The 85,514-nt window shown below is 71.6% G+C and carries 73 protein-coding genes, 1 tRNA gene and 1 pseudogene; 39 read left to right on the forward strand and 36 right to left on the reverse strand.

All coding sequences use genetic code 11. The annotated features are described in order from the left end of the window. Positions 1-174 precede the first annotated feature (174 nt). From pepN to AC069T_RS07265, 6 genes and pseudogenes are all read left to right on the forward strand, one after another. The gene (gene pepN, locus AC069T_RS07240; RefSeq protein WP_478781782.1) at positions 175-2,673 is read left to right on the forward strand and encodes an aminopeptidase N; all 2,499 of its coding nucleotides are present in this window, start codon (positions 175-177) and stop codon (positions 2,671-2,673) included. 906 nt (positions 2,674-3,579) lie between these two features. Beyond that, positions 3,580-5,013, forward strand: a complete 1,434-nt coding sequence (locus AC069T_RS07245; RefSeq protein ID WP_478781783.1) for a pyridoxal phosphate-dependent decarboxylase family protein — start codon at positions 3,580-3,582, stop codon at positions 5,011-5,013. Further along, complete coding sequence (locus AC069T_RS07250; RefSeq protein ID WP_478781784.1) at positions 5,010-6,428, forward strand: lysine N(6)-hydroxylase/L-ornithine N(5)-oxygenase family protein; 1,419 nt, start codon at positions 5,010-5,012, stop codon at positions 6,426-6,428. The genes AC069T_RS07245 and AC069T_RS07250 overlap by 4 nt, the downstream gene beginning before the upstream one ends. Positions 6,429-6,508: 80 nt before the next feature. Next, a pseudogene (locus AC069T_RS07255) lies at positions 6,509-6,664 on the forward strand (SigE family RNA polymerase sigma factor); the annotation flags it as partial. 184 nt (positions 6,665-6,848) lie between these two features. Then, positions 6,849-7,154: a hypothetical protein gene (locus AC069T_RS07260; RefSeq protein ID WP_478781870.1), complete on the forward strand. Its 306-nt coding sequence runs from the start codon at positions 6,849-6,851 to the stop codon at positions 7,152-7,154. Next, on the forward strand, positions 7,151-7,279 hold the full coding sequence (locus tag AC069T_RS07265; protein ID WP_478781871.1) for a hypothetical protein: 129 nt from the start codon (positions 7,151-7,153) through the stop codon (positions 7,277-7,279). Before AC069T_RS07260 ends, AC069T_RS07265 begins: the two co-directional genes overlap by 4 nt. Positions 7,280-7,346: 67 nt before the next feature. On the opposite strand, the gene AC069T_RS07270 is transcribed toward AC069T_RS07265, so the two are convergent. Continuing rightward, entirely contained in the window at positions 7,347-9,149 is a 1,803-nt protein-coding gene (locus tag AC069T_RS07270) for a bifunctional metallophosphatase/5'-nucleotidase (RefSeq protein ID WP_478781785.1), read from the reverse strand. Positions 9,150-9,289: 140 nt separating this feature from the next. Here AC069T_RS07270 and AC069T_RS07275 point away from each other — a divergent pair, with 140 nt between their 5' ends. Further along, entirely contained in the window at positions 9,290-9,991 is a 702-nt protein-coding gene (locus tag AC069T_RS07275; protein WP_478781786.1) for an SIMPL domain-containing protein, read from the forward strand. Between the two features lie 127 nt (positions 9,992-10,118). Next, a complete protein-coding gene (pyk, locus tag AC069T_RS07280; protein ID WP_478781787.1) occupies positions 10,119-11,555 on the forward strand; it encodes a pyruvate kinase in 1,437 nt (478 codons plus the stop codon). Positions 11,556-11,598: 43 nt separating this feature from the next. Here pyk and AC069T_RS07285 read toward each other — a convergent pair whose 3' ends face one another. Together AC069T_RS07285 and AC069T_RS07290 are read right to left on the reverse strand one after the other, a co-directional pair. Continuing rightward, on the reverse strand, positions 11,599-12,357 hold the full coding sequence (locus AC069T_RS07285; RefSeq protein ID WP_478781788.1) for a helix-turn-helix domain-containing protein: 759 nt from the start codon (positions 12,355-12,357) through the stop codon (positions 11,599-11,601). Positions 12,358-12,464: 107 nt separating this feature from the next. Continuing rightward, positions 12,465-12,539 (reverse strand) — tRNA-Leu (locus tag AC069T_RS07290). A 104-nt stretch (positions 12,540-12,643) separates the two neighbouring features. Between AC069T_RS07290 and AC069T_RS07295 the strand changes: the two genes are divergently transcribed. Then, positions 12,644-13,300, forward strand: coding sequence for an ANTAR domain-containing response regulator (locus tag AC069T_RS07295; RefSeq protein ID WP_478781789.1), 657 nt, complete (start codon positions 12,644-12,646; stop codon positions 13,298-13,300). Between the two features lie 93 nt (positions 13,301-13,393). On the opposite strand, the gene AC069T_RS07300 is transcribed toward AC069T_RS07295, so the two are convergent. From AC069T_RS07300 to AC069T_RS07340, 9 genes are all read right to left on the reverse strand, one after another. Next, positions 13,394-14,110, reverse strand: coding sequence for an ABC transporter ATP-binding protein (locus AC069T_RS07300; RefSeq protein WP_358852010.1), 717 nt, complete (start codon positions 14,108-14,110; stop codon positions 13,394-13,396). After that, a complete protein-coding gene (locus AC069T_RS07305; protein ID WP_478781790.1) occupies positions 14,107-15,018 on the reverse strand; it encodes an ABC transporter ATP-binding protein in 912 nt (303 codons plus the stop codon). The genes AC069T_RS07300 and AC069T_RS07305 overlap by 4 nt, the downstream gene beginning before the upstream one ends. 5 nt (positions 15,019-15,023) lie before the next feature. Next, positions 15,024-16,850: a branched-chain amino acid ABC transporter permease gene (locus AC069T_RS07310; RefSeq protein WP_478781791.1), complete on the reverse strand. Its 1,827-nt coding sequence runs from the start codon at positions 16,848-16,850 to the stop codon at positions 15,024-15,026. Between the two features lie 5 nt (positions 16,851-16,855). Continuing rightward, a complete protein-coding gene (locus tag AC069T_RS07315; protein ID WP_358852007.1) occupies positions 16,856-17,788 on the reverse strand; it encodes a branched-chain amino acid ABC transporter permease in 933 nt (310 codons plus the stop codon). Positions 17,789-17,910: 122 nt separating this feature from the next. Then, entirely contained in the window at positions 17,911-19,143 is a 1,233-nt protein-coding gene (locus tag AC069T_RS07320) for a branched-chain amino acid ABC transporter substrate-binding protein (protein WP_358852006.1), read from the reverse strand. A gap of 286 nt (positions 19,144-19,429) precedes the next feature. Next, complete coding sequence (locus AC069T_RS07325) at positions 19,430-20,056, reverse strand: Tat pathway signal sequence domain protein (protein WP_478781792.1); 627 nt, start codon at positions 20,054-20,056, stop codon at positions 19,430-19,432. Further along, the gene (locus tag AC069T_RS07330) at positions 20,053-20,463 is read right to left on the reverse strand and encodes a hypothetical protein (protein WP_478781793.1); all 411 of its coding nucleotides are present in this window, start codon (positions 20,461-20,463) and stop codon (positions 20,053-20,055) included. The genes AC069T_RS07325 and AC069T_RS07330 overlap by 4 nt, the downstream gene beginning before the upstream one ends. A 186-nt stretch (positions 20,464-20,649) precedes the next feature. Further along, a complete protein-coding gene (locus AC069T_RS07335; protein ID WP_478781794.1) occupies positions 20,650-21,135 on the reverse strand; it encodes a PaaI family thioesterase in 486 nt (161 codons plus the stop codon). A gap of 61 nt (positions 21,136-21,196) precedes the next feature. Continuing rightward, a complete protein-coding gene (locus AC069T_RS07340; RefSeq protein ID WP_478781795.1) occupies positions 21,197-23,476 on the reverse strand; it encodes an FdhF/YdeP family oxidoreductase in 2,280 nt (759 codons plus the stop codon). Positions 23,477-23,643: 167 nt separating this feature from the next. On the opposite strand from AC069T_RS07340, the gene polA reads away from it, so the two are divergent. Then, entirely contained in the window at positions 23,644-26,370 is a 2,727-nt protein-coding gene (polA, locus tag AC069T_RS07345; protein WP_478781796.1) for a DNA polymerase I, read from the forward strand. 1,254 nt (positions 26,371-27,624) lie between these two features. On the opposite strand, the gene AC069T_RS07350 is transcribed toward polA, so the two are convergent. Further along, on the reverse strand, positions 27,625-28,473 hold the full coding sequence (locus AC069T_RS07350; RefSeq protein ID WP_478781797.1) for a DUF4184 family protein: 849 nt from the start codon (positions 28,471-28,473) through the stop codon (positions 27,625-27,627). A gap of 270 nt (positions 28,474-28,743) precedes the next feature. Between AC069T_RS07350 and AC069T_RS07355 the strand changes: the two genes are divergently transcribed. The 3 genes from AC069T_RS07355 to pgfA all read left to right on the forward strand — a co-directional run bounded on the left by AC069T_RS07355 (position 28,744) and on the right by pgfA (position 31,821). Continuing rightward, on the forward strand, positions 28,744-30,444 hold the full coding sequence (locus AC069T_RS07355) for a lytic transglycosylase domain-containing protein (RefSeq protein WP_478781798.1): 1,701 nt from the start codon (positions 28,744-28,746) through the stop codon (positions 30,442-30,444). A gap of 217 nt (positions 30,445-30,661) precedes the next feature. After that, positions 30,662-30,796 (forward strand): SPW_0924 family protein, encoded by a 135-nt coding sequence (locus AC069T_RS07360; RefSeq protein ID WP_478781799.1) that lies wholly within the window; start codon positions 30,662-30,664, stop codon positions 30,794-30,796. 32 nt (positions 30,797-30,828) lie between these two features. Continuing rightward, a complete protein-coding gene (gene pgfA, locus AC069T_RS07365; protein WP_478781800.1) occupies positions 30,829-31,821 on the forward strand; it encodes a cell envelope lipid trafficking protein PgfA in 993 nt (330 codons plus the stop codon). Here pgfA and AC069T_RS07370 read toward each other — a convergent pair. Together AC069T_RS07370 and AC069T_RS07375 are read right to left on the reverse strand one after the other, a co-directional pair. Further along, positions 31,811-34,777, reverse strand: coding sequence for an ATP-dependent RNA helicase (locus AC069T_RS07370; RefSeq protein WP_478781801.1), 2,967 nt, complete (start codon positions 34,775-34,777; stop codon positions 31,811-31,813). The genes pgfA and AC069T_RS07370 overlap by 11 nt on opposite strands. Positions 34,778-34,832: 55 nt before the next feature. Further along, positions 34,833-35,645: a class I SAM-dependent methyltransferase gene (locus AC069T_RS07375; RefSeq protein WP_478781864.1), complete on the reverse strand. Its 813-nt coding sequence runs from the start codon at positions 35,643-35,645 to the stop codon at positions 34,833-34,835. Between the two features lie 390 nt (positions 35,646-36,035). On the opposite strand from AC069T_RS07375, the gene rpsA reads away from it, so the two are divergent. The 4 genes from rpsA (at position 36,036) to AC069T_RS07395 (ending at position 39,856) form a co-directional block, all read left to right on the forward strand. Then, the gene (rpsA, locus tag AC069T_RS07380) at positions 36,036-37,544 is read left to right on the forward strand and encodes a 30S ribosomal protein S1 (RefSeq protein WP_358851994.1); all 1,509 of its coding nucleotides are present in this window, start codon (positions 36,036-36,038) and stop codon (positions 37,542-37,544) included. A 231-nt stretch (positions 37,545-37,775) separates the two neighbouring features. Then, positions 37,776-38,714 (forward strand): PAC2 family protein, encoded by a 939-nt coding sequence (locus AC069T_RS07385; protein ID WP_358851993.1) that lies wholly within the window; start codon positions 37,776-37,778, stop codon positions 38,712-38,714. 52 nt (positions 38,715-38,766) lie between these two features. Further along, positions 38,767-39,375: a dephospho-CoA kinase gene (coaE, locus tag AC069T_RS07390; protein WP_478781802.1), complete on the forward strand. Its 609-nt coding sequence runs from the start codon at positions 38,767-38,769 to the stop codon at positions 39,373-39,375. A gap of 100 nt (positions 39,376-39,475) precedes the next feature. Continuing rightward, positions 39,476-39,856 carry a tetratricopeptide repeat protein gene (locus AC069T_RS07395; RefSeq protein WP_121403631.1) on the forward strand — a complete coding sequence of 127 codons (381 nt, stop codon included), beginning with the start codon at positions 39,476-39,478 and terminating at the stop codon, positions 39,854-39,856. Between the two features lie 42 nt (positions 39,857-39,898). Here the strand turns inward: AC069T_RS07395 and AC069T_RS07400 are convergent, their stop codons facing one another. Further along, on the reverse strand, positions 39,899-40,165 hold the full coding sequence (locus AC069T_RS07400) for a DUF6343 family protein (RefSeq protein ID WP_478781865.1): 267 nt from the start codon (positions 40,163-40,165) through the stop codon (positions 39,899-39,901). Between the two features lie 227 nt (positions 40,166-40,392). Between AC069T_RS07400 and AC069T_RS07405 the strand changes: the two genes are divergently transcribed. Beyond that, a complete protein-coding gene (locus AC069T_RS07405; protein ID WP_478781803.1) occupies positions 40,393-40,845 on the forward strand; it encodes a DoxX family protein in 453 nt (150 codons plus the stop codon). A 111-nt stretch (positions 40,846-40,956) separates the two neighbouring features. On the opposite strand, the gene AC069T_RS07410 is transcribed toward AC069T_RS07405, so the two are convergent. Next, entirely contained in the window at positions 40,957-41,448 is a 492-nt protein-coding gene (locus AC069T_RS07410) for an RNA-binding S4 domain-containing protein (RefSeq protein ID WP_478781804.1), read from the reverse strand. Between the two features lie 119 nt (positions 41,449-41,567). Here AC069T_RS07410 and AC069T_RS07415 point away from each other — a divergent pair, with 119 nt between their 5' ends. From AC069T_RS07415 to AC069T_RS07430, 4 genes are all read left to right on the forward strand, one after another. Then, positions 41,568-42,287, forward strand: coding sequence for a uracil-DNA glycosylase (locus tag AC069T_RS07415; RefSeq protein ID WP_478781805.1), 720 nt, complete (start codon positions 41,568-41,570; stop codon positions 42,285-42,287). A gap of 740 nt (positions 42,288-43,027) precedes the next feature. Beyond that, positions 43,028-44,905: an FUSC family protein gene (locus AC069T_RS07420; protein ID WP_478781806.1), complete on the forward strand. Its 1,878-nt coding sequence runs from the start codon at positions 43,028-43,030 to the stop codon at positions 44,903-44,905. Positions 44,906-45,069: 164 nt separating this feature from the next. After that, entirely contained in the window at positions 45,070-45,765 is a 696-nt protein-coding gene (locus tag AC069T_RS07425) for a DUF899 domain-containing protein (protein ID WP_478781807.1), read from the forward strand. A 227-nt stretch (positions 45,766-45,992) separates the two neighbouring features. After that, the gene (locus AC069T_RS07430) at positions 45,993-46,166 is read left to right on the forward strand and encodes a hypothetical protein (protein ID WP_355785619.1); all 174 of its coding nucleotides are present in this window, start codon (positions 45,993-45,995) and stop codon (positions 46,164-46,166) included. Between the two features lie 22 nt (positions 46,167-46,188). Here AC069T_RS07430 and AC069T_RS07435 read toward each other — a convergent pair whose 3' ends face one another. The 3 genes from AC069T_RS07435 to AC069T_RS07445 form a co-directional block, all read right to left on the reverse strand. Continuing rightward, entirely contained in the window at positions 46,189-48,297 is a 2,109-nt protein-coding gene (locus AC069T_RS07435) for an ABC transporter ATP-binding protein (protein WP_478781808.1), read from the reverse strand. Between the two features lie 197 nt (positions 48,298-48,494). Continuing rightward, positions 48,495-48,941, reverse strand: a complete 447-nt coding sequence (locus AC069T_RS07440) for a hypothetical protein (RefSeq protein WP_478781809.1) — start codon at positions 48,939-48,941, stop codon at positions 48,495-48,497. Beyond that, positions 48,932-49,666, reverse strand: a complete 735-nt coding sequence (locus AC069T_RS07445; RefSeq protein WP_478781810.1) for an ATP-binding protein — start codon at positions 49,664-49,666, stop codon at positions 48,932-48,934. The genes AC069T_RS07440 and AC069T_RS07445 overlap by 10 nt, the downstream gene beginning before the upstream one ends. Positions 49,667-49,986: 320 nt before the next feature. Here AC069T_RS07445 and AC069T_RS07450 point away from each other — a divergent pair, with 320 nt between their 5' ends. Beyond that, positions 49,987-50,847, forward strand: a complete 861-nt coding sequence (locus tag AC069T_RS07450) for a helix-turn-helix domain-containing protein (protein WP_478781811.1) — start codon at positions 49,987-49,989, stop codon at positions 50,845-50,847. Further along, complete coding sequence (locus AC069T_RS07455; protein WP_355785629.1) at positions 50,848-51,111, forward strand: DUF397 domain-containing protein; 264 nt, start codon at positions 50,848-50,850, stop codon at positions 51,109-51,111. Between the two features lie 77 nt (positions 51,112-51,188). On the opposite strand, the gene pdxR is transcribed toward AC069T_RS07455, so the two are convergent. Continuing rightward, positions 51,189-52,613, reverse strand: a complete 1,425-nt coding sequence (gene pdxR / locus AC069T_RS07460) for a MocR-like pyridoxine biosynthesis transcription factor PdxR (protein WP_478781812.1) — start codon at positions 52,611-52,613, stop codon at positions 51,189-51,191. A 41-nt stretch (positions 52,614-52,654) separates the two neighbouring features. Here pdxR and AC069T_RS07465 point away from each other — a divergent pair, with 41 nt between their 5' ends. Then, on the forward strand, positions 52,655-53,242 hold the full coding sequence (locus tag AC069T_RS07465) for a carboxymuconolactone decarboxylase family protein (protein WP_478781813.1): 588 nt from the start codon (positions 52,655-52,657) through the stop codon (positions 53,240-53,242). A 127-nt stretch (positions 53,243-53,369) separates the two neighbouring features. Here AC069T_RS07465 and AC069T_RS07470 read toward each other — a convergent pair whose 3' ends face one another. Together AC069T_RS07470 and AC069T_RS07475 are read right to left on the reverse strand one after the other, a co-directional pair. Further along, complete coding sequence (locus AC069T_RS07470; protein ID WP_478781814.1) at positions 53,370-54,857, reverse strand: glutamate synthase subunit beta; 1,488 nt, start codon at positions 54,855-54,857, stop codon at positions 53,370-53,372. 192 nt (positions 54,858-55,049) lie between these two features. Next, positions 55,050-55,529 carry an anthrone oxygenase family protein gene (locus AC069T_RS07475; protein ID WP_478781815.1) on the reverse strand — a complete coding sequence of 160 codons (480 nt, stop codon included), beginning with the start codon at positions 55,527-55,529 and terminating at the stop codon, positions 55,050-55,052. A 225-nt stretch (positions 55,530-55,754) separates the two neighbouring features. Here AC069T_RS07475 and AC069T_RS07480 point away from each other — a divergent pair, with 225 nt between their 5' ends. From AC069T_RS07480 to AC069T_RS07490, 3 genes are all read left to right on the forward strand, one after another. Continuing rightward, complete coding sequence (locus AC069T_RS07480) at positions 55,755-56,396, forward strand: nucleoside/nucleotide kinase family protein (RefSeq protein WP_478781816.1); 642 nt, start codon at positions 55,755-55,757, stop codon at positions 56,394-56,396. Positions 56,397-56,455: 59 nt separating this feature from the next. Continuing rightward, positions 56,456-56,869, forward strand: a complete 414-nt coding sequence (locus tag AC069T_RS07485; RefSeq protein ID WP_388789799.1) for a PPOX class F420-dependent oxidoreductase — start codon at positions 56,456-56,458, stop codon at positions 56,867-56,869. A 169-nt stretch (positions 56,870-57,038) separates the two neighbouring features. After that, a complete protein-coding gene (locus AC069T_RS07490; RefSeq protein WP_478781817.1) occupies positions 57,039-57,467 on the forward strand; it encodes a CBS domain-containing protein in 429 nt (142 codons plus the stop codon). Between the two features lie 190 nt (positions 57,468-57,657). Here AC069T_RS07490 and AC069T_RS07495 read toward each other — a convergent pair whose 3' ends face one another. Then, entirely contained in the window at positions 57,658-58,785 is a 1,128-nt protein-coding gene (locus tag AC069T_RS07495) for a magnesium and cobalt transport protein CorA (protein ID WP_478781818.1), read from the reverse strand. 347 nt (positions 58,786-59,132) lie between these two features. Here AC069T_RS07495 and AC069T_RS07500 point away from each other — a divergent pair, with 347 nt between their 5' ends. Continuing rightward, positions 59,133-59,927 carry a class I SAM-dependent methyltransferase gene (locus AC069T_RS07500; protein ID WP_478781819.1) on the forward strand — a complete coding sequence of 265 codons (795 nt, stop codon included), beginning with the start codon at positions 59,133-59,135 and terminating at the stop codon, positions 59,925-59,927. Between the two features lie 21 nt (positions 59,928-59,948). Here the strand turns inward: AC069T_RS07500 and AC069T_RS07505 are convergent, their stop codons facing one another. After that, complete coding sequence (locus AC069T_RS07505) at positions 59,949-60,839, reverse strand: carbohydrate kinase family protein (RefSeq protein ID WP_478781866.1); 891 nt, start codon at positions 60,837-60,839, stop codon at positions 59,949-59,951. 77 nt (positions 60,840-60,916) lie between these two features. Further along, the gene (locus AC069T_RS07510; protein WP_478781820.1) at positions 60,917-61,822 is read right to left on the reverse strand and encodes a pseudouridine-5'-phosphate glycosidase; all 906 of its coding nucleotides are present in this window, start codon (positions 61,820-61,822) and stop codon (positions 60,917-60,919) included. 99 nt (positions 61,823-61,921) lie between these two features. On the opposite strand from AC069T_RS07510, the gene AC069T_RS07515 reads away from it, so the two are divergent. Both AC069T_RS07515 and AC069T_RS07520 read left to right on the forward strand, forming a co-directional pair. After that, positions 61,922-62,350, forward strand: a complete 429-nt coding sequence (locus AC069T_RS07515) for a VOC family protein (protein ID WP_478781821.1) — start codon at positions 61,922-61,924, stop codon at positions 62,348-62,350. A gap of 175 nt (positions 62,351-62,525) precedes the next feature. Further along, the gene (locus AC069T_RS07520) at positions 62,526-62,888 is read left to right on the forward strand and encodes a cupin domain-containing protein (RefSeq protein ID WP_478781822.1); all 363 of its coding nucleotides are present in this window, start codon (positions 62,526-62,528) and stop codon (positions 62,886-62,888) included. Between the two features lie 125 nt (positions 62,889-63,013). Here the strand turns inward: AC069T_RS07520 and AC069T_RS07525 are convergent, their stop codons facing one another. The 3 genes from AC069T_RS07525 to AC069T_RS07535 all read right to left on the reverse strand — a co-directional run bounded on the left by AC069T_RS07525 (position 63,014) and on the right by AC069T_RS07535 (position 65,911). Then, a complete protein-coding gene (locus tag AC069T_RS07525) occupies positions 63,014-64,294 on the reverse strand; it encodes an MFS transporter (RefSeq protein ID WP_478781823.1) in 1,281 nt (426 codons plus the stop codon). 94 nt (positions 64,295-64,388) lie between these two features. Continuing rightward, positions 64,389-64,943 (reverse strand): methylated-DNA--[protein]-cysteine S-methyltransferase, encoded by a 555-nt coding sequence (locus AC069T_RS07530; protein ID WP_478781824.1) that lies wholly within the window; start codon positions 64,941-64,943, stop codon positions 64,389-64,391. 92 nt (positions 64,944-65,035) lie between these two features. After that, complete coding sequence (locus tag AC069T_RS07535; protein ID WP_478781825.1) at positions 65,036-65,911, reverse strand: glycerophosphodiester phosphodiesterase; 876 nt, start codon at positions 65,909-65,911, stop codon at positions 65,036-65,038. 280 nt (positions 65,912-66,191) lie between these two features. On the opposite strand from AC069T_RS07535, the gene AC069T_RS07540 reads away from it, so the two are divergent. The 6 genes from AC069T_RS07540 to AC069T_RS07565 all read left to right on the forward strand — a co-directional run bounded on the left by AC069T_RS07540 (position 66,192) and on the right by AC069T_RS07565 (position 74,552). Beyond that, complete coding sequence (locus AC069T_RS07540; RefSeq protein WP_478781826.1) at positions 66,192-67,055, forward strand: MHYT domain-containing protein; 864 nt, start codon at positions 66,192-66,194, stop codon at positions 67,053-67,055. 40 nt (positions 67,056-67,095) lie between these two features. Continuing rightward, positions 67,096-69,222, forward strand: a complete 2,127-nt coding sequence (gene uvrB, locus AC069T_RS07545) for an excinuclease ABC subunit UvrB (RefSeq protein ID WP_478781827.1) — start codon at positions 67,096-67,098, stop codon at positions 69,220-69,222. A gap of 177 nt (positions 69,223-69,399) precedes the next feature. Continuing rightward, positions 69,400-69,978: a TerD family protein gene (locus tag AC069T_RS07550; protein ID WP_119104869.1), complete on the forward strand. Its 579-nt coding sequence runs from the start codon at positions 69,400-69,402 to the stop codon at positions 69,976-69,978. Between the two features lie 52 nt (positions 69,979-70,030). After that, positions 70,031-72,055: a TerD family protein gene (locus AC069T_RS07555; RefSeq protein ID WP_478781828.1), complete on the forward strand. Its 2,025-nt coding sequence runs from the start codon at positions 70,031-70,033 to the stop codon at positions 72,053-72,055. A 286-nt stretch (positions 72,056-72,341) separates the two neighbouring features. Further along, on the forward strand, positions 72,342-73,337 hold the full coding sequence (locus tag AC069T_RS07560) for a TerC family protein (protein WP_478781829.1): 996 nt from the start codon (positions 72,342-72,344) through the stop codon (positions 73,335-73,337). Between the two features lie 114 nt (positions 73,338-73,451). Continuing rightward, positions 73,452-74,552 (forward strand): calcium:cation antiporter, encoded by a 1,101-nt coding sequence (locus tag AC069T_RS07565; RefSeq protein ID WP_478781830.1) that lies wholly within the window; start codon positions 73,452-73,454, stop codon positions 74,550-74,552. Between the two features lie 119 nt (positions 74,553-74,671). Here the strand turns inward: AC069T_RS07565 and AC069T_RS07570 are convergent, their stop codons facing one another. Together AC069T_RS07570 and AC069T_RS07575 are read right to left on the reverse strand one after the other, a co-directional pair. Beyond that, positions 74,672-75,973 carry an MFS transporter gene (locus tag AC069T_RS07570; protein WP_478781831.1) on the reverse strand — a complete coding sequence of 434 codons (1,302 nt, stop codon included), beginning with the start codon at positions 75,971-75,973 and terminating at the stop codon, positions 74,672-74,674. 61 nt (positions 75,974-76,034) lie between these two features. Continuing rightward, a complete protein-coding gene (locus tag AC069T_RS07575) occupies positions 76,035-77,081 on the reverse strand; it encodes a S66 family peptidase (protein ID WP_478781832.1) in 1,047 nt (348 codons plus the stop codon). Between the two features lie 101 nt (positions 77,082-77,182). Here AC069T_RS07575 and aroQ point away from each other — a divergent pair, with 101 nt between their 5' ends. After that, positions 77,183-77,656 (forward strand): type II 3-dehydroquinate dehydratase, encoded by a 474-nt coding sequence (aroQ, locus tag AC069T_RS07580; protein WP_476754138.1) that lies wholly within the window; start codon positions 77,183-77,185, stop codon positions 77,654-77,656. Between the two features lie 225 nt (positions 77,657-77,881). On the opposite strand, the gene AC069T_RS07585 is transcribed toward aroQ, so the two are convergent. The 5 genes from AC069T_RS07585 to AC069T_RS07605 all read right to left on the reverse strand — a co-directional run bounded on the left by AC069T_RS07585 (position 77,882) and on the right by AC069T_RS07605 (position 82,079). Then, a complete protein-coding gene (locus tag AC069T_RS07585; RefSeq protein ID WP_478781833.1) occupies positions 77,882-78,634 on the reverse strand; it encodes an amino acid ABC transporter ATP-binding protein in 753 nt (250 codons plus the stop codon). Then, positions 78,631-79,530 carry an amino acid ABC transporter permease gene (locus AC069T_RS07590; RefSeq protein WP_478781834.1) on the reverse strand — a complete coding sequence of 300 codons (900 nt, stop codon included), beginning with the start codon at positions 79,528-79,530 and terminating at the stop codon, positions 78,631-78,633. Before AC069T_RS07590 ends, AC069T_RS07585 begins: the two co-directional genes overlap by 4 nt. Continuing rightward, positions 79,527-80,411 (reverse strand): ABC transporter substrate-binding protein, encoded by an 885-nt coding sequence (locus tag AC069T_RS07595; RefSeq protein ID WP_478781835.1) that lies wholly within the window; start codon positions 80,409-80,411, stop codon positions 79,527-79,529. The genes AC069T_RS07590 and AC069T_RS07595 overlap by 4 nt, the downstream gene beginning before the upstream one ends. A 312-nt stretch (positions 80,412-80,723) precedes the next feature. Next, positions 80,724-81,380: an MBL fold metallo-hydrolase gene (locus AC069T_RS07600; protein ID WP_478781836.1), complete on the reverse strand. Its 657-nt coding sequence runs from the start codon at positions 81,378-81,380 to the stop codon at positions 80,724-80,726. A 9-nt stretch (positions 81,381-81,389) separates the two neighbouring features. Then, positions 81,390-82,079, reverse strand: coding sequence for a maleylpyruvate isomerase family mycothiol-dependent enzyme (locus tag AC069T_RS07605; RefSeq protein ID WP_478781837.1), 690 nt, complete (start codon positions 82,077-82,079; stop codon positions 81,390-81,392). A 221-nt stretch (positions 82,080-82,300) separates the two neighbouring features. Here AC069T_RS07605 and uvrA point away from each other — a divergent pair, with 221 nt between their 5' ends. Then, positions 82,301-85,369, forward strand: coding sequence for an excinuclease ABC subunit UvrA (gene uvrA / locus AC069T_RS07610; RefSeq protein WP_478781838.1), 3,069 nt, complete (start codon positions 82,301-82,303; stop codon positions 85,367-85,369). The last annotated feature ends 145 nt before the right edge of the window (positions 85,370-85,514 follow it).

The following is an 85,514-nucleotide window of genomic DNA, read 5'->3' on the forward strand; positions in this document are numbered from 1 at the left end:
AGCCGGGGGAGTGACGGCCGGCCCCGCGGGCACGATCTGCGCGCCCCGTCGGGCGCGGCCACCTGCCGTGACCGTCCGGGACCCGCAACCCACCCGGGACACGGCAGGCGCCGCCCCACGGACAAAGGCCGTGTACCGATCCGACGCTGTGCCATCCCGGGGGCATCAGGCAGCATGTCCCCCATGTCCGTACTGACGCGCGACGAAGCGCAGACCCGTGCCAAGCTCCTCGACGTCCACCGCTACACGATCGCACTCGACGTGACCGGCGGAGACGAGACCTTCGACTCCCGCACCGTCATCCACTTCACGGCCCGCGCGGACGCGGACACCTTCGTCGAGCTCAAGCCCGCCGACCTGCGCTCCGTCACCCTCGACGGACAGCCCCTGGACCCCGCCACCCTGACCGGCAACCGGCTGCCGCTCACCGGCCTCACCGCGGGCGAGCACGAACTGCGCGTCGACGCCGCCATGCGCTACTCCCGCACCGGCGAGGGCATGCACCGCTTCACCGACCCCACCGACGGCGAGACCTACCTCTACACCCAGCTGTTCATGGACGACGTCCAGCGCGTCTTCGCCGCCTTCGACCAGCCCGACCTGAAGGCCGTCTTCGAGCTGTCCGTCCACGCCCCCGACGGCTGGACCGTCCTCGCCAACGGCATCACCGAACACCTCGGCGAGGGCCGCTGGAAAGCCGCGCCCACCCCGCCGGTCTCCACCTACCTCGTCGCCGTCGCCGCCGGCCCCTGGCACTCCGTACGCACCGAACACCAGGGCCTGCCCTTCGGCATCCACTGCCGCCGCTCCCTGGCCCCCCACCTGGACGCCGACGCCGACGAGATCCTCGACGTCACCCGCGCCTGCTTCGACCGATACCACGAGAAGTTCGAGGAGCCCTACCCCTTCGACTCCTACGACCAGGCGTTCGTCCCCGAGTTCAACGCCGGCGCCATGGAGAACCCCGGACTCGTCACCTTCCGCGACGAGTTCATCTACCGCTCCGCCGTCACCGACACCGAGCGGCAGACCCGCGCCATGGTCATCGCCCACGAAATGGCCCACATGTGGTTCGGTGACCTCGTCACCCTGCGCTGGTGGGACGACATCTGGCTGAACGAGTCCTTCGCCGAGTACATGGGATACCAGACCCTCACCGAAGCGACCCGCTTCGACGACACCTGGACCGACTTCGGCGTCGCCCGCAAATCCTGGGGCTACGACGCCGACCAGCGCCCCTCCACCCACCCCGTCGCCCCCGACCCCGACGCCGTCCCCGACACCGCCTCCGCGATGCTCAACTTCGACGGCATCTCCTACGCCAAGGGCGCCTCCGCACTCCGCCAACTGGTGGCCTGGCTCGGCGAGAAGGACTTCCTCGCCGGCATCAACACCCACTTCGCCCGCCACAAGTTCGGCAACGCCACCCTCGCCGACTTCATCGAATCCCTCGCCCACGCCACCGAACGCGACGTGCACGCCTGGGCCCAGGCGTGGCTCCGCACCACCGGCGTCGACACCCTCACCCCCGCCGTCACCGCCGGCGCCGACGGCACCTGCACCCTCACCGTCGACCACGACGGCAGCCGCCCGCACCGCATCACCGTCGGCCTCTACGACCACGACCTCACCCACGACGGCCGCCTCACCCCGCGCACCCGCCTCGCCCTCGACGTCCCGCAGAGCACCCCCACCCCCATCGGCAAACGGCCCGCACTGCTCCTCCTCAACGACGGCGACCTCACCTACGCCAAGATCCGCTTCGACCCCGAATCCTTCGCCACCCTCCGCACCTCCCTGTGCCGCCTGCCCGAACCGCTCACCCGCACCGTCGTGTGGAACGCCCTGCGCGACGCGGTACGCGACGGCGAACTGCCCCCCGCCGCCTACCTGGAGGCCGCCCGCGCCCACCTCCCCCACGAGACGGACCTCGCCGTCGTCCAGGGCGTGCTGTCCTTCGCCACCGTCCAGGTCGCCGACCGCTACCTCCCCGCCGCCGACCGCCCCGCCGCCCTCGCCACCCTCACCGACCTTTGCCGCGACCTCATCCGCCGCACCGAGGACGGCTCCGACCCCGGCCTTCGGCTCACCGCCGTACGCCACTGCATCGACGTCGCCGCCCACCCCGACACCATCAGCGCCTGGTTCTCCGAGGGCACCGTCCCCGGCGGACCCGAACTCGACCCCGAACTGCGCTGGCGCATCCTCGGCAGGCTCGCCGTCCTCGGCGCCATCGACGACGCCGTCATCGAGGCCGAACTCGTCCAGGACCCCAGCGCCACCGGCCAGGAAGGCGCTGCCCGCTGCCGCGCCGCACTGCCCGACCCGCAGGCCAAGAGCAAGGCGTGGGACGAGATGTTCGCCTCCGACGACCTCTCCAACTACCTGTTCACCGCCACCGCGCAGGGCTTCTGGCAGCCCGAACAGACCGAGCTGCTCCGCCCCTACGTCGAGCGGTACTGGCACGACGCGATCACCGTCGCCGCCCGCCGCGGCCCCGCCATCGCCGAGGCCGCCGGACGCTGGGCCTTCCCCGTCACCGCCGTCTCCGCGGAAACCCTCCGCCTCGGCGAACAGTGCCTGCGCGACGCCGACCCCATCCCCGCCCTCCGCCGCAAACTCGCCGACCAGCTCGACGACCTTTCGCGGGCACTGCGGGTGAGGCACGCGTAGGAACGGGACACGGTCCCGGCGCCGTACGACACGAGGGGGCGCCGGAACCAACCGAACGCCCCCTCCCGCACCCGCGCCGGGCCGCACACGCCGGGGCCCCGGCCCCCCGCCGAACCGGTCGCACGGGGACCCCGGCTCCGCCCCGAACCCCGGTACGCAGGGAATCAGGTCCGCGCCGAGCGGGGTGCGCGGGGACCCGGCCCCGCCGCCTACCCGGTACGCGCGGAATCCCGCCCCGCACCGAACCGGGGGGCGCAGGCAGCCGGGTCCTGCGCCGAACCCCGGTACGGAGGGCGTCGGGCGCCCGTGCCGAGCGGGGCGCGCGGGGACCCGGCCCCGCCGCCTACCCGGTACGCAGGGAATCCCGCCCCAGGAGGAGCCGGGCACGCAGTCAGCCCGGGGCGTGCGCCGGACCTCGGCACGCGGGGAATCCGCCCGCGCCGAACCGGGCGCGCCAACAGCCGGGTCCTGCGCCGAACCCCGGCGCTCCGCGCCGAACCCCGGTACGGAGGGCGTCGGGCGCCCGCGCCGAGCCGGGCGCGCAGGGATCTGGCTCCGCGCCGACCTCCGTACGGGGGGAATCCCCCCGGGGACGAGCGGGGCACGCCGTCAGCCCGGGCCCGCTCCAAACCCCGGCACGCGGGGAATCCGTCCCCGCGTCGGACCTGGGCACGCGGGAAATCCCGTCTCGCGTCGGACCTCGGCACGCGGGGAATCCAGCCCCCGCCGGACCCCGGCACGCGGGGACCCCTGCCCCGCGGTCCCCCTAGCACCCCCCAGCCCCCCGCACGTTCCTCCCACGTGGCAGTACCCCCTTTCGGGTTTCCGTCGGGGGGCTTTTCGGGCGCGGCGGGCCTCGCGCGTACACGCTGGGACTCCCCGCCCCGCGGCCCTCGGAGGACGCCCATGAGCTCGCCGCCCCTCGCCTCAGGTCCCGGCGGCTCCGCCGCACTGCGGCCGCTGCTCGACACCGTCCTCGACGCGCTGCGCGACGGCGCCGAAAGCCGCGGCGGCCCCCTGCCCGCGGGCGGCCCCCAGGCCGTCGCCCGGCACGTACGCGACACCGTCGGCGAGGTGCTGCCCCGCGAAGGCTCCGACGACGCCCTGCGGCTCCTGGTCCACACCCTCGCCGCCGGCGCCGCCGACCCCGCCGACCCCCTGTGCGCCGCCCACCTGCACTGCCCGCCGCTCGCCGTCGCCACCGCCGCCGACCTCGCCGCCTCCGCCCTCAACCCCTCCCTCGACTCCTGGGACCAGGCCCCCGCCGCCTCCGCACTCGAAGCACTCGTCACCGACACCCTCGCCGCGGAGATCTACGCACCCACACCGACCGGCCCCGAACACACCGGCGACGCCGACCCACCCGAAGCGAACACACAACCGAAGAAAGGTGCCGCCGTCGTCACCACCGGCGGCACCGAATCCAACCAGCTCGCCCTCCTCCTCGCCCGCGAGGCCCACCACGGCACCACACTCGTCTGCGGAGCCAACGCCCACCACTCACTGCGCCGCGCCGCCTGGCTCCTCGGCCTGCCCGACCCCGTCGTCGTCCCCGCCCCCGCCGGCACCATGGACCCCGCCGCCCTCGACGACGCCCTCACCGAACTGCGCGGCCCCCGCGGCTCGTTCACCGTCGCCGCCACCGCAGGCACCACCGACGCCGGACTCATCGACCCCCTGACCGACATCGCCGACCTGTGCGCAGCCCACGGAGCCCGCCTCCACGTCGACGCCGCATACGGCGGCGGCCTCCTCTTCAGCGACCGCCACCGCAGCAGACTCGACGGCCTCGCCCGCGCCCACACCGTCACCCTCGACCTGCACAAACTCGGCTGGCAACCCGTCGCCGCCGGCCTCCTCGCCGTACAGAACCCCCACGACCTGCACGTCCTGAACCACCCCACCGACTACCTCAACGCCGACGACGACACCCGGGCCGGACTGCCCGACCTCCTCGGCCGCTCCCTGCGCACCAGCCGGCGCCCCGACATCCTCAAAATCGCCGTCACCCTCAAAACCCTCGGCCGCCAAGGACTCGGCGCCCTCGTCGACCGCGTCTGCGCCCACGCACAGGAGCTCGCCGCCCTCGTCGAAGCCCACCCCGCCTTCGACCTCTACGACCGGCCGACCCTCAGCACCGTCCTCTTCCGGCCCGCCCACGCCACCGACGACACCGTCGCCGCCGTACGCCGCACCCTCCTCACCGAAGGCCGCGCCGTCCTCGGCCGCGCCACCCCCGACGGCCGCCTCTGGTTCAAGGCCACCCTCCTCAACCCGCACACCCGGCCCGACGACCTGGCCGCACTCCTGAAACTGGTGGAAGGACACACAGCCCGATGAGCCCGACGCCCCACCCCCCACACCACGAACCCGAAGCCCCACGCGACCTCGTGGGCATCGGCATCGGCCCCTTCAACCTCTCCCTCGCCGCCCTCGCCCACCCCCTCACCGAACTCGACACCGTCTTCTACGAACAGCGCCCCGCCTTCGACTGGCACCCCGGCCTCCTCATCGACGGCACCACCCTCCAAGTCCCCTTCCTCGCCGACCTCGTCACCCTCGCCGACCCCACAAGCCCCTGGTCCTTCCTCAACTACCTCAAAGCCCGCGACCGCCTCTTCCCCTTCTACTTCGCCGAGCGCTTCCACATCCAGCGCGCCGAATACGACAGCTACTGCCGCTGGGTCAGCGACAACCTCCCCGGACTCCACTTCGGCCACCAGGTCGACGCCGTCCGCTGGAACCCCGAACGTGCCCTCTTCGAAGTCGACTTCACCCAACTCGACACCGACGGCGAAGCCGAATCCCTCGGCCGCACCCACACCCGCAACATCGTCATCGGCGTCGGCACCGCCCCCCACATCCCCGACGCCCTCCAACCCCTCGTCGCAGCCCCCGGCGCCCCCGTCATCCACGCCGCGGACTACCTCGAACACCGCGAACACTTCCTCACCGCCGGCCACATCACCGTCGTCGGCGCCGGACAGTCCGGCGCCGAGGTCTTCCTCGACCTGCTCAAGAACCGCCCGCCGGGCCACGAGAGGATCCACTGGCTCGCCCGCACCGAAGCCTTCGCCCCCATGGAGTACTCCAAACTCGGCCTCGAACACTTCACCCCCGACTACACCCGCTACTTCCACGCCCTCACCGAACCCGTACGCGACCGGCTCGTCGCCGCCCAGTGGCAACTCCACAAAGGCATCGACGCCGACACCCTCGCCGCCATCCACGACGAGCTCTACCGCCGCACCCTCCACGGCGGCTGGCCCGACGCCGTCCTCACCCCCGCCGTCAACGTCCGCACCGCCGGACGCGTCGCCACCACCAAAGTCGAACTCCACCTCGAACACGTCCAGCAGGGCACCCGCTCCCGCCTCACCACCGACGCCGTCGTCCTCGCCACCGGCTACCGCGAACGCCCCCTCGGACGCATCCTCGCCGGACTCGACCCCTACCTCCGCCGCGACAGCGCCGAACGCCCCCGCATCGACGACCGGTTCCGCCTCGTCCTCGACCCCTGCGTCACCGGCCGCGTCCACGTCCAGAACGCCGAACTCCACACCCACGGCGTCGGCACCCCCGACCTCGGCCTCGCAGCCTGGCGCAGCGCCACCATCCTCAACTCCCTCACCGGCAAAGACCCCTACCCCCTCCCCGACCGGACCTCCTTCACCACCTTCGGACTCGAACCCCGCCCCCACATCCCCACCGCCCGCCAAGCCCCCGTCCTCACCCCCCTGATCGACAAACGCTAGAAACGCGACACCAGCTCACCCACGAGGGATAGCCGCAGACCGCTCACCACGTCGTGATGGATGCGAGAAGGGGAGGGTCGATGGAGGCCTCAAGTCACGACGAGTTCCGCGAATTCACAGCCATGCGCTCCACCGCGCTGCTAAGGCTCGCGGTACTGCTCACCGGCGGGGACCGGCACGCCGCCGAAGACCTGCTGCAGATCACGCTGATGAAGGCCTACGGGCGCTGGACACGGCACACCGCTCGCTCGCCAAACTCCGGGCCCTCGTACCGGAACTCGGACCCGAACAGCCCACGGGACGGACGCAGCAGCCGGCACCACGACGGAACAACCCCCGCCCACACGGCCTGCGGCATCCCCGCAGGGCTGGCAGCCGTGGCAGAACGACACCCCCGGCGCCACCGAACGACACTGCCTCGTGGACGGCTCCGCCCTGTACTGCAGCGGAACCAAGTACGACGCCGCCAAGTTCGACGCCAACACCGGAAAACACCTGTGGACGGTCAAGGTCAACCGCGAAGGCGACGGCATCAACGGCCCGTTCGCCGTGCGCGACGGCGTCGTCTACACCTACCGCAACCACACCGCGCCCAACCAGCCGGACGGCGACTACGCCGGCGGCACCCACGACCGTCCCCGGCAGGCAGCAGCTCCTCGCAACCTCCAGGAACCGGCTGGTCCTCCTCGAAGACGACAGCACCGCCGGCCAGGACCCGGCGGGTGACCACCCTCACCGAAACGGGGGAACGGACCACCCACCCCTACCCGCTAACCCTGCGCTACGAGGACGCCCTGATCACCCGGAACGGCAGCACTACCAACTCCCTGCTGTCGCCCACCGGACACTGACCCGACACACACGCGGCCGGGGCGCCACCACCGCCCCGGCCGAACAACACCCCGAAACGTCCCGGACCTAGAACACCGGCACACCGTCCCGCGTCAGCCGCCAGTCCACCGACGCGAACTCCGCCGGGTCCAGCACACCCTTCGCCGTCACCCACTCGGCGATCCGCGTACGAATCTCCGTCGACTCCGCCCACAACTCCTTCGCCGACGCCACATGCGGAAACGCACCACCACCGTTCGCCCGGTAGTTGTTCACCGCGAACACGAACTGCTGCCCGTCCGACAACGCCGCACCGTCGTACGACAGATTCCTGATCCGCGAACCCGGCGCCTGCGCGATGTCGATGTCATACGTCAACCCCGACACATAGTCGTAGTTGTAGTCCGGCCGGCCGTTCGCGTTCGTCAGCTTCTCCGTGTCGATCACCGCACCCGCGGCCGTCCGCACGAAATACTCCGCCGAGAACTCCAGATACGCCCGCACCTGCGCACCCGTCAGCAACTTCGCCACCAACGTGTTGTCATACACATACAGACTCGACAGATCCCGGATCGTCACCTCACCCGCCGGAATCTCCGACGTACGCGAGAACGGCGACGCCTGCGCGATCACCGGCAACGACGCATACTCCGTACCCGCCAGCGCCGCCCTGACCACGTCCTCCTGCACCCGCGTGATCAGATCGATGATCGGCGCGTCCTTGAACCGCGCCTCCACCGTCGTCAACGTCCGAGTCGCCGTCCCCACCACCTGGTTGACGTACTTCACCACCGCCGCATGCTCAGCACCCAGCAGCTTCGTGATCCGCGGATCGTCCGCCACCGTCCGCGCGTCACGCAACGACGCCGCCACCGACTCGACCCGCCACCGCCCCTTCTCAAACACCAACTCGAAGTCGAACAACGACAGACGCTCCGCATAACACAGCGGCTCCGACAGCACGACCGTCCGGCCCGACACCTCGTTCGTGACCTTCAGCTCCGGAATCTCCACATGCGCATGCCCCACCAGAATCGCGTCGATCCCCGGCACCTGCTGCGCCACCAGAGCCGCCGAATTCTCCACGTACGGCAACTGATCACCGTACGACGACGTACCCGACGAACCACTGTGCGCCGACACGACCACCACGTCCGCACCCATCGACCGCAGCTTCGGCACCCACTTCGCCGCCTGCTCCTCAAGCCCCGGGAACGTCAACTTCCCCTGCACATACGCCTTGTCCCAGATCGCGATACCCGGATTCGTCAACCCCAGCACCGCCACCCGCACCGGCGGCAGACCCGGCACATGGAACTTCTTCATGAAATACGGCGGGAAAGCCGGCTTCAACGTCTTCGCATCCAGCGCGTTCGCACCCAGCAACGGGAAATCACACTGCGACTCGAACTTCCGCAGCGTCTCGATCCCGTAATTGAACTCATGGTTGCCGAGCGCCACCGCGTCATAACCGATCGCGTTCATCGCCTGCGCCATCGGATGCACCGGACCACCCTTCGCGGTGATCGGATCCACCTTCGCGAAGTAGTACGTCAGCGGAGTGCCCTGAATCGTGTCGCCCGCATCCAGCAACAACGTGTTTTGGCGGCCCTTCTCCGCACGCACCTGGTCCACCAGCGTCGAAATCCGCGCCAGACCCATCGCGTTGCCCTTGGCGTCGGCATACTCCGCGTCCTTGAAGTAGTCCCAGTTGAAGACATGCCCGTGCAGATCGGTCGTCCCCATCACCGTCAGCGCATACCGCTTCGGACGCTTCCCGCTCCCCCCGGCCGCAGCCTCGGCCGCCGGCGCACCGACCCCACCGGCCAACGCCACCCCGGCACCCGTCACAGCGGACTTCTTCAGGAACTTCCGGCGGTTCAACGGCATCTCTGTGGCTCCCTGGGGCGATGGTCAACGACGCGCGTAGATTCTCACCCACCCACCACACCCCCGAACAGATCCCGCAGGTTTCGATCCGGTGACCAGTGAACCCCCGGAACCCGCCCAGCAGTGCCACAGTGGGACGTATGACCCCCACCCCGGACGACCCCAGCACCACACCCGCCCACGGCACCCCCGCCACCCCCCACCTCACCGTCCGCGGCGAAGCCCACCTCGAAACCGCCCCCGAAACCGCCCGCATCGACATCACCGTCAGCGCCCGCGGCACCAACCGGCACGACATCCTCGCCGACCTCACCCGCCGCAACAACACCACCCTCGACCTCATCAAAACCTACGCGGACGCCGTCGAACACCTCGAAACCGGCGCCCTCACCATCAGCCCCGAACTCACCAAACACGGCCGCGGCGAACGCGTCCGCGCCCACCACGGCCACGTCCACCTCACCGCCGAACTGACCGACTTCACCGCACTCGGCGAACTCACCACCCGCCTCGCCGACCTCGACCTCACCCGCGTCGACGGCCCCACCTGGACTCTGCGCCCCACCTCGCCCGCCTACCGCCGAGCCCGCCGCCAAGCCGTCCACGACGCCGTCCAGCGCGCCCGCGAATACGCCGAAGCCCTCGACACCACCCTCACCGCACTCATCGAACTCACCGACACCGACACCGTCCGACCCCACCCCGCCGACCGCACCCTGCGCACCATGACCTACGCCGGCGAAACCCCCGACGACACCGCACCCCTGGACCTCGAACCCCGGCGTCAGCACATCCACGCCGAGGTCACCGCCCGATTCACCATGGCACCCCCGAATTTGTAGTACCGCAGCGCTCATCGGAGCGACCCCATGCGCAGTTCAACACTTGCCAACAGCCCTTCACCCAAAGGCTGTTGGCCGGACACGCACACCCAATTCGCTACCCACCGGTAAGGCCTAGGCTCAGACCATGCGCCGAGCAAAAATCGTCTGCACTCTGGGGCCCGCCACCGACTCGTACGACCAGATCAAAGCACTGGTCGAAGCCGGAATGGACGTAGCCCGATTCAACCTCAGCCACGGCACCTACGCCGAGCACGAGGAGCGCTACCAGCGCGTACGAAAAGCCTCCGACGAAACCGGCCGCAGCGTCGGAGTCCTAGCCGACCTTCAAGGCCCGAAGATCCGCCTTGGCCGCTTCCGCGAAGGACCCGTACTCCTCGAACGCGGCGACACCTTCACCATCACCGTCGAACCCGGCACCGAAGGCGACCGCCACACCTGCGGCACCACCTACGACGGACTCGCCAGCGACGTCACCCCCGGCGAACGCATCCTCGTCGACGACGGCAAAGTCTGCCTCGAAGTCACCGCCGTCGAAGGCCCCCAGGTCCACACCACCGTCATCGAAGGCGGCATGGTCTCCGACCACAAAGGCCTCAACCTCCCCGGCGTCGCCGTCTCCGTCCCCGCACTCTCCGACAAGGACGAAGCAGACCTCCGCTGGGCCCTCGGCACCGGCTTCGACGTCATCGCCCTCTCCTTCGTCCGCAGCGGCCACGACATCGACGACGTCCACCGCATCATGGACGAAGAAGGCCGCCGCCTCCCCGTCATCGCCAAAGTCGAGAAACCCCAGGCCGTCGACAACATCGCCGACATCGTCGCCGCCTTCGACGGCATCATGGTCGCCCGCGGCGACCTCGGCGTCGAAATGCCCCTCGAACAGGTCCCCATCGTCCAGAAGCGCGCCATCAAACTCGCTCAGCGCAACGCCAAACCCGTCATCGTCGCCACCCAGATGCTCGACTCCATGATCGAGAACTCCCGCCCCACCCGCGCCGAGGCCTCCGACGTCGCCAACGCCGTCATCGACGGCACCGACGCCGTCATGCTCTCCGGCGAGACCAGCGTCGGCGCGTACCCCGTCGAGACCGTGCGCACCATGGGCCGCATCGTCGAAGCCGCCGAAGAGGACATCCTCGCCAAGGGACTCCCGCCCCTCACCGAACGCAACAAGCCCCGCACCCAGGGCGGCGCCGTCGCCCGCGCCGCCGCCGACATCGGCGACTTCCTCGGCGCCAGGTTCCTCGTCGCCTTCACCCAGTCCGGCGACACCGTCCGGCGCTTGTCCCGCTACCGCTCGCCGATCCCCCTCCTGGCGTTCACCCCCGACCCCGCGACCCGGTCCCAGCTCACCCTCACCTGGGGCGTCGAGACCTTCCTCGGGCCGCACGTCGAATCCACCGACGCCATGGTCGACCAGGTCGACGAGCAGCTCCTGAAGATCGGGCGCTGCCGGCAGGGCGACATGGTCGTGATCACCGCCGGCTCCCCGCCCGGCGTCTCCGGCTCGACCAACCTCGTCCGCGTCCACCACATCGGCGAGGACGACGCCCCCAAGTGACCGGCCCCGGGCCCCTTATGAGGAGGGGCCCACCGCGCCGGACTCAGTACTTGGGACCCACGTGCGCATCCATCAGGGCCACGTCGTCCCTGCGGGCCACGGAGATGTTGTAGGCGTTCCCGTGCCGGGTGCAGTGCGTCCACGCGATGCCGAGCTTGTCGAGGGTGTCCGTGTACAGGCGGCGGATGTCGTCGGAGACGTTGGTGAAGAAGTACCGGGGATACTCATAGCGCTTGCGCTCACCGGCGACGACGCGGGTCGTCCAGTTGGTGATCCGGCACCCGTCGGAGTGGACGAGCCCCCGGACGAACTCCCAGGGGTGAGCGTCGACGATCTCCTGCTGCCAGCCCGCCAGCACGATCTCCCGCTCGTGCTTCTTCCCGGGCCCGTGCTGGGGGAAGAGGCAGGGCCAGTGTGCGTAGTAGCCGACCACTGACACGTAGCCGTGAGCTTGTACGCGGCTGGAGTTGCCCGCGGGGTTGACTGCACGCACGGCGGCTTCGCAGGCCGTGACGAGCCCCGGCCACGTATCGGCACAGGCGATGCGAAGGTAGTGGCCAGCACGGCGCGGATGGGCGCTGATGCAACCGTCGCCAAGATAGAGGCCCAGCAGGTAGGCGTACGCGGCTTGGTCAGCCGGTGGGCCGGGAGACCGGGGCGCCATGCGGGGCAGCGGTTCGAGGCGGCTCTGCCAGGAGCGGATGGCTGAACGGGAGATGCCTGTTTCCCGGCTCACCGAGTTCAGGCTGCGGCCCTGTTCCAACAGTGAGAGTGCTCGCTTGCGCGTGCCGACGTCGTACATGCGAACAGTCTGTGAAAAGAGATCGGGAGGGCGGACGGCAAAAAGCGGATGTTCACGAGAACGTGGACATCCGCTACCGAATGCTGACCTTGGGATCGAAGGAAAAGTGCCCCGGGTCGGACTCGAACCGACACTGTATGGGTTTTGAATCCATTGCCTGCTGCCAATTGGGCTACCGGGGCCCAGCGAATCAAAGGTTCACGCCGACCCGCTGCCCGACCACCTTACCGCAGCTAGGTACGCTCTTGGGAGCAGTACTTGCCTGCCCTGGAACAAGGAGCACCCCGTGACCGCCCCCGAGTCGCCCCAGCCCGTGGACGCGCCCGACGACGACAAGTCGCACGTACCTCCGCTGACGACCCGTGTCGTCATCGCCGAGGACGAGGCCCTGATCCGTCTCGACCTCAAGGAGATGCTGGAGGAAGAGGGCTACACGGTCGTGGGTGAGGCGGGCGACGGTGAGCGGGCCGTGGAGCTGGCCCGGGAGCACAAGCCGGACCTGGTGATCCTCGATGTGAAGATGCCGAAGCTGGATGGGATCTCGGCGGCGGAGAAGATCGCCGAGGAGAGCATCGCGCCGGTGCTGATGCTGACGGCGTTCTCGCAGCGTGATCTGGTGGAGCGGGCCCGTGACGCGGGTGCGATGGCGTACCTGGTGAAGCCGTTCAGCAAGAGTGACGTGGTGCCGGCGATCGAGATGGCGGTGTCGCGGTTCACGGAGCTGAAGGAGCTGGAGAAGGAGGTCGCTGACCTGAGTCAGCGGCTGGAGACGCGGAAGCTGGTGGACCGGGCGAAGTCGGTGCTGCAGACGGAGTACGGGCTGTCGGAGCCGGCGGCGTTCCGGTGGATCCAGAAGACGTCGATGGACCGGCGGATGTCGATGCAGCAGGTGGCGGAGGCGGTCATCCAGGACGCGGAGGAGAAGAAGGCGTCGAAGGGTTAGTCCGCCGGTTCGGCCTGGTTGGTGGTGCGAGAGGCCCGCGACCCCGTTGGTGGGGTGCGGGCCTCTTCGTGTGCCTGGGGTGGGGCGGGTGGGTCAGTCTTCGCCGAGGTAGGCCTTGCGGACGGATTCGTCGTGGAGGAGGTCCCGTCCGCTGCCGGAGAGGACGATGTTGCCGATTTCCATGACGTGTCCCTGGTCGGCGAGGGAGAGCGCCGCCTGGGCGTTCTGTTCGACGAGCAGGATGGTGGTGCCCTGGGACTTGAGTTCGGCGATGGTGGCCATGATCTTCTGCATCATGATCGGCGAGAGGCCCATGGAGGGTTCGTCGAGCATGAGGAGTTTGGGCTGGGACATGAGGGCCCGGCCCATGGCGAGCATCTGCTGTTCGCCGCCGGAGAGGGTTCCGGCGGCCTGCTTGCGGCGTTCCCCGAGGATGGGGAAGAGGTCGTAGGCGCGCTGGATGTCCTTCTCGATGCCTGCTTTGTCGTTGCGCAGGAAGGCGCCGAGGCGGAGGTTGTCCTCGATCGACATGCGGGGGAAGATGTGCCGCCCCTCGGGGGAGTGGGCGAGTCCGAGGGAGACGATCTGGTGGGCGGGCGTCTTCTTGAGCGACTTGCCGTTGAACTTGATCTGGCCGCCGGCGGGCTTGAGGAGGCCGGAGAGGGTGCGCAGGGTGGTGGTCTTGCCGGCGCCGTTGGTGCCGATGAGGGTGACGACTTCGCCTGCTTCGACCTTGAACGAGATGCCCTTGACGGCTTCGATCTTGCCGTAGGCGACGCGGAGGTCCTCGACCTCGAGGAGTGCGGTCATCGGTCGTTCTCCTTGGCGGGCGCGGCGTCCGTGGTGGGGTCGGCCTGTGCCTCGGCGGTTTCGACTTCGGTGGCTTCCTCGTTGCCGGGGGCGCCTTCGAAGGGTTCGCCGAGGTAGGCGGCGATGACGCGTTCGTCGCCCTGGACGGTGGCGCTGTCGCCTTCGACGAGCTTTTCGCCCTGGACGAGGACGGCGACGCGGTCGCAGAGGTTGAAGATGAAGCGCATGTCGTGCTCGATGACGAGGACGGCGATGCCGCGGTCGCGGATGGCGAAGACGAGTTCTTCGGTCGTCCGTGTTTCCTGCGGGTTCATGCCGGCGGTGGGCTCGTCGAGGAGGAGCAGGCCGGGTTCGCTGGCCAGGGCGCGGGCGATCTCGAGCTTGCGCTGCTCGCCGTAGGGCAGGTTGCGGGCGAGGTGTTCGGCCTTGGCGTCCAGTCCGACGAACTCGAGGAGTTCCATGGCGTGGGCGCGGGAGGCTGCTTCGGCCTTGTGGAAGCCGGGGCCGCGCAGCAGTGCTGACCAGAGGCCTTCCTTGGTCCGGGTGTGGCGGCCGACGAGCACGTTTTCCAGGACCGTCATGTTGGCGAACAGGCGGATGTTCTGGAAGGTGCGGGCGATGCCGGCTGCGGTGACCTTGAAGGACTTGGGCGGCAGGATGTTGCCCTTGTAGCGGACTTCGCCCTCGGTGGGGATGTAGAGGCCGGTCAGGCAGTTGAAGAAGGTGGTCTTGCCGGCTCCGTTGGGGCCGATGAGGCCGACGATTTCTCCGGCGTTGACGGTGAGGTCGACGTTGCGGACGGCGGTGAGGCCGCCGAAGCGCATGGTGACGCCGCGGGCGTTGAGGACGGGTTCGCCGGGGGTGTGGGCGCCCGGGGTGGTGTCTTTGGTGGTGGTGTCGGTCGTCATGGTGGTCAGGCCCCTGCCTTGCTGAGGACTGCGGGTGCTTCCGCCTCTTCGTGGAATTCGAGCTGGCGCCGCCGGTTGGGGATGAGGCCTTCGGGGCGGAAGCGCATCAGGAGGACCAGCGTGATGCCGAAGGCGAGGAGCTGGTAGTCGCCGAGGAACTGGAGTTTGGCGGGGATGAGGTAGAGGAGGGCGGCGCCGACGAGGGGTCCGCTGATGGTGCCCATGCCGCCGAGGACGACCGCTGCGAGGAGGAAGGCCGAGTTGGGCGGGACGACGTGGGCGAATTGGTACTGCTCGGGGGTCACGGTGTAGGTGACGTGTGCCTGGACGGAGCCGGCGAGGCCGGCGAGGCAGGCGCCGAGGGCGAAGGCGATGAGTTTGACGCGGAAGCCGTTGATGCCCATGGCGAGTGCGGCGGTTTCGTCTTCGCGGATGGCGATCCAGGCGCGGCCGATGCGGGAGTCGCTGCTGCGTCGGAAGACGATGACGACGATGAAGGTGATGAGCAGCATCAGCAGGAAGTAGTTGGCGAATCGCGCGATGGTGAAGCCGCCGAGGCTGTGTTCCTGGCCGAAGTCGAACCCGAAGATGTTGAGGTTCGGGATCGAGGAGATGCCGTTGGAGCCGTTGGTGACGTCGGGGCCGGAGGTGCCGTCCATGTTGAGGACGGTGATGCGGAAGATCTCTCCGAAGCCGAGGGTGACGATGGCGAGGTAGTCGCCGCGGAGGCGGAGGGTGGGGGCGCCGATGATGACGCCGAAGATCATGGCGACGACGGCGCCGGCGATGGCGGAGGCCCAGAAGGGCCAGTGGACGTGGAGGGGGGAGGAGGGGGAGCCGGAGACCAGGGCTGCGGTGTAGGCGCCGACGCCGAGGAAGGCGACGTATCCGAGGTCGAGGAGGCCGGCGAGGCCGACGACGATGTTGAGGCCGAGGGCGACGGTGGCGAAGATCAGGATGTAGACGCCGATGGTCGCGTAGCGGTCGTCGGACTGGGTGAAGGGGAAGGCTGCCGCGGCGACGAAGGCACCGGTCATGGTGATGGTGCGGTGCTTGGTCGTGATGGCCGAGACCCGGGCCACGAGCCCGGTCTTGGCGAGTGCGGCGAAGCCGAAGCCGACGGTGATGAGGAAGCCGACGAAGAGTTCGTCGTATTCGGTGCCGATGCCGTAGGTGAAGATCGTGAGGCCGAGGGCCATGGCCAGGATGATCACGAGGATCTCGGCGTATGCGGGGATGTCGCGGGCGGGGCGGGCGGGGCCGCTCGCGAAGGTGGCTTTGGTGACGGCGCCGGCGTGGCGGGCGTGGTGCAGGAACTGCTCCCACTTGGTGTCTTCGGTGTCGACCGGTTCGGGGGCCGGGCGTTCGAAGGGCAGGGAGAGTGCGCCGAGGAGGGCGATGAGGGTGACGGCGGCGGCTATGTAGCCGCCGGGTTCGAGGTTGACGACTCCGCCGAGGTTGACCGTGATGGCGATGACGGTGAACCAGGCGGTGGTGAAGGTGCCGAGTGCGGCGAGTTTGAGGGCGCCGTCGGCGCCGGCGGGGGTGAGCCAGCCCAGGCCCTTGACGCCGTAGGAGGCGAGGCCGAGGAGGGTGGTGAGGAGGCCGCCGATGAGGACGAGGACCTGGAGGCCGCCCGGGTAGCCGTAGACGGTCAGGTCGCCGGGGAAGGCGGAGGTCCAGGTCCAGGCGAGGAAGGTGGAGACGATGGTGAGGACGCCGCCGCCGGTGGCGAGTGCGCGGCCGGTGGTGGGCGGTATGCCGATGAGGCCCTTGGGGGTGCCGCTGATGGGGGCGGTGGGGGTCTGGGGTGGTGTGGTCTGTGTGGTCATCGGTGTCACGCCCTGTCCGCGACGCGCTCGCCGAGCAGGCCCTGCGGCCTGAGGAGGAGCACGAGGATGAGGAGTACGAACGCCCAGACGTTGGCCCAGGACTGGCCGCCGAGCTGGTCCATGCCGGGGACGTCGGCGATGTAGGCGGTGGCCATGGTTTCGGCGATGCCGAGGACGAGGCCGCCGATCATGGCGCCGTAGATGTTGCCGATGCCGCCGAGGACGGCTGCGGTGAAGGCCTTGAGGCCGAGGATGAAGCCCATGCGGAACTGGACCTGGCCGTACTTGAGGCCGTAGGCGACGGCTCCGACGGCGGCGAAGGCGGCGCCGAGGGCGAAGGCGACCACGATGATGCGGTCGGTGTTGATGCCCATGAGCTTGGCGGTGTCGGGGTCCTGGGCGGTGGCCTGCATGCCGCGTCCGGTGCGGGTCTTCATGACGAAGTAGGCGAGGATCGCCATGCTGATGGGGGCGGCGACGAGGAGGAACACGTCGCCGGTCTGGATGGTGACGCTGCCGATCTCGAAGGGGCCGCCGTCGATCTCGGGGAAGTTGATGGATTCCTTGGCGCCGGGGTACCAGGCCCATACCGCCTGCTGGAGGGCGAGGGAGAGGCCGATGGCGGTGATGAGGGGGGCCAGGCGTGGGGCGGTGCGCAGGGGCCGGTAGGCGAATCGTTCCGCTCCCACGGCGACGACGACTGCGGCGAGGACGGCGCCCAGGAGCATGAGCGGCAGTGCGATCCACATGGTCGTGCCGTCGGGCAGGACGTACAGGTAGACCGTGAGGGCGCCGAAGCCTCCGATCATGAAGATCTCGCCGTGGGCGAAGTTGATGAGCTGGACGATGCCGTAGACCATTGTGTAGCCAATGGCGACGAGCCCGTACATGGATCCCAGTAGCAGGCCGTTGACCAGCTGCTGCGGCAGTTCGTTCACCGCAATGTCCTCCGAGACTTTCGGACGTTCGACGGATGTGACCGGGGGTGACCCGGATGTGAGTCCGCGCGGGGCGCCTGTGGTGCGGCGCCCCGCGCGGCTCATCGGTGGTTCGGGGTGGGTCAGCCGGTGTAGGTGCCGGACTTCACGGCCTTCCAGGCGCCGTTCTCGACGGCGTACACGGTGAGCTGCTTGTTGGTGGCGTCACCGAACTCGTCGAAGGAGACCTTGCCGGTCACACCGTCGAAGGAGACGTTCTGGACGGCGGCGGTGATCTTCGCGCGGGCGTCGGACGGCAGCTTGCCGTCGTTGTCCTCGACGACCTGCTTGACGGCCTGGATGATGGCCCAGGCGGCGTCGTAGGAGTAGCCGCCGTACGCCGCGTACTCCTCCTTGTAGCCGGCCTCCTTGTAGTCGGCGACGAACTCCTTGGCGGAGGGGAGCTCCTCGACCGGGGCGCCGACCGAGGTGGCCAGGTCGCCGGTGCTCTTGGCGCCGCCGAGCTTGATGAAGGTCGGGTCGTAGATGCCGTCGCCGCCGACGAGCGGGACCTTGGCGCCGGACGCCTTGATCTGCTTGCTGAGCGGGCCGGCCTGGGGGTACTCGCCGCCGTAGTAGACGACGTCGGCGCCGGAGTTCTTGACCTTGGTGGCGACCGCGGAGAAGTCCTTGGTGTCGGGGTCGATGTGGTCGGAGCCGACCACCTTGCCGCCGACCTTCTTGAATTCCTCGGTGAAGGTGGCGGCGAGACCGGCGCCGTAGGTCTTCTTGTCGTCGATGACGAAGACCTTCTTCTTCTTGGCGTCGTTGTAGACGTACTGCGCGGCGAACGGGCCCTGGATGGCGTCCGTGGTCGCGGTGCGGAAGTACGACTTGTACGTGCGGACCTTCTTCTTCTGCCAGTCGGCGCCCTGGGTCAGGCCGGGGCCGGTGTTGGCGGGCGAGATCTGGACGAGCTTGGCGTCGTCGAAGACCTTCTGCATGGATTCCGCGACGGAGGAGTTCAGCGGGCCGACGACGCCGTAGACGTTCTTGTCGGCGACGAACTGCGAGGCGTTCTGCTGGCCGGAGGAGGGCTGCGCCTGGTCGTCGAGTGCCTCCACCTTGAAGGTGACTCCGTCGACGAGCTTGTCCTTGTTGGCCGTCTTGGCGGCGAGGTCGACCGAGTTCTTGATACCCAGGCCCAGCGCGGACAGGTCGCCGGTCAGCGGGGCGTCGACTCCGATGGTGACGGTGGTGCCGCCGCCGTTGTCGGAGTCCGAACCGCCGTCGTCGTCGCGCGAACCGCAGGCGGTGAGGGTGAGTGCTCCCGCCGCCAGCGCGGCGGTGATGGCGATGAGCGAACGTTGGCGCACGATCAGTCCTTTCCCTGGCACGGCCCTTCCCCCTGGAAAGACCGAGTCGGTGCGCTGGGCCGAAGTGATTTTCCGGGGCGCGGTGACTGGCCGTGACTCTAGGCGGGTGTGAGGAACATCGAGGAGGGTCTGGCGGAGGCTGTGACGCTCTTGTTATGACACGACGTAATGCAGAGCGGTGCTTCCTGGGCGGTACAGCGGGCTTACGGCGGATTCGCCCTGTCCGCATGGTGAGAACATGCAGGACCTGGCCGGGCTTGTTCAGGCGTCTCGCGTCTTTTGGTGATTACCGAAATTCGTTGCTGCAGGCGACTTGCAGGGCGGCCGAGAGGTGCTGGGCATAGCGTGTGCCGAGGATGAAACTGTGGGCTTGTATTGCGCGCGTATTACGCAGAGTTACGTCCAGGAAAGGCAGTCCGGCGTCCTGCGGAGCTCTCCGGCAGTCCGTGACGTGCAGGGTGACGATGATCCTGCGGCTGGATCCTGCCCTCGTCCGGAACGGGGCGCGCGGTGCCGACGTCAGCGACAGGCCGGCATAGGGCTGCGCCATGCGCGTCACGGTGACCGGGGGGCCGGCAAGGACGCGCACCTCGACGGCGAAGCTGAAGCTCGTGGGGCCAACTCCCCGGGGGGCGGCCGCATCTTCGAGGTAGGTGACGTCCACGGCCTGGGAGGGGTACGGCGGCAACGGCGGGGGCGGTGGGGGTGTCTTGTGCGGCCGGGTGGCGTAGAGGAGTCCGCCGCTCGCGAGCAGGGCGGCGGCCGTGGCCGCGGCGAGCACGGGGCGCCGGTGGCGGGCGTACCGGTGTGCGATGCGGCCACGTGAACGGTCGGGTGGGGAAGGGGAGTTCGGTTCCGGGGCGTCGAATGCCCGCGTGCCCTCGCCCGGTTCGACGGGCCCGATGCCGCTCACTGCCACGGTCCGTTGGCCGGGCCGCCGGTGCGGTACCACGCCGCGCAGCCCTTGCGGGCCTCGCGGTCGATCAACTCATCGGCGGCCGTGGGGCCTTGGCGCTTCCGCTCGGTCCGCGCGGCGTCCACGACGTCCCGCAGGATCTCGTACTGCCCGTTGGACAGGCCCATCGACTGGTAGTCGCCGTAGGTGTTCTCGTCCAGCACCTCGCGCGACCAGTGGGCGACGAGCCGCGTGCACAGGTCCTCGGGGGGTGTGGCCGAGGCGGATGCGGACGTCGTGCTTTCGGTGGCGGTGCCTTCGGAACCGGACTTTCCGCATCCGGTGACCAGGGTGCCGGTCAGCAGCGCCAGCGCCGGCACGAGCCCGAGCGCGACTGCCGCCCGGGGGGTTCCTCCCGTTCCCATGCCCTGACGCTAGGGCCTGTGTGCCGGTTCGAGCCAGGGGTTGCGTACGGAACCGGTCCGGCGGTGGACCCCCGGGAGGGCCGTCAGGTCACGCACCGCGACCGCCGGGCGCGCGCTCGGCGGTCGAAGAGGGCCCGCCGGAGCGGGCCCCGGCGGCTGCGTGACCCGTCCGGTCTCCCCACGGCGTCAGGCCGAGCGCACCCTCTCCGCGTCGCCCGGGTTCACGTCGCGCAGCATGCAGGTCAGCCGCGCACTGCACACGCGCCGTCCGTCCTCGTCGCTGATCACGATCTCGTACGTCGCCGTCGACCGCCCCCGGTGCAGCGGGGTGGCCACGCCGGTGACCAGTCCGGAGCGGGCGCCGCGGTGGTGGGTGCAGTTCAGGTCGACGCCGACGGCGAGCTTGGAGCTGCCGCCGTGGAGCATGGCACCGATGGAGCCGAGGGTCTCGGCGAGGACGGCGGAGGCGCCGCCGTGCAGGAGGCCGTAGGGCTGGGTGTTGCCTTCGACGGGCATGGTGCCCACGACGCGGTCGGCGGAGGCTCCGAGGATCTGCACGCCCATGCGGGTGCCGAGGTGGCCCGCGGAGAAGAGTGCGGGCAGGTCGACGCCGAGGGCGGCGTATTCGTCGATGACCTCTTGCGGGAACTTCACGGTGTGCTGCTCGCCCATGGGGCCGGGCTCCGTTCGTCGTGGATCACTTCGTCGTGGATCGCTGTCGCTGAGCAAACGCTCAGTCGGTCGCCGATTGTTCCAGACGGACGACGACGGACTTGCTCGCCGGGGTGTTGCTGGTGTCGGCGGTCGCGTCCAGCGGGACGAGGACGTTGGTCTCCGGGTAGTACGCGGCGGCGCAGCCCCGGGCGGTCGGGTAGTGCACGACGCGGAAGCCGGGTGCGCGGCGTTCGACGCCGTCCTGCCATTCGCCGACGAGGTCGACGTACGAGCCGTCGGCGACGCCGAGTGCGCGGGCGTCGTCGGGGTTGACGAGGACGACGCGGCGGCCGTTCCTGATGCCGCGGTAGCGGTCGTCGAGGCCGTAGATGGTGGTGTTGTACTGGTCGTGGGAGCGCAGGGTCTGCAGCAGGAGGCGGCCTTCGGGCAGCCGGGGGTGTTCGACGGGGGCGGCGGTGAAGTTGGCTTTGCCGGTGGCGGTGGGGAAGCGGCGTTCGTCGCGCGGGGCGTGGGGGAGGGTGAAGCCGGCGGGGTCGGCGACGCGGGCGTTGAAGTCTTGGAAGCCGGGGATCACGCGGGCGATGCGGTCGCGGATCGTGGCGTAGTCCTTCTCGAACTCCTCCCAGGGTGTCCGGGTGCGGTCGCCGAGGACGCGGCGGGCGAGGCGGCACACGATGGCGGGTTCGGACAGCAGGTGGGGGCCGGCGGGCGCGAGGCGGCCGCGGGACGCGTGCACCATGCCCATGGAGTCCTCGACGGTCACGGACTGCTCGCCGCCGTGCTGGAGGTCGCGTTCGGTGCGGCCGAGGGTGGGCAGGATCAGGGCGCGTGCGCCGGTGACGACGTGGGAGCGGTTCAGTTTCGTCGACACGTGCACGGTCAGGCGGGCGCGGCGCATGGCGGCCTCGGTGACCTCGGTGTCGGGGGACGCGGAGACGAAGTTGCCGCCCATGGCGAAGAAGACCTTCGCCTTGCCGTCGCGCAGGGCGCGGATGGCGCGTACGACGTCGTAGCCGTGTTCGCGGGGCGGGGCGAAGCCGAACTCCTTCTCCAGGGCGTCCAGGAAGGCGGGGGCGGGGCGTTCGAAGATGCCCATGGTGCGGTCGCCCTGGACGTTGGAGTGGCCGCGCACGGGGCAGACGCCCGCGCCGGGGCGGCCGATGTTGCCGCGCAGCAGGAGGAAGTTGACGACCTCGCGGATGGTCGGCACCGCGTGCTTGTGCTGGGTGAGGCCCATGGCCCAGCACACGATGGTGCGGCGGGAGGCGAGGACCATCTCCAGTGCCGTTTCGATCTCGGCGCGGGTGAGGCCGGTCGCGGTGAGGGTGTCGTCCCAGTCGGCGGCGCGGGCGGCCTCGGTGAACTCCTCGTACCCGTGAGTGTGTTCGCGGACGAAGTCCTCGTCCACCGCGCCGTCGGTCTGAAGGATCAGTTTGTTGAGGAGGCGGAACAGGGCCTGGTCGCCGCCGAGGCGGATCTGCAGGAACAGGTCGGTGAGGGCGGCGCCCTTGATCATGCCCTGGGGGGTCTGCGGGTTCTTGAACCGCTCCAGGCCCGCCTCCGGCAGCGGGTTGACCGTGATGATCCGCGCGCCGTTCGCCTTGGCCTTCTCCAGGGCGGACAGCATGCGGGGGTGGTTCGTGCCGGGGTTCTGCCCGGCGACGATGATGAGGTCGGCCTGGTACAGGTCGTCGAGCAGGACGCTGCCCTTGCCGATGCCGATGGTCTCGGTGAGCGCGGAGCCCGAGGACTCGTGGCACATGTTCGAGCAGTCCGGCAGGTTGTTCGTGCCGAGTTCGCGGGCGAACAGCTGGTAGAGGAACGCCGCCTCGTTGCTGGTGCGGCCGGAGGTGTAGAAGATTGCCTCGTCGGGGGAGGCGAGTGCGGTGAGCTCCTCGGCGACGATGTCGAAGGCCCGCTCCCAGGTCACCGGCTCGTAGTGGTCGGCGCCCTCGGCGAGGTGGACGGGGTGGGTGAGGCGGCCCTGCTGTCCCAGCCAGTAGCCGCTGCGGCCGGCGAGGTCGGAGACCGGGTGCGCGGCGAAGAAGTCGGGGGTCACCCGGCGCAGGGTGGCCTCCTCCGCGACCGCCTTCGCTCCGTTCTCGCAGAATTCCGCCGCGTGCCGGTGCTCGGGCTCCGGCCAGGCGCAGCCCGGGCAGTCGAAGCCGTCCTTCTGGTTGACGCGCAGGAGGGTGAGGGCGGTGCGGCGCACTCCCATCTGCTGCTGGGCGATGCGCAGCGTGTGCCCTATGGCGGGCAGTCCGGCCGCCGCGTGCTTCGGCTCGGTGACCTGCGGCGCGTCCTGGACCGGATCACCCTTGGGCGGCTTGCTGGCCATCGCTTCGACCCTTTCGCGTGCACGCGTGTGCGCTGTGTGTCCGGCTCGTCCCGGGGGTCCGCCCCGGAGGCCTGCGGCGGATCCGATCCTCGCACGCGCCCGTGGCGGTGTCCGTGCCCGGGCCCGGGCGGCTCGGGCTGTCAGTGTGGCGTGGCAGGATCGGGGGCGTGGCAGAAACAGCATCGAAGAAGACCGAGCAGACCTCCGGCACGGGCCGTCCGCGGCTGATGCTCATGGACGGGCACTCGCTGGCCTACCGCGCGTTCTTCGCGCTCCCCGCGGAGAATTTCACGACCGCGACGGGCCAGCCGACGAACGCGATCTACGGCTTCGCGTCGATGCTGGCGAACACGCTGCGCGACGAGGCGCCCACGCATTTCGCGGTGGCGTTCGACGTGTCCCGCAAGACGTGGCGCTCCGAGGAGTTCACCGAGTACAAGGCGAACAGGTCGAAGACCCCCGACGAGTTCAAGGGGCAGGTGGAGCTGATCGGTGAGCTGCTCGACGCGATGCACGCCGAGCGGTTCGCGGTGGACGGCTTCGAGGCGGACGACGTCATCGCCACGCTGGCCACGCAGGCCGAGGCCGCGGGCTTCGACGTGCTGATCGTCACCGGCGACCGCGACTCCTTCCAGCTGGTCTCCGAGCACACGACCGTGCTCTATCCGACGAAGGGTGTCTCGGAGCTGACGCGCTTCACCCCGGAGAAGGTCTTCGAGAAGTACGGGCTGACCCCGGCGCAGTATCCGGACTTCGCGGCGCTGCGCGGTGACCCGTCCGACAACCTGCCGGGCATCCCCGGTGTCGGCGAGAAGACCGCCGCGAAGTGGATCAACCAGTTCGGTTCGTTCGCGGAGCTGGTCGAGCGGGCCGAGGAGGTCAAGGGCAAGGCCGGGCAGAATCTGCGCGACCACCTGGAGTCCGTCAAGCTCAACCGCCGGCTCACCGAGCTGGAGCGCAACGTCGAGCTGCCGAAGACGGTCGCCGACCTGGAGCGCGCGCCGTACGACCGCAAGACCGTCGCGCTGGTCCTGGACACCCTGGAGATCAGGAATCCCTCGCTGCGCGAGCGGCTGTTCGCCGTGGACCCGGGGACGGCGGAGGCCGAGGCGGCCCAGCCGGCCGCGCCCGGTGTGGAGCTGGACGGCGCGGTGCTGGGTGCCGGCGAGCTGAAGCCGTGGCTCGCCGAGCACGGTCGGGCCGCCCTCGGCGTTGCCACCGTCGACGCGTGGGCGCTGGGCGCGGGCTCGGTGGCCGAGGTCGCGCTCGCCGCGGCGGACGGGAAGGCCGCCTGGTTCGACCCGTCCCAGCTGGACGAGGCCGACGAGAACGCGTTCTCGCGGTGGCTCGCCGACGCCGCCCGGCCGAAGGTCCTGCACAACGCGAAGGGCGTGATGCGGGTCTTCGCCGAGCACGGCTGGAGCGTCGAGGGCGTGACGATGGACACCGCGCTCGCCGCGTATCTGGTGAAGCCCGGCCGCCGTTCCTTCGCCCTGGACGCGCTGTCCCTGGAGTATCTGAACCGGGAGCTGGCGCCCGCCGCCGCGGCCGACGGCCAGCTCGCCTTCGGTGCCGACGACCAGGCCGAGGCCGAGGCGCTGATGGTGCAGGCCCGCGCGATCCTCGATCTGGGTGTGGCGTTCGGCGAGAAGCTGGAGGAGGTCGGTTCGGCCGACCTGCTGCGGGACATGGAGCTGCCGACCTCCGCGCTGCTGGCCCGCCTGGAGCGGTACGGCATCGCGGCCGACCGGGCGCACCTGGAGGCCATGGAGCAGATGTTCGCGGGCGCCGTGCAGCAGGCGGTGAAGGAGGCGCACGCCTCGGTGGGCCACGAGTTCAACCTCGGCTCGCCCAAGCAGCTCCAGGAGGTCCTCTTCGGTGAGCTGGGCCTGCCGAAGACGAAGAAGACCAAGACGGGCTACACGACGGACGCCGACGCCCTGGCCTGGCTGGCCGCGCAGACCGACCACGAACTGCCGGTGCTCATGCTCCGCCACCGTGAGCAGGCCAAGCTGCGGGTGACGGTCGAGGGCCTGATCAAGACGATCGCCGCGGACGGCCGCATCCACACCACCTTCAACCAGACGGTGGCCGCGACGGGCCGCCTGTCCTCCACCGACCCGAACCTGCAGAACATCCCCGTCCGCACCGACGAGGGCCGCGCGATCCGCCGCGGGTTCGTGGTCGGCGAGGGCTTCGAGTCCCTCATGACCGCGGACTACAGCCAGATCGAGCTGCGCGTGATGGCCCACCTGTCCGAGGACGAGGGGCTCCTCCAGGCGTTCACGTCCGGTGAGGACCTGCACACCACGGTCGCCTCGCAGGTGTTCTCCGTGGAGCGGTCCGCGGTCGACGCGGAGATGCGCCGCAAGATCAAGGCCATGTCGTACGGCCTCGCGTACGGGCTGTCGGCGTTCGGTCTCTCCCAGCAGCTCAACATCGACGCCGGTGAGGCGCGTGCCCTGATGGACACGTACTTCGAGCGCTTCGGCGGCGTCCGGGACTATCTGCGGCGCGCCGTCGACGAGGCCCGCGCCACGGGTTACACGGCGACGCTCTTCGGGCGCCGCCGCTATCTGCCCGACCTCAACAGCGACAACCGCCAGCGTCGCGAGGCGGCCGAGCGGATGGCGCTGAACGCGCCGATCCAGGGCACGGCGGCCGACATCGTGAAGATCGCGATGCTCAACGTGGACCGGGCGCTGCGCGAGGCGGGCCTGAAGTCCCGCATGCTGCTCCAGGTCCACGACGAAATCGTCCTGGAGATCGCCCCCGGCGAGCGTGCGCGGACGGAGGAGCTGGTCCGCCGCGAGATGGCGGGCGCGGTGCGGTTGCGGGCCCCGCTCGACGTGTCCGTCGGCGCGGGCCCCGACTGGGAGTCGGCGGCACACTAGCCCTGGCCGGGCCGGGGTCGGGCGACTTCGGCCCGGGTCCGAGCGGGGCCTTGGCCCACTGTGGTGGGCGGACAGCGGTGGGGGCGCTCGGTGCGGGTTGCCGGGGTCCCGGCGTACGGGTGGCCGTTTCCGGGCGCCGGTACCGGTCGGGGGCCGCTCTGCGTCCACTCGGCTCCGGGTTCCGGCACAGTCGCTCGGCCGGGCTGCCCCCGGCCGGGCCCGTCCATCCGTCCCACCCCGTCCGGGCGGGGGAAGCATGCCTGGGGCAGGCTGGTCCCCGCTCGGTGTCTCCCCCCGGCGGCCCGACGCCCGTACCGTCGGCCCGTGGCCCCGCAGGGCGGAGGTCACCCGGGTGGCCCCCGCGGAGGCGCCCCCCGGCGCGGGGCCCCGTAAGGATGCGGGCATGGGTATACGCCTGCTTCCCCGCCCTCCGGGGAGAGCCACCCCCTTCTCGGCGGCCGCCCGCGCGGCGACGCCGCGCACATCCGCCCCGGTCTTCGCGGCGGGGGCGAGTACCGCCCGGGTACGCGCCCCTCGCCGCAGCCGCCCGCCCCGCGACCCCGCTGCCGGGCTCCACGCGTGCCTGCGCAGGGCGGGGCGGCGGACGCGGCTTCGCGCCCTCTTCCGGACGGCGCACGCGGGCCCCACCTGTGTCGGCGCGGGCCAAAGAAGTCCGGACGCCCCGACGAGCGCCGCCACCGGCCCGACCGGCGCGGCGCTCGTGCGCCGGCTCCGGGAAACGGGCCGTGGCCTCACCCACGGAGCGCGGCCCACGCTGCACGCCGTGCTCACCCGCCCGGACCGGGGCGCCGCCCGCCGGCTGTGGGCCGACCTGAGCCGTACGGTCCGAAGGCACAGGAGGTGCAGGCCTCGCGGCGCCCGCCTGGCCCGCATCGTCGCCCGCGTCGCCACGACGAACGACGCCGAAGCCGCGTGGGCGTGGGCAACGCGAATCCGCCAAGCCGCGTGGGCGTGGGCAACGCGCCTCCGCCAAGTCACGCAGGCGTGGGCAACGCGAATCCGCCAAGCCGCGTGGGCGTGGGCAACGCGAATCCGCCAAGCCGCGTAGGCGTGGGCAACGCGAATCCGCCAAGCCGCGTGGGCGTGGGCAACGCGAGGCCGCGAAGGCGTCAAGCCACGCAGGCGCGGGCAACGCGCATCCGCCAAGTCACGCAGGCGTGGGCAACGCGCGCACTCCGCAGCCGCCGGGCCAAGCCCGCCCGCCCCGGGAAGAGGCGCCCCCGGCAGGTCCGCTCAGCGTGCCCTCTCGCGGCTGGGCCCCGCCGGTGTCCCGGCCGGCCGGGGCGGGGCCGGGCGGCACAGTCTGGTGCCGGTGCCGTACAGGAGCAGGCCGAGCACGAGTCCGGCGCCCGCTCCGAAGCACACGGTCGGGACGAGTTCCCAGAGCTTCGCGTCCGACCCCCAGTACGCCCACCAGCGCGAGGCCCGCTGCACCGCGCCCACGAGGGCACAGCCCGCCAGGAGCGCGCCCGCCACCCACCGGTCCGCCCGGGACAGGAGGGGTACGCCCACCGGCTCGCCCGGGGAGGCCCGCCGGAGTGCGGCCACGAGGAAGAACACGATCACGACGGCCGCCACCGCCGAACCCCCGTACTGCAGGTACCAGTAGAGCGGGGAACCGGCGATCTCCCGGCCCAGGACGGGGAACAGCCGCATCCCCCACCGGTCGAGGTGCGTGAACGCGTCCCAGACGACGTGGGTGAGCGCGCCGAGCACGGCGGAGACGTACCACCACAGCGCCGGCGAGAGGCCGGGACGCGCATGCGGCGCCCCGCAGCGCAGCAGGGCCGCCGGGCGCCCCTGCCGGGCCCGCGGCAGCAGGGCCACCAGTGGTTCGCGCAGGACGAGCCACAGGCCGACGAGCGCCCAGGCGATGAGGACGTCGACGGTGAGGACACCGGTGAAGGAGTGGGTGAAGCCGCCGAACTCCATCGCACCCGGCAGCGCGCTCGCCGCGTAGTAGGTCATGTCGGGAGCGAACGACCCGGCGACGAGGACGGCCGGTACGAGCCGGCCGCGGCCGGTCCCGTCGCCGCGTACGGCGGGCAGCACGGCCGCCGCATGGCTGAGAGTGAAAGGCACGTCGTCCCCCTGCGCCGGGCGTCGGGCGCGTGGTGCGGCCCCTGGCGATCACTCACGCCAGTATGAGGGGTCCATGAGAATGTCCCGGGGGATCCGCCCCCGACGGGCCCGCGGGCAGCGGGTATATGGCCAACCGGTGAAAACCGGGCGTGAACGGGTGCCCGGGCGGCGGAAGTTGTCGTAGGGTCACCTGCGTCACGTGCTGGGGAGCACGGCAGGACGAGGAGAGCGCGCGGAGCGCGAGGGTCGGCCACGGGAGGGGTTCACTCAATGGCGGCGCATTTCGGCAGGCTGCGCAAGGGAGCGGCGACGACCGCCGTGGCGGCGGTCGCGGTAGCGGCACTGTCCGCGTCCCAGGCACCGGGAGTGACCGCCGACGACCCCGGCAGACAGACCGCGGGCTCCGACTCCTCGGCCGACGGCACGGGCGGCGGCACGGCGACCGGCAACTCGCCCTACTACACCGACCTCCCGCCGCTCAACAGCCCCACGGCCACACCCGCCCCGGGCGGGGCCGGCGGGACGGGGGCGGACGCGGAGTCCGACATCCCCGCGACGGTCCTCGACGCCTACAAGCAGGCCGAGGCCTCACTGCGCGAGTCCAAGCCGGGCTGCAACCTGCCCTGGCAACTCCTCGCCGCCATCGGCAAGGTGGAGTCCGGTCACGCCCGCGGCGGCCGGGTCGACGCCGACGGCACCACGTACCGGCCGATCCTCGGCCCGGTCCTGAACGGCCAGGGCTTCGCGGACATCTCCGACACCGACAACGGCGCGTACGACAGCGACACCCGGCACGACCGCGCGGTCGGCCCGATGCAGTTCATTCCGTCCACCTGGGAGTGGGCGGGCCGCGACGGCAACGGCGACGGCGCGAAGAACCCGAACAACATCTACGACGCGGCGCTGGCCGCCGGCCACTACCTGTGCCGGTTCGACCACGACATGTCGGTCCAGTCGGAGATGAACGCCTCGATCCTCAGCTACAACAACTCGACGGCGTACCTCAACACCGTCCTGTCGTGGCTGGACTCCTACCGCAGGGGCACCCACCAGGTGCCGGACGGCACGGGCAGCATCCCCTCGCACCGGAGCGACACCCCCGCCGTCACGGTCCCCGGCCCGACACCCCCGGTCACCCGCACGCCGGCCCCGGAACCGAGCGAGCCCGGCGACAAGGACCCGTCGGGCCCCGCCACGCCGCCGTCCACGCCCGGCACGCCGAGCACACCGCCGAGCAAGCCGCCGACCACGCCACCCACCACGCCGCAGCCCACGCCCACCGACACGGTGCACCACCTCGAGGACGCGGGCACCGGCAAGCTCACCGCGACGGCGGGCGACACCTTCGCCCGGAAGATCACCACGCGGGCCGAGACGAAGCCGGGCAGGGCGGTGGCGAAGGTACGGGTGCGGTTCACCGTCGTCGGCGACACGGACGCCGTCTTCACCGGCGGTGAGAGCGTCGCCACCGTCACGACCGACAGCGCCGGCAAGGCCACCGCGCCCGCGCTCGTGGCCGGCGAGAAGACGGGCGACTTCACGGTCCGTACCACCGTGGTGGGCCGTTCGGTGCCCGCCCTCGACTACACGGCGACCGTCACCGCCCGCCAGGCCGACGCCCTCGCCCGCACCGGTGACACCGCGCCGATCTGCACGCCCGGCGGCGAGTTCGCGGACCAGATCGAGGCGAAGGCCACCTACAAGGGCGTCGTCGCCGGCGGTGTCGCGGCCACCGCGACGCTCGTCAAGTCGGCCGAGGACGCCACGGCCAACGACAAGGGCCCCTACTTCAAGGGCGCGGACGGCAAGCCCGTGCGCACCCTCACGGACCTCAGGACGGACGCCGCCGGTCTGCTCAAGCTGCCGAAGCTGTACGCGGACGACGCCGTCGGCACGTACCTGCTCCGTGTCACCACCACGGGCGGCGCGACGCTGACCGTGGAGCTGAAGGTGGCCGCCGCCGCTTCCTGAATCCCCGCCCGTTCGCACGGCGCCCCTCCGGCTCTCCCGCGGAGGGGCGCCGTCGTCCGTGCGCGACGTGTTCTCATCTGGCTCCGCCGTTGCTACGGTGCCCGACCTGACGATGTATCAGTTCCTGGTTCCGTGTTCCGTGTTCCGTGTTCCGTGTTCCGTGCTCCGTTCCTGGTTCCTGTACCGGTTCAGGTTGTCCATCAGCCGGGAGGCCCCCATGCGTGCCCTGATCGCCGCCGTGACCGGCCTGGCCGCCGCGCTCGTCCTGGTGTTCACGATCACGGCCCTGGGCTCGCAGTCCGGCACGACCTCGCCCGAACCGCTGCTCACCACCGTCCCCGAGCACCCGTAGACGTTCCCCGACGCACAGGGAGGGCCGCCGAGATGCGACGCAAGGCCAGCCTCGTCCTGCTCGCCCTCGCCGTGTTCTGCGCGGCGGTGTCCCCCCTGCTCCGGTGGTACGCCTACCCGCGACTGGCCAAGGTCCCCGCCGGCCAGTACCAGGACATGGTGCTCGAGGCGAGGAACGCGACCCTGCTCGACTACGGCACGATGAAGGCCGAGAAGGTCCCCCGGGTGACCGTCGTGCAGACCCTCAAGGGCAATGTGGAGGCGTCCGAGGCGATCGAGCGGTCCGCGGGCCGCGACGTCGTCGTCTGGGACTCCCTGTCCTACGTGGAGGGCCCCGACGGCACGATGGTCTCCAAACTGCCGGAGCGCTACATCTTCGACGCGCACAGCCAGGAACCCGTCCACGCCACGGGCGAGTCCGTCGACGGCGACCCCGTCGAACGGGACGGCATCGAGTTCAAGTGGCCCTTCCGCACGGAGAAGCGGGACTACGAGTACTTCGACGCGCAGACCCGCACCACGGCCCCCATCCACTACAAGGGCACCCAGGACTTCCGGGGCGTCGAGGTCTACTGCTTCGAGCAGACCGTCCCCTGGACCGAGGTCCCCTTCCCCAAGATCATGCCGGTCGAGGGCGTCACCGCGGAGTCGGTCGCCCGGACCGGCACCACCCGCTGGTACACCACGGTCCGCAGGTTCTGGGTCGAACCGGTCACCGGCGCGCCCGTGTACGGCGAGGAGATCCACCGGGAGGAACTGCGCGGCGGCACCCTGCTGGACGGCCGCGACAAGGTGACCGCCTTCTCCGGGCACGTCAAGATGCGCGAGGACTACATCGACTCGACGGTGTCCCTCGTCAAGTCGAACCGCACGATGATCCTGCTGATGACCACGTACCTCCCCTGGGGCCTCCTCGTCCTCGGCGTCGGCCTGCTCTCGCTGTCCCTGTACCTGGAGGCCCGCGGCCGCCGACCGGACGACCCGGCGCCCGCCGGCCGGCCGGAACCGGAGGCCGTCACCGCCTGAGCCGGGCGTTCGTGTACCGGGTCGGCGCGGCGGCGGCCGGGTCCTCGGGCCACGGATGCTTCGGGTACCGCCCGCGCAGATCGGCCCGCACCGCCCGGTACCCGTCCCGCCAGAACGACGCCAGGTCGGCCGTGACCGCGGCGGGCCGCCCGGCGGGCGAGAGCAGATGCACGAGCACGGGCACGCCCGCCACCGCCGGTGACTCCTGCAGCCCGAACATCTCCTGGAGCTTCACCGCCAGGACCGGCCGCTCCGGATCGCCGTAGTCCACGCGGACCCTGGAACCACTCGGAACCTCGATGCGCTCGGGCGCCAGCTCGTCCAGCCGCGCGGCCTGCCCCGACGCCCACGGCAGCAGACGCGTCAGCGCCTGCCCGGCGTCGATCCGGCCGAGATCGGCCCGCCGCCGGGCCCGGCCCAGCTCGGGCTCCAGCCACTCGTCCACGCGCGCGTGCAGCGCGTCGTCACCGACGTCCGGCCAGGGATCGCCCAGGTGCAGCCGCAGGAAGGCGAGCCGCTGCCGCAGCGCCTCCGCGTCGCGCGTCCACCGCAGCAGCCCGAGCCCCTCCTCGCGCAGCCCTCGCACCAGCGCCTCCCGTACGAGCGTGGGATCGGCGTCCCTGAGCGGCCGGACCGTGAGCTCCACAGCCCCGAGCCGCTCGACCCGCCTCGCCACGACGTCGCCGTCGGCCCAGCCGACCTCGTCGCCCTCGGCGTGCAGGGTGCCGGCGGCCCGCCGCGCGGTTTCCTCGTCGACGGCCGCGCCGAGCCGCACGCGCGCGTGCCCCGCCCCCACCGGGCGGTCGGCCACGGCGACGGCCAGCCAGGGCGCGCCCCCAAGCGCCGAGCCGTCCGCGGCCTCGGCCCGCGTCCCGGACACCATGAGATACGAGCCGCCCTGCGCCCGCGCGACCCGCTCGGGAAACGCGAGCGCGGCGACCAGCCCGGCGACCCGGTCGTCCCCGCCCGGCCCCCGGCCGCCCGCCTCGACACCGCCCGGCCCGGCGGCTGTGCCTGCGCCGTTCCGCCCGGCCCGGTCGTCCCGGCGGCCCGGCCGGTCCTCTTCGCCGGTGCCGACCGCGACACCGCCCACCCGGGCGGCCGTGCCCGAGCGGTTCCGCCCGGCCGGGGTGCCGGGGGAGGCCGTCCGGCCGTCTCCGTCTGTGCCGCCGACCGTGCCACCGCCCACCCGGGCGGCCGTGCCCGAGCGGTTCCGCCCGGCCGGGGTGCCGGGGGAGGCCGTCCGGCCGTCTCCGTCTGTGCCGCCGATCGTGCCACCGCCCATCCCGGCGGCCGTGCCCGAGCCGTTCCGCCCGGCCCGGGTGCCTTCTCCGGTGCCGTCCGCACCGGCGGCCGGGCCCGTGTCACCGCCGGTGGCCCGGCGGCCGTCCGCCCGGGCGGCGCCTGCGGCCGAAGCATCCGCCCCGGTACCCCCCTCCACCCTGTCGCCGCCCGGGGTGAACGCCCGCCGCAGGCGCCGGGCCTCCGTGCGCCAGCGGGACGCGTACGCGTCGCCTCCGCGGCGGGCGGACCGCCACGCCGCGGCCAGGTCGTCGCCGTACTCCCGCGGCGGCTCCTCGCTCAGCAGGGCGACCACCTCGGCGGCCCGCTCGGCGCCCACCTCGGGTGCCGCGTCCAGCAGGGCCCGCGCGAGCCGCGGATGCAGCCCGAGCCGGGACATCCGCACCCCCCGCTCCGTCGCCCGGCCCGCCGCGTCAACCGCGCCGACGGCCTCCAGGACGGTCCGCGCCGCCGCCATCGCCCCGGCCGGCGGCGGGTCCAGCAGCGCGAGGCCGGACGCGTCCGGGTCGCCCCAGCAGGCCGCCTGCAGGGCGAACGCCGTCAGGTCGGCCACCTTGATCTCGGGCGCCGGGAAACGGGGGAGCCGCACGTCCTCCGCCTCCGTCCAGCACCGGTAGACCACGCCCGGCGCCTCCCGCCCGGCACGCCCCGCCCGCTGCCGCCCCGCCGCCTGCGAGGCCCGTACGGTCGCCAGCGCGCTCAGCCCGCGCGCGTGGTCCACCCGCGGCTCCCGGGCCAGCCCGGAGTCGACGACCACCCGCACCCCGGGGACCGTCAGCGACGACTCGGCCACCGAGGTGGCGAGGACCACCCGGCGCCGTGCACCGGCGGACAGCACCGCGTCCTGCACGGCCGCCGGAGCCCGCCCGTGCACCTGGAGCACCTCGGCCCCGCCCGGATTCCCCAGCTGTCCCGCGACCCGCGCGATCTCGCCCACCCCGGGCAGGAAACACAACACGTCCCCCGCGTGCTCGGCCAGCGCCCGCCGCACCACCGCCGCGACATGCGCCAGCTGCGCCGGGTCCACGCGCATCCCGTGCGGCGGCCGGACCGGCCGGGCGGGCGGCGCCCACACCACGTCCACCGGGTAGGAGACGCCCGCCGCCTCGACCACCGGCGCCCCGCCGAGCAGTCGCGCCCAGCCCGCCGCGTCGGTCGTCGCGGACGCGGCCACCAGCCGCAGCTCAGGACGGAGCGCGGCCCGCACGTCCAGCAGGAAGGCGGCGACGGTGTCGGCGTCCAGATGCCGCTCGTGGCACTCGTCCAGCACCACCACGTCGACGCCGGCCAGTTCCTGGTCGCGCTGGAGCCGTTGCAGCAGCACCCCGGTCGTGACGACCTCCACGCGTGTGTGCCGCCCCACCACCCGCTCCCCGCGCACGGTGTACCCGACGCTCTCGCCGGCCTTCTCCCCGAGCAGCCACGCCATCCGGCGCGCGGCGGCCCGGGCGGCGATGCGCCGCGGCTCGGCGACGACGACCCGGCGGGCCGGCCCCGCACCGGTCAGACCGGCGAGGACCAGCGGTACGAGCGTGGTCTTGCCGGTCCCCGGCGGCGCGCACAGCACCGCGGCCCCGTGTTCCTCCAGGGCGGCGCGCAGCGCGGGCACGGCGGAGCGGACGGGCAGCCGGTCGAGGGCGTCGGTACGGTTCACGCCCCCAGTCTCGTACGAGCGCTCACGTGCCCCCCACGCGCGTGCGGCGCAGGCGTCAGTCGCGCTCGCACACGAAGATCGCGGTCCCCGGGATCAGTTTGCCGCGCAGCGGGGACCAGCCGCCCCACACCTGGGTGTTCCAGGCGGGCCACTCCGGCTCCACGAGGTCGAGCAGACGGAAGCCGCCGGCCACGACGTCGCGCACCCGGTCGCCGACGGTCCGGTGGTGCTCGACGTACACGGCGCGCCCCTCGTCGTCCTGCTCCACGTAGGGAGTGCGGTCGAAGTAGGAGGCGGTGACGCTCAGGCCCTCCGGGCCCGGCTCGTCGGGGAAGGCCCAGCGGACCGGGTGCGTCACGGAGAAGACGAAGCGGCCGCGGGGACGCAGCACCCGGTGCACCTCGCGCAGCACGCGGACCGGGTCGGCGACGAACGGCAGCGCGCCGTACGCCGAGCACGCCAGGTCGAAGGAGCCGTCCGCGAACGGGAGCGCACCCGCGTCGCCCTCCACGAGCGGCACGCCGCCACCGATGCGCAGCGCGTGCTGGAGCTGGCGGTGGGAGAGGTCCAGGGCGACCGGACGGGCTCCCTGGGCGGCCAGCCAGCGCGAGCACTGGGCGGCGCCGGCGCCGATCTCCAGGACGTCCTTGCCCTTCAGTTCCTCCGGCGGGCCGAGCAGCTCGGCCTCGACCTCGTCCAGGCCCTCGGGGCACCAGACGAAACGGTCGTCGCCGAGGAACGTGCCGTGCTCGACCTGGTAGTCGTCCGCGTTCCGGTCCCACCAGCCCCGGTTTGCCCGGGTGCTCTCCGTGACGTCGGCGGCACGGCGGGTGGCTTCCGGCTCGAACGGTTCGTGCTCTTGGATGATCGGCTCCCTCGTACTAGTCTGCGGGCACTTCGGTGCAGGGGGTCCCGGGCGTGTCAGCGCGGAGGCTTCGAGGGCCCGCACGGCCTCCAGGGACACGTCTTGTGCCGGGTATGGGGCGTTCCGCCCCGGGTGTGGGCCTTCGCGCATTGACCCTGCCCCGCGGCCCCCGTATGCTACAAGTTGCGCTGCGGGCCTGCGCTCCTCAGACGTAGCAGGCTGCGCTCGCATCTGTTGTATGTCCCCTCGGTTGTCGAGGCGCCAACGGACTGTCCCTCACCGGACATCACCGGTTCTGGCGCTTCCTTGGCTGTCCGGCTTCTTCAGAGCGAAACGGGCTCCCGGCGTAAGCAGTACCTACGACTCTCTGTCCGTACCGGAGCCCTTTCCCACATGACGAGCAGCACCGAGACCACCTCTACCACGCCGCAGGTAGCGGTCAACGACATCGGTAACGAGGAAGCCTTCCTCGCCGCGATCGACGAGACGATCAAGTACTTCAACGACGGCGACATCGTCGACGGCGTCATCGTGAAGGTCGACCGGGACGAGGTCCTGCTCGACATCGGTTACAAGACCGAAGGTGTCATCCCGAGCCGCGAGCTCTCGATCAAGCACGACGTCGACCCGAACGAGGTCGTCAAGGTCGGCGACGAGATCGAGGCCCTTGTCCTTCAGAAGGAGGACAAGGAAGGCCGCCTGATCCTCTCGAAGAAGCGCGCCCAGTACGAGCGTGCCTGGGGCACCATCGAGAAGATCAAGGAAGAGGACGGCATCGTCACCGGCACCGTCATCGAGGTGGTCAAGGGTGGTCTCATCCTCGACATCGGCCTCCGTGGCTTCCTGCCGGCCTCCCTCGTCGAGATGCGCCGTGTCCGCGACCTCCAGCCCTACGTGGGCAAGGAGCTCGAGGCGAAGATCATCGAGCTGGACAAGAACCGCAACAACGTGGTCCTGTCCCGCCGCGCCTGGCTCGAGCAGACCCAGTCCGAGGTGCGCCAGACGTTCCTCACGACCCTGCAGAAGGGTCAGGTCCGCTCCGGCGTCGTCTCCTCGATCGTCAACTTCGGTGCGTTCGTGGACCTCGGTGGCGTCGACGGTCTGGTTCACGTCTCCGAGCTGTCCTGGAAGCACATCGACCACCCCTCCGAGGTTGTCGAGGTCGGCCAGGAAGTCACCGTCGAGGTCCTCGACGTCGACATGGACCGCGAGCGTGTCTCCCTGTCGCTGAAGGCGACGCAGGAGGACCCGTGGCAGCAGTTCGCCCGTACGCACCAGATCGGGCAGGTTGTCCCCGGTAAGGTCACGAAGCTCGTTCCGTTCGGTGCGTTCGTGCGCGTCGACGAGGGCATCGAGGGCCTGGTCCACATCTCCGAGCTGGCCGAGCGCCACGTGGAGATCCCGGAGCAGGTCGTCCAGGTCAACGACGAGATCTTCGTCAAGGTCATCGACATCGACCTCGAGCGCCGCCGCATCAGCCTCTCGCTGAAGCAGGCGAACGAGTCCTTCGGTTCCGACCCGGCCTCGGTCGAGTTCGACCCGACGCTGTACGGCATGGCCGCGTCGTACGACGACCAGGGGAACTACATCTACCCCGAGGGCTTCGACCCCGAGACCAACGACTGGCTCGAGGGCTACGAGACCCAGCGCGAGGCGTGGGAGGGCCAGTACGCCGAGGCGCAGCAGCGCTTCGAGCAGCACCAGGCCCAGGTCATCAAGTCCCGCGAGGCCGACGCTCAGGCCGAGGCCGAGGGTGTCACCACCCCGGGTGCGGCTCCGGCCGCCTCCGGTGGCGGCGGCGGCGGTTCGTACTCCTCGGAGTCGGACGACAACTCCGGCGCCCTGGCGTCGGACGAGGCGCTGGCGGCCCTGCGCGAGAAGCTGGCCGGCGGCCAGAGCTGATCGCTCACCGCTAGTCACTGACCGACCACTGCGGGCCCGCTCCCTCCGGGGAGCGGGCCCGCAGTGCGTTCTCCGCGGCCCACGCGTCCACGCCCGTCGCCCATGACCCTCCCGCGACGGAGCGAAGAGCCGTGCCCCGTCGGCCTGTTCGGCGGGCGCGGTGCCCCGTGGCGGGAATGCCCGCGCTCCGCACCACGTTGTCCAGGGGGAACACGAGGAGGAGCGGTCACAGTGCTTGATCCGCAGGGTTTGTACGCATGGGAGCCGAAGGGCCTGGCCGTAGTCGACATGGCGCTCGCCCAGGAGTCGGCCGGCCTTGTCATGCTCTACCACTTCGACGGATACATCGACGCGGGCGAGACCGGCGACCAGATCGTCGACCGGCTGCTCGACTCGCTGCCCCACCAGGTCGTGGCCCGTTTCGACCACGACCGGCTCGTGGACTACCGGGCCCGCCGCCCGCTGCTGACGTTCAAGCGCGACCGCTGGAGCGACTACGAGGAGCCCACGCTGGAGGTGCGGCTCGTCCAGGACGCCACCGGAGCCCCCTTCCTGCTGCTGTCCGGCCCGGAGCCGGACGTCGAGTGGGAGCGCTTCGCCGCCGCCGTGCGGCAGATCGTGGAGCGGCTCGGCGTCCGGCTGTCCGTGAACTTCCACGGCATCCCCATGGGCGTCCCGCACACCCGCCCGGTGGGCCTCACCCCGCACGGCAACCGCACCGAGCTGGTGCCCGGCCACCGCAGCCCCTTCGAGGAGGCGCAGGTCCCCGGCAGTGCCGAGTCCCTGATCGAGTTCCGCCTCATGGAGGCCGGCCACGACGTCCTGGGCGTCGCCGCGCACGTGCCGCACTACATCGCCCGCTCGCCGTACCCGGACGCCGCGCTGACGGTCCTGGAGGCGATCACCGCGGGCACCGGCCTGGTGCTGCCCGGCATCGCGCACGGCCTGCGCACCGAGGCGCACCGTACGCAGACGGAGATCGACCGGCAGATCCAGGAGGGCGACGAGGAACTGGTCGCCCTCGTCCAGGGCCTGGAGCACCAGTACGACGCCTCGGCGGGCGCCGAGAGCCGCGGCAACATGCTCGCGGAGCCCGTCGAGATCCCGTCCGCGGACGAGATCGGCCTCGAGTTCGAGCGCTTCCTGGCCGAGCGGGAGGGCGACGGCTGAACCCCCGGGGCCCCGCCCGGCGCGGCCGGCGGCAGGCCCTAAGCTTCCGGTCATGCTGAAGGTGGGCCTGACCGGCGGTATCGGCGCCGGCAAGAGCGAGGTGTCACGGCTGCTCGTGGAGCACGGCGCCGTGCTGATCGACGCGGACAGGATCGCGCGGGAGGTCGTCGCGCCGGGAACGCCGGGGCTCGCCGCCGTCGTCGACGCCTTCGGCGAAGACGTGCTCGCGGCCGACGGCGGCCTGGACCGGCCCGGACTGGGCTCGATCGTCTTCGCCGACCCGGAGAAGCTCGCCGTCCTGAACGCGATCATGCACCCCCTGGTCGGTGCCCGCTCCCGGGACCTGGAGACGGCCGCCCCCGCGGACGCCGTCGTGGTGCACGACGTCCCGCTGCTCGCGGAGAACGGCCTCGCGCCGCTCTACGACCTCGTGGTGGTGGTGGACGCCCGTCCCGGCACCCAGCTCGACCGGCTCGTACGGCTGCGCGGCATGAGCGAACAGGACGCGCGCGCCCGGATGGCCGCCCAGGCCACCCGCGAGGAGCGCCTGGAGATCGCGGACATCGTCATCGACAACGACGTGCCGCTCGACCAGTTGCGACGCCGGGTCGGCGAGGTGTGGGCGGACCTCGAACACCGGGCGAACGCGGCAAGGGGATAGCCGGGCGCCCCCGCCGTCGGAACCGCGCGGCCGACCCGCCCCAGGAATAGCGGCCCCGGGCCGGGGCGTTGGACCGTTCCAGTGAGGGAAGGACTCAGCCGTGCCCGACACCAGCGGTTCCACCGGACGTACTCCGGAGACACACGTCATCGACTTCCGCGCCGCCGAGCAGCTGCTCGCCGCCCGCGATCCGCGGGGCGCGGTGAAGCTGCTCGACTCGGTCATCGCCGCCCACCCGGAGAACACGGCCGCCCGGCTGCTGCGTGCGCGTGCCTTCTTCGCCGCCGCCCAACTGCGGCCCGCCGAGCTGGAGTTCACCATCGTCCTGGAGCGTGAGCCGGACAACGCGTTCGCGCACTTCGCGCTCGCCCGCACCTACGAGCGCCAGCGGCGCCCGGACCAGGCCAAGCGGCACTTCAGGCTCGCGGCGGCCCTCGACCCGAATCCGCAGTACCTGGAAGCGGCCCGCTTCGACTCCTGAGCGCCCACCCCGTGTCCCAGGTCTCGCGAGGGGCCGCCGGAGCTAGCGGGGACGGTGCTCCGGAGGAGGGTACGGCGGCACGTCGGGGCCCGGCTGGTAGTGGGGGCCCTGCCGGATGTGCCGCAGGATCATGATCATGTCGACGGTGGTGATCAGCCACAGCGCGCCGCAGGCGGCCGCCCATCCGGGCCGTCCGGCGAACGCGAACCCCACCACCCCGCCGATCGCCCAGACCAGCCCCCACAGGCTCAGCCAGAAGCGCAGCCGCAGAGCACTGCGTGCTGTCCTCGGCTCACTGCCTGTGCGCATCGCCATCACCGCTCCCACGGAAAAACGTACTCCGCGCGGTGCACGTCCACCACGGGACGGCGGCCGGGAACCCCGGGGAGGGCGACGGTCCTGCCGGAGGGGCCGTAGTGGTGTCGCGAACCCGGCGGAGCCGGCACCCGCAAATGCCGTTCCGCAGCGATGAGTTCCGGGCGGACGGCCGGTCTACCTCCACGACAGCAGCCCACACCGCTTCGCAGGAGACCCACATGTCCGAGACCACCGCCTCCGTCGCCGGCGCCCCCTCCGTCACCCCCGCCGCCGCCCGTACCGGCCGCAGCCGCCGTGCCGAGATCTCCCTGAGGGCGCTGCAGACCGTGCTCGGCCTCTTCTTCGTCCTGGCGAGCGCGCTGCCCAAGCTGATCGCGCACCCGTCGGCCGTCGAGGGCTTCGACAAGCTCGGCTGGGGAAGCACGGGGATGTACATCATCGGCGCGCTCGAACTCGCCGGAGGCATCGCGCTGTTGATTCCGCTGCTGTCGTCGGTGGCGGCGGTGTCCCTCAGCGCGTTGATGGTCGGTGCCTTCATCGTGAACGTCACAGCCATCCACGGCCCCTACCCCGCGACCCCGCTCATCCTGATCCTGCCGCTCGCGCTGATCGCCTGGGCGCGCCGCAGCCACAACGCCGACCTGGTACGGGTGGTGCGGCGGCACGCGTGAGGGCCGCAGGAGGCGGGGGCTTTCCCCGGCTGTACGTCGTCGAGGGCTCCCCGTTCGTGCCGGGGAGCCCTCGTCGGTGTGCACGGGCGACGCGCCGGACGGACCCGCCGCTCAGCCGCCGTCCGCGTCCCCGTCCGGCCGGACGAGACCGCGCAGACGGTCCATCTCACGCCGGTCCCGCTTGGTCGGGCGGCCCGCTCCGCGGTCGCGGATGCCCGCAGGGGCGACGGCCTCGCGCGGCGGGGGCGGCGGACTGTTGTCCACGTAGCACTCGGCGGCGACGGGCGGCCCGACCCGCTTGCGGATCACGCGCTTCACGACGACGACCCGCTCCCGGCCGGCGTGACGCAGGCGGACCTCATCGCCCACGCGCACCGCGTAGGCGGGTTTCACGCGCTCGCCGTTGACACGGACGTGGCCGCCGCGGCAGGCGGTGGCGCCCATGGACCGGGTCTTCACGAGCCGCACCGACCAGATCCAGCTGTCGACCCGCACGCTCTCGCCGGTCCGCGGCCCGGCCGCGCGGGCGGCAGCCGCCGGGTCGTCGGAGCCGTGCGCACCGTCCGTACCCCGCTCGTCCTCGTCAGCACCCTCAGAAGCCATGCCCCGACCTTAGCCCCGGCCGTGCGGGAGCCGGACGCCTTTTCCGTGCCGTCGCTCTCCGGCCCTTCCCGGCCGGACCCGTGGGGAGACCGGCCACGACCCGGTCGTACGGTGGGGGGATGGACAGCAGCCTGGCCGGACTGGACGCCCGCATCACCGGATGCCGGGCCTGTCCGCGCCTGGTCGACTGGCGCGAGGAGGTGGCCCGTACCAAGCGCGCCGCCTTCGCGGACTGGACGTACTGGGGGCGCCCCGTCCCCGGCTTCGGACCGCCCGACGCCGCGCTGCTCATCGTCGGACTGGCGCCCGCCGCCCACGGGGCGAACCGGACGGGCCGGATGTTCACCGGCGACCGGTCCGGCGACGTGCTGTACGCGGCCCTGCACGAGGTGGGACTCGCGTCTCGGGGGACCGCGGTGAGCGCCGACGACGGACTCGCCCTGCACGGCGTGCGGATCACCTCGCCCGTGCACTGCGCCCCGCCCGCGAACAAGCCGACGCCCGAGGAACGCGACACCTGCCGACCCTGGCTGCTCAGCGAACTGCGGCTGCTTAGGCCCTCCCTGCGGGCGGTGGTGGTGCTCGGAGCGTTCGGCTGGCAGGCCGCGCTGCCCGCCTTCGCGGAAGCGGGGTGGACGGTTCCCAGGCCGCGCCCCGTCTTCCGGCACGGCGCCCGGGTCACCCTGGACGGCGCGGCGGGCCCCCTCGACCTCTTCGGCTGCTTCCACGTCAGCCAGCGCAACACCTTCACCGGGCGTCTGACCCCGCTCATGCTGCGGGACGTCCTGCGTACGGCGGCCCGGCGAGCGGGGCTGCCGACGACGCCGGAGCCCCCGTAGGCCGACGGCGCGGGGCACGACGCGGGCACGGTGGACGTGCTGGTCGCGGCCACGGACAGGTACGCGGCGACCGGCTGACGGCGGCCGCCGCGCCCGGGGTGCCCCCCCCCGCCCGCGCTCCGCATCCCCGCCCGTCCGTCTGCGGTACGCGGGGTGTCGCCCGCCCGCGTTCCGCATCCCGGGCCGTCCGTCCGCGGTACGCGGGGTGCCGCCCGCCCGCGTTCCGCATCCCGGGCCGTCCGTCCGCGGTACGCGGGGTGTCGCCCGCCCGCGTTCCGCATGCGACGCCCGCCACGGGCCGGGGTGACGCCCTGCGCGGGGGTGACGCCCGCGGCGCCCGCCACCGGCCCGCGCAGGGCCGGTGTGATGCCCCTCGCGCCGGCACGCGGCGCCCCCGCGGCGTCACCCCCGCGCACGGCGCCCGCCCACGCGCCGGGGTGACGCACGCGGCGCCCGCCCGCGGCCCGCGCACGGGCCGGCGTGATGCCCCTCGCGCCCGCCGGCCCGCGCCCGCCCACGCCCCGGCCGCAGCCCGCGTCCCACACCGGAGCCACCCCCCACCGCCCACGTCGTACCCCCGCGGCCGAGTTGCGTTCATAAAGAAAGCTGCATCTCCCGCACGCGTCACACCGCGGAAACGTTTGCGTTCCCTTTACGACGGCAACGCGATCTACCCTGGACCCACCGCCCGGCCGACGTCGCCCGAAGGCAGACCCCGCCCTCGTCACGACAGGAGTCCCGTGCCGCTCCGCACCTCCCGCCTCGCCCATGCGCTGCGCGCCCAGCGGGGGCCGGTCCCCTGGAGCGCGGTCGTCCGCGGGGCGCTCGCCGCCGGGCCGCTGCTCCTCGTCGCCGTGCTCGCCGGACGCCCCTCCGGCGGGGTGGCCGCCGCACTCGGGGCCATGCTCGCCGGGATCAACGACCGGCCCGGCAGCAGGCGGACCGCCGTCACACGGCTGGGCCTGCCCGCCCTCGCGGGAGCCTGCGGGCTGCTCGCCGGGACGTACGCCGGGCGCCACGTCGGAGCCGTGGCGCTGACCGTGCTGCTGACCGGGCTCGGGCTGCTCGCCGGAGCCGTCAGCGCCGTCGGGCCCGTCGCGAGCGGATCGGGCACGCAACTCCTGGTCACCGCCGCGATCGGCGCGGGGATGCCGCTGCCCGAGCCCGGATGGCAGCGCGCGCTCTTCTTCCTCGCCGGGGCCGGCTGGCTGCTGGTCCTGCGGCTCGCCCTGCCGACCCGGGCGGCCGCCACCGGCGGCGACTACCGCTTCGACGGGGAACGGGACGCCGTCGCGGCCGTGTACGACGCCGTCGCCGCGCTGCTCGCCGCGGCCGGGGGAGCGGACGCCACCGCCCGTCGCGCCCGCCTCACCGCCGCACTCGACCACGCGCAGGACGCGCTGTCCGGACCCCGGCTGCGGCGGTACGCGAGTTCCGCGGCCGAGCGGCGGCTGCACGCGCAGTACGCCGCCGCGCTGCCCCTCGCCGAGGCCGCGACGGCGCTGGCCTGGGCCGGCGACGACGTGCCCGCGCGCGCCGCGCGGGGGCCCCGCCGGCTCGCCGCCGCGGTGCGCGCCGGCGACCACCCGGGCCCGCTCCCCGCGCCCGCCCGCTCCGCACCCGCGCTGCGCGCGCTCGACGACGCCCTGCTGCACGCCGCCGACGCCTTCGACCGCGGCGCGCGCACCCCACACCCCGGGAACCCCGCCCGGCGCCGTACCGCCAAAGCCCTGCTGCGCACGGTCGTCGGCGCCGGGGGACGCGAGTACGGCCTCCGGGTCGCCCTCTCCTTCGGCGCCGCCGTCGCGGTGGCGCAGGCACTGCACCACACCCACTGGTACGGGGACCACGCGCACTGGTACTGGCTGCCCGCGACCGCCGTCTTCCTCGTCAAGCCCGACCTCGGACCGCTCGCCTCGCGCGTGCTGTGCCGGGCGGCGGGGACGGTGCTCGCAGCGGTGGTGTTCGCGGGGCTCGCGGCGCTGCTGCCCCGGCCCGCCGGGCTCGTCGCGCTGGTCGCCGTCTGCGGGGCGCTGATCCCCGTCGCCACCCGGCACTTCGCCGCGCAGACGGCTGTCATCACCGTCCTGGTGCTCGCCCTCGTCATGGTGGGCGGGGAGCCGCCCGCCTCCTGGAGTCGGATCGGCGAGACGCTGCTGGCCTGCGGGATCGTCCTGCTCGTCGGGCACCTGCCCGCGCCCGGCCAGCGCGGCGGCACGGTACGGGCACGGCTCGCCCGGGCCGCACACGCGGCGGACGCCTACCTCGCGCACGTACTGGGCGACGGCACGGCCGACGACCGGGCCGGGCGGTGGGCCCTGCGCCGCGAGGCCTACCGCACGCTGGCCGAGGCCCGCACCGCGATCGACCTCGCCGCCGCCGAACTCCCCGCCCTGGCACGGCAGTCGGAGGGCACGGACGAGGTGGCCGCGGTCCTCGAACGGCTCGTCGACCTCACGACCGCCTGCGCCGTGCACCTCGACGACACCGGCCGGCTCACCTCCCGCCACACCGAGCGGATCACCGGCCTCCTCGACGAACTGGCCCGGCTCCGGGAGCGGGCGGGACTCCGGCCCTCGGAGATCCCGGACGCACGGGAGGCATCGGCCACCGCCTAGGACCTGTCTGACAGGCCCCAGGGGCAGGCCCGTGCCGCGGATCCGCGTGGAGAGAATTCTCCCCGTACGCCGATGAGTTCCGCTCCCGCCACGGGTCCACCCCTGGTAAGGCACCGTTCCAGGTCCTCCGCAGGCAGCGGGGATCTTGTCGGCAGGAGGGGCACATGACGCTTCCGGAGATCGTCTCGCGCGAGGAGTGGCGCATTGCGCGCGAGGAACTGCTCGTCAGGGAGAAGGCCGCCACACACGCGCGTGACGCGCTCAACGCCGAACGGCGCAGACTGCCGATGGTCGAGATCGACAAGGAGTACGTGTTCGAGGGCGGTGACGGCAAGGCGACTCTGCTGGATCTCTTCGAGGGACGGCACCAACTCGTCGTCTACCACTTCATGTTCGCGCCGGAGTGGGAGGCGGGCTGCCGGAGCTGCTCGGCGTTCCTCGACCAGATCGGCCATCCGGCCCACCTGCGGGCCCGCGGTACCGCGTTCGCCGCCGTGTCCCGGGCGCCGTACACGAAGATCCTGCCCTTCAAGGCCCGGATGGGCTGGACGGTGCCCTGGTACTCGGCCCGCGACACGGACTTCAACCAGGACTTCCAGGTGTCCTTCGAGGGCGAGGGCGACAGCGAGCCCTTCGAGCGGCCGGGGATGAGCTGCTTCCTGCGCGACCGCGACCAGGTCTTCCACACGTACTCGACGTACGAGCGGGGCCTCGACGGGCTGGGCTCGACGACTTCGCTGCTGGACCTCACCGCTCTGGGCCGCCAGGAGGAATGGGAGGAGCCGCGGGGCAGGGCGTCGCTCCTGGGCGCGCCCGCGGGCAGCGAGCGGATCCGGTACCACGACGAGTACGAGGACTGACCGTAACGACGGCGTGACCGGCGTGACCGGCGTGACCGGCGAGCCCGGAGCGGCAGTAAGGGATCGGAAACAGTATCCGATACGACAGAGTGTGCTACGGAGGGTGAGAATCCGTACCCCGAGACGGTGAACACGTGTCGACTGCGTATCAGTACCGTCACGTCGCGAGCCGTTCACCCCATGGTTGGCGTTTAACTCTACGAGTCGGCGCGACATGGAGGTGCAGGGTGAACGGGCGAATGGTGCTGGAGCGCTTCCCCGCCGGTGGACCGCGCGGGTCGTGGCCGGCGGAGGAGTTCGCGCAGGCGTGCCGTCTGCAGGGTCAGGCCGCGGAAGTCGTCATGGACCTCTCCACCGACGCGTTCCTGGTGATCGTGCGCGGCGCGGACGGCGTCGAGTGAGCCGGGGCACGACGGGGTGACGTCACCCGGCGTCCCGGGTGGGCACCTTCACGTCGGCGGCGGGTGCGCCCGCGTCCTGGACGGGCACCTTCGCGTCGGTGTCCCGTTCGGACACCTTCGCCTCGGCGTCCCGCTCGGGCGCCTTCGTGTCGGCGGTGGGTGCGTCGGCGTGCTGGAGGGGATCTCTCGCGTGCGCGTCCCTGGTCGGCAGCGCGGCCGTGAACTGCTCCGCCTGGAGCCCGTACAGCTCCGCGTAGACACCGCCCCTGGCCAGCAGCTCCTCGGGGCTGCCGGACTCCACGAGACGGCCCTGCGCCAGCACGTGCACCAGATCGGCGTGGCGTACCGACGCCAGCCGGTGCGTGATCAGGACGACCGTCTGGCCGGTACCCGCCAGGGCGCGGATCTTCTCGAAGACCTCCAGCTCGGCCCGCGCGTCGAGCGCCGCCGTCGGCTCGTCCACGATCAGGATCCGCCCCCGCCGGTACGCCGCACGCGCGATCCCCAGCCGCTGCCACTGGCCGCCCGACAGCTCGTGGCCGCCGCTGAAGCCGCGCGCGAGGAGGGTGTCGAGGCCGCGCGGCAGATCCGCCACGACGTCCTGCGCCCCGGCCTCGGCGACCGATGAGGCCAGCCGTTCGTCGGTGAGCGGCGCCGAGGCACGGCCGACCGCCACATTGACGCGGGCCGTGAACGGCCACCGCTTGAAGTCCTGCGCCACCATCGCGATGCGCTCGGCGAGCCCGCGCCGGTCCGCGGCCGCCGCGTCCACGCCGTCCCACAGGATTCTCCCGTGATCGGGCGTGTACAGCCCGGCGAGCAGCTTGACCAGGGTCGTCTTCCCCGAACCGTTCTCACCGACGAGCGCCACGATCCTGCCCAGCGGCAGCGTGAGGCTCACGTCGTCCAGGGCGGGCCGGGCCGCCTTGCCCGGATAGGTGAAGGTGACGTTCTCGAAGCGGATCTCGCGCGGATCCTCCGGCAACGGGTCGCCGCCCTCGGGAATCGCGCGCTGCGCCGCCTCGACGTACAGGCGTTGCAGGTCACCCACGAACAGGGCGTCCTCGTGAAGGGAGTTGACCTCCAGCACGAGGGTGTCGAGGCTCGCCGAGCCGGTGCGGATCGCGATGACCGCCGTACCGGCCACGGAGAGCGCCATCGTGCCGCCCAGCAGCAGCCCGCCGAGGGTCGCGTACGTCGCCGCCGTGGCGAGGCCCGTCCAGGCCGCCGCGATCAGGCCCGTACGCGCGGCCAGGCGGGCCAGCCGGGCCTGTTCCGCCTCCGCGGTCTCGGACATGGAGCGGAAGTGGCGCAGCAGGAAGGGCCCGACTCCGTGCACGCGGATCTCCGGTGCCGCGGCCGGCTCGGTGAGCAGGTTGCCGATGAGCCGTCCGGCCCGGGCGTGCTGCACCCAGGCGTGGAACGACTCGTACCGGCGCCGGGCGATCGTCAGGGCGCTCCACGCGCTCGGCAGCGTCATCAGGACGAGGAGCGGCAGCAGCGCGGGATGCAGCACCGTGAGCACGCCCGCTGCGGCGACGAGCGAGATCATCGCGTTCACGACCTGCGTGGAGATGGAGATCATGCGCCGGGCGGACGAGGCGCCGTACTGGGCGGTGTCCAGTAGCTTGTGGAACGCGTCGTCCTCGATCGCGGAGAGCTCCACGGCCGCCGCCCGCTCCAGGTACAGCTCCGTCGCCACCCGTTCGACCTTCGGCTCCAGCCGGCCGGTGGCGTACGTCGAGGCGGCCCGCAGCAGGGCGGCGAGCAGCATGACCCCGGCGACCGTGACCAGCGCCGGGACAGCGCCGCGCAGCCGGTCCTCGACCGGTCCGCTCGTCATCAGCCGGCCCAGCACGCTGTTGACCGCCAGCAGGCCCACCGCCTGCGCCGCACCGCGGGCGATCTCGGCGCTCAGCACGATCCGGGCGGCGCGGCGGTCCGCCTGCCAGGCCAGCCGGAAGCTGGACGAGAGCAGCGCGGGAAGCCGCGTCACCATGGCGCGGAAGCTCAGTTCCAGGAAGGCGTCCGAGTGCTGCGACCAGCCCATGTCGTAGCGCAGCGGGCCGCCGAAGAGCAGGCGTTCCGAGTCGGACGGCGACGGATCGGTGTCGTCGCGTTTCTTTCCCACCGGTGACCTCCCCCGAGTGTGCACGCACGGTGCCCTCCCCAGGAATGGAGGCCTCCACCCGTACCGGCGGCGGGGATCGCGGCGGACCGAAGCACTTCGGACACCGGGGTTCACGCCGTCGGCGCCCGCCGGTGCTTCCGCGCGGGGGTGCGCCGCGAGACGGTGACGGAGCGGAGGGGGGGCGCGGCAGGCGGCCCTCAGGCACCGACGGAGTGCGACCAGGCCGGCGGGGTGCCCATGACCCGGCACACGGCCAGGTACAGCGGGATCGGCGGAGTGTACGGAACCGTACTCTCCGGTTTGTGTATGAGCCCGGGAATGGAGGGTGCCTCCGGTACGACCGCCCCCGTGGCGTACCGGGCGGGCGCGGGCCAGTCCAGGGCGACGTCCGAGTCGGAGGGGACGATCCACCACCACTGGGCCGCGTCCGCGTACACGCAGCCGACGCGCGGCAGACGGGACAGCAGGACCGGGCCGAAGTGCGCGGGTACCGCCACCGCGTCGCAGCCGAGCGGCTCCGTCATGCCGTCGGGTATGGGGAGTCTTCTGGGTGCCCCCGGCGAGCGCTGTTCCCGCTTGAGGCGGACCAGCGTCTCCAAGGTCAGAACAGGGGCCGTCCCGGTCGACGTCGCCCTCACACCCATTCGGCCCCCGTCCCCCAAAACGCCTGTGTCCCGGAACCCCGGCCGTCGGCCGGGGGCTTCTTCGCGCTCCAGCCGAGGTCCGAACGCGCTTGGGTGTCCGGTTCCCGGCCCCCCGAGCGGGCCGGGACTCCGGAGTGCGGCGCCTGCGCGGCGGCCGGCCGGCAGGCGTGCGGCACGGTCGCCGCCCGGGGCGGCTCCGTCGCGTGCGACAGGCTGTCCGCCAGGTGCGGCAGGTCCTCCGTCAGGAGCGGCAGTGCATCAGTCTGGTGCGGCTGGTCGTCCGTCAGGCAGGGCTGGTCCGCCGCGTCGATCGCGAAGAGGTCGTCCGCCGCATCCGCCAGGTCCGTGAGGTCCGCGGTCGGATCCGCGGTGTGCGTGGCGTCCGCCGTGCGGGGCAGCTCCGCCCAGACCAGCAGGCCGGGCCCGTGCTCCTGGGCGCCCCAGGCCCGGCAGACGGCCGCGACGAGCATCAGGCCCCGGCCGTGCTCGTCCTCGGCCCCCTGCGGAGCGGGCCGCGGCTCACCCGGTGCGCACCCCTCGTCGCGTACGGCTATCCGCACCAGATCGTCGCCGTCGTGCAGCTCGCACACGATGCGGCGGCTCGCGGTGTGGACGATCGCGTTGGTGACCAGCTCGGAGACGACGAGGTCCGCCGTGTCGCACGTGTCCGCGCAGACCTCCCAGCCCGACAGCCGGGCATGGGTCAGGCGCCGGGCCTGTCTCACAGAACCCGGGTGTGCGGCCAGCTCGAAGCGGAACCGGCGCTCCGCGGTCGCATCGGGGCGCACCCCTGCTGCGGCACGGAGACCGGTCCGGTCTGCGGCGGCGTCTGTTCCTAACGGCGCGGACGGAGTCACGCTTGCCACTATCGCCCCGCCGTGAACACTTGGCAAGTGTCACTCTGAAAATTGCAGAGTGCCGCATGACTCCGTGAAGGGCCATGGCACACTGCTCGCAACAGCACCTCGAGCGGCGCCAGTTGGAATCCGGGAAAAGGACTCCGAACGGCGCCGCCCGGGCTGTCCGGACTCAGTGGAGGTGGGACGTGAGCGAACCGCGGTCCGCGCCGACGGTCGGCCAGGTCGTTCTCGGCCGGCGACTTCTGGACCTGCGGGAACGCGCGGGGCTGAAGCGTGAGGAGGCCGCGCGCATCCTGCGTGTCGCACCCGCCACGGTCCGCCGTATGGAGATGGCCGAGGTCGGCCTGAAGATTCCGTACCTCCAGCTCCTGCTGAAGTCGTACGGCGTCTGTGACGAGGAGGCCGAGGGCTTCGTCCAGCTGGCCGAGGAGGCCAACAAGCCCGGCTGGTGGCAGCGGTTCCACGACATCCTGCCGGGCTGGTTCTCGATGTACGTCAGCCTGGAGGGCGCGGCGGCGGTGATCCGCTCGTACGAGCCCCACTTCGTGCCCGGGCTGCTGCAGACCGAGGACTACGCCCGGGGCGTCCTGAAGTCGGGCGCCATCGGCCAGACGCAGCCCGACGACATCGAGCGCCATGTCGCGCTGCGCATGCAACGGCAGAATCTGCTCACGCGCAAGGACCCTCCCCGGCTGTGGGCCGTGATGGACGAGACGGCCCTGCGCCGTCCCGTCGGCGGCCCCGAGGTCATGCGCGCCCAGATCGACAAGCTGCTTCAGGCCACGAAGCTGCCCAACGTGACACTGCAGGTCGCCCCCTTCTCGTCGGGGCCGCACCCCGGCACGTACGGGCCCTTCGTGCTGTTCCGCTTCGCCATGCCGGAACTGCCCGACATGGTCTACAGCGAGTACCTGACCGGTGCCGTCTACCTGGACGCGCGCTCCGAGGTGGCGACCCATCTCGAGGTCATGGACCGCATGGCGGCCCAGGCCGCCACGGCGCATCGCACGAAGGAGATCCTGCGGGACCTCCGCAAGGAGTTGTGAATGGAACGCATCAAGCCGCGGATACGCACCGTGCGGATCTACAACGGCATGCCCGCCCGCGAGCTGGGCAGCGAGGGCTGGCACAAGCCGTGGAGCGGCGGCAACGGCGGCAACTGCCTGGAGGCGATGAAGCTCGACGACGGCCGGATCGCCGTCCGTCAGTCCGCGGACCCCGACGGGCCCGCGCTGATCTACACGCCCGGCGAGATGACCGCCTTCATCCAGGGCGCCAAGGCGGGGGAGGCGGACTTCCTGCTGTCCTGAGCGGTCCTGCCCCCCGTCACGCCTTTCCTCGCGGCGCTGAGCCGCCACCCTCCCCGCGACCTGGGCCGGGGTCCCGTTCACCCCGGCGGCAGCAGCCCGCACAGCGCGTCGAGCGCGGCGCCGTACGCGTGCTCCGCGGGGGTCGCGTAGCCCACGACCAGGCCGTCCGGCGCGGACGTCGTCGCCTGCGGATGACGGAATCCTGTGAGCCCCTCGAGGGCGACCCCCTGCCAGGCGGCGGCCTTGAGCACGGAGGCCTCGGTGCCGGACGGCAGCCGCAGGACCGCGTGCAGACCGGCCGCGATCCCGGTGACCTCGACCTGCGGCGCGTGGGTGGCGAGCGCGTCGACGAGCCGGTCGCGACGCCCCCGGTACCGCTGCCGCATCCGCCGCACATGACGGTCGTACGACCCGCAGGCCACGAAGTCCGCCAGCGTCAGCTGGTCCAGAACGCTCACCCACGCCTCCCGCTCGCCCTTGGCCGCGAGCACCCCGTCGACGTACCGCTCCGGAAGGACCATCCATCCCAGCCGCAGCGCGGGGGACAGGCTCTTGCTGACGGAGCCGATGTACACGACGCGCTCCGGGTCCAGTCCCTGCACGGCGCCGACGGGCTTGCGGTCGTAACGGAACTCCCCGTCGTAGTCGTCCTCCAGGACCACCCCTCCACGCGCGCGTGCCCAGTCGATCACCGCGGACCGCCGCGACGGGTGGAGCGGTCCGCCGGTGGGGAACTGGTGCGCGGGCGTGAGGAGTACGGCCCGCTCCCGGCCCAACCGGCCGACCCGGGCGCCGTCTTCGTCCAGGGGCAGCGGCACGGTGCGTACCGACGCGCCGCTCAGCAGCTCGCGATGGAACCCGAGGCCGTACGACTCCACCGCCAGCGGTCCCCGCAGCACCGCGTCCGGGCCCGTGAACAGCAGCCGCAGCGCGTGCGCGAAGCCCGAGCAGACCACGATCCGTCCCGGGTCGGCGCGCACCCCCCGCGCGCGTGCCAGGTAGGCGGCGAGGGCGGCGCGCAGTTCGACGCGGCCGGCCGGATCGCCGGGCCCGAAGACCTCGCTCGGCGCCTGCTGGAGCGCCCGCCGGTACGACGCGAGCCAGGCGGCGCGCGGGAACGACGACGCGTCCGGCGTGCCCTGCCGCAGATCGTGCCGGGGGCCACGCGCGCGTGGAGGCGCCTTCTTCGGTACGCGCGTGCCGGTGCCCAGCGGTTCGGCGCGCTCGGCGACCCGGGTGCCGGAACCCTGGCGGGCGGTGAGCCAGCCCTCGGCGACCAGTTCGGCGTACGCGTCGGCGACCGTGTTGCGGGCCACGCCGAGGTCGGCGGCGAGCGAGCGGTACGGCGGCAGGCGGGTGCCCGGCACCAGCCGGCCCGAGCGGACGGCCTCGCGCAGCGCACGGGTCAGCGCCGCCCGACGGCCGCCCGCCGCCGCCCCGGACATCTCCAGATGCAGATCCGCACCGATCCGCTCCGCCGAATTGACCCAGGATTCCACCACGGGAATGCACCCTACAGCGGGTCTTTCGGGCCCGTAGATTCATGGTCATGACGACGAACGAGATGCACACGACGACGGTCACGGCGAACACGGACTCGACGACGACGACGGCGCCGGCGGTGGCGGACGGGACCACGCCTGCGGCGGACGCCGCGGGCACCCCGGCGGCCGGGAGCGGCTCCACCCGCCTCGACTTCGCGAAGGCCGCCCCGAAGGTCTTCCGGGCCCTGATCGGTTTCGACGCGGCGGCCCGTGAGGGACTCGACCCGGCCCTCGTCGAACTCGTCCAGATCCGGGCCTCGCACCTCAATCGCTGCGCCTACTGCCTCCACATGCACACCAACGACGCGCGCAAGGCGGGCGAGAGCGAGGACCGCCTGCACATGGTCCCGGTGTGGCGCGAGGCCCGTCACTTCTTCACCCCGAAGGAGCGCGCGGCCCTGGCGCTCACCGAGGCGGTCACCCTGGTCGCCGGCTCGGGGGTCCCCGACGACGTCTACGCGGAGGCCGCCGCTCACTTCGACGACCAGGAACTGGCCCACGTCCTCGCCCTGATCTTCACGATCAACACCTGGAACCGGGTCGCCCTGTCGACGGCGAAGCCGGCCGGTACGGACACCCGCGGCTGAGCACGCACGCGCGCCGCTGCCCGCCCCCGGAACCCGCGGCCGTCCGGGCCGGGCCGGGTACCGGCGGGCGGGCTGCGGCAGCCGGTCGGGTGGCAGAGGGGCCGCCGGTCGCGCGGCGCTGGGCCGGCTACGCCGTCATCGGGCGGTCGTACGGTCCGATCGGCGCCGGCAGCCGCGAGTGGCCGGTCAGGTGGCGGTCCACGGCGGCCGCCGCCGCCCGGCCCTCGGCGATGGCCCAGACGACGAGGGACTGCCCGCGGGCGGCGTCGCCGGCGACGTACACACCGGGCACGTTGGTCGCGAAGTCCGCGTCGCGGTCGATCGTGCCGCGGGGGCCCACCGCGAGACCGAGCCGGTCGATCAGGCCGTCATGGGGGTCCGGTCCGGAGAAGCCGAGAGCGAGCAGGACCAGATCGACGGGCAGGACGCGCTCTGACCCCGGAACCGGGCGGCGCAGCTCGTCCACCTCGACCAGGTGCAGTGCGCGGACATGCCCCCGCGCGTCCCCGGTGAAGCGCAGCGTGGACGCCGCGAAGAGCCGCGCGTCCGCGTCCGCCGCCGGTGACGTCTCCAGGTCGCGGGCCTCCTCGTGCGCGGCGGAGAGCCGGTAGATCTTCGGGTACGTCGGCCACGGCTCGGCGTCCTCGTCGCGAGCCGCGCCCGGCTGGGCGTAGATGTCCAGCTGCGTCACGGACGCGGCGCCCTCGCGCACGGCGGTGCCCAGGCAGTCGGCGCCGGTGTCCCCGCCACCCACGATGACGACGTGCTTCCCCGCCGCGGACAGCGGCGACACCTCCAGATCCCCCTCGCACACCCGGTCGGCGAGCGGCAGATACTCCATCGCCTGGTGGATGCCGGTCAACTCACGGCCCGGTACCGGCAGTTCGCGCCACGCGGTGGCACCCAGGGCGAGTACGACGGCGTCGTAACGCGCCCGCAGCTCCTTGGCGTCGACATCCCGCCCGACCGCCACCGACGTACGGAACCTGGTTCCCTCGGCGCGCATCTGGTCGAGCCGCCGGTCCAGCTGGCGCTTCTCCATCTTGAACGCGGGGATGCCGTACCGCAGCAGGCCGCCGATCCGGTCGGCCCGCTCGTACACGGCGACGGTGTGCCCGGCACGCGTCAGCTGCTGCGCCGCCGCCAGCCCGGCGGGACCCGAGCCGATCACGGCGACCGTGTGACCGGAGAGCCGGTCCGGCGGCCGCGGTGGCGCGAAACCGTCCTGCCAGGCCCGGTCCACGATGGCGACCTCGACGTTCTTGATGGTGACGGCGGGCTGGTTGATCGCGAGCACACATCCCGCCTCGCACGGCGCGGGACACAGCCGGCCCGTGAACTCGGGAAAGTTGTTCGTCGCGTGCAGCCGGTCGCTCGCCGCCCGCCAGTCGTCCCGGGACACCAGGTCGTTCCACTCCGGGATCAGATTGCCCAGGGGGCAGGCGTCGTGACAGAAGGGGATCCCGCAGTCCATGCAGCGGTCGGCCTGCGCGCCGATGATCGGCAGGAGCGCCCCGGGGACGTACACCTCGTCCCAGTCCCGCACCCGCTCCGCGACGGGCCGACGGGGCCATTCCTCGCGCGAAGTGGTGAGAAAACCCCTGGGATCGCCCATGGCCGTCTCCCTCGTGTGCGCGTGACGGAGGGCGTGCTCTTTCGGCCACGATACGGCGTCACCGCACCCGGCGCCGCTCGGCTCCGCCCGCCGGTTTCCGCCGCTCCGGGGGTCGCTGGACAAGGGCTGGGATCGGCGCGGCTGGGGTCGGCCGGGCAGGGGTCGACCGGGCCGGGGTCGGCCGGGTTCGGCTCAGGCGAGGGCGAGCACGTACGACATCGCGGCGGCGGCCGACGCGACCGTACGGACGTGGTTCCACCTCGTCCACTCGCGCACATAGGCGGGCCAGTACGCGGCCGCCTCCGGGGTGCCGGGATCCAGCTTGGCGAGCTTCTCGTTGCGCGGGACGTTGGCGACGGCCGTCACGCCGAACGAGCCGAACAGGTACAGCGCGCTGCCCAGCAGCAACTCCACCGTGCCCTCATCCGGCCACACGACGAAGGTGACCACCGTCAGCACCGCACACAGCACGGCCGTCCCCACGAACACGAGCATGAAGGCCGGAGTCGTCGCTGCCCCGTTGATCGCCTGCATGGCGGCCGCCCCCTGCGTCGCGGGCAGCTTGGCGAGCCCCTTCATCACGAACGTGGAGAACCCGCAGAAGACGCCCGCCACCAGACCGGTGCCGAGCACACCCAGCACCGTCAGCACGAAGTACGGCCCATCGATCATGTCAATTCCCCCGTCCGTCCCGGACCAGATCCTGCCCAACACCCACCGTCACGACAAGTGAAGCCCGCCGCTGTCACCGTGACCATGGCCGAGCTGCGCAGGAGCATGCGCGAACGTCCACGGTCACCGGCGTTCGAGATGCCTCCCGCCGATGCCGCAACCGCCCGGAGGTACTCCGCCCCGGCACCGGCCTCGCCCGTGAGAGCAGGTCGTGAGCGGGGCATCATGGGCCCTGTGCGACTCGAAGCGATCACCTGGGAACGGCTCGGCGACCTGCTCGCCGAGCGCCTCCTCGACCTGAAGCCGGACGACGGCAGTCCCTGGCCGCGCATCGCCTTCGACGGGGCTCCGGCCGCCCGCCCCGGCGACCTCGCACACCGGGTGTCGGAGGCGCTGCGCATCCGCGGCAGGGCCTCGCTGGTCGTCGGAACCGAAGGATTCCTGCGGCCGGCCTCGCTCCGCTTCGAGTACGGGCACCAGGACGCCGACTCCTACTACGACGGCTGGTTCGACACCGGCGCCCTGTGGCGAGAGGTCTTCGGCCGTCTGGAACCCGGCGGCGACGGCCGTGTCCTGCCCGACCTCTGGGACCCGGCGACCGACCGGGCCACCCGCAGTCCCTACGTCCAACTCCCGCCCGGCGGGCTACTGTTGCTGCACGGACCCCTCCTTCTGCACCACTGGTTCCCCTTCGATCTGACCGTCCACGTCCGCCTCTCGCCGGCCGCCCTGCACCGCCGCACTCCCGAGGGCGAACGCTGGAGCCTGCCCGCCTTCGAGCGCTACGAGGCCGAGGCGGACCCGGGTGCCGCGGCCGACGTCCTGGTGCGGGCCGACGATCCGCGCCACCCGGCGTGGAACGGCTGACCGAGATCGCTCGCGCCAAGGGCTTTTATATGCACGTGCATGTAGTTAGTCTGGGTCCCATGACACAGGCTTCCGATCATCCCGTCTCCTTCAGCGACTCCGTCCGGGCTCTCCTCGACGGCAAGAACTTCGCCGCCGTCGCCACCCTCGGCCCCGACGGCGCTCCCCAGAACTCGGTGGTCTGGATCAAACGCGAGGGCGACACCGTGCTCTTCTCGTCCACCGCCCGCCGGCAGAAGGTGCGCAACCTGATGCGCGACGCCCGCATCAGCCTCTCGGTCTTCGACCTCGCCAACCCCTACACCTCCGTCGAGATACGCGGCACCGCCGAGATCCTCCCCGACGAGCGCAAGCGCCTGCCGCACGAGCTCTCGCACAAGTACCTGGGCATCGACCCGCCCGGCGAGAAGGACGACGAGGTCCGCGTGATCATTCGCGTCGTCCCCGAGAAGGTCGTGGGCTTCTCCGCCTGATGCCCGCCGCGGCCGGCCGGCACCAGGCGGACGCCCGCCGCGGCCGGCCGGCCCCGCCGGCCCGCGGTCTCCGGGTGCGTGGCCTACGGAACGCGGAGAGAATGTAGGACGCCGGGACTAGCGGCACCCACCCGCGCCGCGCCGGCCGTCCGGCACCGGGAGGTACCCCATGACCACCGCCGGAGACATCATGCATCGCGGTGCCCAGTGGATCCCCGCACACGAGACGCTGGACCGCGCCGCCCAGCTGATGCGCGAACTCAACGTGGGCGCGCTGCCCATCAGTGACGAGAACGAACGACTGTGCGGCATCCTCACGGACCGCGACATCGTCATCGGCTGCGTGGCCATGGGCCATGACCCGGCCCGGGTCACCGCGGGCGAGATGGCTCAGGGCACGCCGCGCTGGATCGAGGCGGACTCCGACGTCGGCGAGGTGCTCGCGGAGATGCGCGTGCACCAGATCCGCCGTCTTCCCGTCATCGAGAACAAGCGTCTCGTCGGCATGATCAGCGAAGCCGACCTGGCCGAACATCTGACGGACGACCAGCTGGCCTCCTGGGTCGAGGGCGTCTATGCGAGGAGCACGGCTCACTGACGCACGGCTCGCTGACGCGGCCATGAGGAGACGGAGCCCCTCGTCCGGACGCTCACCTGTCCGACAGACCGACAGACCGTCCGACAGTCAGTCCGTCCGCCCGACAGCCCGCTCGTCCGCCCGGCCGGACGGACGGTTTGCCGCGCCGTGCCGTGCCGTGCCGGACGAGGGATGCCGGGCGAGAGGTTTCTCAGAGCCAGCCGTTGCGCCGGAAGCCCCGGTAGAGGGTCAGGCACGCCGTGCTGATCACGCCCAGGACCAAGCCGTAGCCGTACTTCCAGTGCAGCTCAGGCATGTGGTCGAAGTTCATGCCGTACACCCCGCAGACCATCGTCGGCACGGCGATCACCGCGGCCCATGCGGTGATCTTCCGCATGTCCTCGTTCTGCGCGACCGTCACCTGGGCCAGATGCGCCTGCAGGATCGAGTTGAGCAGCTCGTCGAACGCGGCTATCTGCTCGGTGACGCGCAGCAGATGGTCGGAGACGTCCCGGAAGTAGGCCTGTATCTCCGGGTCGACCACCCGCATCGGCCGGGACACCAGCTCGAGAAGGGGGCGGCTCAGGGGGGCCACGGCCCGCTTCAGCTCCAGCAGTTCACGCTTGAGCTGATAGATGCGCCCCGGGTCGGTCCGTGCGCCGTTCTCCGCGAAGACGTCGGTCTCGACCTGGTCGATGTCGGCGTGCACGGCGTCCGTGACGGTCAGGTAGTCGTCGACGACGTGGTCCGCGATCGCGTGCAGCACCGCGGCCGGGCCCTTGGCCAGTTGCCCGGGGTCGGCCTCCAGCTCCTCGCGCAGCGGGCCGAGCGAGCCGTGCCGCCCGTGCCGCACGGTGATCACGAATTCCTGGCCGACGAACACCATGATCTCGCCGGTGTCGACCACCTCGCTGGTCGCCGTCAGCTCCGCGTGCTCGACGTAGCAGACCGTCTTGAAGACCGCGAACAGCGTCTCCCCGTAACGCTCCACCTTCGGGCGCTGATGGGCGTGCACCGCGTCCTCGACCGCCAGTGGATGCAGGTCGAAGAGCTCGGCCACGCCGGCGAACTCCCGGACCGTCGGCTCGTGCAGCCCGACCCAGACGAAACCGTCGCCGTGCCGGCGCACCTCCTTCACGGCATCGACCAGATCGCCGCGCCCGGGGACGCGGACTCCGTCCTTGTACGTCACGCAGTTGACCACGGCGGAGCCCAGCGGGGACCGCGCGGGGTGGCTCAGGTCGACCCGCGGCCGCCGCCGCGCGAGCCGTGCCACTCTGCGGAGGCCCCCGGCCCTGCTGAGGCTCGTGACCTTCCGCAGATTCCCTGCCATGGACATCTGGATCTCCTCGCGTGGATCTCCTTGCGCCGCGATTGCGCCTTTCCGCGGCCAGTCTGCCAGGACGGCCCGGCGGCCGGGAAAGCCTGTGGGAACGGAGCATTCCGCTTCGCTTCGCGGGATGGCCCTCCTGGCTCGCCCGGCCCGCCTTCCGTTTCACGGATCGAGCTCACGCTCCCCTTCGGCCGTCAAGTCCGCCCTCCCCTTCGCCTGCCGGGTCGCGCACTCCGTCTCGGCGGCCGAGGCCGTGGGCTGTCGCGAGCGGCCTGTGTGAGGCGAGGGCCGGGCTCCCGGGCCCGGGTGCGTCAACCGCGCCGGATAAGTCGGGCAAATGGGATGATCTACTCGTGATGCGAACCGACAGATATCTCCTGGACAACCGGCAGGCCGAGGCGGGACAGCGTTTCGACGCCGTCGCCACTCTCTTCGACCCCACGACGTTCCGGCACCTCGAGCGCTTCGGCGTCGGCTCCGGCTGGCGCTGCTGGGAGGTCGGCGCGGGCGGCACCTCCGTGGTCTCGTGGCTGGCCAAGAAGGTCGGCCCGACGGGGCGGGTCCTCGCCACCGACATCGACACCTCATGGGTGTCCCTGGCAGCGCGTCCGCCGGTCGAGGTGCGCGTCCACGACGTGGGCGCGGACGAGCCGCCGGGGGAGGGGTTCGATTTGGTGCACGCCCGGCTCCTCCTGGTCCATGTGGCCGACCGGGAGCGGGCACTGCGGTCGATGATCAGGGCGCTGCGACCCGGGGGGCGGCTCCTCGTCGAGGAGGCCGACCCCGCTCTGCAACCCCTTCTCTGTCTCGACGAGCACGGCCCCGAGCAGCAGTTGGCGAACCGTCTGCGGGGCGGCTTTCGCGACCTCCTCGCCGCACGCGGCGGCGATCTGTCGTACGGCCGCAAGCTCCCGCGCCTGCTGCGCGAGGCCGGGCTGCGCCCCGTGGAGGCCGACGCGTACTTCCCCGTCACCTCGCCCGCCTGCGCGGCGGTGGAACTCGCGACGATCCGGCAGATCCGCGACCAGCTCGTCAGTTCGGGCCTGGCCACGGACCAGGACATCGACCGCCACCTGGCCAACGTCGCCTCCGGCACCATGGACCTGACCACGGCTCCGATGATCTCCGCCTGGGGGCGCAAGGTCTGAGGTGGGCGGACCCGGCGGCGGTCAGGGATCCGACGGTGGTCTCCCGCCGACGCGTTCCACGGCCGCCGCCCCCGCCCTGCATCCCTCCGCCGCCGCATCCCCGGGTTCCGCTCCCGCGAGCAGAGCGGCGAGAAACGCGCCGGTGAACGCGTCGCCCGCGCCGGTCGTGTCCCGTGGCGTGGCGGGCACCGCGGGGACGCGGGCCAGCACCGTGCCGCCGCGGGCGACCAACGCTCCGTCACCTCCCCGCTTCGCGACCACCAGCGGGACGTGGCGGCTCAACTTCGCCGCCGCGTCCGCCGCGTCCGGAAGCCCGGTCAGCAGGTATGCCTCGTCGTGACTAGGCAGCAGCACGTCGACGCCCTCGACGAGCGCGAGGAACCGGTCCGCTCCCAGCTCCGCCAGGAACCCCGCCGACGCCGGATCCACGCTCACCGGCACACCACGCGCGCGTGCCGACGCCACAGCCACCGTCACCAGGGCGCGGCTCGGCTCGGAGAAGAACAGATATCCCGACAGATGAAGGCGGGCGACCCCGTCGAGCAGTGACGGCGACCAGTCACCGGGGTCGATCCGCAGCGCGGCCCCGCTGTCGGTGAGGAAGGTGCGCTCGGCCGCGGCGTCCGTGTCCACCAGGCAGATCACCGTCCCGGTGGGCGCCACGGGATCGACGACGAGGTGGGTGTGTACGCCAGAAGCCGTCAGCTGCCGTTCGTGCCAGGCAACCGCGTCTCTGCCCACGCGTCCGAGCAGGCGGACGTCCGGGCAGCCCGTGTGCGAGGCCCAGCACGCCACGTTGGCCCCCGCGCCGCCCGGAACCGTCCGGACGGCCGCCACCGTGTCGGTGCCCGACGCGAGCGGCCCGCGGTGCCGGGCGACGATGTCCGTGACGATGTCGCCCACGACGAGCAGCCCCCCGCCGGCCGCGTCCGGGGCCCCGCCCCCGCGCGCACCGTCGCCCCGCCCGGGTTCGCCTCGGTCCGTTCCCGTCACGCCCCCGCCCAGGCCGCCGCGATCCGGGCCGCCAGGCGGACATTGCCGCGCACCGCCGCCAGATTGGCGCTCAGGGAGGCGCCGTCGGTGTGGCGGACCAGATGGTCCAGCAGGAACGGAGTGACGGCCTGACCGGTCACCCCTTCGGCCTCGCACGCGTGCAGCGCGTCGGCGAGCACACGCGCGTGGAGCCCGGGATCGAGCTGCTCCTCCTCGGGCACGGGATTCGCGACGACGAGCGCCGACTCCGGCCCGCCGACCGCGTCCTGGGCGCGCATCACGTCGGCCACCTGGCCCGGGGATCCGAGTGTCCACTCCACCGGATGTCCCGAGTCGGACAGATAGAAGCCGGGGAACCGCTCGGTGCGGTACCCCGCCACCGCGACCCCCAGGGTCTCCAGGCGCTGGAGGGTCGCCGGCACGTCCAGGATCGACTTCACCCCCGCGCACACCACCGTGATCCGGGTCCGGGCCAGCAGGCCCAGGTCGGCGGACTCGTCCTGCGTCACCGTCCACTCCCGGTGCACCCCGCCGAGGCCGCCCGTGGCGAACACGCGCACGCCCGCGCGTGCGGCCAGCAGCGCCGTGGCCGACACGGTCGTCGCCCCGCTCGCCCCCGTCGCCACCGCGAGCGGCAGGTCGCGGTGACCCAGCTTCCGGATCCCGTCCTCGTTCGCGACCCGCTCCAACCGGTCCTTGTCCAGGCCGACGCAGGGCTGCCCGTCCAGGACGGCGATCGTCGCGGGGACGGCACCCTCCTGCCGTACGAGGTCCTCCAGCTCCAGGGCCACCTGCAGATTGCGCGGGCGCGGCAGCCCGTGCGCGATGATCGTCGACTCCAGGGCCACCACCGGCCGGCGCGCGTCGAGCGCCTCCCGCACCTCTTCGGACACCACGAGCACGCGCCTGCCTCCTGTCTGTCGGTCCTCCCTCATCCCTGGCGGGCGGCGCGCCCGGCCAAACCCCTTGCGGCCTGCGGGATACGGCACCAGCCTGGGCGCATGACGGACAACACGACACGTCTCGACCACATCGTCCTGTGGGTCGAGGACCCGGTCTCCGCGGCGGACTTCTACGAGAGGGCGGTCGGCCTGGAGCCCCTGCGGGTCGCCGAATTCACGGAGGGAAAGGTCTCCTTTCCCTCCGTACGCCTCAACGGGGAGACCATTTTCGACCTCGCACCCCTGTCGACGGCCGGGCGCATGACCATGCTCCCCGGTGCCGCCGACAGCGCGGGCCATCCCGTGAACCACGTGTGCCTGGCCCTGGGGGAGGGCGATTTCGACGCGCTGCGGGCCCGGCTGGAGGAGCAGTCGGTGCCGGTCTCGGACTTCTCGTACGACGCCTTCGGCGCCCGGGGGGCGGCCGTACGCAGCTTCTACTTCCGCGACCCGGACGGCAACGTCTTCGAGGCGCGGCACTACGCGTAGGCCGCAGCGGCTGCGGAGGGCCGCCCACGCGCGCGGGCGTACTCCCCGGGGCGCCAACCGGCCGTATTCCCGAAGAGAACACCCCTCCGTCACGCCCTGAGGCGTGTTCCGGCGGCCGGGTACGGGAGTCAACCGTGTGCGGTCGCCGGTCAGGCTGCGGCTAGGGTGACCGCCCATGACCACGAAGAACCAGACCGTCCCGTCCTTCGCCGTGCACATCCCCGACGCCGAGCTGGAACCGGAGCCGCTCGACCCGGCCCAGATCGTCTCAGGCGCCCCGGTGGTGACGGGCAAGGTGCTGTGGGAGTCGGCCGACGGCAAGCAACTGCGCGGCATCTGGCAGATGACACCGGGCGTCGCCACCGACACCGAGGCCGATGAACTGTTCGTGGTCGTCAGCGGGCGGGCCACGATCGAGGTCGAGAACGGTGACGTCCTCGAGGTGGGTCCCGGGGACGCGGCGGTCCTGCGGGAGGGCGACCGGACGGTCTGGACGGTCCACGAGACGCTCCGCAAGGCGTACCACGTCAGCCTCTGACCCCCGGCCCGCCCGGCCGCCCGCCTCTCCGCGCTGCCGCCTTCGCCACAGCCTCTCGTGCTCCAGCCTTCGCCGCCCGTCTCTCCGTGCTGGCGTCGCCACCCGGCCCCGCCCCCCGCGGCAGCTCAGCCTCCGGCCGCGACCGTCCGGCGTCCGCGCCGGGTGAAGAGCATCAACGCGGTGAGCGGCAGCAGCAGGCAGGCGGCGAGGAGGTTGAGCCAGCCGTAACTCGCTCGCGCGATCACCAGACCGGCGGTCGCGCCGCCGATACCGGCCGCCGTGTTCATCATCAGGTCGGACAGCCCCTGGGCGGCGGCGCGCGCGGGCTGGGGCACCGAGTCGGTGAGGAGAGCGGAGCCGGACACCACTCCCGCCGACCAGCCCAGCCCCAGCAGGAAGAGCCCGACGGTGATCTGTACATGATTGCCGTCGGCCGTTCCGGCGAGGAGGGCGGCACAGGCCAGCAGGCCCACCGCGAGGCCGATCCCGGAGAGCCGCCCGAGCCGGTCGGACAGTCGCCCCATGAGCGGTGAGAAAGCGTACATACCGGCGATGTGACAGCTGATCACGAACCCGATGAGGTCGATGCCGGCTCCGTGGTGATCGAGGTCGATGGGTGTCATCGCCATGATCGAGACCATCGCCGTGTGGCACACCGCCACCGTCCCGAGCGCCAGCCGCGCCCGCGGTGAGGCGGCGACGGCGGCGACACCGGCCCGCAGGGAACGTGCCTGCGGAGACTGCTCCTCGGCAGGAGCGAGGGCGCGGGCGGTCAGCAGCGGATCGGGCCGCAGCAGCAGGGCCACGAGCAGCGCCGAGACGAGAAAGACCCCGGCCGCCCAGAGGAAGGGGCCGGCGGCTGCGGGGATGCCCAGGCCGGTGACGCTGCGCCCGGCCGGTGCGGCGATGTTGGGGCCCAGTACCGCGCCTACGGTGGTGGCCCACACGACGTTCGAGATGGCCCTGCCACGCCGCTCCGGCTCGGCCAGGTCGGCGGCCGCGAACCGCGCCTGCAGGTTCGCCGACGAGGCGGCGCCGAACAGGGCCATCCCGGCCAGCAGCAGCGGAAAACTGCCGACGGACGCCGCGAGCACTACGACACCGGCCCCGAGGGCGCCGATGAGGTAGGCGAGCACCAGCCCCGGCCGCCGTCCGCGCGCCGTCATCAGCGCGGCCAGCGGCAGGGACAGCACCGCCGTCCCCGCGACGGTCGCCGTGGGAGCCAGTCCCGACAGGGACTCGGTGCCGCTGACCTGCCCGGCCAGCACGACCGCGAGCGCGATGCCGGTGGCGACGCCGAGACCGCCGAGGATCTGACTGGCGATCAGCACCGCGGTCGTACGGCGCCGCAGCGCGGGTATCGCCGCGGCGTCGACGGGCGCGGCGGACCGCTCGACGGCGGTCACCGCGGGCGCCCGGGTTCGGCGGCGGACGTCTCGGCACATCGGAAGAAGCGGTTCACCGGCGCAGCCTCCCAGTTCCCGGCCGTGTGCGCACTCCTCAGAACAGCGGCTCCGGGAGCACTCCCTCCAGCGCCAGCAGTTTCCGCTTGGTCTCCAGGCCCCCTCCGAACCCTCCTATGCCGCCGTCGCTCTCGACGACCCGGTGGCACGGCACGACGACCGGCAGCGGGTTGGAGCCCATGGCGACACCCACCGCCTGGGCCGCGCCCGGCTGGCCGACCCGGCCGGCGAGGTCGCCGTAGCCGACGACCGCCCCGTACGGGACGCCGGCTGCCAGCTCGCGCAGCACCTGGCGGTTGAACCCGGAGATCAGCGACCAGTCGAGGGGCAGCTTGAAGTCGCGGCGCTCACCGGCGAAGTAGGCCCTCACCTGGCTCGCCGCCTCGGCCAGCAGGGGAGAGCCGGGAGCCTCGGCGGGCTCGGCGCCGAGGCGGGACGCGAGTCTCTCCAACGCCTTCTCGCGCACCGCGTCCGTGGCATGGAACACCACGTTCACCAGGCCTTCAGGGGTCGCGGCCAACAGCAGCGGGCCGATGTCCGTACCCACGACGGTCCACACGACCTGCTGCCCGTACTGCCCGTGGCTGTCCATGCGACCACGGTACGGCGCGGCACTGACAACGCCCGGGGCGTGCACGCCGTGCGGCGTCCAGGCCCCGGGCGCAGGGCCCGGGTGGACCCGGTTCAGTAGTCGCGCAGGGCGCGCCGCACCACGTCGGGCCTGTTGGTGATGACGCCGTCGACGTCGTAGCGGGCGACCCGGCGGGCGGTGTCCGCGTCGTCGACGGTCCAGGTGAGGACCTCCAAGGGGTTGCCGTGCGGGCCGCGGAAGGCGTGGACCGCAGCGACGTAGCCGAGGGAGATGCTGGTGTACGAGGAGTTGATCTGGTCGGCGAACCGCGCGTACTCGGGCAGGTCGGCGATCGACGGCGTTCCCAGCAGCGCGGTCTTGACGCCGGGACGCAGGTCGTGGACCGTACGGACGCTGTCCGGGCTGAAGCTCTGGACGATCAGCCTGCTCCTGAGGTGGCCGGGGTCGAGCCAGCCCTCGTTGCTGAGCACCTTGAGCGTCTGCCGTTCGATGCCCGGGTACAGCTCGGGGTTCTTGATCTCCAGGACGAGCTTCTGGTGGTTGCGTGAGACACGGTTCATGTACTGACTGAGCGTCGGTACGCGTGCGCCCGCGTAGCGCGGGGCGAACCAGCTGCCCGCGTCCAGCCGCGAGATCTCCCTCGCGGTGAAGTCCGCCACCTTCCAGGGAGCCCGGCCGGGATAGACCTCCTCGACGTTGGTGGTCCGCGTCAGAGTGGCGTCGTGGAGGACGACGAGTACGCCGTCCTTGGTGCGCTGTACGTCGTTCTCGACCCAGCCGAAGCCCAGGTCGTCCGCCTTGTCGACGGCGGCCAGGGTGTTCTCGGGGGCGTACGCCGAGGCGCCGCGGTGGGCGACGACGACCGGGCCGCCGTCGTGGGCCGCGGCGTGGGCGGAGGAAGTGGGGAGTATGAGAACGGTGCCCCCGAGAAGCGCGGCGGTCGTGGCGGCGGCAACGCGCGCGTGCATACGTACTCCTCGCGTCGAGCGATCACGGTCAGCATCAGACTGACAGCAGAGGGTCAACGGGAGGTGGGTGCGGAATGGCCGCGGATTGAATGGAGTTGCCCAAATCCGTGCACGCGGGCCTCACATGTAGGGCGGGCCCGTGATTCTTTGCCGGAAAATCGTTCGACCATTCCGGTGGGGGTCATACTCTTCGCCTCGGCCCGGTCCGTTCCGATGGACCTGGCGGCGGGCGCTTTTCAGGAACATCCAGGACAGATCAGGGCGGGAAGGGCAACCGCGCATGCAGGGCACGGTCGACGGCTTCAGTTACGGACTCGTCACCCCGCTGGTGGCGTACCTCATGGCCTCACTGGGAGGGGCGCTGGGGCTGCGCTGCACCACCAGATCGATGCTCGTCGCCCGCTCCTGGCGGCCGGGCTGGCTCGCCCTCGGCTCGGCCGCGATCGGCTCCGGCATCTGGACCATGCACTTCATTGCGATGATGGGGTTCTCCGTCGAGGAGAGCCCGGTGCGCTACGACAAGGCGCTGACCTTCGCGAGCCTCGGCGTCGCGATCGTCATGGTCGGCATCGGGATCTTCATCGTCGGCTACCGGGGCGCGACCGGAACGGCGCTCTTCACCGGTGGCACCATCACCGGCCTGGGCGTCGCCTCGATGCACTACCTGGGGATGGCGGGCATGCGCCTCAACGGGAAGCTCGAGTACAACACCTTCACCGTCTCCGCCTCGGTGGTGATCGCGGTGGTGGCCGCCATCGCGGCCCTGTGGGCCGCGGGACAGGTCCGCGGCTTCCTGTGGAGCGTCGGCGCGAGCCTCGTCATGGGGCTCGCCGTCAGCGGTATGCACTACACGGGCATGGCCGCCCTGAGGGTGCACCTGCACGGAGCGGCCAGCACCCCGGCGGGCGACTCGCCCGCCGCCCTGCTCGCGCCGATGATGATCGGCCCGCTGGCCTTCCTCTGCCTGGCCGGCGTCGTCGTGATGTTCGACCCGCTGATGATCATGGGTCGACCCGACTGGACGCCCACCGAGAACAGGCCGGGTGTCCCGGCCCGCGCCGCCGTGCCGTACCCCGGACACCGCCCGCCGTCCCGCTTCGACCGGCGCCCCGGCCACCGCTCCCGCACTCCGCAGAGCTGGTGATCCGACCCCGTTGTCAGTGCGGGGTCGTACGGTTGATGGCATGCGGCCCGTTTCCAAGATCGAACGTTCGGTGGCGCCCTTCGAGGTCGTCAGCCCCTACCAGCCGAGCGGTGACCAGCCGACGGCCATCGCTGAACTCGAGAAGCGCATTCGCGCAGGTGAGAAGGATGTCGTCCTGCTCGGTGCCACCGGCACCGGCAAGTCCGCCACCACGGCGTGGATGATCGAGAAGCTCCAGCGCCCCACGCTCGTGATGGCCCCGAACAAGACCCTGGCCGCCCAGCTGGCCAACGAGTTCCGCGAGCTGCTGCCGAACAACGCCGTGGAGTACTTCGTCTCGTACTACGACTACTACCAGCCCGAGGCGTACGTCCCGCAGTCCGACACCTACATCGAGAAGGACTCCTCGATCAACGAGGAGGTGGAGCGCCTGCGCCACTCCGCGACCAACTCACTGCTCACCCGCCGCGACGTCGTCGTGGTCGCCTCGGTCTCCTGCATCTACGGCCTCGGTACGCCGCAGGAGTACGTGGACCGCATGGTCACGCTCAAGGTCGGCAATGAGATCGACCGCGACGACCTGCTGCGCCGCTTCGTCGACATCCAGTACACGCGCAACGACATGGCCTTCGCCCGGGGCACCTTCCGGGTCCGCGGCGACACCATCGAGATCTTCCCGGTCTACGAGGAGCTGGCCGTCCGCATCGAGATGTTCGGTGACGAGATCGAGGCGCTCTCCACGCTGCACCCGCTCACCGGCGAGGTCATCAGCGATGACGACCAGCTCTACGTGTTCCCCGCCTCCCACTACGTGGCCGGCCCCGAGCGCCTGGAGCGCGCGGTCAACGACATCGAGAAGGAGCTCGGGGAGCGGCTCGCCACCCTGGAGGCACAGGGCAAGCTCCTGGAGGCCCAGCGCCTGCGCATGCGCACGACGTACGACATCGAGATGCTCCGTCAGATCGGCTCCTGCTCCGGCGTCGAGAACTACTCGATGCACTTCGACGGCCGTGAGCCCGGCTCCCCGCCGAACACGCTGCTCGACTACTTCCCGGACGACTTCCTGCTGGTGATCGACGAGTCGCACGTCACGGTGCCGCAGATCGGCGCCATGTACGAGGGGGACGCCTCCCGCAAGCGGACCCTCGTCGACCACGGCTTCCGGCTGCCCTCCGCCCTGGACAACCGTCCCCTGAAGTGGGAGGAGTTCCAGGAGCGCATCGGTCAGGCCGTCTACCTGTCGGCGACGCCTGGCAAGTACGAACTCTCGCGCGGCGACGGCTTCGTCGAGCAGATCATCCGCCCGACCGGGCTAGTCGACCCCGAGGTCGTCATCAAGCCCACCGAGGGCCAGATCGACGACCTGGTGCACGAGATCCGCAAGCGCACCGAGAAGGACGAGCGCGTCCTGGTCACCACCCTCACCAAGAAGATGGCGGAGGACCTCACCGACTACTTCCTCGAGATGGGCATCCAGGTCCGCTACCTGCACAGCGACGTCGACACCCTGCGCCGGGTCGAGCTGCTGCGCGAGCTGCGCGCCGGTGAGTACGACGTGCTCGTCGGTATCAACCTCCTCCGGGAGGGCCTCGACCTGCCCGAGGTCTCCCTGGTGGCGATCCTCGACGCGGACAAGGAGGGCTTCCTGCGCTCCGGCACCTCACTGATCCAGACCATCGGCCGCGCGGCGCGCAACGTCTCCGGTCAGGTCCACATGTACGCCGACAAGATCACCCCGGCGATGGAGAAGGCCATCGACGAGACCAACCGCCGCCGGGAGAAGCAGGTCGCGTACAACAAGGAGCGGGGCATCGACCCGCAGCCCCTCCGCAAGAAGATCAACGACATCGTGGCGCAGATCGCCCGCGAGGACGTCGACACGGAACAGCTGCTCGGCTCGGGCTACCGCAAGACGAAGGACGGCAAGCCTGCCAAGGCCCCGGTCCCCGCGCTCGGCGGCAAGGCCGCCAAGGGCAGGGGGAAGAGCAAGGAGACGGTGCCGACGGACCGTCCCGCGGCCGACCTCGCCGAGCAGATCGAGGACATGACGCAGCGGATGCGCGCCGCCGCCGCCGACCTCCAGTTCGAGATCGCGGCCCGGCTGCGCGACGAGGTGTCCGAGATGAAGAAGGAACTGCGGCAGATGAAGGAAGGGGGCCTGGCCTGACGGCCCGGGGCTCCGGCCGACGGTCAGGGGCCCCACCGAACCCTCGGGGCACGCGCTGTGTTGCAAGACCGACACAAAGTCCGTCCCAGGGTTCGGCACTGTCGGTGCCGCTGCGTAGGGTTCTGGTCATCCGCGGACTCCGCGGAAACAGGGGACGGTTCGAGAGGGGAACAGCGCGTGACGGTCAACATGACCAAGGGTCAGGCCATCAGTCTGCAGAAGAACGACGGGGGCACCCTGACCGCGGTGCGCATGGGGCTCGGCTGGCAGGCGGCCCCCCGGCGCGGCCTGTTCGGCTCGCGCACGCGGGAGATCGACCTCGACGCCTCCGCCGTGCTGTTCGCGGACAAGCAGCCCGTCGACGTGGTGTTCTTCCGGCACCTCGTCAGCGACGACGGCTCCGTGCGGCACACCGGTGACAACCTGGTCGGCGGCGTGGGCCAGGGCGGCGACGACGAGGCCATCCTCGTCGACCTCCAGCGGGTCCCGGTCCACATCGACCAGATCATCTTCACCGTGAACTCGTTCACGGGCCAGACGTTCCAGGAGGTCCAGGACGCGTTCTGCCGCCTGGTCGACGAGACCAACGGCCAGGAGCTCGCCCGGTACACGCTCGCCGGCGGCGGGCAGTACACGGCCCAGATCATGGCGAAGGTGCACCGGGCCGGCGCGGGCTGGCAGATGACGGCCCTCGGCACCCCGGCCAACGGCCGGACGTTCCAGGACCTGATGCCCGCGATCCTGCCGCACCTGTAGACACCGCGGGGCGCACAGCACACGAGGCGAAGTGACACGGGGGGACAAGGCGATGACGGCCGAGCTGGTCCGGGGACAGAACCATCCGCTCTCCCAGGTCCGTCTTGAGGTCCGCGTTTCGGCCGGCAGACCGGTCGTCGCGGGGGCCACACTCAGCGACGAGAAGGGCAGGGTCCACGGCGTCGAGTGGGTGGCCCACCCGGGTGCGCCCACCCTGCCCGGACTCGAGGTCTCCAAGCAGGCGGCGGCCGACCATCGCCTCGCCTTCGACCTGGCCGCCCTGCCGGACGCCGTGCACCGGGTCAGCGTGCTGCTCGCGCTGCCGTCCGGGGCCGGCGGTCCGGTCCGGTTCGGCGCCGTCGCCGCCCCCTTCGTCGCCGTCACCGGCCTCGACGGCGCCGAGGTCGCCAGCTACACCATCACCGGCCTCGACGCCGAATCGGCCGTCGTCGCCCTGGAGCTCTACCGCCGGCAGGGCGCCTGGAAGGTCCGGGCGGTCGGCCAGGGGTACGCGGGCGGCCTCGCCGAGCTGCTCACCGACCAGGGACTGCCCGAGGCGCAGCAGCTCGCGGCCGGGATCAACGAGGCGGTGGCCCAGGGACTGGCCCGCTCGGTGGTGGCGCCCCCGCCGCGCACGTCGGAGGGGGACCGCTCACGGCAGGCGGCCGCCTCGGCGGCCGGGCCGGACCAGCCCCTCCCCGGCACCCAGGGTGGCTCCGGTGACATACCGCCGCCGCCCCAGGCCCCGTACGACCCGCTCGGTCTGCACGCCGGCCCGGCCGGGCACGGCGGACACGCCGGGCTCACGCAGCCCGACTCCTCACCCGTCACGCAGCCGACGGTCCCGGCCGCCGGCGGGCCGGTCGACTATAGCCACCCGCGCCGGCAGCCCGCGGCGCCCCCTCCGCCCCCGCCGGCCGCACCCCCGGCCCAGCCCGGCCGACCCGCACAGCCCGTCGCGGGTGACGCGACAGGCTGGTCCATGGATGAGCGGCTCTACAACCAGGTGTGGGGCATGTTCGAAGACCTGGCGCGCAGCACGGCCGCGTACCGCAGCGCCGTCGACTTCGCCGACTCCCGCATGGAGCAGGAGCTCGACAAGGTCCTGTCCGACCCGCGCAGCCGCATCAGCGGGCAGGGCGACGCCGCACGAGAGGCCGCGCAGGCCAAGCACACCCAACTCGTCGACCAGGCCAGGGCGGTGCTCGACCGGGACCTCGCCCAGCTCACCGCCGAGGCCGAGGTCGTCGAGCCGGCGCTGCCCCCGGCGTTCGCGCGCTGGGACAACCCGGTCTGGCACGGCTACCGGGTCCCGATGGAGGTCCCGATGGCCTTGCGGCTCGGCGATCTCCATCTGCCCGAGAGCGAGGGACTGAGCATCCCGATGCTGGTCCGGCTGCCGCTGGAGCGCGGTCTGTGGATCGACAGCGGGCGTTCCGGACTCGACGACTCCTTCGCCGATTCGGGGGATCTGCGCAGGCTGGCGATGGAATCGGCGGTGGCGCACGCCGCGCGTCTGCTCGCCGTCTATCCCGCCGGCGAGTTCACGGTGCACGCCATAGACCCCGCCGGTTCGGGTGCCGCCTCGCTCGCGCCGCTGGTCCGGTCCGGTGTGCTCGCCGGTCCGCCGGCCGCGGGCGCCGCGGGTGTGGCCGACGTGCTGACTCGGCTCACCCAGCGCGTCGACCTGGTGCAGATGGCGCTGCGCGGCGGCGCGGCCGACTCGCTGCCGCCGGGCTTCGACACCGCCGAGCAGCTGGTGATCGTGCACGACTTCCCGCACGGTTTCGACGACCGTGCGGTGACGCAGCTGCGCTATCTCGCGGACGAGGGACCGGCCGTCGGCGTCCACCTGATGATGGTCGCCGACCGGGAGGACGCGTCCGCGTACGGGCCGCTGCTCGATCCGCTCTGGCGCTCGCTTCTGCGGCTCACGCCGGTCCCGGAGGATCATCTCGCCGACCCGTGGGTCGGTCACGCCTGGACGTACGAGCCCTCGCTCGTCCCGCCGGGCAGCCAGGTGCTCGAGCAGGTGCTCGCGCAGATCGCCGAGGCCCGCCGCTCCTGGAACCGCTGAGGAGTCTCCGAGCCCGCACCAAGCCCTGGTAAAGCCCTATGAGCTGCACACTTGGTTTTTCTTTTACCAACCTCTTTACCTTTCCTTGGTGATTGGCGTACTCTTTCCGTACGGAGGGGAGTACTCCCTACGAACTGCGGCGCACCCGTCAATACGGATCAGGCCAGATCCCGGGGCGTCGGCCCGCAGGCACCGGTCGCATCACGCGCCCCGGCCGCCTCGGGTGGAAGAGACCTCCGGTAGCGACGACGCTGACAATCTGCCGTTACGTACTGCCGGAGGCGCAGTGGATGTTTCCATGACCCTGTGGGTCCTGACCATCGTGGGTCTGGCCGCACTGATCGCGGTCGACTTTCTCATCGGGCGAAAGCCCCACGACGTATCGATCAAGGAAGCCGGGATCTGGACGGTGGTCTGGATCGTCCTGGCCGCTCTGTTCGGCCTCGGACTGCTCGTCTTCTCCGGCGGCCAACCCGCGGGAGAGTTCTTCGCCGGCTTCATCACCGAGAAATCGCTGAGCGTCGACAACCTCTTCGTCTTCGTCCTGATCATGGCGAAGTTCGCGGTGCCGACGAAGTACCAGCAGCGTGTCCTGCTCGTGGGCGTGCTCATCGCGCTCGTCCTGCGCGCCATATTCATCGCCGCGGGCGCCGCGATCATCTCGAACTTCGCCTGGGTGTTCTACATCTTCGGTGCGTTCCTCATCTACACCGCCTGGAAGCTGATCCAGGAGGCCCGAGCCGACCAGGACGACGAGGAGTTCGAGGAGAACCGGCTGCTGAAGCTCGCCGAGCGACGCTTCGGCGTGGCGGACCGCTATCACGGCACGAAGCTGTGGATCCGGCAGAACGGCAAGCGCGTCATGACGCCGATGCTCGTCGTGATGCTGGCGATCGGCACCACCGACGTCCTCTTCGCGCTCGACTCGATCCCGGCCATCTTCGGCCTGACCCAGGACCCGTACATCGTGTTCACGGCCAACGCGTTCGCACTGATGGGCCTGCGGCAGCTGTACTTCCTCATCGGCGGTCTGCTGAAGAAGCTGGTCCACCTGAGCTACGGCCTGTCCGTCATCCTCGGCTTCATCGGCGTGAAGCTGGTGCTGCACGCCCTGCACGAGTCCGGGGTGCATGTCCCCGAGATCTCCATACCGGTCTCGCTCGGCGTGATCTGCGCCGTCCTGATCGTCACCACGATCACCAGCCTGATCGCCTCCAGGAAGCAGGCGCGGGAGGAATCCCGTAGGGCGGAGGGCGCGCCGAAGGACAGCATCGACGTCTGACGACGTCGGCGACGGGCGGCGGCCTCCTCTGGGGACCGCTCCGCCGCCCCGTGGACCCACGTGGGCCGCGTCACCGAACGTGCAGGGCCAGGACGCGTCTGCGACGATCGCTGCATGATCGTTCCGCTCCGGTCGCTCGCGACGCAGTGGACGGCCGTCGTGCCGGCGGTCGCGGTCGTCCTGCTGGCCTTCACCTGGGGCCGCGGCCTGTCCGGCGGCGTCGTGGCGCTCGTGACGGTGGTCCTCGCGGGATCGGTCCTGGCGGCCGTCCACCACGCCGAGGTGGTGGCGCACCGCGTGGGCGAACCCTTCGGCTCACTCGTCCTGGCCGTGGCCGTCACCGTCATCGAGGTCGCGCTGATCGTCACCCTGATGGCCGACGGCGGGGACAAGAGCTCCACCCTGGCGCGGGACACCGTGTTCGCGGCCGTGATGATCACCTGCAACGGCATCGTCGGTCTCACCCTGCTCGTGGCCTCGCTGCGCCATGGGCTCGCGGTCTTCAACGCGGAAGGGACCGGCGCCGCCCTGGCCACGGTCGCGACACTGGCCACGCTCAGTCTGGTGCTGCCGACGTTCACCACCAGCAAGCCGGGCCCGGAGTTCTCCTCGGCCCAGCTCACCTTCGCCGCGTTCGCCTCGCTGGCCCTGTACGGCCTGTTCGTCTCCACCCAGACAGTGCGGCACCGGGACTACTTCCTGCCGATCACCCGGCAGGGCGTGGTCATCGAGACGGACGACCACGCCGACAGGCCGTCCGCGCGTACGGCGGCCGTCAGCGTGGGGCTGCTCGGTCTGGCTCTCGTCGGTGTGGTGGGCCTCGCCAAAGGGGTCTCGCCCACCATCGAGTCCGGCGTGGACGCGGCCGGGATGCCGCAGGCCGTGGTCGGCGTGATCATCGCGCTTCTCGTGCTGCTGCCCGAGACCATCGCGGCGCTGCGGTCGGCCCGCCGTGACCGCGTGCAGACCAGCCTGAACCTGGCACTGGGATCGGCGATGGCCAGTATCGGTCTCACCATTCCCGCCGTCGCCCTGGCGTCTCTCTGGCTGTCGGGACCCCTGGTACTCGGTCTCGACCCCGTGCACATGGTGCTGCTCGCGCTGACCGTCGTCGTGAGCTCCCTGACGGTCGTGCCCGGCCGCGCGACCCCCCTCCAGGGCGGCGTCCACCTGGTGCTGTTCGCGGCCTACCTGGAGCTGGCCGTCAACCCGTAGCCACCGCCGGGCGCTCCCCGACGGCACGGCACGGCCCGCGACCGGCCGCACGGGTCAACCCGCGAGCGTCGCAACGGCCGGAACGCCACCCGGTCGGCGCGGCCCGTGAACCCCCTCGGTCAGTCCGTGGCCCCCACGACGGTCAGGCGAGGTACCGGCCGCGTCTCGGGCAGCAGCGCGAAGCAGCCAAGGCTCAGCAGCGCGATGACCGTCAGATAGGCGGCCACACCCCAGGGGACACCGTCCCCCCGGGCCACGGCCGTCGCCACGAGGGGCGTCAGGGCGCCCCCGAGCACCCCTCCCAGGTTGTAGCCCAGGGCCGCGCCGGTGCAGCGCATCCGAGGCTCGAACAGCTCCGGGAGATACGCGGCGATCACCGCGAACATGGTGATGAAGGCGAGCAGCGCCACCAGGAACCCGAAGAACATGAGCAGTGGCTCACCGGTCGACAGCAGCGCCACCATCGGGAACATCCACAGCGCGGCGGCCGCGCTGCCCGTCAGACACAGCGGCCGCCGCCCGAAGCGGTCGCCCAGCATCGCGGCCACGGGCGTCAGCGAGCCCTTCACCACGACGGCGGCCATGATGCAGGCCAGCATGACGGTACGGCTCACCCCGAGCCGTTCGACGCCGTAGGCGAGGGCCCAGGTGGTCACGGCGTAGAACACCGCGTAGCCCACCGCGAGTCCGCCGGCCGTCAGCAGCACGAGCCGCCAGTGGCCGCGCACCACGTCGACGAGCGGCACGCGCGCGTGCTCCCGCAGTTCGAGGAACTCGGGGCTCTCCCTGAGCGAGCTGCGCAGCCACAGGCCGGCGAGCGCGAGGACGCCGGCCGCCCAGAAGGGCACCCGCCATCCCCAGGCCGCGAACTGCGCGTCGGACAGGGTCGCGGACAGCGCCAGCATCACGCCGTTGGCGAGGACGAACCCCAGCGAGGGGCCGATCTGGGGAAAGCTCGACCACAGTCCGCGCCGTGCGGCGGGCGCGTGCTCCGCGGTCAGCAGCACCGCGCCGCCCCACTCCCCGCCTAGCCCGAGACCTTGCAGGAAACGCAGCACGAGCAGGAGCACGGGGGCGGCGACACCGATCGAGCCGTAGGCCGGGACGCAGCCGACCGCGACGGTCGCGGCGCCGGTCAGCAGCAGCGAGGCGACCAGGACGGGCCGCCGCCCCCGGCGGTCTCCGATGTGCCCGAAGAGCACGGAACCCAGCGGCCGTGCGACGAAGCCGACCCCGAACGTCCCGAACGCCGCCAGTGTCCCCGCCAGCGGGGAGAACGTCGGGAAGAACAGCGGACCGAGGACCAGTGCGGCGGCGGTGCCGTAGACGAAGAAGTCGTAGAACTCGATGGCCGTCCCGGCGAGGGAGGCGGCCGCGAGCCTGAGCATGGAGGGTGCCCTCACGGAGCGTACGTCGTGCATGCCGCGTCAACTACCCGGAGTGATCGGCAGTTACGGGGGCGTGCGGTGGTGCGGAGCCCTCTCAGTAGGTGACCGTGATGCGCCGGGCGGGACCGTCGACGCGAATCGTGCCTCCGCAGGGGATGACGAGCTGCGGATCGGTGTGACCGAAGTCCACATCGAGGACGACCATCATGTCCGGGGCGTATCTGCCGACGGCCCTGAGGACCGCCTCGCGCTGGTCCCGCGCGTAACGGGCCTTCGCGGCCGCGTCGTTGGGCTGCTCGAAGGACCACGCCTTGGGGCGCCCCATGAGGAGGGCGGGGAAGCGCCGGAGCAGTCCGCGCTCGCCCATGCTCCGCAGGATCCGGAACACGTCCTCGGCCCTGGGCAGGTCTTCCGAGGTCTCCAGGAACAGCACGTGGCCGTCGTACACGGACGGGTCGGCGGCCATCTCGCGGTCGGCCATCAGCAGCCAGGAGAGAATCTCGATGTTGCCGCCCCAGGACCGGCCTTCGACGACGCGCTCGGCACGGTGCCAGCGCCAGCCGGTGCCCGGTTCCGTGGCGGGCTCGCGGTCGAAGGTCGACGGGTCGTCCCAGGGCCGGTCGACGTCGGTGAAACGGTCGGCGGGCCGCAACTCGTAGGGGGCGCGGGTGAAGAGGGCGGCCCGCAGCGACTCGGTGGTCGGCCCGGCCATGGCACCGGGGCGGCCCAGCTCGCACATGACGGTCGCGCCGTGGTAGCCGACGATGCCCGTGTTCCACAGGTACAGGAGCACATTCGTGTTGTCGCTGGACCCGAAGAACGGCTTCGGATGTGCCCGGATCAACTCCCGGTCCAGGAACGGCAGGACCGTGATCTGGTCGTCGCCGCCGATCGAGGCGATCACGGCCTTGACCGACGGGTCGGCGAAGGCGGCGTTCAGGTCGGCGGCGCGCTCCTCGGGCGCCGAGCCCGGCTTGCGGGTCGTCGGATACTCGACCGGCTCCAGGCCGTACACCTCCCGGAGCCGCTCAAGGCCCAGCTCGAACGGTTGCGGGAAGAGCGCGGGCAGTGCGGCGGACGGCGAGAGCACGGCTATCCGGTCCCCGGGCACGGGCTTGGGAGCGTAGACAGGGGTCGTCATGGCGAGAGGTTACGGGCGGCCGGCCGTGCGGCGCATCGTGATAAACCGGGTTCGAACAGCGGTCCTGTACGGGCCGGCAGACCGCAAGGACCGGAGGAACCGTGCCCCGCACCCTCGCCCACGCCCCGATCATGATCCTCAACGGGCCCAACCTGAACCTTCTCGGGCAGCGCCAGCCGGAGATCTACGGCTCCGACACCCTGGCCGACGTCGAGGCGCTGTGCGCCGAGGCGGCCGCGGCGCACGGCGGCACGGTGGACTTCCGCCAGTCCAATCACGAGGGCGAGCTGGTGGACTGGATCCACGAGGCACGCCTGCGTCACGCGGGCATCGTGATCAACCCGGCCGCCTACTCGCACACCTCCGTCGCGATCCTGGACGCGCTCAACACCTGCGACGGGCTTCCGGTGGTGGAGGTCCACATCTCCAACATCCATCAGCGGGAGGAGTTCCGGCACCACTCGTACGTCTCGCTGCGCGCGGACGGTGTGATCGCGGGATGCGGAGTGCAGGGGTACGCGTTCGCGGTGGAACGGATCGCGACACTGGCGGGGACGGGCCGGGCGGAGGCCTGACCGGGGACGACCGTAGGCGAGACAGGGGCTGACACCCCCGGCCCGCACGGGCCGGGGGCGGGGGAGCGCCCACCGGAGTCGGCCTAAGCCGGCGTCACCCGGCCCCAGAGCCGGCGTCACCCGGGCTCGAAGCCGGCTCACTCGGCCGCGGAGCTGGGTTCAACCGGCCGCAGAGCCGGCCTCGCAGTCGGCCTCAACCGGTGCCGAAGCCGGCCTCGACCGGCCTCAAAGCCGGCCCGCCTCCACGATCCGGCGCAGAAACCGCTGGGTCCGCTCCCGCTGCGGGGCGCCGAAGACCTCGTCGGCCGTGCCGCGTTCCAGGATCACGCCGCCGTCGAGGAAGCAGACCTGGTCGGCGACCTCACGGGCGAAGCCCATCTCGTGCGTCGCCAGCACCATGGTCATGCCCTCGTCCTTCAAGTCCCGCACGACGGCGAGGACCTCACCCACGAGTTCCGGGTCGAGGGCGGCGGTGATCTCGTCGAGAAGCAGCAGCCGGGGGCGTACGGCCAGCGCGCGGACGATCGCGGCCCGCTGCTGCTGACCACCGCTCAGCCGGTCCGGGTACTCGTCCGCCTTCGCGCCGAGCCCGAGCCGGTCGAGCAGCTCACGGGCGTGCTCCTCGGCCTGCGAGCGGCTCGCCCCGTGCACGCGGCGCGGGGCGAGCGTGACGTTCTCCAGGACGGTCATGTGCGGGAAGAGGTTGTACGCCTGGAAGACGACGCCGATCCGGCGGCGTACCGCGTCCTGGTCGGTACGGGGGTCGGTGATCTCCTCGTCGTCCAGCCAGATGGCGCCGTCGTCGATCTCCTCGAGGAGATTCGCGCAGCGCAGCAGAGTCGACTTGCCCGACCCGGAGGTGCCGATCAGCGCGGTCACCGTGTGCGGAGCGACCTCCAGGTCGACGTCCCGCAGGACGACGGACGCGCCGAAGGTCTTGCGGACGGACTCCATGCGAAGGACGGGGGAGTTGCTCATAGGGATCCTCCCTGCGCGCGTCGGCGGTCCATCCGCGCGGTGACCCAGTCCGTGAGGCGGGTCATGGGGATGGTCAGCGCGACGAAGACCAGGCCGGCGACGATGTACGGCGTGTAGTTGAGGCTGCGGCCCACGATGATGTCGGCGGCGCGCACCGCGTCGACCGCCCCGCCGATCGAGACGAGGCCGGTGTCCTTCTGGAGCGACACCAGGTCGTTGAGCAGGGGAGGCACCTGACGGCGTACGGCCTGGGGCAGGACCACATGGCGCAGCGTCTGCCGGTTGGTGAGACCGAGTGAGCGGGCCGCGGCGCGCTGCGAGGGGTGGACGGACTCGATGCCGGCGCGGAACACCTCCGCCACGTACGCCGAGTACGTCAGCGTGAGTGCCGTGCCGCCCAGCAGCACGGGGTCAACCGTCACGCCCTGCAGCCGCAGTGCGGGGACGCCCAGCACCACGATCATCAGGTTGATGATCAGGGGGAGGCCGCGGAAGAAGTCGGTGTAGGCGGCGGCCAGCGCGCGCACGGGGAAGAACACCGGACCGCGCAGCGTGCGGGCCACGGCGATCAGCATGCCGAGGACGAGGACCGCGGCGCCGCAGACGAGCAGGAGGCGGACGTTGAGCCAGAGCCCTTCCAGGACCTTGGGGAGCGCCTCGCGCGCGTACTGCGCGTTGAAGAAGGTCTCCTGGGTGCGCGGCCAGCCGGGAGCGCTGACGACCACGAGGTACAGGACGACACCGGTGACGAGGGTGGAGACCGCGGCGATCGCCGTCGCGCGGCGGGTGCGGGCGCGCTTGTGGCGCTCCCGCCCGATCCGCCGCTGCGAGGGGACGTACGTCTCGCGCAGGTCCTCACCGGAGCTGTCCCCGGACAGCTCCTTGGTGACCGTCACTTGAGGACCGGGGCGTCGACGGCGTCGGACAGCCACTGCTTCTCGATCTTCGCAAGTGTGCCGTCCTCGCGGAGGGCGTCGACGGCGTCCGTCACGCACGAGGTCAGCGCGCTGCCCTTGTCGAGCACGAGCCCGAACTGCTCCGGCGTACCGCCCTGGTTCTCGAACTGGCCGACGATCTTCGCGTCCGTCACCTCGGCCGCCGTGATGTAGAAGGCGGTCGGCAGGTCGGTGACGATGGCGTCGACCTGGCCGTTCTTGAGTGCGGACTTGGCCTGGTCGTTCTTCGCGTACGCGGCGGGCTGTCGCGTCGGCCGCACCACGTCGTCGATGTAGTTCAGGCTGGTGGTGCCGACCTGCGCGCCGAGCTTCAGGCCCTTGAGGCCGTCGAGGTTCTTCGCCCGGGCGGCCTTGGACCCCTTCAGCGCGATGACGGCCTGGCGGACGTCGTAGTAGCCGGACGAGAAGTCCACGGCCTTCTTGCGTTCGGCACTGATCGACACCTGGTTGATGTCGAGGTCGAAGGTCTTCTCACCGGGCGCGAAGGCCTTGTTGAAGGGGACGGTCTGCCAGACGACGTCGCCCTTGCCGTAACCGAGCCGCTGCGCGACGGCGTAGGCGACGGCCGACTCGAAGCCCTTGCCGTTCGCCGGCTTGCCGTCCTTGAACCAGGGTTCGTACGCCGGTTCGTCGGTGGCGATCGTCAGCTTCCCGGCGGTCTCGGTACGCAACTCGCCCTGGGCGCAGGCCTTCGAGGCGCTCCCGGAGGCCTTGTCGTCCGTCTTGTCCTCCGGCTGCGGCGCACAGGCCGCGGCGGCGAAGAGCAGGGTGACGGTGGCGGCGGACGCGGCGCGGCGCAGGGCACGTGGGGCGAGAGACATGGCGGGAGAGTGACAGCGCGGCGACCTGTCTGTCCAGGTCACGACAGGAATTGTCCGCATCGTGGGAACGGGTGTTGCATTCCTGTGAACGGCGCCCGGCCGGCGAGCACTCGGGGCCGGGCCGCCGGCCGGGGGCGGGGAAATCGAACGGCCGGCGGCCCCTTCCGCGCAGGCGCCGTCTCCTGTGCGGGAAGCTTCCAGTGGACTGCACCACTGCGCGCGCCGGGAGCGCGCGCGTGCCACCGGCGCGTGCGGTCGCTTCACACGGGGCGCGTGACGCACGCCCCCTCGGTGGCCGGCACCGGGCCCGCCTCACCAGCCCCGGGCGCGCCACTCCGGGAGGTGCGGACGTTCGGCGCCCAGCGTCGTGTCGTTGCCGTGTCCCGGGTAGACCCAGGTCTCGTCCGACAGCGGGCCGAAGATCTTCGCCTCCACGTCGTCGATGAGGGTGGTGAAGGCCTGCGGGTCCTTGCGTGTGTTGCCCACACCGCCCGGGAAGAGACAGTCACCCGTGAACACATGCGCGTGCCCGTGCGGATCGTCGTAGACGAGCGCGATCGAACCCGGCGTGTGACCCACCAGGTGGCGTGCGGTGAGTTCCACGCGCCCCACCCGGATCGGGTCGCCGTCGTCGACCAGGACGTCGGTCGGCACCGGGATGCCCTCGGCGTCGTCGCGGCCCGCGTAGGTGCGCGCTCCGGTGGCCGCCACGACCTCCGCGAGCGCCTGCCAGTGGTCGCCGTGCCGGTGCGTGGTGACGACGGACGCGATGCCGTCGTCACCGATCAGCGTGAGCAGCGTCGAGGCGTCGTTCGCCGCGTCGATCAGCAACTGCTCGCCGGTCGCCCGGCAGCGCAGCAGATAAGCGTTGTTGTCCATGGGGCCGACCGCGACCTTGGAGATCATCAGGTCCGGCAGCTCGTGCACATCGGCGGGTCCGCCGACCTTCACCGCTCCGCTGTACGTCATGGCGGCAGCCTATAGCGGGGGGAGGGCGGGAAGCGGGCCGCCGTCGACGGTCAGGTCCGTCCCCTCGCGGCGCCCCGACAGCCAGCCGAGCAGCGCGGGCGCGGGGCCGGTCACCGTGACCTCCGGGGTGCCCTGCGGGCCGCGTCCCGTGCTCCACGCGCGTGTGGAGTCCGTTACCCGGGTGGACGGCACATCGGGATGCCCGGCGAAACGGTCGGCGAGGAACTCGATCTCCCGCGCCACGAACTCCTCCGGAAGATCCTCGAGCTCGTACCCGATGCCGAGGTCCACGTGATGCAGCTCCACCTCCACCCAGCGCCGGAACGGCACCCGGGACGCGGAGTCCTTGACGCCGTTGCGCAGCTCCACCGTGCGGGACCAGTCCGCGGGTGCGGCCCCGGCCTCCTGGAACCGGGCCGCGCTCTCGCGCACGTCCGTGAGCTGCTGCGCCAGGGGGCGTGGCGCGTCCCGCTCGATGTCCGCGTCCCGGGCGTCCCCTGACACGTACATAGGGCGCCCGGCGAGGACGTTCACGAGCGCGTCCGCGTTGCGGGCGAGGTGGGCGAGGACATGGCCGCGGCTCCAGCCGGGCAGCCGTGACGACTCGGTCACTGCGGCGTTGTCCAGTCGGCCGGCTGCGCTGAGGAGCCGTTCGGTCGCGTCACGTACTGACGCCAGGTCGCGCACATGATCGTTCATGGATCCGACGATAGCCGCGCCACACCTTCGGGTGAAGGTGCTCGACCTCACCCATAAATCGAATGTGCGTGCTATAAGGTCGAGCGTGGCGTCGGGCATGCTGGATGGTCCGGGATTGTTACCAACCATGGGATCCGACCGGCGTTGTCAGTGGCTCCCCCTAGTCTGAAGAAGACGGGGCCTCGCCCCTGTCACTTCTCTCAAGAAAGGTGCGGACCGGCGTGGCCGACCGTCTCATCGTCCGTGGAGCGCGCGAGCACAATCTGAAGAATGTCTCGCTCGACCTCCCGCGCGACTCGCTCATCGTCTTCACGGGCCTGTCGGGGTCGGGCAAGTCCTCCCTCGCCTTCGACACCATCTTCGCCGAGGGCCAGCGCAGGTACGTCGAGTCCCTCTCGTCGTACGCCCGGCAGTTCCTCGGTCAGATGGACAAGCCGGACGTCGACTTCATCGAGGGCCTGTCCCCGGCCGTCTCCATCGACCAGAAGTCGACCTCGCGCAACCCGCGCTCGACGGTCGGCACCATCACCGAGGTCTACGACTACCTGCGGCTGCTCTTCGCGCGCATCGGCAAGCCGCACTGTCCCGAGTGCGGCCGTCCGATCTCCCGCCAGTCGCCGCAGGCCATCGTCGACAAGGTCCTGGAGCTGCCGGAGGGAAGCCGCTTCCAGGTGCTGTCGCCCCTGGTGCGCGAGCGCAAGGGGGAGTTCGTCGACCTCTTCGCCGACCTCCAGACCAAGGGGTACAGCCGCGCCCGGGTCGACGGCGAGACGATCCAGCTCACCGAGCCGCCCACGCTCAAGAAGCAGGAGAAGCACACCATCGAGGTGGTCGTCGACCGCCTCACGGTGAAGGACGGCGCCAAGCGCCGCCTCACCGACTCCGTGGAGACCGCCCTCGGGCTCTCCGGCGGCATGGTCGTCCTGGACTTCGTCGACCTCCCGGCCGACGACCCCGAGCGCGAACGCATGTACTCGGAGCACCTGTACTGCCCGTACGACGACCTGTCGTTCGAAGAGCTGGAGCCCCGCTCCTTCTCCTTCAACTCCCCCTTCGGCGCCTGCCCCGAGTGCACCGGTATCGGTACGCGCATGGAGGTCGACCCCGAGCTGATCGTCCCGGACGAGGACAAGTCCCTCGACGAGGGAGCCATCCACCCCTGGTCGCACGGACACACCAAGGAGTACTTCGGACGTCTCGTCGGAGCCCTCGCGGACGCCCTCGGATTCCGGACCGACATGCCCTTCGCCGGTCTGCCGCAGCGCGCCCGGAAGGCCCTGCTCCACGGACACAAGACCCAGATCGAGGTCCGCTACCGCAACCGCTACGGACGCGAGCGGGTGTACACCACGCCCTTCGAGGGCGCCGTCCCGTTCGTCAAGCGGCGGCACAGCGAGGCCGAGAGCGACGCCAGCCGGGAGCGCTTCGAGGGCTACATGCGCGAGGTGCCCTGCCCCACCTGTCACGGCACGCGCCTGAAGCCGATCGTCCTCGCGGTCACGGTCATGGAGAAGTCGATCGCGGAGGTCTCCGCGATGTCCATCAGCGACTGCGCGGACTTCCTCGGCAAGCTGAAGCTCAACGCCCGGGACAAGAAGATCGCCGAGCGCGTCCTGAAGGAGGTCAACGAACGGCTGCGCTTCCTGGTCGACGTCGGCCTCGACTACCTCTCGCTGAACCGCGCGGCCGGCACCCTCTCCGGCGGCGAGGCCCAGCGCATCCGCCTGGCGACACAGATCGGCTCCGGCCTGGTCGGTGTCCTGTACGTCCTGGACGAGCCGTCCATCGGCCTGCACCAGCGCGACAACCACCGGCTGATCGAGACGCTGGTCCGGCTGCGTGACATGGGCAACACGCTCATCGTCGTCGAGCACGACGAGGACACCATCAAGGTCGCGGACTGGGTGGTCGACATCGGCCCCGGCGCGGGCGAGCACGGCGGCAAGGTCGTGCACAGCGGTTCCCTGAAGGAACTGCTCGCCAACGACGACTCGGTCACCGGCCAGTACCTGTCGGGCAAGAGGCAGATCGCCCTCCCGGACGTCCGGCGGCCCACCGACCCGAGCCGCCGGCTCACGGTCCACGGCGCCCGGGAGAACAACCTCCGGGACATCGACGTGTCCTTCCCGCTCGGCGTGCTCACTGCCGTCACGGGCGTCTCGGGCTCCGGGAAGTCGACGCTGGTCAACGACATCCTGTACACGCACCTCGCCCGCGAACTGAACGGCGCACGCAACGTCCCCGGCCGGCACACACGCGTGGAGGGCGACGACCTCGTCGACAAGGTCGTGCACGTCGACCAGTCGCCCATCGGCCGTACGCCCCGGTCCAACCCGGCGACGTACACCGGAGTCTTCGACCACGTCCGCCGGCTGTTCGCCGAGACGACCGAGGCGAAGGTGCGGGGCTATCTGCCCGGCCGCTTCTCCTTCAACGTCAAGGGCGGCCGCTGCGAGAACTGCTCCGGCGACGGCACGATCAAGATCGAGATGAACTTCCTGCCCGACGTGTACGTCCCGTGCGAGGTCTGCCACGGGGCGCGCTACAACCGGGAGACCCTGGACGTCCACTACAAGGGCAAGTCCATCGCCGAGGTCCTCGACATGCCGATCGAGGAGGCCATGGACTTCTTCGAGGCCGTACCGGCGATCTCCCGGCACCTCAGGACGCTCAACGACGTCGGCCTCGGCTACGTACGGCTCGGCCAGTCCGCGCCGACGCTGTCCGGCGGTGAGGCGCAGCGCGTCAAGCTCGCCAGCGAGCTGCAGAAGCGGTCCACGGGCCGCACGGTGTACGTGCTGGACGAGCCGACCACCGGTCTGCACTTCGAGGACATCAGCAAGCTGATCAAGGTGCTCTCGGGCCTGGTGGACAAGGGCAACACGGTCATCGTCATCGAGCACAACCTCGACGTCGTCAAGACCGCCGACTGGGTCGTCGACATGGGCCCCGAGGGCGGCAGCGGCGGTGGCCTGGTCATCGCGGAGGGCACGCCGGAAGAGGTCGCCGGAGTCCCGGCCAGCCACACCGGCAAGTTCCTTCGCGAGATCCTCGGCGCCGACCGGATCAGCGACGGCACGTCGGTGAAGGCTCCGCGCAAGGCCCCGGCCAAGAAGACGGTCGCTGCCGGGTCACCGGCCCGCAAGACGGCCACCGAGGCCGTCAGCGGCACGGCCGCCAAGAAGACCGCCGCGGCCCCGAAGAAGACGCCGGTCAAGAAGGCGCCGGCGAAGAAGACGGCCACGAAGGCGGCGCCCGCGAAGAAGACCACGCGGGCCCGCAAGGCCTGACCGGCGGACGCGCGCCCGCACCGGGCCTGACGCGTCACCGGAAGCGGGGGGGGGGGGGGGGGGGGGGGTTGTTGGGGGGGGGGGGGGGGGGTGGGGGGGGGTGGGGGGGGGGGATGGAGTCAATTCTCTGCCAGCCCCATGGAGA

It is taken from the genome of Streptomyces sp. NPDC043867 (assembly GCF_056435845.1).

Coding starts and splice junctions, on each gene's coding strand:
- pepN (WP_478781782.1), top strand. CDS start 175: ATGTCCCCCATGTCCGTACTGACGCGCGACGAAGCGCAGACCCGTGCC.
- AC069T_RS07245 (WP_478781783.1), top strand. CDS start 3,580: ATGAGCTCGCCGCCCCTCGCCTCAGGTCCCGGCGGCTCCGCCGCACTG.
- AC069T_RS07250 (WP_478781784.1), top strand. CDS start 5,010: ATGAGCCCGACGCCCCACCCCCCACACCACGAACCCGAAGCCCCACGC.
- AC069T_RS07270 (WP_478781785.1), bottom strand. CDS start 9,149: ATGCCGTTGAACCGCCGGAAGTTCCTGAAGAAGTCCGCTGTGACGGGT.
- AC069T_RS07275 (WP_478781786.1), top strand. CDS start 9,290: ATGACCCCCACCCCGGACGACCCCAGCACCACACCCGCCCACGGCACC.
- pyk (WP_478781787.1), top strand. CDS start 10,119: ATGCGCCGAGCAAAAATCGTCTGCACTCTGGGGCCCGCCACCGACTCG.
- AC069T_RS07285 (WP_478781788.1), bottom strand. CDS start 12,357: ATGTACGACGTCGGCACGCGCAAGCGAGCACTCTCACTGTTGGAACAG.
- AC069T_RS07300 (WP_358852010.1), bottom strand. CDS start 14,110: ATGACCGCACTCCTCGAGGTCGAGGACCTCCGCGTCGCCTACGGCAAG.
- AC069T_RS07305 (WP_478781790.1), bottom strand. CDS start 15,018: ATGACGACCGACACCACCACCAAAGACACCACCCCGGGCGCCCACACC.
- AC069T_RS07310 (WP_478781791.1), bottom strand. CDS start 16,850: ATGACCACACAGACCACACCACCCCAGACCCCCACCGCCCCCATCAGC.
- AC069T_RS07330 (WP_478781793.1), bottom strand. CDS start 20,463: ATGGGAACGGGAGGAACCCCCCGGGCGGCAGTCGCGCTCGGGCTCGTG.
- AC069T_RS07335 (WP_478781794.1), bottom strand. CDS start 21,135: ATGGGCGAGCAGCACACCGTGAAGTTCCCGCAAGAGGTCATCGACGAA.
- AC069T_RS07340 (WP_478781795.1), bottom strand. CDS start 23,476: ATGGCCAGCAAGCCGCCCAAGGGTGATCCGGTCCAGGACGCGCCGCAG.
- AC069T_RS07355 (WP_478781798.1), top strand. CDS start 28,744: ATGGCGGCGCATTTCGGCAGGCTGCGCAAGGGAGCGGCGACGACCGCC.
- AC069T_RS07360 (WP_478781799.1), top strand. CDS start 30,662: ATGCGTGCCCTGATCGCCGCCGTGACCGGCCTGGCCGCCGCGCTCGTC.
- pgfA (WP_478781800.1), top strand. CDS start 30,829: ATGCGACGCAAGGCCAGCCTCGTCCTGCTCGCCCTCGCCGTGTTCTGC.
- rpsA (WP_358851994.1), top strand. CDS start 36,036: ATGACGAGCAGCACCGAGACCACCTCTACCACGCCGCAGGTAGCGGTC.
- coaE (WP_478781802.1), top strand. CDS start 38,767: ATGCTGAAGGTGGGCCTGACCGGCGGTATCGGCGCCGGCAAGAGCGAG.
- AC069T_RS07400 (WP_478781865.1), bottom strand. CDS start 40,165: ATGCGCACAGGCAGTGAGCCGAGGACAGCACGCAGTGCTCTGCGGCTG.
- AC069T_RS07405 (WP_478781803.1), top strand. CDS start 40,393: ATGTCCGAGACCACCGCCTCCGTCGCCGGCGCCCCCTCCGTCACCCCC.
- AC069T_RS07410 (WP_478781804.1), bottom strand. CDS start 41,448: ATGGCTTCTGAGGGTGCTGACGAGGACGAGCGGGGTACGGACGGTGCG.
- AC069T_RS07415 (WP_478781805.1), top strand. CDS start 41,568: ATGGACAGCAGCCTGGCCGGACTGGACGCCCGCATCACCGGATGCCGG.
- AC069T_RS07425 (WP_478781807.1), top strand. CDS start 45,070: ATGACGCTTCCGGAGATCGTCTCGCGCGAGGAGTGGCGCATTGCGCGC.
- AC069T_RS07440 (WP_478781809.1), bottom strand. CDS start 48,941: ATGGGTGTGAGGGCGACGTCGACCGGGACGGCCCCTGTTCTGACCTTG.
- AC069T_RS07455 (WP_355785629.1), top strand. CDS start 50,848: ATGGAACGCATCAAGCCGCGGATACGCACCGTGCGGATCTACAACGGC.
- AC069T_RS07465 (WP_478781813.1), top strand. CDS start 52,655: ATGGTCATGACGACGAACGAGATGCACACGACGACGGTCACGGCGAAC.
- AC069T_RS07470 (WP_478781814.1), bottom strand. CDS start 54,857: ATGGGCGATCCCAGGGGTTTTCTCACCACTTCGCGCGAGGAATGGCCC.
- AC069T_RS07475 (WP_478781815.1), bottom strand. CDS start 55,529: ATGATCGATGGGCCGTACTTCGTGCTGACGGTGCTGGGTGTGCTCGGC.
- AC069T_RS07480 (WP_478781816.1), top strand. CDS start 55,755: ATGGGCCCTGTGCGACTCGAAGCGATCACCTGGGAACGGCTCGGCGAC.
- AC069T_RS07485 (WP_388789799.1), top strand. CDS start 56,456: ATGACACAGGCTTCCGATCATCCCGTCTCCTTCAGCGACTCCGTCCGG.
- AC069T_RS07490 (WP_478781817.1), top strand. CDS start 57,039: ATGACCACCGCCGGAGACATCATGCATCGCGGTGCCCAGTGGATCCCC.
- AC069T_RS07495 (WP_478781818.1), bottom strand. CDS start 58,785: ATGTCCATGGCAGGGAATCTGCGGAAGGTCACGAGCCTCAGCAGGGCC.
- AC069T_RS07515 (WP_478781821.1), top strand. CDS start 61,922: ATGACGGACAACACGACACGTCTCGACCACATCGTCCTGTGGGTCGAG.
- AC069T_RS07520 (WP_478781822.1), top strand. CDS start 62,526: ATGACCACGAAGAACCAGACCGTCCCGTCCTTCGCCGTGCACATCCCC.
- AC069T_RS07530 (WP_478781824.1), bottom strand. CDS start 64,943: ATGGACAGCCACGGGCAGTACGGGCAGCAGGTCGTGTGGACCGTCGTG.
- AC069T_RS07535 (WP_478781825.1), bottom strand. CDS start 65,911: ATGCACGCGCGCGTTGCCGCCGCCACGACCGCCGCGCTTCTCGGGGGC.
- AC069T_RS07540 (WP_478781826.1), top strand. CDS start 66,192: ATGCAGGGCACGGTCGACGGCTTCAGTTACGGACTCGTCACCCCGCTG.
- uvrB (WP_478781827.1), top strand. CDS start 67,096: ATGCGGCCCGTTTCCAAGATCGAACGTTCGGTGGCGCCCTTCGAGGTC.
- AC069T_RS07555 (WP_478781828.1), top strand. CDS start 70,031: ATGACGGCCGAGCTGGTCCGGGGACAGAACCATCCGCTCTCCCAGGTC.
- AC069T_RS07565 (WP_478781830.1), top strand. CDS start 73,452: ATGATCGTTCCGCTCCGGTCGCTCGCGACGCAGTGGACGGCCGTCGTG.
- AC069T_RS07570 (WP_478781831.1), bottom strand. CDS start 75,973: ATGCACGACGTACGCTCCGTGAGGGCACCCTCCATGCTCAGGCTCGCG.
- AC069T_RS07575 (WP_478781832.1), bottom strand. CDS start 77,081: ATGACGACCCCTGTCTACGCTCCCAAGCCCGTGCCCGGGGACCGGATA.
- AC069T_RS07585 (WP_478781833.1), bottom strand. CDS start 78,634: ATGAGCAACTCCCCCGTCCTTCGCATGGAGTCCGTCCGCAAGACCTTC.
- AC069T_RS07595 (WP_478781835.1), bottom strand. CDS start 80,411: ATGTCTCTCGCCCCACGTGCCCTGCGCCGCGCCGCGTCCGCCGCCACC.
- AC069T_RS07600 (WP_478781836.1), bottom strand. CDS start 81,380: ATGACGTACAGCGGAGCGGTGAAGGTCGGCGGACCCGCCGATGTGCAC.
- AC069T_RS07605 (WP_478781837.1), bottom strand. CDS start 82,079: ATGAACGATCATGTGCGCGACCTGGCGTCAGTACGTGACGCGACCGAA.